Origin of the sequence: Streptomyces sp. SA15 (genome assembly GCF_002291145.1) — a bacterium.
GTDB lineage: Bacteria > Actinomycetota > Actinomycetes > Streptomycetales > Streptomycetaceae > Streptomyces.
Genome location: NZ_NTGE01000080.1, coordinates 56,862 through 155,259 on the forward strand (window position 1 = coordinate 56,862; position 98,398 = coordinate 155,259).

Below are 98,398 nucleotides of genomic sequence, written 5' to 3' on the forward strand. Positions count from 1 at the left end.
TGCTCGCCGCGGAACTGCGCCTCTCCCGCGGCGTGGTCACCGAGGCGTACCGTCGGCTGACCGAGGACGGCCACGTCGAGGGACGGCGGCGCGGCGGGACGGTGGTGGTCGCGGCCCCCTCCGCGCCACCGGCGGCACCCTCCCGGAACCCGGCCCCCGCCGCCTGCGCCGACCCCGGCAAGCTGTTCCTCGGCGAACCCGGCGCCGACGTCTTCGACGCCCTGCGCGCCACCCGCGCCCGCGTCGACTTCACGCCCGGCCAGCCCGATCTCGCCGCGTTCCCCCGCGCGGCCTGGCTGCGCGCGGAACGGGCCGTGCTCACCGAGTTGTCCGCCGAGAACCTCGGCTACGGCGACCCCCGCGGCACCCCGCAGCTGCGTCGCGCCGTCGCCGGATGGCTGGCGCGCAGCCGCGGCATCCGGGTGGGCCCGGACGACGTGCTGATCGTCGCCGGCACCGCACAGGCGCTCACCCTGCTGCACCCGGTGCTGCGGGCCGACGGCATCGACGGCATCGCGGTGGAGGACCCGGGCTCGCTCGGCACCCGCCAGCACCTGCTGAACGGAGCTCTCGCCACCCCACCGGTACCGGTCGACGACGACGGTGTACGCGTGGACGCACTGCGCGCCACCGGCGCCCGCGCCGTGCTGCTCACGCCCGCCCACCAATTCCCCACCGGAGTGGTGATGAGCGGCGAGCGCCGCCGCGAGCTGCTGAGCTGGGCCGAGGACGGTGGGCTGATCCTCGAGGACGACTACGACGCGGAACACCGCTACGACCGGCCGCCGGTCCCCGCGCTGCGCGGGCTGCTCACCGACCAGGTGTGCTACATGGGCAGCGTGTCCAAGCTGCTGGCACCCGCGCTGCGGACCGGCTGGCTGGTACCGCCGCCCCGCTACCGCGAAGCGCTGACCGACGCGAAACGCTTCACCGACTTGGGCAATGCCGTACTGCCGCAGCTGGTGCTCGCCCGGTTGATGGAATCCGGCGAACTGGAGCGGCACCTTCGCCTCCTGCGCGGACGCCACCAGCGGCGCCGCGACGCGATGATCGACGCCATCGCCGAACACCTGCCGGGCGCGGTGGTCCACGGAGCGGCGGCCGGCCTGCACCTGACCGTCACGTACACGCCGGACGTGCCCGACACCGAACTGGCCGCCGCCGCACTCGCCCGGGGCGTGAAGTGCCAGCCACTGTCGTGGCACCGACAACTCCCGGGCCGCCCCGGCCTCGTCCTCGGCTACGCGGCCGGCCCACCGGGTGTCATCGCCGAAGGCGTGGCCGCACTGGGCGAGGCGCTGCGCGAGCTGGCCTGACGCCGAGGTCGTCCGCCGACGTCACGAGCTGGTGAGGATGACGAGTTGCTGGGTCGCTCGGGTCATCGCGACATAGCGGTCGACCGCTCCTTCGATGCCCTGGCCGAACTCCTCCGGGTCGACGAGGACGACCAGGTCGAACTCGAGCCCCTTCGACAGCTCAGGGGTCAGTGACCGGACGCGGGGCGTCGCCCGGAACGTGGGATCGCCGATGACGCACGCGATCCCGTCGGCATGCGCGGCGAGCCAGGTGTCGAGGACCGAGCCCAGATCCGAAATGGATCCGTGTACGACGGGGACGCCGCCGCTGCGGATGGAGGTCGGCACGTTGGCGTCCGGGAGCACGGCCCGGATGACCGGCTCGGCTTCCGCCATGATCTCTTCCGGCGTCCGGTAGTTGATGCTCAGGGAGGCCAGGCTGATCCGGTCGAACCCGATCCGCTCGAGCCGTTCCTGCCACGACTCCGTGAACCCGTGCCTGGCCTGGGCACGGTCCCCGACGATGGTGAAGCTCCGGGACGGGCACCGGAGCAGCAACATCTGCCACTCCGCGTCGGTCAGTTCCTGAGCCTCGTCCACGACGACGTGCGCGAACGGGCCGGCGAGCAGGTCCGGGTCGGCGGTGTGCAGTTCGGACTCGTCGACCAGGTTGACCTGGGCGTCCTCGCCGCGCAGCATCGTCACGAGGCCTTCGCCGTCGTCACCGTCGGCGCCGGAGTCGGCCACGGCGTCGATCAGGTTGTCGACGACCTGTGCCATGCGCTCGCGCTGGGCGGCGAGGGTGGCCTCGTGCCGGCGCTTTTGCCGGGCCGTCTCCGGGTCGCCGAGCCGCTGCCGCGCCGCGTCCAGGAGCGGCAGGTCGGACACGGTCCAGGCCTGGGGCTCCTCGCGCTGCAGCTTCCGTACCTCGTCGAGGCCCAGCCAAGGAGCGCACATCCGCAGATAGGCGGGTACCGACCACAGGTCTCCGACGAGGTCGGCCGCTTCGAGCAGCGGCCACGCGCGGCTGAAGGCCGTGAGCAGTTCCCTGTTCTGCCGCAGCGACTTGCGGAGCAGGTCGTCCGAGACGTCGCCGTCGTGCTTGTCGACCAGCATCGTGAGCAGCTCCTCCCAGACCTGGCCGCGCGCCTCGTTGTGCGGAGTACCGGGTTCCGCCGCTTCGAACGCCACGGCCCAGTCGTCGGCGCTCAGCCAGATGTCGGACCAGTGGGTCGTGACCGTCATCCCTTTGGTGGGCGGCTCCTCGTAGAACCTGACGGCCGTCTCGATCGCCTTCACCAGGTTCGCGGACGCCTTCAGGAGGGCCACGTCCGGGTCGGCCTCGACCGCTGCCGCGGCTCCCTCGGCGACGAGGTCCCGCAGGGTGCAGGTCTGCACGCCCTCCTCTCCGAGGCTGGGGAGGACATCGGCGACATAGGCCAGGTAGGGCCGGTGCGGACCGACGAACAGCACACCGCCCCGACGGTGACCGAGACGAGGGTCGGAGTGGAGGAGGTAGGCGGAGCGGTGCAGAGCGACGACGGTCTTCCCCGTACCCGGACCGCCGTCGACGACGAGCGCGCCGCGGGACCCCGCCCGGATGATGGCGTCCTGGTCGGCCTGGATGGTGCCGAGCACGTCTCGCATCCGTGGCGACCGGTTGCTGCCCAGGCTGGCGATGAAGGCGGACTGGTCGTCGAGCGCGGCGTGCCCGGCAAAGCCGTCCGAGGTGAACACCTCGTCCCAGTAGTCGCTGATCCGGCCGTGGGTCCAGCGATACCTGCGGCGGCTTGCCAGACCCATCGGGTTGGCATGGGTGGCTCCGAAGAACGGCTCAGCCGCCGGGGAGCGCCAGTCGATCAGCAGCCGACGGCCCGTGCTGTCCGTGAGGCCGAGTCGTCCGACGTACACGGGCTCGGGGTTGTCCGCGCCGACCATGTGTCCGAGGCACAGGTCCAGACCGAAACGACGCAGTGCGCGCAGGCGAGCGGTCAGCCGGTGGACCTCCGTGTCCCGGTCCATCGCCTGCCGTCCCAGGCCGCCCGGCGCCCTGCGCTCGGCATCGAGGCGGTCGGACACCTCGGCGATCGACTGCTCGAGGCACTCCGCGATGGCCGCGAAGTGCTGCTCGTCGTCGGCGATCAGCTTGGGGTCGGCCTTGGGGGAGAGGTGGTCGGGTAGGTCGAACGCGCTGGTGGTCAGGGCATTCACGGCGATTGGCTCCGATCTGGGGTCGCTGGCGACCGTTGCGCGTAGGAAGGCGTTTGGAACGGTGTGACGAACCTGTGCGTGCGGGTTCTCGCGTCATGGGGGCCTGGCTCGGCCGTCCCGCGTGGTTCACGCGGGACGGCCGAGCCAGGCCTTACTCAGCTGACCGCGTCGAGCAGCAGCTTCGCGGCCACCGTCGCGCCGTCGGTGCGGATCGTGGCGGCCACGGCGGTTGCTCGTGCGCGGGTCTCAGGTGTCAGGGTCGTCTTGAGCGCGGCGGACAGGGACTCCTTGGTCGGAGTCGGACCGTCGTGCGCCGCGCCGATGCCCAGGTCGGCCACCCGGTCAGCCCAGTATGGCTGGTCCGCCAGCTGGGGTACGACCACCTGAGGCGCGCCTGCCCGGGCAGCCGTCGTCGTCGTGCCCGCGCCGCCGTGGTGCACGACGGCGGCCACCCGGCCGAACAGTGCCTGGTGATTGACCTCACCGACGACGAAGCAGTCGTCCTGGTCGTCGATCAGGGCCAGGTCGGCCCAGCCGCGGGAGACGAGTACGCGGCGGCCGTGCGCGCGCACCGCCTCGACGGCCACCTGGGCAGCGTCCTGTGAGCCGTGCAGGGGCATGCTGCCGAAGCCCACGTACACCGGTGGTTCGCCGGCCTCCAGGAACGCCAACAGGTCGGCCGGGAGCGGGTGTTCGTCCGGGAGGATCCACGCGCCGGTCTGTACGACGTCGAGGTCCGGCGTCCCCTGCCACGGGTCGAGGACCGGGTCCGTCGCGAGCCACGGCTGGTCGCCGATGACGTAGTCACGGACGTTGTCCACCGGGGGCAGGCCGATCGCGGCACGGTTGGTGTTGAGCGCCTCGCCGAACAGTGCGTTGATGTTCTGGGCGTCCAGGTCCCACAGCGCCCGGTTGTCCTTCACGTCCGGCGGGAGCGGGCGGCCCGGATACGCCAGCGGCGGGCGGTCCGGCGACGGCACGGTGATCTGCTGGAAGGTCACGGACACGGAGCGGATGCCCAGTTTCTCGGCCACTGACCGCGCGCCCGCCGCGGCCGGCAACATGCCGGTCGACACCAGCACGTCATATCCCTCGGCCGCCGGGAGAACCACGTCCAGCAGGCCGGCGATCACCTCGGCCGCGCGCCGAGGCAGGCCCTCCGGGGGCAGCGACGGCGCCGCCTTCGTGAGCGCGCGCGCCGACGGCCCGAAGGGCACCAGCTCCACACCGACACCGGCCAACAACTTCGCGAACTCCTCGTCCGCGGGTGCGCACACCCGCACCTCCGCCCCCAGTTCGCGTAACCGCACCGCGAGTCCCGCCATCGGCTGAACGTCCCCCCGCGACCCATAGGTCGACAACAACATACGCACTTCGTTACCCCGTTTCCGCAGGTCTTGGCCTTGGCCGGGCAATTCTGCGGGACGACGGGGGCCTTGCCGCAAGCCCCCCGGTGCGCTATAAGTTAAGAGTGGCAAGGAGTGGGTGACCTCCTTGCCTTTGCTTTTTGTCCGGTCCGAACCGTCCTGTGATGGTCCGAGCCGCCCTGTGATACTGACGCGGTGACGCCGACATCGAAGCCGCATTTCCCCCCACGCCCGGAACCCATCACGGCCGACGCACCGGAAGCGATAAGGCGCCCTCTGCTCACTCAGTCGTGGCTCGACCTGACGTTCCTTCACTGGGCCGCGGGTCCGGCCGACGTGGTCGGCGTGCTGCCGCCGGGAACGGTCCCCGACACCCTGCACGGCGTCACCTACGTCGGCCTGGTCGCGTTCCGGATGCACCGCGTCGGCTGGCTCCGCCTCCCCGGAGTTCCCTACCTCGGGAGCTTCCCCGAGACCAACGTCCGCCTCTACTCGGTGGACGAGCACGGTCGACGCGGCGTCGTCTTCCGCTCACTCGATGCCTCCCGCCTGCTGCCGGTGGCCGTGGGGCGGCTCGGCTTCAGGATGCCGTACCTGTGGTCCCGTATGGCCATCCGCACCGACGGCGACACGGTCACCTACACCAGCTCGCGGCGATGGCCGGGCCCACGCGGCGCGCACAGCCGTATCACCGTGCGGGTGGGTGAACAGGTCGAGCAGCCGACCGAGTTGGAGCACTTCCTGACCGCCCGCTGGGGCATGCACAGCGCCTTCTTCGGCCGGCCGATGTACCTGCCCAACGCCCACCCCCGCTGGCCGCTGCGCCGAGCCGACCTGATCGAGTGCGATGAGGATCTGGTGCTCGCGGCAGGCCTCCCCGAACCGGTGGGGGAGCCGGTGAGCGTCCTGTACTCACCCGGAGTCCCGGCCCGCTTCGGCCGCCCGGCCCGCCCCGCCGGCATCCCGACCCCGTGACCCATCCGAATGGACCGGCTGAGCCCCGCGGCAGCTGACCGCCGTGGTCCGGATCACGGCACATGAGCGGTGCGCGATTGCTAACATGAAGATATGAGTTACGTCCTCTACCTCTGACCGGGCCGCAGGCTCCGCTCCTCACATCACCGTTGAGGCGCCGGGAGCCGCGATGTCGCCCACGGCCCGCCCCATCACCTTTCTGGGCCCGGCCGTTCGTCAGAGATCGAAGGCTCGCTGCCACCCCTCTGTGACCGGGGTGAAGTGTGCCTCCTTCCGGAGGAACAAAACGTGACTGCCCTTACCCTGCCCGCTCGCGATCGGGCCCAGCTGACCTGCGCCGACATCCATGTCGACCGCGGTGGTCGCACCGTCCTGCGCCAGGTAGACATGAAGGTCTCCCCGGGATCGCGCTGGGGCATCGTCGGCGAGAACGGCCGCGGCAAGTCGACCCTGCTGCACGTCCTGGCCGGCACGCTGGCCCCGGACCAGGGGACCGTACACCGCGGGGGCACCCTCGCCCTGGCCGAACAGGAGATGCCGACCGAGGACGAGCGTACGGTCGGCGACATCGTCGACGAGCACCTCGCCGACGCCCGCGCCGCCCTCCGGCAGCTGGACGCCGCCGCGGCGGCCCTCGCCGAAGAGCGGCCCGGCGCCGAACAGGACTACGCCGACGCCCTGGAAGCGGCGCAGGCGCTGGACGCCTGGGACGCCGACCGCCGGGTCGACGTCGCTCTGGCGGGACTCGGCGCGGTCAGGGACCGTACCCGTCCCCTCACCACGCTCTCGGTCGGCCAGCGCTACCGGATCCGCCTGGCCTGCCTGCTGGGCGCCGAGTGTGACTTCCTGCTGCTCGACGAGCCGACCAACCACCTCGACCTGGCGGGGCTGGAGTACCTCACCGCCAGGCTGCGCGCCCACCCCGGCGGCGTCGTCGTGGTCAGCCACGACCGTGCGCTCCTGTCGGACGTGGTCACCACGGTCCTCGACCTCGACCCCACCCGCGACGGCCGCCCGGCCGTGTACGGCGGCGGGTACGCCGGCTACCGCGAAGGCCGGGAGGCCGAGCGGATCCAGTGGGAGGAGGAGTACGAACAGCAGCAGACCGAACACACTCGCCTCAAGCAGGCCCTGTCCGAAGCGCAGAACCGCCTGAGCACCGGATGGCGCCCGCCCAAGGGCACCGGGAAGCACCAACGCGCCACCCGCGCCGGTGCCCTGGTCCGCTCCGTCCACCGGCGCCAGGACGACCTGGACCGCCACAAGGTCACCGCGCCGGTCCCGCCGCAGCGGTTCACCCTGCCGGAGCTGCCGGCCCGGCCCGGTGTCGAACTGGTGCGGGCACAAGAGGTCACCGTCCACGGCCGACTGCACCAGCCGACCACCCTGTCGATGAAATCCGGCGACCGGCTGGCCGTCACCGGCCCGAACGGGGCGGGCAAATCCACGCTCCTGTCCGTCCTGGCCGGGCAACTCGCCCCCACCACGGGCCGGATACATCGCCCGCGGAAGGTGCGACTGCACTTCCTCGGACAGGAGTCGCCGCATGCGACACGACGGCCGGCCCACGACCTCTATCACGCGCACACCGCGCAGTGGGTCACCGCCGGTGTCCTCCACGAAAGCGAGGTCGTAGAACTGTCCGCCCTGGGGTTGCTCACTTCCCGCGACGCCGACAAACCGGTGGCCGAACTGTCCATGGGCCAGCAGCGCCGCCTCGACCTCGCCCTGGCCCTCGCCGCCCGCCCGCACATCCTGCTGTTGGACGAGCCCACCAACCACCTGTCCATCGCGCTGGTCGACGAACTCACCGACGCTCTCCACACCACCGACGCGGCGATCGTCCTGGCCACGCACGACCGCCAGATGCAACGCGACATCCGCACTTGGCCCCACCTCACGCTGACTCTGCCCGTGCCACAGCAGGCCGCGCGTACTCCTTGAGCATTCCGGCTGCCGGGAGGGCCCTTCGACCAGGGCCCTCCCGGATCAACATCACCGGCGCCGCGCGCGTCTCAGGGAATTCTCATCCGCTACCCATGGTGAAACCAGGGACAGGCCACAGTATGGTCAAGGATTCAACGGGAGGGTCAGGTTCCGCATGCCGGGGGTCAAGGAGGCACGGCGATGGTCTTGAGTGGTACGGGAGTGCGCCGTGTGGCCCGTGGGGTGAAGGGGCGGTTGCGCAGAATCGCCGAGCCGCCCGTGCCGCAGTCGGCCCACCGGCTCGTACGGGACCCGGTGTTCGTCATCTCCTCCGTGCGTTCCGGTTCCACGCTGCTGCGGGTCCTGCTGAACAGCCACCCGCACATCCGCGCCCCGCACGAGATGCACCTGCGCACCCTCTCCGTCGACCTCACCAAGCCGTACACCCAGAAAGCCATGACCCAACTGGACCTCGACCAGCGGGAGTTGGAGTACCTGCTGTGGGATCGCATCCTCCACCGCGAACTGGTGCGCAGCGGCAAACAGATCATCGTGGACAAGACACCCGGCAACGCGGGCGTCTGGGAACGGCTGCACGAGGGCTGGCCCGAGGCCCGCTACATCTTCCTGCTGCGGCACCCGGCGTCGATGGTGAACTCGCTGATCAACAACCGTCCGGACCGCGAACTGGAGGCGACCGTGCGGGAGGTGCGCGGATACGTCGACGCCGTGCAGGCGGCCCGGAACGGCCTGCCCGGTCTCACCGTCCGGTACGAGGACCTCACGGCACGACCCGAAGCGGTCACGCAGGACATCTGCGGGTACCTCGAGGTGCCCTGGACACCGAAGATGCTCGACTACCGAAAAGGCGATCACGGACCGTTCGTGCCGTTCATCGGTGACTGGAGCCAGAACATCAAGTCCGGGAAGATACAGAAATCGCGACCGCTCCCGGAGCCGGAGGACGTGCCGACGGCGCTGCACGACATCAGCCGTGCCTGGGGATATCCGTGTTGAGCGACCTCAGGTGCTGATGCGTCGCCGCGGCATGGCGGCGTCCACACTGCTCCCGCCGCTACCGGTCGGCGCGGCTCAGCGATGGGCTACGGCGGCAGTAGGCTGCACGGTTCGGGGAAACGGGTGGGGCGGCCGTCACCGCCGGTATCACTGGCCGCAGGAGCCCGCGTGGTCGCAGTACGGCTGCAGCTGACTGTTCCCGCAGCCGCACAGCACGGCCCTGCTCTCGGCGCGCGTCCCCTCCTGAGTCTCCAGCGCCAGTTCGCCGCGCACGATCAGCTGTCCGGCAGGGGTCCGGATGATGTGAGTGGGCCGGTCCGGAGCCTCTCTCCCGCCATCCGCCAGTTCGTACTGCAGCGCACCCGAGGGGCAGCGGCGTACCACTTCCGCCAGCCGATCGGCCGGGGCGGCATCGGGCTGAATCCACGGACGCCTGGTCGCGTCGAAGACCTCGGGCAGGCCGTTGAGGCACTCGGTGGCGTGCAGACAGCGCCTCGCCTCGAAGGTCACGGTGATCCCCGGCGCCTTGTAGGCCTTCTTCTCGGGTTTGCCGCTCATGACGATCTCCTCGCTGCGTCTTCGGCCGACCGGCCGAGTCAGTCGCTGACCTTGCTCCGGGCCTGGTACAGCAGGTCGGCGTACTCGGGGTGGCGGCTGATCCAGCCTGTGTAGAAGGGGCAGACGGCCAGCACGCTCAGCCCTGCGGCGCGTGCCTCGTCGAGGGAGGTCCGAGCGAGCGCCGAACCAACCCCCCGGCCCTCGAACTCCGGATCCACCTCCGTGTGCACGAAAGCGATCAGTTCCGATGTGCGGATGTACTGCGAGAAGCCCGCGACCTTGGACCACCCCTCCACCGTGGCCTCATAGCGGCGTGCCTCAGGTACGTCGATCACCTTGAGCGTCACTTGTCCTCCTTGAGACCGGGTAGCTGGAGCAGTCGCCGTTGCCGGCGCTCGGCTGCGAGTTTGCGACAATGAGGTTGATTCCCCATTGATGCGTCCACAAATATCACAAGCAAAGTTGATGTTTCAACTTTTTGGTGGCGACGCTCACTTGCTCAGGTGCAGTCCTTTTCCAGCCCTTCGAGGATGCGGTTGGAGATCCGGGCGAGCTTGGCGATCTCTGTCGGGCTGAGCAGGTCGATGAACAGGCGGCGGGCCGCTTCGACGTGACGGGGAGCCGCCGTCGCGAGGGCCTCACGGCCGGCAGGAGTGACGACGACGAACGCAACGCGTGCGTCAGATGGGCAGTCCTCTCGGACGATCAGACCCCGCTTGGCCATCCGGTTGATGTGGTGGGACATCCGGCTCTTCTCCCACTCCACGCCCTTGGCCAGCTCCAAGACGCGGAGCCGGCCCTCGGGGACTTCGGTGAGGTGGACGAGTACTCCGTAGTCGGCGGTGGACGGGCCGGACTCGGCCTGCAGCTCGCGGCCCAGTCGGCCGACGAGCTTTTCCTGCATCCGCACGAAGCTGCGCCAAGCGTGTTGCTCCGGCTCGGATAGCCAGCGCGTTGTCTCGGTCATGCGTGTCAGTGTAAATGATTTGTTGACGCATCATCTGCGTGCCGCCGTGGTGCGCGCACAAGGTTGACGCGTCATCCTTTCGCGACTTAGTTTCTTGTTGATGCATCAACGATATCTTCGGGCAGGAGCAGTAGCCATGAGCGAGCAGAAGGTCGTCGCAGTCGCGGAGCGACAGGAGCCCAGGGCGGCGGTGCCGATCGAGTGGGCTCGGGGCCCCTCCCGCTTCCACGACCCCATGCAACCAGGACTGTCGAGAAACCCGTTCGAGGAGGACCCCGGTGCGTAATCCGACCGTGGCACAGCAGTTGATCGACGTCCTGCGGCAAGCAGGGGTGGAACGGATCTACGGTGTCGTCGGCGACAGCCTCAATCCCGTCGTGGATGCCATACGGCGTACCGACGGCATCGAGTGGATCCATGTGCGCAACGAGGAGGCGGCGGCGTTGGCTGCTGCGGCCGAGGCGCAGCTGACCGGGCGGCTCGCGGTGTGCGCGGGCAGTTGCGGCCCGGGCAACACCCACCTGATCCAGGGCCTGTACGACGCGAACCGCTCGGGCGCCCCGGTGCTCGCGATCGCTTCCCACATTCCGTCGAAGCAGATCGGCACCGGGTTCTTCCAGGAGACGCATCCGGAGCGACTGTTCACCGAGTGCAGCCAGTACTGCGAAATGGTGAGCCAGCCTTCGCAGATGCCGCGCATGGTGCGGATCGCCGTACAGCGCGCGCTGGCCGACAACGGGGTGTCGGTGCTCGTCATGCCGGGCGACCTGTCGCACGCGCCCGCCGTGCACCCCACCGGATCGAGCAGTTTCGTCACCGCCCGCGGCCGGGTCGTACCTCCCCCCGAGCAGGTACGGGAACTCGCGGCGAAGCTCAACGCGGCAGAGAAGGTGATGTTCTTCTGCGGTGCCGGTGTACGGGACGCGCACGCCGAGGTGATGGAGCTCGCGGGCCGGGTGCACGCGCCGGTCGGGCACACGCTGCGCGGCAAGGAGTGGATCCAGTACGACAACCCGTACGACGTCGGCATGAGCGGGCTGCTCGGCTACGGCGCCTGTTACGACGCGATGCACGAGGCCGACCTGGTGGTACTGCTCGGCACCGACTTCCCTTACGACGATTTCCTGCCGCAGGCTCGCACCGTACAGATCGACCATGACGCGGGGCGGATCGGGCGGCGTACCGCGCTGGAGCTGGGCGTGCACGGCGACGTGGGCAAGACGCTGCGCGCGGCACTGCCGCTGGTCGAGGCGAAGCGCGACCGCTCGTACCTGGACCGGACGCTGCGCCACCACACCAAGTCCCTGGAGAACGTGGTCTCCGCCTACACCCGCAACGTCGAGCACCACGTGCCGATCCACCCCGAATACCCGGCGTCGATCCTCGACGAGCTCGCCGAGGACGACGCGGTGTTCACCGTCGACACCGGAATGTGCAACGTGTGGGCGGCCCGCTACATCACCCCCAACGGCCGCCGCCGTGTGATCGGTTCATTCCTGCACGGCACCATGGCCAACGCCCTCCCGCACGCCATCGGCGCTCAGTTCGCCTACCCCGACCGTCAGGTGATCTCCATGTCGGGTGACGGCGGACTCGGCATGCTCATGGGCGAGCTGCTCACCGTCAAACTGCACAAGCTGCCGGTCAAGACGATCGTCTTCAACAACTCCTCCCTCGGCATGGTCAAGCTGGAGATGATGGTCGACGGACTGCCCGACTACCAGACCGACCACGAGCCGGTGGACTACGCAGCCATCGCCGCGGGGGTCGGAATCCACTCCATCCGCATCGAGAAGCCCGGGCAGATCCGCGAAGGCCTGCGGGAGGCGCTCTCGTACGACGGGCCGTGCCTGGTGGATCTGGTCACCGATCCCAACGCACTGTCGATCCCGCCGCACATCTCCGGCGAACAAGTGAAGGGATTCGCCTTCTCGGCAGGGAGGACGGTGCTGAACGGAGGTGTGGGGAAGATGCTCGATCTGGCCCGGGCCAATCTGCGCAACGTTCCGCGGCCGTAAACCCGACTCTCCGATGTCCGTCCCGCGATCGCCGCCGCCGTGCCGGGCCGTGGTCCGGTCGGTGTGCGTGTCCTCGATGCGGCCGTGCAGGCATATGAGGTCGTGGTCAAGGTGGGCGGGGCGCGCTCGCCTCCGCGCTGAGCAGCTCGCTGTCCAACGTGGGGGTCGCCGTCGGCCCCGGGCGGCAGGCGTCGCCCTGGCCTCCTCACTGCGGCAGGCCGGGCCTCCACTGGTCGGCACGGTCGCGGCCGCGCACGTCTTCGTGCCGCTGACCGCACTCGCGCGGACGCGCGCCACCGGTTCCGAGGCACCGCTGCCCAAGCCAGGAACAGCCGCAGGCCAATCGGTCGACTCCAGCGCCTGGGAAACCGGCTGAAGATATCGCAAGGCAGGCAGGGCACTCGAGAGCGATATCCCGGCAGAACATCGGTCGCTATCGGCCGCGGTCGCCGAGGGGGGAGGAGGCCGACAGGTGCTGGTCGGTGGCCCAGGAGGCGAGGATGCGCAGCCGCTCGTGGGTGGGGGAGCCGGGGGCGGCGGTCCAGACGGTCAGGTGCTGGTCGGGGTCGGTGTTGGCGGTGAGGGTGTCCCAGTCCAGGACGAGTTCTCCGACGACCGGGTGGTTGAGGGTCTTGGTGCCCACGGTGCGGGCGGCGACGCGGTGGTCGCCCCACCACTTGGCGAACTGCTTGTCGCGCGTGGACAGTTCACCGACCAGCTCGATCAGGCGGGGATCTTCGGGGTACTTGGCGGCCTCCATCCGCACCTGCGCCACGGCGATCTGCGCCGAGGTCGCCCAGTCCGCGTACAGGGTGCGCATCGCCGGATCCGTGAAGATGATCCGCGGGTAGTTGCGGTGCTTTTCCGGGATGTGGGAGAAGTCGGTGACCAGGGCGGCGGCCAGCGCGTTCCAGGCCAGGATGTCCCCGCGTCGGCCCTGCACGATGGCCGGGGTGGCGGTGAGGTCGTCCAGGACGCGCTGGAGCTGCGGCTGGACCTGCTGCCGGCCGCGGCGCCGCGTGCGAGACGTGGTCTTGCCCGCGAGCTGGAAGAGATAGCCCCGCTCGTCGTCGTCCAGGTGGAGGACGCGGGCGAGCGTGTCCAGCACGGGAGCGGATGCCTGCATACGGCCCTGTTCGAGCCTGGTGTAGTAGTCGGTGCTGATCGAGGCGAGCTGGGCGACCTCCTCACGGCGCAGCCCGGCGACCCTGCGGAGCGTGCCCGTCTCCGGCAGTCCGACCGTGCGCGGGCTCAGCTCCGAGCGGCGTTTCTTGAGAAATTCTCCCAGTTCATTGAGGGGGACGTTGTTGGTCATGATTCCCAGCATGACACCGATCGCGCCCGGGGAAGGGGGGAGAATTTCCTCCCAGGATGTGGTTCTCCCGGGATGGATTTCTCCGCTTTTCGCGCCTGCCGTCGCGCGCGAGTCTCGAGGACGAGCAGCCCGGAACGAAGCACATCGGCACGTTCCTGTCGGGGCTGTCTGCCCGAGACCTTCGCACCGAAAGAAGCTCCCTCATGCGCGGAGCAGTCGTCCACGCCCCCGGCGACGTCTGTTTCGAGGAGTTCCACGACCCGAAGATCAGCGGCCGACCGACGCCGTCATCCGCACCGTCGTCACCTGCGTGTGCGGCTCGGACCTGTGGCCCTATCGCGGAGCGCCTCGGCTGCCCTGTCGCGGAGCGCCTCGGCCCCCACCACGACCTCCGGCAGGACTACTGACATGAACATCCGCCTCACCGTCGACGGCCACCACGTCGCCGCCATCCTGAACGACAGCGCCACCGCTCGCGATTTCGCCGCTCTCCTCCCGCTCAGGCTGGACCTGAGCGACTTCTACCAGACGGAGAGGATGGCCGATCTGCCCCGTCGGCTGTCCACCTCCGGCGCGCCGAAGGGAACCGAACCGAAGGCCGGTGACCTGGCGTACTACGCACGGCCACGGCGTGGTACGAGGTGAGTCCGGCGTCGGACAGCGGGGCCGCCTGGGTGGGGTCGAGGTCGCCCACGGGCAGGAGCAGACGCCCGATCGGTACGAGCAGGAAGTCGGCCAGGCCGTCGTCGCGCCCGAGTCCGGCCCCGGTCCCGGTGCTGGCCGCGTCAAGCGCGGAGCGGTGGTCGTCAGTCGATGCGGTGGGCGCCTACTTCAATTGAATTGACTTCAGCTGATGCTTGTCTGATGCGACCCTGAGCACCTAGGTGCAACCCTCGGGTTGCACCTAGGTGGCGGCATGTGCAACTCTTGGGTTGCGTCCGAAGGTGACGTGAAGGTGACCACGAAGGAGTCCCTCATGAGCGAGGACCGGATCGAACGCGAAACCCTGATCGCGGCACCCCTGGAGCGGGTCTGGTCGCTGGTGGCCCAGCCCGGGTTCTGGGTGGCCGACAAAGCGAGCCTGCCCGGCACCGTGGCCAAGGAGGGCGAGTCGATGGTGGCGAAGAACGCCGAGCACGGCGACTTCCCGGTGCGGGTGGAGAAGGTGGAGCCGCCGACGTACCTGGCATACCGCTGGACCAGCGCGTTCCCCGGAGAAGAGCTGCGCGAGGACAACAGCACCCTCGTGGAGTTCACGTTGACCCAGGAAGGCGACCGGACGCGGCTGCGCGTCGTCGAGAGCGGGTTCGCGGCGCTGGCCGGGTCCGAGGAACTGCGCAGCCAGAACCTGAAGGACCACAGCGAAGGCTGGCCGCTGGAGCTGGACGCGCTCAAGACGCGCGCCGAACAGCCCTCCACGTGACGGAAGAACGTTCCGGCGCCGCCGAGGTCGTCGACAGCGTCCTCGGTGCGCTGGCCGACCCGACGCGACGCCGGCTGCTCGATCTGCTCGCCGCGGAGGGCGAGGCCACAGCCACGACGCTCGCCGAACGGCTTCCCGTCTCGCGGCAGGCGGTGGTCAAGCACCTCGCCGTCCTGGACGCCGCCGGTCTGGTTTCCGGCGGCCGGGTCGGACGGGAGGTGCGGTACGCGGTTCGGCCCGCGGCGCTGGACACGACGGCGCGGTGGATGGCCTCGCTCGCGGCCGACTGGGACCGGCGATTGGCGAACATCAAACGTGTCGCCGAGGAAGCGGAGCGGGATTCGAGTACGACACGCCCCGACTGATACGACACGCCCCGACTGAAGGAAGCACGCTATGGACACGACAGCACTGCGCAGCGCCTACGACAGACTGCTTGATACGGCGGCCGTCCCCGACCTCGGCGACGCCGACGACGGAGGATGGAACGCCGACCAGATACTGGCTCATCTCCTCAGCGTCGACGCCTCGACCGCAGCCGTCGCTCTGGGCGTCGTCGCCGGCGCGCGACCCACCTTCGACAACCGGATCTGCCTCGACAGGTGGAATCTTGACCGGATCATCGCAGAGCACTCGGGTCGGGCGGACCTCATGGAGCACGTCCGGAGCCAGGCCGACGTCCTGTGCGACATCGCCGATCAGCTCAACGAGCAAGCCGCCTCGGTTCTGGTGCCTGCGCTCCTCCTCTCCAACGACGCACTCGTGCTGGACCAGCCGATTCCGCTGGCAAGCCTCATCGACGGCCTCGCCGAAGACCACGTACCCGTCCATACGCAACAGCTCCTCCAGCTTCGCGTCGCCGTCCCCGGACAAGCCTGAAAGGCGGCGTTCAAGCGACCGGCTCGCCGATGCCCAGCAGGTTTCCCTCGCTGTCACGGAACCAGGCGGCGCGTTCCCCCCGTGCGCCCTTGCTCGGGTAGTTCCCGTCGATCTCGGCGATCCCGTCCTTCGTTCGGAACCCGGGCACGTCGACCTCTTCGAACACCACCCCGCGCTGCTTGAGTTCCGACACGATCGTCTCGACGTCGTCGACCTCCCACCCCATCTGGGTGAAGGTGCCGGGCGAGGCTCCCGTCGACTTGAACAGGGCGAACTCCGAACCTCCGCACCGATACAGCAGCCCACCGGGCCGTTCATCGACGGGCTCCAGACCGAGCTGCTCGGCGTAGAAGCGCCGTGCCCGGTCCAGATCCCGGGCTGGAAGCCTGGTCGCCACGCGTCCCCGGGCCAGGATGTTCCTGTCGTCTGCGTTCATGCCCCTACTGTGCCGTGAACCGTGTCCCGACGGACGGCGACAGGCGCCTGCCTATTTGCGGAGCCAGAAGCCGGATCGGTCGAGCCACAGGGTCAGCAGGTCCACGTCCCCGAACACCTCGACGGCCGCGTCGGCCGGGGTGCGGCGGCCGTAGAGGAGCAGCACGAGGTCGGTGAGCGGGGCGCGTACCGCCACGGCGGCCTTCTCGTGGGCGTGGCGCCAGGTGATCGGCTCGCCTGTGAGGTCCACCAGCCACTCGGCGTGGCGCGCGTCGGTGGCGTGCAGGTGCAGCGTGCGGCCCGGGCCGGTGAGCGGCGGGGCGTCGGGGCCGGCCGCTTCCAGGACCCGGGGCAGCGAGCCGAAGCCCATCCACTCGTCCAGGGCGTCCCGGGCCAGGTTCTCGCGTACGGCAAAGGGGGCGCCCGTGGCGAAGGCCGCGTCGGCGGCGTGCAGGGTCGTCTCGTGGGTCATCCGCCGGGCCCAGAAGAGGGCGGTGCCGCTCGGGGCGACCGTCCACACCGGGGCGTCGGGACCGGCCTCGCGCAGGGCGCCGGTCAGCTCCGTGGCGCCCTCGGCGAGCCAGTCGTCCAGGGCGGAGGGGGTCTCGGGGCCGGGCGAGGAGACGTCGTCGACCATGTCGTGGGGGACCGGGCCGGTGGCCCGGGTACGGACGATCTGCGCCGCCCAGCGGTGGGTGCCGCCGACGTGCCGGGCTAGCTGGGTGAGGGTCCAGCCGGGGCAGGCGAGGATGGGGGTGGCCGCCGGGCCCGCCTTGGCGGACCGCACGGCCGCGCGCAACTCGTCGGCCCGGGAGCTGATTTCGGTGCAGTACGCGTCGTGGCTCACGTCATTCACCCCGACACCGTAAGACGGACCGAGCCCGGGCCGCACCGCAACTCGGTCAACTCCTGCTTGTAGCCACGGCCGGCGGAGCCGGCGGCGGTTCGCAGCATGCAGGCAGCCGGGTCACCTGCAGAGCGGCCGGCTCGCGCTGGACGAGACCGTGGTCGACGGATTCGAGCGCACCGGGGACGCGTTCCTGGGAAACCGGCCGTCTCCGCCCCCGCACAGGCCGTGCCCTGTGTGACGCAGCGATCACTTCGAGCAGGCATCCCGCCGCGCGATCTTGGGCATGCATCGGCCGCAAGGACCCCCACTCGAGGAGTGTCAAGCGCCGTGAACGCCTCGCCAGCCACAGCCGCCTCCACCCCCACTGCTCCGGGAGCCTTCCCCCTGATCGGCCACGCCCACCGCCTCACCCGCGACCCGCTGGCCTTCATCACCTCGCTGCGCCGGCACGGCAGCGTGGTGCGGATACGCATAGGTCCCACTCCCGCGTATGTCGTCACCGACCCCGCCCTGACCCGCCGAGTCCTCGTCACGGACGCTGTGCACTACGCCAAGGGCGGCAAGATCATCGACGCCCTGAGAGTCTTCTTCGGCGACGGACTCGCCACCGTCGCCGACGGCGACACACATCTGCGCAATCGCCGCCTGATGCAGCCGATGTTCAACAAGGCACATATCGCCACCCGCGGCACCGCCATGATCGAGCAGGTGCGGGCGATGATCAGCGCATGGGACGAAGCCGAACCCCGTGACGTGTACGCCGACATGAACGACGTCACGCTCGCCGCGTTCCTCGTGGCCCTGTTCGACACGGACCTCCCCGCGCACCTCCAGGGCGAGTTCACCGCCCTCATGCCCGCGATCATGAAGGGGACGATCCGTCAGACCGTCCTTCCCCCCTGGGCCACCCGCCTGCCCCTGCCCGCCAACCGCGCCCACGCGGAGCGCGTCGCCCGGTTGCGTGCCCTCATCGACCAAGCCATCGACCATCACAGCAGCCGGGCGCCGCATCCGCCCTCCGAATCCGCGGACACCTCTGCCGAGCATGTGGGATGCCCGCACACCGCCTCGGCACAGGAACGCGAGGGGCTGTTCACCACCCTGCTGACCACCGAAGACCCGCTGACGCGCCAGCAGTTGCAGGACGAGGTCATCACGCTGCTGACCGGCGCGATCGAGACCACCGGCACCACGCTGGCCTGGACGCTGTACGAGATCGCCCGCAACCCCGAGATCGAACAACGCCTGCGCGACGAGCTGGACTCGGTCTGCCCGGACCGCCCCCTGCGCTACGACGACCTCGACCAACTCCCGTACGCCCGCAAGGTACTGCAGGAGGCCGTCCGCAAGTACGGACCGGCATGGATGGTGACCAGGACCGTCACTCAGGACGTGGACCTGGGCGGTCACCGCATACCCGAGGGGTCCGACGTCGTCTGGAGCCCTTACCTCCACCAGCACGACCCCGACTACTTCCCCCAACCGGATCTCTTCGATCCGGACCGCTGGACACCCGAGCGCGCCCCGGCCACCCGCGGCTCGTTCCTCGCATTCGGCGACGGACGCCGCAAGTGCATCGGCGAGAACTTCGCCTGGAGCGAGCTGCACATCATCCTGGCGACCATCCTGCAACTCTGGCCCCGCCTCGAACTCACCTCCCGCCCTCCCCGCCCGAAAGCCGTCGTCACCGTCAAACCCGACACCATGGCGATGGCGTTCCACCGGATGCCCACACCGGCGGCGGACACCACCACCACACCGGCGGCGGACGCCACCACACCGGCACGCCGACTTCAGCCACCGGCACCGGACAAGCCGGCAACGGCCTCCGGCTGACCGCCGAGCGTTCCGCGCGAGCGCCCAGGCCGCTACACCGCGAGCCAGACCGCGTGATCCGGTGCCAGCAGGCCCCCTTCGACAGGGCGACTGGAGAGCAGGAGGGAGGTGTGTTCGGGCAGGGGGTGCGCCTCGGCCGAGAGGTTGACGACGCAGGCGAAGCCCGGTGCGCGACCGAAGGCGAGGACCCCGTCAGGTGCCTTGAGCCAGGTCAGGGTGGAGTCGCCGAGCGCGAGGAGCTCACGGCGCAGCCGCAGGGCGGCGCGGTACAGCTCCAGCATCGACGTGTCGTCGCCGGTCTGCGCCTGAACGCTGAACTCAGCCCAATTCGCCGGCTGCGGCAGCCAGGGCGCTGCCGAGGCACCCGCCGGGCTGAAGCCGTACGGTGCGGTCCGCCCGGACCAGGGGAGCGGCACCCGGCAGCCGTCGCGCCCGCGGTCGGTGTGCCCGGACCGCTCCCAGATCGGGTCCTGGAGCACGGCCTCGGGCAGGTCCTCGACCTCCGGCAGGCCGAGCTCCTCACCCTGGTAGATGTAGGCGCCGCCGGGCAGGGCGAGCATCAGCAGGGCGGCCGCACGGGCGCGTCGCCGGCCCCGTTCCAGGTCCAGTGGACCTTCGGGCCGGTACGGCTCGTTGGCCACCCAGCGCCTGACGGTCCGGCGGCCGTAGCGGCTGGGGTGGCGCATGACGTCGTGGTTGGAGAGCACCCAGGTCGCCGGCGCGCCCACCGCCCCGAGCATCGAGAGCGAGTCGTCGATGACCGCGCGCAAGTCTTTGGCGTCCCAACTAGCCATCAGGAAATCGAAGTTGAACGCTGTGTGCAGCCCGTCCCGGCGGACGTAGGCGGCGAGCCGCTCGGGGGTGTCCGCCCAGGCCTCGGCGACGAACGACCGGTCGCCGGGGAACTCGTCGGCCACCTTGCGCCACGCGCGGTAGATGTCGTGCACCTCGTCGCGGTCCCAATGCGGGTGGTCCAGGTGCTGCCGGACCCGCTGATCCGTGTTCTCCCGGCGGGAGAGCGGCCCGAGCACCCCCGCCGGCTCCTCGCGGGGCGGCAGGTCGGGCAGCTCGGGGTCCTTCACCAGCCCGTGCGCCACGTCGATACGGAACCCGTCCACGCCCCGGCCGAACCAGAACCGCAGGATCGACTCGAACTCCGCCCGAACCTCGGGGTGTTCCCAGTTGAGGTCCGGCTGCTGGGGAGCGAACAGATGCAGATACCACTCCCCGTCGGGCAGCCGCGTCCACGCCGGACCGCCGAAACAGGAGACCCAGTCGTTCGGCGGCTCGGCCCCGTTCGGCCCCCGGCCGGGGCGGAAGACGTAGCGCTCCCGCTCCGCGCTGCCGGGCCCGGCCGCCAACGCCGCCTGGAACCACGCGTGTCGGTCGGATGTGTGGTTGGGCACGATGTCGGGGATGACGCGGATCCCGTGCTCGTGCGCCTCCTCGATGAGCTGCTCGGCCTCGGCAAGCGTGCCGAACAGCGGGTCGATCGCACGGTAGTCCGCCACGTCGTACCCGTGGTCCGCCATCGGCGACTCGTACCACGGGTTGATCCAGATGGCGTCGACGCCGAGCGACTCGAGATACGGCAGACGGGAGCGGATGCCGGCGATGTCACCGACGCCGTCACCGTTCCCGTCGGCGAAACTGCGGATGTAGACCTGGTAGATGACGGCGCTGCGCCACCACGGTGCGGTACCGGACATGCTGCTGCCTTACTCCTCGAGCCTTGGGTGGGTGTCTACTTCGCCGCGCCTGCGGTCAGCCCGGCGACGATACGGCGCTGGAAGACGAGCACCATGATCACCAGTGGGACGGTGACGAGGACGCCCGCCGCCATCTGGCTGCCGTACGGGGTCTGGTACGTCGTGGCGCCGCTGAACTTCGAGATGGCGACCGTCGCGGTCTGCATGCCGGGCTTGTTGGTCATCGACAGGGCGATGAGGAACTCGTTCCAGGCGGCGATGAAGGTGATGATCGCGGTGGTGAAGATGCCGGGTGCGGCGAGGGGGACGATGATCCTGCGGAACGCCTGGCCGCGGGTGCAGCCGTCGACCATGGCGGCGTGCTCCAACTCGTCCGGCATCTGCCGGAAGAACGTGGTCAGGTTCCACACCGCCAGCGGCAGCGTGAAGGACATGCTGGGCACGATCATCGCCTGGTAGGTGTTGATCCAGCCGATGTCCGTGAACAGCTTCAGCAGCGGCACCACGATCGACACCACCGGGAACATCGAGGTGGCGATGATCAACGTGAGGATCAGTCGCTTGAACCGGAACTCCAGCCGGGCCATCGCGTACGCGGTGAAGGTGGCCAGCAGCAGCGACAGCACGGTGGTGACGCCGGCGACGATCAGGCTGTTGAGCAGCGCACGCGAGAACCCCTGGGACGGGCTGAACACCGCACGGTAGTTCTCGAACGACACCGGATGGGGAAACAGCGAGGTGCTGAAGATGTCGGTGCTGCGCCGCAGACTGGAGACCAGCATCCAGTAGAAGGGGGCCAGGCAGTAGGCCATCACAGCGGCGACACCCATGTAGGGCAGCCACTGACGCCACTTGGCCGTGAGGATCATGCCGTCACCTCCGCACGGCGCGGCGCCACAAGGCCTCGGCGCCTGCCCCGGGCCGCGCGCCGGCCCCTGGCGCCGCCTGCAGCGCCGACGAGATCGGCGCCCAGCAACCGGACGAAGGCGAGCGCGATGAGGAAGACGTAGAGGAAGAGGAGCACCGCGTAGGCGGAGGCCGGTCCGAAGCGGACGTTGGAGGCCTCGTTCTGCGCGAGCATCGACAGGGTTTCCACCGAGCCCTTCTGCGCGCCGATGAGGATGTACGGCAGGTCGAACATCCGCAGCGCGTCCAGGCACCGGAACAGCACCGCCACCAGCAGCGCGGGCTTCACCAGAGGCAGGGTGATCCGCCAGAACCGGGCCAGGGCGCCGGCTCCGTCGATCCGGGCCGCCTCGTAGACCTCCTTCGGGATCACCTGCAGGCCGGCCAGGACCAACAGCCCGATGAAGGGGGAGGTCTTCCACACGTCGGCGATGATGACCGCGATCTTGGCCTGGAAGCCGTCGGCGGTCCACAACACCTGATGTCCGATGAGGACGTTGGCGATGCCGTCGGCGTTGAAGATCCACCGCCACAGCAGGCCGGAGATGGCCGTGGGAATCGCCCAGGGCACGAGGATGCCGGCCCGCACCAGGGCCCGGCCCCGGAACGCCTTGTGCATGATCAGCGCCATGGCCACACCGATCACCGTCTCCAGCGACACCGTGACGACGGTGAACAACGTGGTGTTCCAGAAGGCGTTCCAGAACCGGTCCCCGGCCTGGGTGAAGATGTCGGTGTAGTTCCTCAGCCCCACGAAGGGCTCGGTGTTGCTGATGAAACCGGTCTTCGGGTCCAGCCCCTTCGGCCCGTACAGCGACTCGTGCAACGCCATGATCGTCGGATAGATCACGACGATCGTCAGCACCAGGAGCGTCGGGGAGACCAGCAGCGCGGCCAGCCGCCCCGTGCCCGCGGTCGCGCGGGCTCGTGTGCGGCGGGCGTTCGGCGGCGAGGAGGGCCGCCCGGTAAGGCTGCCGACCGCGCCGCCGGACTCGGGTGCGGCGGTTCCTGGCGGGACCTTGGTGTCGGCCATCACCCACTCCTCACTGCGCCGTCAGCTTGCGCAGATCTGCCTGCAGGTCCTTCAGCGCCTGGGCGCTGCTCTTCCTGCCGGTCAGCGCGGCGTAGACCTCCTGCTGGATCGCCGACGTCACATCCCCGTACTGCACGACCCGCGGGCGCGGCACGGCATGCGTGATGGACTGCTTGAGAACGGGCAGGTACGGATACTGCTTGTCCAGCGCCGCGTCGTTGTACAGGTCCGCGTACGGCGGGGCGAGGGAGGCGTTCTTGAGGAAGTAGCTCGCGCTCTGCTCGCTGCTGAAGAACTTCATGAAGTCCAGCGCCGTCGCCTTGTTCTTGGCGAAGGACGACAGGGCCAGGTTGGAACCGCCGAGGCTGGAGGTGCCGGGCCCGTTCAGGCCGGGCAGCGGCGCGACCGCGAACTTGTCCGCGATCTCGCTCTTCTGCGCCAGGGAGTACACGTACGGCCAGTTGTTCAGGAATACCAGTTTTCCGGCCTGGAACGCCTGACGGCCGTCCTCCTCCTGGTAGGTGATGGCCTCCTTCGGGATCGTCTTGTCCTTGAAGGAGTTGACGAGGAAGTCCAGGCCCTTCTTCGCCTGCGGGGTGTCGACGTCCGGCGTGCCGTTCGCGTCGGTGATCCGACCGCCCGCGGAGTTCACGGCCTCGGCGAAGTTCACCGTGAGGCCCTCGTACTTCTGGAACTGCCCGGCGTAGCAGGACATGTTCTTGGCCTCGGGCAGCTTCTTCACCTTGGCGCAGTCGGCCGTCATCTCCGCCCAGGTGGACGGGGCTTGGCTGATACCGGCTTTCTTCAGCAGGTCGTCGCGGTAGAACAGCATGCCGCCGTTCGAACTGGCCGGGACCGCGTACAGGTTGCCGCGGTACTTCGCCGTCTCCACCACCGGCTGCAGCATCTTCGACAGCGGGAACTGGTTCGCGGGCAGGGGCTCGATCCACTGGTGGGCGGCGAACTCCGACGTCCACACGACGTCGGTGGCGAGCACCGTGTAGGCGTCGGACTTCGTCTCCGCGTTCTGGATCATCTGCTGTCGCTGCGAGTCGGCATCCGTCGGCAGCTGGATGAAGGTGACCTTCTCCTTCGGGTGCAGCTTGTTCCAGCGGTTGATGATCGTCTGCACGGTGCCGGTGGTGTCCTTGCCGGCCACATACGTGATGGGCCCACGGCCCTTGAAGGACGTCTTCTGGGCCGGCTCCGCGGAGATGCTGCCGCCTGACGAGCCGCAGGCGGTGAGCAACAGCCCCGCGGCGACGAGCGTTGCCGAACACTGAAGGACTCTGGTCGTCCTGATCTTCTGCACTGTCTCTCTCCTGGTCGTGCGAAACCGGAGCCGCGACGGTGTCGTCACGGGATTCTATGGAAGAAAGCGCAGGTCAAAGCCCTGAATGGATGACTTCACGGTGACGGCTTCGACTCCGCCGTGGCAACGTTTGCATGACAGGCGTGCAACCTGGGGAAAACAATCAGCAAATTCCCGGTAATGCGGGCAAGGCTTGGCTGAATATTGCGCCCTCTATACGGCTTTTGCGGTGAAACTCGGCCCTCATGTCTGGGTAGGACGCAATGACAGCGCTGTCACGACGGGGCCTCTCAGAAAGGTCAGCCGTGTTAGCGTCCGCTCATGCCTCCAGCTCAGCGGCACCCCACGATGACCGATGTCGCCGAACGGGCCGGGGTCTCCCCGTCCACCGTCTCGCGCACCCTGCGCGGCCTGCCGACCGTCTCACCGGAGGTCCGCGCCCGGGTCGAACAGGCCGCCCGTGAGCTGAACTTCGCGGTCTCGCGGCAGGCCGCGAGTCTGGTCACCGGCAGGACCGGGGTGGTGGCGGTGCTCGTGCCCACGCTCACCTCGTGGTTCATGGGCTCGGCGCTGTCCAGCCTGGGACCCCTGCTGCGGGCGGCCGACATGCAACTGTCCGTCTACGTCATCCCCGACCTGGCCGAACGCGCCTCGTTCTTCAAGCATCTCCCCGCCCGCCGGAACGCCGACGCGCTGCTGGTGTTCTCCTTCGACCTCACCGACGAGGAAAGCGCGCGGCTGGATGACCTCGGGATGCCGGTCGTCTACGTCAGCCAGCACGTCGAGGGCCGCCCCAGTGTGTACGTCGACGACGTGGCCGGAGCCTGCGAGGGCACCCGGTATCTGCTCAACCTCGGGCACCGCCGGATCGCCTTCATGACGACCGTGGGCGCCAGCGGCTTCACCTTCAGTTCGCACGAGCGGCTGCTCGGCTATCGCCAGGCGCTCACCGAGGCGGGCATCCCGCCGGACGACGACCTGGTGGTGTCGGCCCAGGCTCAGGACAGGCGCGCCACTGTGGAGGCGGTCGGCAAGCTGCTGAGCCTGCGGGAACCGCCCACCGCCCTCTTCGCCGAGCACGACGAACTGGCAGTCTCCGCCATCTCGACCTTGCGTAGAACGCGGATCGAGGTCCCTGGGCGGATGTCCGTCCTCGGCTTCGACGACCAGCCCCTGGCCGAGTGGTCCGACCTGTCCACAGTGGCCCAACTGCCCTCGACCATGGGGCACGTGGCCGGAGAACTGGCCCTGAAGCTCATCAACGACGCGGACGCGGACCACAAGCGGCATATCATCCTGCCCACCCAGGTGATCCCACGGGCCACGACGGCTCCGCCGCCGGACCCTCAACAGGAGCAAACCGGCTCCGGCACCGACCCCCGCGACGGTCATGCGAGGGGCGACCGAACGTCCTCCGTGTCATAGGAGTACAGCCATGCCCTGTGTCGCAGCGCTGCGGAGCGGCGCATGGCCTCATCGCGTGCTCGCTGCTCCGGGCCGTCGGCGAGGTGCAGGTCGGCCGCGGCGCTTCGGGAACGGCTTTGTATCTCGGCGGCGCGAGGAGCACGAAGGGATTCGTACCGGCGCAATGCCGCGGCCACTGTCTGTGGACCGGCCTCGGCCAGGCATGCCGCGAGATCCATCGCATCCTCGACCGCCTGGTTCGCGCCCTGCGCCATGAACGGCAGCATGGGGTGCGCGGCATCACCGAGCAGAGTCAGCCGGTCCGTCGACCACCTGTGCAGCGGCTCGCGGTCGTACAGCGCCCAGTGACGGACCTGGCCGACGGCGTGAAGGATCTCGGAGACCGCGCCGTGCCAGCCGGCGAAGGCGCCGCGCACCGTGGCCGGATCCGCCGTGGCCGACCACGATTCGGTGAGTGGGGCGCTCACAGAGGAGACCGCGGCGAAACTGATCAGCTCGCCCCCGGACACGGGATAGCACACGAAGTGCCCGTCCGGCCCCAGCCACAGCCTGACCCGGGGTTGTCGCGCGGCCGGTGACAAGCGGTCGGCACCCACCAGCCCGCGGAATACGCTCAGGCCCGAGAAGACCGGGGCGTCCCGTACGAGTGCGTCACGGACGACGGAGTGAATGCCGTCCGCGCCCACGACGACATCGGCCTCATGTGTGGCGCCGTCTTCGAACAACAAGCGCACCAGGTCCGCGGACTCCTCCACCCGAAGCAGCCTGTGGCCCAGACGGAGCCCGGCGGGCTCGGACAGTGCCCGCAGCGCATCGTGCAGATGCGCCCGGTGCACGCTGTAGTACGGAGCACCGAAAAGCCGTTCACAGTCGGCCCCCAACTCGGTGCGGGAGATGGAAACGCCCCGCCGGCTCTGGAACTCGATCGCCTCGAGCCGAACAGCGCGTTCCTTGAGCGCGGGACCGAGTCCGAGCCGATGCAGCGGTCGCACCGCGTTCGGGGCGAGCTGGACACCCGCGCCGATCTCAAAGAACCCCCGCGTCTGCTCGAAGACCACACAGGGAACGCCGGCCGCCCGCAGCGCCGCGGCCAATGTCAGACCGCCGATTCCCGCGCCGACAACGGCGATCCGTAACCCGCTCTGCCGCCTCGTCCTCCGCACCGATTCCCCCCTCGCGCCCCGACCGAGCCGGCACTCGGATGCCGGTGCCCGAAGAACGCGATGCCGGTACGGGAAATTTCGTGATCGACGGCCGGTACGCGAGAGCTCATACCGCACCCCGGCCGCAACGCCGGTTGAGCGCGGCCGGGGTGAGTGAGCACCTGTCAGGCTGCCCGCAACTCGAACCAGTCGAAGGCCGCACTGCCCCGCGTGGCGTACATGCCGAAGACACGTCCGGTGAAACCGCCGGCGACCTCGGTGGTGAGGTAGCGGCCGTCCAGTTCGGCGAGGATCTCGAAGTCGCCGCTGTCCGTCTCATAGCCGAGGCGGAGGGTGTCGGGGCCACCGACCCGGAGGCCGGCCGGGGGAGTTGCTTGCGGACCCGTGGGCCGGGTCGTGACCGTGGGCGGCAGGACGTCGCAGGTCGTGACGTCGATGCGCAGCTTCACCGGGCCGGAGGGCACGGCCCGTTCGGCGACGGCGTGGCGCAGGGGGCCGATCCTGGCGACCGCGCGGATCATGCCGTCACCCGCCTCCACCTCGTAGTGGTGCGCCTCGTCCAGCCGTACCGCAAGCCCGCCCCGGCCGCCTTCGGCGACGTCGACCAGTGTGCGCGCGGTGCAGTCGGGGTCGCGCTGTCGTCGTCCGACGAAGAGCGCGCCGGGCGTGTCGAGGCCGGCCGCGCGGGCGTGCAGCACCAGATGGCCGGGCCGCTCGTCGATGCGTACGGCTTCCGGGTCGTGCCGCCGGAGAGACACCCAGCACGGGGCGAGCGTGGAGGAGTCGAAGTCGTCCCGGTCCGGCTCCTGCGGCCAAGGGTGCGGTGGCAGCGCCGGAGCGGGCGCACGCAGTTCCAGAGGCCCGGGCAGCGGCCACTCGTCCTCCCATCGCACCGGTACGAGGAACGTCTCCCGGCCCATGCCGTGGTACATCGGTGTGTCGCCGCGGGGCCTGGTGCCCAGCAGCACCATCCACCACGTGCCGTCGTGCGCCTGCACCAGGTCGCCGTGGCCGGTGTTCTGCACCGGATGGCCGGTACTGCGGTGGGACAGCACGGGGTTGGCCGGGTGAGGTTCGAACGGCCCCGGCAGCGTACGGGACCGGGCCACCGACAGCGCGTGCCCACGTTCCGTGCCGCCCTCCGACAGCAGCAGATACCACCAGCCGCCGACCCGGTACAGGTGCGGGCCCTCGGGATACTGCAGCCCGCTGCCCGACCACATCGGCATTGGCTCGCCCAGCAGCTCGCCGGACTTCGGATCGATACGGACCCCGCGGATACCGCCCGACGAGAACACGCACCAGCAGGTCCCGTCCTCCTCCCAGGCCAGGTCGGGGTCGATGCCCGGAACGCCGACCGGCACCGGATCCGACCACGGCCCTGCCGGGTCCTCGGCGGTCACGAGGATGTTGCCCGCCCCGGAGACCACGGTCGTGATCAGCCAGAAAAGGCCGTCGTGGTATCGCAGCGTGGGCGCGTACACCCCGGTGGAGGACGGGGCCGTGTCGGGCAGCTCCAACTGCGCGGGCCGGTCCAAGGCGTGCCCGATCAGCCGCCAGTGCACCAGGTCGCGGCTGTGCCAGATCGGCACGCCCGGTACGTACTCGAAGCTGGACGTCGCCACGTAGTAGTCGTCGCCGACCCTGCAGATGCTCGGGTCCGGGCTGAAGCCGGGGATCACGGGATTGTCGAAGAACGCCATGTCCGTCCTGAGGAGTGTGGTCGGGGAACGTGGCGCGGCGACGCGGAGGCGGGCCGCACAGCCAGAAACTGTTGAAGCGCTTCGAAAGTTGGCACGCGGGACTGTCACATGTCAACAGGTAGCCGTCTCAGGGCTGTATCGAAGCGCTTCGACGGAAGTCCGCCAGCGCTGCGTTCAGTCAGTCGGCGGCAGCAGGGTGCCCAGCGGCCCCAGGTCCAGGTTGAGGTCTTCCAGGCGCAGGTCGTAACGGGCGCAGAGTTCTTCCATACGGTCGTGCAGGAGCATCAGCGTCAGGCCGATGCGTTCCTCCTGCTCCTCCGTGAGGTCGTCGTTGTCGACGCGGTGGAGGGCCTGGCGTTCCATGAGCTGGCGGAGGAGTTCGACGACGGTCAGGACGAGTTTGACCAGGTCGCGCTCGACGGTGTCCGGGTCGGTGGACAGGCGGTGGGCGGTACGGGTGCCCGGGGGCGGGGGCATGGAGGCCTCACAGCAGGGGAACGGGGTGGGCCGCGTCGTTGGCCACGGTGTCGACGGCCGCGGCGGCGACGGGGGCTATGACGGCGCGGAGGTCGATGCGGACGAGGTCGACGTCGGCGATGGACAGGACGAGGTCGCCGGTGACGACGACGCCGCCTTGGAGGAGGCGGTCGAGGAGGTCGATGAGGGCGATCGGGCGGTCGGCAAGGGAGTTGACGGTCACCGGGCGGGCTCCGGGGGAAGGGCGAAGGAGTAGGGGGCCCAAGGGCCGGTCACCTCCACGTGGACGCCTGAGAGGCCCTCGGCGGCTGCCAGGACACGGGTGCGGAAGTCGTCGACGCGGTCGGCGGGGACCAGGTAGGTGTCGTTGCTGACGTTGGTGCCGGGAACCGGGCCGGCGAGGTCCCCGCGTTGGGGGCGGTGGGCGACGTGGCCGACGGCGAGGGTGGCGACCGTGTCGGTGAGGCGGGCAGCGGTGCGGGTGGCCGCGTTCCAGGCGTCCTCGGCGGTGCGGCGCCTGCGGCGGCGTCCGGCCAGGTAGGCGCGACCTGGGTTGAGGTCGGAGGGCGGGGCCGGGTCCGGGTCGGACGGTTCGTCGTCAGCGGTCTCCGGGGCGGCGTAGATCTTGACGCCGAGTTCCACGTGGCCCGTCAGGCGATCCAGTAGGGGCAGGAAGTCCTCGCGGCGGGCGCCGAGGGTCTGCCGTACGCGGTCCTTGTCGCGGTAGACGGTGGCCAGACGCAGCGGCAGGACGGCGTCCCCGAGCCCGGCGAGGGTCGCGACGACGGTGTGGTGGGCGCGGGCCGTGGATTCCAGCCAGCTCAGGTCCTCCAGGTGGGCCTTGAGGGGCGCCTCGTCGAAGTCCGCGGCCGGGACGGGGCCCACGGCCGCGGCCAGCTGTGGACCGGGGTCCGCGGACTCCACGAGGTGTATCGGCTCGCCGGCGACGCCGCGCAGGCCGGCGACCGCCTCCTCGGCCTCCGGTGTGCGGCGCAATACCGCGTAGGCGTAGACGATGTCCGTGTCGGTCATGGGTTCTGGCTCCTGTCGGCCGCCCGCAGCGCCGCGATCTCGGCGTGCAGGCGTTCGTTCTCCTCCACGAGCGACCGGTCCGGGCGGGAGGCCCGGGAGGAGAGGGAGGGGTCGTTCTCCCACCAGTCGATGCCCATCTCCTTGGCCTTGTCGACGGAGGCGACGACGAGTCGCAGTTTGATGGTGAGCAGCTCGATGTCGAGCAGGTTGATCCGGATGTCGCCCGCGATCACCACACCCTTGTCGAGGACCCGCTCGAGGATGTCGGCGAGATTGGCGGACTGGCCGCCGGGTCCCTGGCCGTACGAGGACGGAAGGCGGGGCGCTCCGCCGAGTCCGCCAGCTACCGGTTGGGTCATGGTCGGGGGGCTCGTCTCCACGCGGTGATTTCGTCGAGTCGGTCCAGCAGTTCGTCCTCGCGGCGGTCGTACTCGGCCTCGTCGATCCGTCCGTCCAGCAGGGCGCGTTCCAGTTCGACGAGGGCCCGCTGGACCGGGGCCGGGTCGTAGTACTCCGCTTCGGCGGCGTTCAGTACCTGCTCGGCGGCCCAGAGAGTGGTGCGCAGGGGCGCGAGCGGGAGGGCGAGGATGCCGGTCAGCAGGCCCATGGGTCAGGCGGCGAAGCTGTACGGCGGCAGGGGCCCGCGCAGCCGGAAGTCGTAGGCCTCGCCGTAGTCGCGCGCCAGCCGCTGTCCGGCTTCGGTGAACTCGTGGGCGCGGGCGCGTTCGACGAGAAACGAGACGTTGAGGAAGTCGTCCTTCGCCGGGGCGGCCTCGACCTGGGCACGGGCCAGTCCGGACAGCCGCTGGACGACCTGGTCGGCCAGCAACCGCTGCCGGGCGTCGACCTGCCGGGCCACCAGCTCTCCGAGGGCGACGCGATCCTCGTAGCTGCCGTCGCCGTCGCGGGTGCGCTCGTTGAGACGGCGGGCCTCGTCGGACTCGATGAGCACCTCGCGCAGCAGGTCGTCCTGGGCGCGAGCGGCCTTGAGATTGAACTCGGTAGTGCCGTGCAGCTCGTCGAGCCTGCGGGTGTACTCCTCGCCCATCTCCTGCAGGGCCGCTCTGACGGCCGCGTCGTCCGGGGCGAGCATCCCGAACCTCATCGGGAGGACCGCTCCGTCCGCCATCAGCCGCTCCTGCAGCTCCTGGTGGGCCGCGAGGTCACGGCGTTTGGGACGCAGCCCAGGGGGCGCGGGGCTGACGACCGCGGCGAGCCCGCCGTGGACCACCGTGGCCAGGGAGTCGGCGCCGCCGCCGACGGTCCGCAGTCCGTCGAGCCGCAGGGGGTGGTCGGCGCTGGTGATCGCATAGACGTACAGGGACGGGTCCGGCGTCGGGTCCGGGGCCCGTTCCGCTGAGGATTCGGTCGGCGGGGCGCTGCTCACCGCTCCTCCTTGTCGTCACGGTCGAAGACGTCGCCGATCGCGTCGATGGCACCGCTGATCGCACCGCCGGTCTTCCCCCTGGCGCCGCTTTCGACCATGTCGCCGACGATGTCGGTGAGCCGGGCGGGGGCCTTGCGGCCTGCCTCCAGGTCGAGGCGGTTGCAGGCCTCGGCGAAGCGGAGGTACGTGTCGACGCTGGCGATGACGATGCGTACGTCGATCTTGAGAATCTCGATGCCGACCAGGGAGACGCGGATGAACACGTCGATGACGAGCCCCCGGTCCAGGATGAGTTCGAGGATGTCGTAGAGGCCGGCGGTGCCCGAACCGCTCGAGGTGGCGGCGGGTTGCATTCCGCCGCTCTGCGTCATGACGGTCACGATTCGGTTCCTCTCGCTGGGCTCCGCTCTCGGACATGGCACCGGCCGACTTCGAACGGGCGGGCGCAGTGCCGCTTGTAGGTACGGGCGCGGCAGTGGCCGTGTTCACGGCAGAACGAGAACAGTCCCCGCGAGAAGACGTGAGAGGCCTGCCGCTCCGGTGAGTTGGGAGGGCCAGGCTGGTCAGTGACGGTGAAGTCGAGGTCGTGGCCGCCGAGTTGGAGTCGGCAGCCGCGCGGGTGGCGGGCCGACGCCTGCCGTACGCCGACCCGCCCCCGCCCAAGACCTCACGTACATGAATGCTTACTTGGCTACTGACGCCCCCGGTCGAGTTGGCCGCGGGCGTAGCGCCGCACTCGCTCGTAGCCGAGGAGTTGGCCCTGTTCGTCCAGGGTGACCCGGTAGCTCGCCATGATGGTCATGGTGTCGGGGACCCGTTCCAACTCGACGACCTCCACGTCTGCCGTCCAGCCGTCCTGCGCCGGTCGCAGAGCGGAGACGGACTCCGGGTTGGTGCCGAGCAGCTCGGCGAGCTGAGCCGCCGCGCCGCGCATTGCCTGGGAGGCGGTCACGCGGCCGGAACGGCCTGTCGTGTCGCCTGTCGTATTGCCGGTCGGGTCGGGGGAGTTCCGCGCGTCCGGGGCGTCCTGGTCGGTGCTTGTCATGCTCCTACCGTGCCAAGTCCGCGGCTGTGTGGGGAGCGGATCGCGTATCAAGAGCGCTCGATCGCCGACAAGCAACGCCGCAGTGGGCCTGCCGCCGCTATCGCGTTGGCCGGTGCGCCTGGTCGGCATGCTGTCCGCCCAGCAGTTCCGCTGCCTGGTGCTGCGTGTGCTGGGCGGCCATCTGGGCCTCCGCCACAGCGTCACCGCGTTCACGCACCAAGTGCTCGTAGATCGGCAGGTCATCGCTTTCACTGGGGCTGCGTGTCACAAGTACCGGTCCTTCCGCGTCGTGCTCTCTCCCGCTCGGTGAAGTGCCCGTAATGCGATCAGGTCCGGTTGAGCCGGGCGGCGATTCCGTGACCGATCAGCAAATAGATAACGGCCGGGAGACCGTAATTGAGGAGGACCCGTAGCCCCTCTGTGTCCATCGTGAAAATGTCCTGTGCCCATCCGGCCAGCCAGTCCGCTGTCCCGTGCACGAACTCGACGAATGCATTCGAGCTGTTCGCGTCGAGCAGGAAGAGCAGGATCCACAGGCCCAGCAAGCCGGCCGCGACATCGGCGATCGTGCAGATCACCAGGGCTGTCCGCCGTGCGGCGGTCTGGTTGCGCACGGAGCGGTCGGGCCTCGGGGGCTGGTCGTACGTCTGGTATCCGGAAACCGGGTCGGTGTTGCTCACAAGAAATCCGATCTGAGCGTTGTTCTGTCGGCAGGGCCACCCGGCGTGCCGAGATTCGGCGCCGGGCGGTAAATCGTTCCTGCCTAGCTCAGCGTTTTGCATGCACTGCCGCGTTACACCTCCGACCGCGGGACCCCAAATATGGCCTCCTATTCGGGCACTTGGTCAAATGTTCGCCTGCGAGGGGACATTTGCGGACGACAGGGCCGGGGCTGTCCCAGGTCGTCCCCGCACCCTCGTCAACCGCCACGGACCTGGCATCACATCGGAGTACCTGATCAACCGACTTTCAAAGATTCACCTCGTTGGGGGCCGTGCCGATCATCCGCGGCGTCGTTAGGCCGGGCGACCCCGCCCGAACGGTCGGGGCCGATCCAGCGGAAGGAAACATTCAGAGATGTACAGCGCGCGGCGTATCGCGGTGGTGGCCTCGATGGTGGGGATGCTGATGGCGGTTCCCGCCGGCATGGCCACGGCTCATGCCGGTGACGGCGACGCGGGGACGGGCGGTGTGCTGTCCAACGTCTCCGGCAGGAACTCCTCCGGTCACGCCAACCTCTGCGGCACGGGCAAGCTGGCGCTCTTCAAGGAGCGCACCTGTGTGGCCAAGGACAACGGCAAGGGCGGCGGGGACAAGGCGGGCCCCAGCGGCGGCGTCCTGTCCAACCTCCTGTTCGCCCGCAACGCCTCGGGCCACAGCAACAACTGCGGCAACGAGACGGTGGCGGTGTTCAGCCGGACCACCTGCGTCACCGTGGACCGCTCCGCCCACTGAGCAGCCGTATCGGCTCAGCGGTGAGGGACGGGGCCGGTGCCTGACGCTCGGCGTCCGCCGAAGTGGTCGGCACCGGCCCCTCGCACGGGACAACAATCCGGCAAAGGGCAGGCGGTTTTCACTGACATGTCGTCAACTTCCCTGTGCGTCGGTGTAGTAGCGCCACTGACGGGGCGGCTGGCCCCCCTCGGGTCACCGCTGTCGTACGTCCTGTGCGCGCTGGGACCCCGGCTCGCGCACGTCCGCAACGGCGGCCGACACTACGACGTGACCATCGCCGTACGCGACAGCCGCTCCGATCCGGAGGCGGCCCGGCAGGCCGTGCGCGACCTGGTCGACGTCGACGGGGCGCACATCGTGCTCACGATGGCCGGGACCCGGGTGCTGCCCGCCGTCACCGACGCCTGCGAGGAGGCGGAGGTCCCTTGCGTGTCGACCACCTTTCCCTGGCAGGCATACGTCCATACGCGCGGCGCCGATCCCGGGCATCGCTTCCGCTGGACGTACCACTTCGCCTGGGGACTGGACGACATCGCCGCCGTCTTCGCCGACCTGTGGGAAGGGATCGACGGCCGGCGCGCCGTCGGATGCCTCTGGAACGACGACCTGCAAGGCGGGCTGCTGCGTCACGACCGGCACGGCTTCACCCCGGCGGCGTCCGCGCGCGGACACACCCTGGTCGACCTCGGCGCCTACCGGGAACCTGCCGGTGACTTCCACGCCCAGGTCGGCCGGATGCGGGAACACGGCGCCGACCTCGTCACCAGCGCCGCGACCGCCACCGACCTGGCCCTCTTCCACCGGCAGGCCCGCGAGGCGGGGCTGCGGCCCCGACTGATCACCTGCTCACGCTGGCTGACGTACCCCCACACCCACACCACGCCCGCCCCCGACGTCCACGGCGAACTCGCCGACGCACGCGTGGCCACCTTGGTCTACTGGAGCCCCGACCATCCCCACCGCTCCAGCCTGGACGGCACCACCTGCGCCGAACTCGCCCGTGCCTACCAGCACGCCACAGGCTCCCCCTGGCTCCAGCCCCTCGGTCTGGCCCACGCCCTCCTGGAGACCGCCCACCACGCCCTCGCCGTCGCGGCCGATCCCACCGACCGGGCGTCCGTCGCGCAGGCCATCGCAGGCACCACCCTCGACACCGTCGCCGGAACTCTCGACTGGACGCGGGGACCGACCCCCAACATCGCCCTCCTGCCCCTGGTCGGCGGCCAGTGGCACCCCGGCCCGCGAGGCCCACGCCTCGCCATCGTCACCAACGCCGCGCACCCCGGCGTACCCCTCACCGGGGACCTCACGCCGTCCCGATGAGCTGCTGAACGTACCGAGGAGGCCGGCTCACCACGCGGGTGTCATGCCCGAGTGGTGAGCCTCGTCTTCATCGGCGGCCGGTGCCCGCCTCCACCTCTGAGAAGCTCAGGTCCCTGCTGCCGGACGCGTTGCACGGGTCTGTGGCCGTGCCCTGACCAGTCCGGCTTCCACGGCGGTGAGCAGGGCGAGGGCCGCGTCGAGGTGCGAGGCGTCCTGGCCGGCCGCCGCGGAGACGGCCGTAGCCCATTCCCGGCGGACGAGGGCGTAGTTGGTGCGGCCGTGTTCGGTGGTGTGGACGGTCACCCCGCGGCCGTCGCCCGGGTCGCTGCGTCGCTCGATGAGGCCCTTCTGTTCCAGGCCGCGCAGGACGGTGGAGAGGTTGGTGCGCTGCAGTCCGGTCGCCGTGGCGATGCGGCTGGGTGGGGCGGCGGGGTCGTGCTGCAGGTGGCGCATCACCATGCCCTCGGAGGGTGACAGGGGGATGGCCCGTTCGTCGGTGTAGCCGCGGAACTGGATCTCCCTGCTGATGATCAGCACGAGGTCGGCGAGCTCGGCCCACCGCGGGTCGTCGTTCGGTGAGGTCGCCGGGCCTGTCGGGTGCGATTGGTCCTCCATCACGGCTCCAGGGTACGGGTTGCGGGGAAGTGGTTATGAGCTCATACTCCTTATGGATTCATAGTTATGATCACATAATTTCAACTTCCTGGGAGCTGTCATGACGACAACCACTTCCTCCCGCCATGCCGGGACGGCGACGCTTTCGCCCCATGCCACCGCCCGTGCGGGCGGACTGCACCCGGCCGGCGTGTTCATACTGCTGGCCGGCGCGTTCTTGCCGATCATGGACTTCTTCATCACCAACGTGGCCCTGCCCAGCATCGACGCCTCGCTGCACGCCTCCGCCTCGTCGCTGGAGCTGGTGATCGCCGGGTACGGCGTGGCGTACGCGACGCTGCTGGTCCTCGGCGGCCGACTCGGCGACCGCTACGGCCGCCGCCGTATCTTCCTCGGAGCTCTCGTGGGCTTCGTCCTGGCGTCGCTTGCCTGCGGCGTCGCTCCGACCGTGGGCACGCTGATCGCGGCCCGCATCGTCCAGGGCGCCACCGCCGCTCTGCTCGTCCCGCAGGTGCTGGCGACCTTCCACCACGTCCTCGAAGGAGAGCGCAAGGCCCGCGCCGTGGCCCTCTACGGCGCCACCTCCGGCATCGCCGCCGTGGTCGGGCAGCTGGTGGGCGGCCTGCTGGTCAGTGCCGACATCGCCGGTACGGCGTGGCGGCCCATCTTCCTCGTCAACGTGCCCATCGGGCTGGTGGTCCTGCTGCTGGCGGCCCGTATCGTGCCGGCCACTCGCTCGCACCACCCGGTCGGCATCGACCTGCCCGGCACCCTCCTGTTCGCCGCCACGCTGACCGCCCTGCTCGTCCCGCTGACCGAGGGGCACTCCCTGGGCTGGCCGTGGTGGACCTGGTCGCTGATCGCCCTCGCGGTCGTTCTCGGCGCCGTCACGTACATCGTGGAAAAGCGCGCCGAGCAGCGTGGTGAGGTGCCGCTGCTGCCGCCGTCCCTGCTGCGCCTGCCGTCGATGTCACGTGGCCTGGTCATGGTGTTCGCTTTCAGCGTCGGCTTCGGCGCGTTCATGTTCGTCTTCGCCCTGACGATCCAGAACGGGCTGCACGCCGACGCCCTCCACGGCGGCCTGGCGATCCTGCCGATGGCCCTGCTCTTCTTCGCCGGCTCGCTGTTCGCGCCCCGTGCCATCAGCCGGTACGGCCGGGCCGCGCTGGCCGTAGGCGCGGTCGTCCAACTCGCCGGACTGATCTCGCTGGTGACGGTCCTGGTCGCGAAGTGGCCGCAGGTCAGCCTGTGGGCCATGGCCGGGCCGCTGGCCCTGGTCGGAGCCGGACAGTCGATGCTGTTCGCCGGCCTGTTCCGCAGCGTGCTCGCGGACGTCCCCACTCACCTCGGCGGCATCGGCAGCGGTGTGCTGATCACCCTGCAGCAGAGCGGACTCGCCCTCGGCGTGGCCACGCTGGGCACCCTCTACCTGGTCCTGGCGCCGCACGACATCGCCCACGCCTTCGCGGGTGTCGAGTACGTGCAGATGGCCATCGTCGCCTTGCTCGCGGTCGGCGCCGCCGCCCTGCCGCGCTTCACCGACCCCGCGTCGGCCTCCTGACTGAACCGGCCCTGGAGCTCCTTCCTGAGAGTAGCGCCGGAAAACCGGCTCTGACCTCAGCGAATGGAACGTGTTCCGCGCACAAAGATGCGTCAGCTCGTCGTTGACCGGCGATCCGTGGGAGCGCCAGGGTGGTGGAGCCGCATCGGATTCCGATCACCCGTTTCCGGTCACCGAACTGAGCGCAGGAGGCCGTGATGCTCCAGACAGACACCCGTGAACACACCGAGTTCCCGGAACACCACGAAGCGGCTCCGGCCGCCACGATCGCGCCCGCCGCGCCGACCGCACCGGCGCTCTGCGGCGGACTGATCTTCCAGCGCTGCCTTTGGTGCGGCACTCCGGCCTACCGCCGTTCGTTCTGCCGTGCCTGCGGGTCCATGGCCCTCAAACGGGAGCGCAGCGTGGGTGCCGGGGTCGTCATGCGCCGCAACGGACCCGCCCCGCACAACACGTGGTTCGTCGCGATGGACGAGGGATTCACCCTTGTCTGCCAGGTCACCAGGACCGCGCCGATCGCGGTCTCCGTCGGGGCGAGGGTGAAGGTCGTACAGGCCGTCGACCCGCACTGCCAGGGCCTTCCGGTCGCCGAACTCACCGACCCGGCACCGCCGTTGGAGCGCTGGTGGTGACGGGGCACGGCACGGGAAGGGCAGGGCAGCATGCGCGTAGCGGAGACGATCAGAGGGGAGGGTGCGTGGGCACCCAGCACGACGCGCCGGACGGATGGGCCGGCATTCTCGACGGAACGGGGCGCGGCGCGCTGGACGGTCTGCGCATCGCCGACTTCTCCCGGGTTCTCGCGGGGCCCTATGCCACCATGCTCCTCGCCGACCTCGGCGCCGACGTGGTGAAGGTGGAACGGCCGGGCATCGGGGACGACACCCGGGCCTGGCACCCGCCGGCGGACCACGACGGGACGTCGACCTACTTCCTCGGCGTCAACCGGAACAAGAAGTCCGTCGTCCTGGATCTCACGACCGAGGCCGGCCTCGAACAGGCCTGTGCCCTGGTCGCCGAGTCCGATGTGCTGGTGGAGAACTTCCGCCCCGGCACGATGGAACGGCTCGGACTCGGCCATCGCGAACTCCGCGCCCGGCACCCGGAGCTGATCTACTGCTCGATCAGCGGTTTCGGCAGCGGTGCGGGTGCGGGGATCCCCGGATACGACCTCCTCGTGCAGGCCGTCGGCGGTCTGATGAGCGTGACCGGGAACGCGGAGGGGGAGCCGGTGAAGGCGGGTGTGGCCCTGGTCGACGTGATCACCGGGCTGCACGCCTCGCTCGGCATCCTCGCGGCCCTTAGGCACCGGGACGCCACCGGGGAGGGGCAGCGAGTGGAGGTGAACCTGCTCGGCTCGCTGCTGTCGGCCATGGTCAACCAGGCGTCGGCGTTCGCCGTCGCCGGTGTGGTTCCGGGCCGCCTGGGCAACGCGCATCCGAGCATCGCGCCGTACGAGACCTTCCCGGCCGCCGATCGCCCGATCGCGATCGCGGTGGGCAACGACCGGCAGTTCGCGGCTCTCGCCGAGATCGTCGGGGAGCCCGGTCTCGCTCTCGACGGCCGATTCCGTACGAATGCCGACCGGGTCGCCCACCGCGCCGCCCTCCGGGACATCCTGACCGAACGGCTGTGCGTCGCCGGCGCGGACCACTGGTCGGCCGTCCTGCTGGCCGCGGGGGTGCCCGCCGGACCGGTCAACACCCTCGACGAGGCCTTCGCCTTCGCCCGGCAGCTCGGCCTTCCCGGCATCGTCGAGATCCCTGCCGCACCCGCCGAAGGGGCGGAGGGCAGGTCCTCCCGCCAGGTCGCGAGCCCCATCGCGCTGAGCGAGACACCCGTGCGGTACCGCCTGCCGCCGCCGCACCTGGGCGAGCACACCGCGGAGATTCTCCACCGCTTGTCCGACCACGCCGCCGCGCCGAACGGAGCGGCCACATGAACGATCCCGGCGCGGACACCACGACCGAAACCGACCACCGCAACCATCGCAATCACCAGGAGCCCACGATGAGCCGCAAGCCGCTGAACGACCCTCTCGACCTGCTCGACATCTCCTCCACCCTCTCCGACGAGGAGCGCGAGATCCAGGCGACCGTCGCCAAGTTCCTCGCCGACCGGGTCCGCCCGCACATCGGAGAATGGTTCGAGAACGCCCACTTCGCCCGTGAACTCGCCCCGGAACTCGGGAAGTTGGGGGTCCTCGGCATGCACCTCGAAGGGTACGGCTGTGCCGGCACCAACGCCGTCAGCTACGGGCTGGCGTGCCTGGAGCTGGAGGCGGCCGACTCCGGCTTCCGCAGCTTCGTCTCGGTGCAGGGCTCGCTGTCGATGTACTCCATCTGGAAGTGGGGCTCGGAGGAGCAGAAGCAGCAGTGGCTGCCCCGGCTCGCCGCCGGTGAGGCGATCGGCTGCTTCGGGCTGACCGAGCCCGACTTCGGCAGCAACCCCTCCGGGATGCGCACCAGGGCCGTCCGTGACGGCGACGACTGGATCCTGAGCGGCTCCAAGATGTGGATCACCAACGGCGGCATCGCCGACGTGGCCACTGTCTGGGCGCAGACCGAGGACGGCATCCGCGGCTTCCTCGTGCCGCGCGGAACGCCGGGCTTCACCACGCAGGACATCAAGCAGAAGATGTCGCTGCGCGCCTCCATCACCTCGGAGCTGTACTTCGACAACGTACGGCTGCCCGACTCCGCGCGGCTGCCGCTCGCTCAGGGCCTGCGCGGACCGCTGTCCTGCCTCAACGAGGCCCGCTTCGGCATCCTGTTCGGCGCGGTCGGCGCGGCTCGCGACTCGCTCCAGGCGGCGATCGAGTACGCCGACTCCCGCGTGCAGTTCGACAAGCCGATCAGCGCCTTCCAGCTCACCCAGAAGAAGCTCGCCGACATGAGCGTGTCCCTGGGCGGCGCCGCACTGCTCGCCGTCCACCTGGGCCGCCTCAAGGACCAGGGCCGCATCCGGCCCGAGCAGATCAGCGTCGGCAAGCTCAACAACGTCCGGGAAGCGATCGCCATCGCGCGGGAGTGCCGCACCATCCTCGGCGCCAACGGCATCTCCCTGGAGTACTCACCGCTGCGCCACGCCAACAACCTGGAGTCCGTCCTCACCTACGAAGGCACCAGCGAGATGCACACCCTCGTCGTCGGACAGGCGATCACCGGTCAGGCGGCGTTCCGCTGACCACCGCTCCCCCCCGGTCGGGGGCCGGAAGGCCCCCGCGGCGGCTGTCGGCTCATGAGACGGCCAAGCGCCGGAACCGGCTGCCGTGGAACACCAGCGGCTCCCGGTCGGGTTCGGCCTTCAGGCCGTGGATCTCCAGCAGGACGATCGTATGGTCGCCTCCGGGAAACTCGGCGTAGGTCGAGCAGTCCAGCCAGAGACCGGCACCGTGGATGTACACGCTGTCGTCCTCGCCGGCTTCCCAGTCGACATCCGCGAACCGGTCCCCTTCCTTGCCGGCCAGCGAACGGCAGATCGCGTCCTGCCCCTCGGCCAGCAGGCTCAATCCCAGACGACGCCGTTCGCGCAGCCTCGGCCAGGTTCTCGAGGTGTCCTGCACGCAGATCGAGACCAGAGGGGGGACCAGGGAGACCGGGGTGAAGGTGCTCGCGGCCATGCCCACCGGGGTGCCGGAGTCGAGTGCGCACACGGCTGTCACGCCGGAGGGGAAGCAGCCGAACGCTCTGCGCAGCAGAGAGGGATCCATCGGTGCCGCGTCGAGTGGACTCATCGCGCACCGCCGGCGGGCTGCTGACCCGACAGGGCCGCGCCCAGCTTCCGCATCGAGCCGTTGTTGCCCACCACGTGCTGGGAGACGCAGCGGACATCTCGCCAACGACGCTGCACCGGGCTGGTGCTGTAGAGCCCGGAACTTCCGGACAAGGTCATGATCTCGTTGAGGATCCGGATGCCCTCGTGGTGGATGTGCTGGGTACCGCCGGTGTAGCCGAACCACTCGGTCTGCGTGGGCGCCTCGCCCGCGAGCGCCCGGTCCATCACGGTGCGGCCCGTCCGCTCCGACAGGGCCCTCAGCGCTGCCGTGCGCACGTGCAGCTCGGCGAACTTCTCCTGGAACACCGGGTCCTCACCGATGACCACCCTGGGGTTGAACGCCGGCCGCTTGGTCGCGGCGAGTTCGGCGAGGTCGTCGAGCGCGCCCTCCAGACAGCCCAGGACGACGGCGTCGTGCGAGGCCCCGGTGGGGGAGTACGGCAGCTCGTAAAAGGGAGCGGGGATGTTGTTGTCACCGAACATCGGACCCGTGAAGCGCTCGGGCACGAAGACGTCGTCCATCGTGAAGTCGGTGCTCTGGGTGGCACGCAGGCCCACAGCGTCCCAGGTGTCGAGGAACGTGACCTCCTCGGGGCGGACCAGCGCGATGCGCATGTCCGGGCTGCCGTCCGGCAGCGGGGGCGCACCCTCGACCACGAAGCCCGCGAGCATCCAGTCCGGGGCGAACGAGCCGCTGGCCAGCGGCCAGCGGCCACTGATCCGGTAGCCGCCCCGCACCGGCGTCGCCTTCCCCTTCGGTGCTATCGCTCCCCGCAGCAGGAGGTCGGCGCCGTCGCCGAACACCTCCTCGGCGAGCGTGCTCGCGGGCAGCGTACGGACGAAGAACCAGGCCATCGAGGCGGCCTGAACGGTCCAGCCGGTCGAGCCGTCGGCCCGCGCGATCTCCCGGACCACCCGAGCGCCTTCGACGAGGTCGAGCTGCTCGCCGCCCCATGCCCCGGGCAGGCTCATCCGGAACACACCGGCCCGGCGCAGGGCGGTGACGATCTCTGCGGGGACTGCCCGGGCCGCCTCGGCCTCGGCGGAGCGCGCCGCGATCTCGGGCAGATGGGCGCGGACGCGGCCGAGCACGCTGTCGTCGGCTTCCCGGTTCTGGGAGGAGGTGGACTCGAGCAATGTCGTCATGATCGTTCCTTGGGAGTGCTTGCGGTCAGTGAGGGCCGCGTGTGGTTGATGAGTGGTTGCCTCGATGGGCTCGAGGAGAAGGGCGCCCGCTCGTCCGGCTCGTCCTGCACGGACCCCGGCCGGTGCGTCCTGGTCACTGCCCCGAATGATGTGGGGCGGGACACATGTCCTGCTTGTGTCCGGGAGCACGGGTATTTGCTTGGCTGAGAACTGCTCCTGGGCGGCAGCGGCGGACGACCGTCACGCCGGCCGGCGACGACCTCCTGGCCGTCCGGGCTGATCCCGGTGGGACAACGGCCAGTGATCGGTCGTGGAGGCCGGTCGCGGCTCGCCCGGGGTGCTTGACTCCCTCGCCAGGAGCAGGGCCGTCCGAGCCCGTCTCCTCGGGGGACCGGATGTGCCCGAAGGAGAGCCGCATGCCCCGGATCATGACGCCGAGCGATGGCACGGACGCCGAAAGACTGGACCGCTGGCGGGACGCCGTGAGCCGGAACCTCGTGCCCTTGGAGGTTCTGCCGCGGGAGTGCGCCGACTTCCGCGCCTCACTGCGCGCCGCTCAGGTCGGCCCGGTACACATGTCGGTCATCACGGCCGAACCGCACAGCATCGCGCGCACGCGTCGGCACATCGACTCCGACGCGCCCGACTTCTTCCAGCTGACTCTGCAACTCATCGGGCACGGGGTGCTCACCCAGAACGACCGCCAGGCCCGGGTGGGGCCGGGCGAACTGGTGATCTACGACACTCGCCGTCCCTTCACCTACGACCTCGCTCAGCCCCACAGCGGCCTCGTGCTGATGTTCTCGCGGGACATGCTGCAGATGACGGACCGTGAACTGGCACGGGTGACGGCGACTCCGGTGTCGTGCCATGACGGGCTCGGCCAGGTGGTACGGCCCTTCCTGTACGGGTTGGCGCGGCAGGTGGAGTACCTGGAGTCCCGCGGCACACCCCGGCTCGCCGACAACGTGGTCGACCTGATCGGCACCCTGCTCGCGGAGCGGGCCGGGGTGGACCGGGCAGCCGAGGCCGAAGGCCCGGACCTGCTCACCCGGCGCATCCTCGTTCACATGGAGCAGCGGCTCGGCGACCCCGGGCTGAGCCCCGAGGGGATCGCGGCCGCCCACCGCATCTCGCGCCGCTACCTGTACAAGTTGCTGGCCGAACAGGGCTACACCGTCTCGGGCTGGATCCGGGAACAGCGTCTCGCGCGGTGCCGGCGCGACCTCGCCGATCCGGCCCTTGACCACCTTCCGGTCGGCGCCATCGGCGGGCGCTGGGGTTTCGCGGACCCGGCCCATTTCAGCCACGCCTTCAAGGCGGCCTACGGGATGAGCCCCCGGGAGGCGCGTGCGGCTCGTCGATGACGTCGCCGCGGGCGCTCAGGCCGCCTGGTAGTTGAAGAATCCCTGCCCCGACTTACGGCCCAGCAGCCCCGACTCGACCATGCGGCGCAGCAGCGGGGGAGGGGCGTACAGCGGTTCCCGGTACTCCTCGTACAGTGCCTCGCCGATCGCCGCCACGGTGTCCAGGCCGATGAGGTCGGCGAGGCGGAGCGGGCCCATGGGGTGAGCGCAGCCGGCGGTCATTCCCGTGTCGATGTCCTCCGCCGTCGCGGTGCCGGAGCTGACCATCCGCACCGCTGCCAACAGGTAGGGCACCAGCAGGGAGTTCACCACGAAGCCCGCGCGGTCCTGCGTGACGATCGTCGTCTTGCCCAGGATCTCGCCCGCGAAGGCACGCACCCGCAGTTCCGTGGCCTTCGAGGTCTGCAACGAGGGGATGACCTCGACCAGTGGCATGACGGGGACCGGGTTGAAGAAGTGCAGGCCGACCACCGCCTCCGGCCGTTCGGTCGCCGCCGCGAGCCGGGCGATGGGGATCGAGGAGGTGTTGCTGGCCAGGACGGCGGCCGGGTCGGTGACGATCTCGTCCAACTGCCGCAACAGCGCCGTCTTGGCCTGCTCGTCCTCGACGGCGGCCTCGATGACCAGGTCCGCTCCGGCCAGGCGGGAGAGATCGCCGGTGACCGAGATCCCGGCCAGGGCATGTGCGCGGTCCTCGGGGGCGATGGAGCCGCGCTTCTCCGCCTTGAGGAGGGAGTCCGCCACGCCTGCGAGTCCGGCACGAGCCCTGTCCTCGGTCACGTCGCACAACGTGACGTGCAGCCCGGCCCGGGCGCAGACCTCGGTGATGCCCCGGCCCATCTGCCCGGCGCCGACGACTCCCACGTGCTTGATCGATGTCATGTGTTCCTCCGCCTGTCCCTCCGGCCGGCGGCGGTCGACCGACGCCGCCACGCTCTGTGCTGCCGTGTTGAGCGTAGGCCGGGAGCACCCCCTCTGACCTGCTCCGACGGTGCGTATTCAGCGCACAAACATGCGTCGGTTCGTCGCTGACCGGCTGTGCCGCGCAGAGCCACGCCGATCGCGGCCAGGGCGAGCCGGACGGCCGGAGAGATGAGCACGAGGGTCGATCAGCCGCACACCCAAGTGCGACTCCAGCGCCCTGACTTGGGCGCTGAGCGCCGACGGAGCAAGATGCAGACGGTCCGCCGCCCTCGCGAAGTGCTGTTTCTCCGCGACGGTGACGAACGATTCCAGCCGGCGCGGTTCCACCGGCTCCTCCATCCTGCCGGGCGTGTGCCGACGAGAGCACCGGCCGTATGCACGGCTTGTGTGAAGCACCCCGCGGCGGCGTCAGGGCAGAACAGGACCGCCGCGGGGTGAGTACGGGGGCGAGGGGCTCGGCCGGCCAAGGAGCGCCCGGACGAGCAGGGACGCCCGGACGCTCCATGGGACCTGCGGTTCAGGGGATGACGACGTAGTTGCTGAACCCGCCGTCGCGGTCCTCGAGGCCCGAGATCGCCTCGTTGACCCTGGACAGGGGGAACGGCTTGGCCTGCAGGTAGGACAGGTCCAGGGCGCCCGTGGCCACCATGTCGGCAAGTTCCTGCCCCTGCGCGGTGCTGAACCAGTTGGAGCCGATCAGCTGGACCTGCTCGTCCATGAGCCACTTCACGTCAACGGGCAGCCGATCGGCCACGCCGCCGACGTTGACGACCCTGCCGCCCCTGCGCACGCCCTGCATGGAGTCGAGCATCGTCTCCACCGGTGCCTTGGCGCCCAGGGCGCTGATCACGTAGTCCGCGCCCTCGCCGCCGGTGCGGGACTTCGCCCACTCGCCGGTGGAGCCGTCACCCAGCCGGAAGACCTCGACCCGGTCCGGGGCCAGTTCCTTGACGCGCTTGAGGAGCTCCTCGTTGCGGCCGGTACCGAGGATCCGGGAGGCGCCGGAGGCCAGCGCGAGTACGGTCGCCGCGACTCCGAGGGTTCCGGTGACCCCGTCGATGAGCGCGACCTGGCCGGGGCCTGCCGCGGCGTTCTTGAGGGCCCCGTAGGACGTGCCGATGTAGCCGAGCTTGCCGGCCTGCTCGAACGTCATGGTGTCCGGGATGTTGACGATGGAGTACTGCGGCGCCGTCATGTACTCCGCGAAACCGCCGTACGGGTACAGGTCGAAGATCCGCTGGCCGTCACGGGAGGTGCTGAAGTAGCCGTTCAGTGTGAAGTAGCGGCACCGGCTCAGTTCACCGCCCCGGCACACCTGGCAACTTCCGCAGCCGCGCAGGGGGTTGACGTAGACCCGGTCACCGGGCTTGGTGTTCAGCACCGCCTCGCCGACGGCTTCGACCACGCCGGCGGTGTCCAGGCCGAAGATGGCGGGGAACTTGGGCAACGGCTGGTGCGGGAACCACGTGGGCCAGTTGTTGATCACGTTGGCCATGTTCGGCACGATCCCGCACGCCTTGACCCGCACCAGCACGTCGGTCGGCCGCGGCGTGGGCACGTCGATGGTGTCCACCGACATCGGCTCACCGAGCGCGTGCAGTCGTGCAGCGAGCATTTTCGCCATTGAAATACTCCTTGAAACTGCTCCGTCCCGGCGATCGGGGGCGGAGAAATCCTCTTCGGCGACCGAGGCGGCGGACCGGCGGCTCGGTAGTCATATCTCAGGTGTTGAGGGGCTTTACGGCGCAGAGTTCTACGAATTCGGGAAAGGGTGGGGGTAATTGTCCTCGAGGTCGATGTCCAGCAACCCCATGATGCGCACGCCGGAGTTGTACCAGGCGATGGACAACGACAGTTCGACCATCTGCTTGTCCGTCAGGTGGTCGGCGGCGGCACTCCACGTCTCCTTGGAGACGTCGACCTGGAGTGTGGACTCCTTGGCGAGGCGCATCACCGCCTTCTCCACCCCGTCGAACAGGTCGGACGACTCGAAGTCGGCCACCGCCGCGAGCTGTTCCTCGGTGAGCCCGGCCTTGAGGCCGTGCGACTGGTGGTGCGCGACCTCGTAGGCGGAGCGGGTCGCGTGGCCCACGGTCAGGATCGCCAGCTCACGCAGCTTGGGGCTGAGGTCGGCGGCCCGCAGCGAGTTGGCGTAGGTCAGGAAGGCGTCCAGCTGGGCCGGCGCGTGGGTGAGGGCGAGGAAGATGTTCGCCGTCGGTACCTTCCGCTCGGCCTCCAGCCGGTCGTACAGGGGTTTGCGGTCCTCGTCCGCGTCCTCGCGGCGCAGGTAGGGGACTCGAGCCATGGTGTCTCCAGGTGGTACGGAAGGGTCAGCGTGCGGACTGTTCGAGCAGGAACCGCTCGAGCGTCATCGGATTCGGCTTCTCCGCCGGCGGGATCGGGGTGGCACCCGTGAACGGCGACGCCTCGACGTACCACTTCTCCAGCGCCGGCAGCCCCCAGCGGGCGTTGGTGCTCAGCGACGCGGCGTCCCAGCGCACCGGCTCGACCTCGGTGTCGATCGTCTGGTAGTGGCTGTTGAAGACCTCCACCCGGTGCCCGTCGGGGTCACGGAGGTAGGCGAAGAGCATGCCGCCCGGACCGTGACGCCCCGGGCCCCGCTCCACGCCGTCGCCGTAGCCGAGGATGCCCGCCCAGTCACAGGCGGTGAAGATGTCACGGCTCTCGGAGACGGTGTAGGCGAAATGGTGCAGGGCGGGACCGGCGCCCTCCACGATCGCCAGATCCAGGCAGGTGCCCTTGCGGTACATGAACGCACCCAGCAGCTTGTCGCCGTGCTCCAGGTACTCCGAGTTGCGGAAGCCGAGCTCGCTGTAGAACGCGCACAGCTCGTAGGTGTCGGGCCCCCAGATCTGGTAGTGGTCCAGCCGCTGCGCGTGGGCACCCTTGTAGTGCTCGAAGCTGATGTGCAGCCTCGGCCGCGTCTCCATGTGCGCGCAGAGTTCCAGTGGCGTACCGATGGGGTCGGTGACGTGCAGGGTGCGGCCCTGGTACGGCATGTCGACCCATTCCGCGGGCAGCCCGCGGTCACGGAACCAGTCGTGGGCGACGTCGAGGTCCTCGTCGAAGAAGACCCGGAAACCGATCCTCCTGGCGGCACCGGCGCCCTCCTCGTCCAGCTCCAGCACAAGGCTGTGGTGGCAGGCCTCGGCCAGGCCGCGGAGGTAGCAGGTGCGCTCGTCCTCGTCGCTGACGACGAGGCCCAGGGCGTTGACGTAGAAGTTCTTGCTCTCGGTCAGGTCGGCCACGGTGAGACGCACATGGCTGGAGCGGGTGATGTTGAAACTCGGGCGCAGATTGACGGGAGGCAGCATGGTGGTCTCCGTGCTCCGATCGGCTCTGGATTTCGATGACTGTAATACTTCGGGGCCGCTTTACGGTTTGTCCGTGGAGGCCGCGGACTCGGCGAATGTGAAGGCCGACCATCCGCTGAATTCGGCGGATGTGCCGAGGGATTCCTCGATCCGCAGGACCTCGTTCCACTTGGCCATTCGCTCGGAGCGGGTGAACGAGCCCACCTTCAGCTGACCCGCGTCCCAGCCGACGCTGAGATGGGCGATGGTGACGTCCTCGGTTTCCCCGGAACGTGCCGAGACGATCGTGCCGAAACCGGCATCCTTTCCGGCGCGCAGGGCCTCGAAGGACTCCGTGACGGTACCGGCCTGGTTCGGCTTGACGAGTACGGCGTTCGCCGCCCCGCTGGTGGCCGCCGCCTCCACCCGCTTGGCGTTCGTGACCAGGTAGTCGTCGCCGATCACCTGGCAGCGCCGGCCGTAGCGCCGGGTGAACTCCACCATGCCCTCGTGGTCGTCCTCACCCACCGGGTCCTCGACGGAGAGGATCGGATACTGCTCGATCCAGCCGCCCAGCATGTCGACCAGCGCTTCGGTGTCCAGCGTGCGGTCGTCCAGGGCCAGCGTGTACTGCCCGCCGCTGCCGAACTGCGAGGCCGCGACGTCCAGCGAGATGCCCACCTGGGACGAGGGCGTGAAGCCGGCGCTCTCGATGGCCAGGGTCAGCGTCTCCAGCGCCTCCTCGTTGGAGTCGAACGCGGGCCAGAACCCGCCCTCGTCGGCCACGCCCTGTGCCTTGCCGGCCTTCCGCATCAGGGTTCCGGCGGCCCGGTAGATCTCCGCCGTCCAGTCCAGGGCCTCGGAGAAGCTCCGGGCCGCGGGACAGACCACCATGAAGTCCTGGACGTCGACGCGGCGGTCCGCGTGGGCCCCGCCGCCGAAGATCTGGATCTCAGGCAGCGGGATGCGGACCGGTCGCCCGCCCGCCAAGTGCTGCCAAAGGGGTACGCCCGCCGACGCGGCGGTGGCGTGCAGGACGGCCATGGACGTGGCCACGATCGCGTTGCCGCCCAGACGGCTGCGGTCGGGGGTGCCGTCGAGGTTCACCAGGAGCCGGTCGACGGCCTCCTGGTCACCCGCGTCACGGCCGGCGAGGGCGGGGGCGATCTCGTGGTTCACCGAGCCCACCGCGCGCTGGACGTCGAGTCCGCCGAAGCGGCTGCCGCCGTCGCGCAGGTCGAGGGCCTCTCCCTGGCCCGTCGATGCGCCCGCCGGGGCGATCGCCCTGCCCACCGCACCGTCCGTGAGGTGGACCTCGACCTCGACAGTCGGCCGACCGCGGGAGTCCCACACCCTGCGGCCGGAGAGCTTGGCGATCCGCGCGTCTGTCATGGCGGTGCAACCTTTCGGAGTTCGGACGATCGGGGTGATGAACCAGGGCCCGTGCCTGTGCCCGATGCCTGTCGTCGAGGGCCGGACGTTCCGGCGGTCGGAGGCACCCCGCGGGGCGGCCCCCCGATGGGTGCGGCAGCGCCGGGCGCGAGCGGAGTGTCGTACGGCCCTCTTCGTGGCGAGGGCTACCACCCGCGCATCCTGAAATGCTAACGATAGCGCAATCGTGCGAAGCGGCGGCGACTCTGTCAAGGGGCAGGTAGTGCTCCAATCCGGGGAACCCCTCATTCGTCCCTGCTCCCTTGGCTCTTCGGGAGGCGAATGCTATCGTTCGCACAATCCGCCGTCCCCGGAAAAGACTCCGGCGGACCTGCGCTCTTCCTGGACGGACGGACAGCACAGGCAGGCGCGGGTCCGCCGGGCCGGATCGCGGCCGAAAGGAAAGCGAGACCGCTATGGCACCCGAGCCCTCCGTGGCACCGATGACCCTCACCACCGTTGTGGCCAGCACTCGTCCCGGACGTGTGGGCAGGTCCGTCGCGGACTGGTTCACTGCCCGGGCAGCGGAGTACGACCAGTTCGAGTCGCACACCGTCGATCTGCGGGAACTTGCCCTCCCCTTCTTCGACGAGCCGCATCCGCCCGCCCTGCGGCAGTACACGAAGAGCCACACCCGTGAGTGGAGCCGGATCGTCGACGCGTCGGACGCGTTCGTCTTCATCACCCCGGAGTACAACGGCGGCTTCCCCGCCCCCTTGAAGAACGCGTGGGACTACCTGGTCGTGGAGTGGCAGCACAAGCCGGCCGCTTTCGTCAGCTACGGAGGCGTCACGGCCGGCACCCGGGCGGTGCAGATGGCCAAGCAGGTCGTGGCGAACCTCAGGATGCTGCCGATCGGTCCGACCGTGAGCATCCCGTTCATCAACGAACTCGTCGAGGACGGCGATTTCCGGCCCGGCAAGATCCACGAGGCCGCTGCCGAGCAGGTGCTCGACGAACTCGCACGCACCGCCCGCGTCATGCGCCGACTGCGCAGCGGAACGTACTGAGAGCCTGTGTCACATCCCCGACCGGGGGCAGCACCGGAGATGTGACACAGGCTCTGACCTGGCGCCGGAAACGCGAAGGCGCCCGGAGCGATGCGCTCCGGGCGCCTTCGCGTCCGCAGGCCGCCGCCGCGCGGCTCGCCGGCCAGGGCCTGTCCGACGGATTCTCGCCTGCCCCGCGACGCCTGGCACGCGCGCTCGCCGCGTCACCAACCTGCCCGGTCGGCACGCCCGGGCCGCCCATGGCTCAGCCGGACACGGACGGAGACCTTCCACCAGGAGGCGCCGTGCTCCCGCGCAGGACCAGCGATCCGGGGGAGACCGACGTGTACGGGCCGTCGTTGCTCGGCTTGGTCTTGAGGCGGCGCATCAGCCACAGTGCGCAGCCGGTGGCCATCTCCTGGATCGGCAGGCCGATCGTGGTGAGTCCAGGACCCCACCAGGAGAACCCGGGCTCGTCCCCGAACCCCACCACGGACAGTTCCCCGGGCACCTTCACGCCCTGCTCGGACAACTCTTCCAGGACCCCCAGGGTGAGCTGGATCGAACCCAGTACGAGCGCGGTGGGCGCGTCCGGACCCCGCAGCAGCCGGCGCATCGCCCGGCGGCCGTGGTCCACGGACGACGGCGGCCCCAGCTCCGTACGCCCGGCATCCTCCGGCAGACCGCCTTCGCGCAGGGCGCTGCGGAAACCCTCCAGGCGCTCCGCGCCCGTGGGCAGCTCCACCGGGCCGCCCAGGTAGGCGATGCGCGTGTGCCCCAGAGTCACCAGGTGGGCGGTGGCCTGACGCAGAGCCTCGCGGTCGTCCACGCCGAACCACTGGGAACCGAGCGACGGGTGGCGGCGCAGCAGTTGCAGGTGCGGCACCGTGCGCAGGAGCTTGACGGACTCGCCGTGCGGGCGTGCGGTGGGCACGATGATGATGCCCGCCACGCGGTTCGCGGACAGCTCCCGCACGTGGCGCAGCTCCACCATCCGGTCGTCGTCGGTCTCCGAGAGCATCAGCTGGAAGCCCTCGGCCTCCATGTTCTTGGACAGCTCGTGCGCGATGGTCGAGTAGAAGCTGTTGCGGATGTCCGGGATCACCAGTGCGACCACGTTGCTGGACGCTCCGCGCATCATCCGCGCCGCGCGGTTGCCGACGTATCCCATCTCCGAAGCGGCCTGGCGGACCCGGAACTTGGTCTCCTCGCTGATGCGGGGGTCGTCGGCGAGCGCCCGGCCCACCGTCGAGACGGAGACCCCGAGGCGTTCGGCGATGTCCCTGGTCGTGATCACGTAGCGGGCCCCCTCTGGCTGACTGATCCCGTTGCCGTCACTTTCTGTGTGCCAACGATAGCGCTCTCGTCGCACTCTGCGGTCGGAGAGATGGGGCGTCGGGTTGATCGCTTTCCTTGGTGCTAACGTTAGCATTGCATAGGCCGTGCAGCCGCCCGCGGCTGCCGAGTTGCGGAGGTTTCCGTGCGGATCGTCAGGTATAGCGTCGGCGGCGTGCGTCACTACGGAGAACTGGAAGCCGGTGACGCCACGATCGCGAGATTCGAGGGTGATCCCTTCACCGGGCTGTCCCCTGCGGGGCACGTCGACGAAGTGGGGGACGTGCTCATTCTCCCGCCGCTCGAACGCCCCCGGATCTTCGGGTTCGCCTATAACTACGCCTCGCACATAGACGAGACCGACCGCGACGTTCCGGAAGTTCCCGTGTGCTTCATGAAGCCGAGTACCGCGGTGGTAGGTCCCGATGACGCCATCGTCTATCCGGCGGACGGTGAACTCATCCATTTCGAAGGCGAGTTGGTGGTCGTCATCGGAAAGGAAGCCCGCCATGTGAAGTCCTCCGAGGCCCACGAGTACATCCTCGGCTATACGTGCGGCAACGACGTCAGTGACCGCATCGTTCAGCGTAAGGAAAGCAAATTCGGAACTCTTCTGATCGGTAAGGGGCAGGACACGTTCGCTCCCCTGGGGCCGGTCATCGCGACCGAACTCGACCCCGCTGCACTGTCGCTGACGACACGTGTGAACGGCACCGTCATGCAGTCGGCGAGCACGGCGGACCTGCTGCTCGCCGTTCCCGACATCGTCAGCTACCTCAGCCGCTACCTCACGCTGCTGCCCGGAGACGTGATCATGACCGGGACGCCGTCCGGCGTCGGGCCGATCCGCCCCGGAGACGAGATCGAGGTGGAGATCGAGGGCATCGGCGTCCTGCGCAACCCGGTCGTGGCCGAGAGTCTCTGACTCCGGACGACCGCACGCCGCGGGCCTGCCCACCGCACGCCGCGGGCCTGCCCACCGCTCGGCGGTGGGCAGGCCCGCGGCGTGTCGGCCGTGTGTCACCACGTCCTGCCGGAGATACGCCACGGTGGTGCACCGGGCGAGGCCCGGTGCACCACCGTGACAGATGTCAGCCGGACAGGGCCTAGCGGACCGCGTTGTTGAACTTCGAGGTGCGGACGAAGGCCAGGGCCACGACGGCCGCCAGCGGCAGCACCGTGACTTGCAGCAGCCCGGCCCGGTCCCAGCCGAAGGAGTCCACCAGGGCGGCGAAGAGCAGGCCGGAGAACGCCGCCGGTCCGTAGTAACTGGTGACGAAGAGTCCGGAAGCGCGTCCGATCTGCGCGGGACGGACGGCCCGCTGTATCGCGCTGTTGGTGTTGGGGTAGATGAAGCCCAGTCCGAAGGCCCCCATGAGGAAGGCGAACACGCACTGCACGCCGACTCCGGCATGCGTCTCGTAGATGCACACGCCGATCGCGGAGACGGCCAGCAGGCTCAGGATCAGCAGGTTGCGCTGGTTGAAGCGGTCGCCGAGCCAGCCGCCGAAAACGGCCGTCATGCCACCGAAACCGAGGAAGCTCATGGCCAGTGCGGCCTGCCCGGAGGTGTAGTGCAGCGAGGTGATGAGGAACGTCGGGTAGAGACCGAGGAACCCGTAGATCGCCACACCGCTGATGACCGAGTGGACGGCCAGCGCGATGGTGTTGCGGTTGTAGGCGGAGGCCGGCATGTACTCGAAGCTCCTGGTCGAGACGACCTTCTCGGCGGAGTGCTCGGTCAGGCCGGTCTTCACGAGAAACAGGGCGGCGGCCGCGATCAGCAGCCCGGCCGTGCCGAACAGGTAGAAGGGCGAGTGCCAGGTGCCGTGCATGTTCATGAGCTCGACGCCGATGAGCGGGGCGATGAACACGCCGATGGAGTAGCCCATGCCGATGATGCCGAAGGCGAGGCCCCGCCGGTGGGCGAAGAAGGCGCCGATCGCCGCGAAGATGGCGGCGGACTGCATACCCTCACCGAAGCCCGAGACGACCCGGTACAGGGTCATGTCGGCGAAACCGGTCGCCAGTGGCGTGGCCATCGTGCCCAGGGAGTAGATCACGATGCTGACCAGCAGCACGGTCTTGCGGCGGAAGCGGTCCAGGAGGTAGCCCGCGGGCAGGCCGGCCAGGGCCATGCCGAGGGTGAAGTTCGTCGCCAGCAGCCCGCCCTGCTCCAGGGAGAACCCGTAGTCCTGACGGATGTTGGGCAACAGCGGCGGGAAGACCTGGCGGTCCATCGCGTTGACCATGTAGGAGAGGACCACCAGCAGGAAGCCCACCCCGGTCATGAGGCGGGAAATGGGGACAGGGCTGTTTTCCTGCGCATCCCTGGCGGGCACCGCACTTGTGTCGACTTGCGCTGCGTGAGTCATAGCGGCTCCTGAGGAGGAATGGGCCACGGCAGGCCGCGGCGGATCCATCGCCCGTACGGGGCCGTACGGGCGATGACGAGAAGCGGTGAGCTGAACACGGACTCGAGTCGGTGACGGCGATGCCGCCGCCGACTGGCGGAATGGGACGGTGGGCTGCCGCGGGGGGCGGATGCCGCATGCGGAATTCAGCCGTATATCGCCCGTCGGGGACGTCCGTGGCTATGGCGTCTTCGACAGCCGGAACTCGTGCGGACACTTATCGGTCACACGGTCGGCGCTTGGCAGAAACCATGGAGGGAAGTCCCTGGCGCGTCAAGATGTGAACAGCGGATTTCTTCGGCGGTGCTCGTTTCCCCGTGGTGAGGGGTCCCTAGGGCCTGTCCGGCGGATCATGTCGGAGACGCGGGGTCTGGCACGCCCATCTGCGGCGTTGTCGTCGGTTGCCGACGCTCCGCGTCGACGCCCTCCTCCGCCTTGCAGCTGGACGCACCAGACCCCGCTCACCGGCGCCGATGAGGCGCCGTCGCTTTCCTCCAACCTGATCCGCCGGACAGGCCCTAGGCCCGAATGAGTCCTGCGGCGGACGGGCCGGCGAGCGGGTGCGCCCCGCACTCTTGACATGGCGAAGAGCCTCAATGCTATCGTTAGCACTACGTGGCTGTGACAAAGTGATTCGACGTGCCCGGAATCTCATGACCGGTTCCAGGGACGTACTGCGGCGCCCGTACCGACCACAAGTCGGCGAGCGCAGGCGACACCCCATCCGAGCCCAGCGACCCTCTCCACCCGCCCATGGCGGTCGGCGGCCCCAGCGGACATGCCGACGGCCGCCCTCCCTGGTGACGATCAAGCCTGCTGACCGGATCGACCGGGCACGACGCCCGGCCGTCCGCTGCGGCCGCACGATTCTGCGAGGACGACCTGTTATGAAACCACCGAGCCGCCCCGGCACTGTGCTGCTCACCGACTACGCCTGGCCCGACGACTCCGTCGAGCGATCGGTCATCGAGGACGCGGGCCACACCCTCGTGACCGGCCCCGCCGAGCCCGCCTCCGCCGAGACCATCGAGGAACTGGTCGCCGAACACCGGCCCGCCGGGATCCTCACCTGCTGGGCGCCCGTCTCCGCCACCGCGGTGGAGACCTCGCCCGACCTGAGGATCGTGGCCAGGCTCGGGGTCGGCCTCGACAACATCGCCGTGGACGCCGCCACCGAGCGGGGAGTGTGGGTCACCAACGTTCCGGACTACTGCGTCGAGGAGGTCTCGGACCACGCCGTCGGCATGGTGCTGGCCTGGACGAGGGGCCTGGCCCTGTTCGACCGGGAGGTCCGCGCGGGCCGCTGGGACCCCGCCGGCGCTCGGCTGCGCCGGCTGTCGACGCTGACCTGCGGCGTCGTCGGATACGGGCGGATCGGACGCGCGACCGTACGCAAGCTGGGCGCGTTCGGCTGCCGGATCCTGGCCCACGACCCGCACCCGCCGAAGGACGTCCCCGGAGTGGAGATGGTGGGCCTGGAGGAGCTGCTGCGCCGCAGCGACGTCGTGATCCTCCACGTGCCGCTCACCCCCGGCACCCACCACATCATCGGAACCGAGCAACTGGCGCTGATGCAGCTGGGCGGTCTGCTGGTCAACGTCAGCCGGGGCGGCTTGGTGGACACCGATGCGGTCGTGAAGGCGCTGGAGAGCGGGCACCTGGGCGGAGCCGCCTTCGACGTACTGGAGACCGAACCGCACGTCCCCGCCGGACTGCTGGACCAGCCGGGCGCGCTGCTCACCCCGCATGTGGCCTTCTCCTCCGACGCGTCGGTCATCGAACTGCGCCGCCGCGCAGCCGAGGAGGTCGTACGGATCCTGGCGGACGAGGCACCGGCCCACGCCTGCAACAGTCCCCGCAACCTGCCCGCCCGGTCGGGTGACCGCCGATGAGTTCCACCTCCGCACAGGTGAGCCCGGACCCAGTGCCGGCCGACTTCCTGATCGCCCACAAGCTGGCCGAACCCGGCGAAGCCCCACGCTGGACGCCGCTGGCCGGTGGCGTCTCGTCCGACCTGTGGCGAGTGGACCTGCCGGGACGCTCCCTCTGCGTCAAGCGCGCCCTGCCCAGGCTGAAGGTCGCGGCCGACTGGCAGGCACCGGTGTCGCGCAACGCCTACGAATGGGCGTGGATGCGGTTCGCGTCCCGGCACCGCCCGGACAGCGTGCCCGAACTGCTGGCCCACGATCCCGAGGCCGGCCTCTTCGCGATGGCGTTCCTGCCTCCCGAGCGGTACCCGATGTGGAAGGCGCAGCTGCTGGACGGCGAGGTGCGGGTGGCGACCGCGGCGGCCGTCGGAGAGCTGCTCGGCAACCTGCACGCGGCGAGCGCGGGCGACGCGGCACTCGCAGCGGAGTTCGCCACCGACGACAACTTCCACGCCCTGCGCATCGAGCCGTACCTGCTGGCCACCGCTGCCGCGCACCCCGGTCTGAGTGACATCCTCAAGGGCCTCGCCGACCGCACGGCCACGACACACCTTGCTCTGGTACACGGTGACGTCAGCCCCAAGAACATCCTCGTCGGCCCGTCGGGGCCCGTGCTGCTGGACGCCGAGTGCGCCTGGTACGGAGATCCGGCCTTCGACTTGGCCTTCTGCGTCAACCATCTGCTCCTCAAGAGCCTGGTGGTGCCCGGGTGCCGAGCCGATCTCCAGCGGTCCGCCCGGGTGCTGGCCGAGGAGTACCTCCGGTGCGCCGACTGGGAGCCCCGGCCAGCCATCGAGGGGCGGGCCGCGTCACTGCTGCCGGCACTGCTGCTCGCGCGTGTGGACGGCAAGTCCCCGGTGGAGTACCTCACCGACGACCGGCACCGGTTGTTCGTACGCACGGTGGCATCGGCCCTGCTGCGGGCGCCCGCCCCCACGATGGCGGACGTCCTGGACGCCTGGGCGACCGCGCTCCAGGCGCCGACCGAGCCCGGCAGCGGCCGGCCCGGCTGACCCAACCGATTCGACGGGTCCGACAGACCTGGCGGATCCGACGGACCCGACCGAGGAGAGACGCATGCGCAGAGTCGTCACCGGCCACGACGAGAACGGCAGGTCGGTCGTCATCAGCGACGGCCCCGTCCCGCGCAGCCGGGAGTTCACCAGTCTGCCGGGCTGGGTGTCCCGCCTGCCATGGGCCACCGACCCCGGCGAGCAGGTCAGCCGGACCGGGGAGGACCCCACACCGAAGGTCACCAGCCTGCTGCCGGCCCCCGGCGGCACGCGGTTCATCGTCCTGACCCTCCCGCCGGAGAGCGCGATGGCCGACCCGGCGTTCGACCCCGTCGCCTTCGACCGGGAGCAGCGGGCCGACTCGCCCGGCATCGCCGACCTCATGGAGCCCGACGGCATGCATACGACGCCGACCGTGGACTACGGCATCGTGCTGCAGGGCGAGATCGTCCTCGAACTCGACGACGGCCTGTGCACCCGTCTCTCGGCAGGGGACATCGTGATCCAGAACGGCACCCGCCACGCCTGGCGCAACCGCGGCGACCAACCGGTCACGGTGGCCTTCGTCCTCGTCGGCGCGGAGCGCGACGGCTGACGGCACCGGAGCCGCCGACGACGTGTCGGTCGGTTCACGGACCTTGGGCTCCGCCGGCCCGACGTCGGCCCGACGCCGGCCCGGGCGAGCAGGGCGTGGCGGCAGCGGTGGGAGGGCGTTCTCGGTGAACGTGGGCAACAACGGACCCTGCCTGGCCATGAGTTGGTCCTACGACAGCAAACGGCCGGTGCCTTTGGGCACCGGGCTTCGGGACCGTGAGCGCTGGAGCGGGGCTTGGCGGTGGCCGCCGAACGGCGCCGGCGCGTCCGCGGGTTGCCGACATCCTGTGGGCCTTGATCCACGACCGCCGCCTGGTCTGCCGCTCCAGCAGGGGGACGATTCGGCGGCGAGACAGACGGCGGAATCGGTCCCCCTGTCGGCACGGCGCGGTCTTCCCAGCGCGGTGTCTTACCCGGCTAAATGCAGATGATGAGGAAGCAACCTCCCTTGTGGCCGTGGCCGTGGCCGTGGCCGTGGCCGTGGTCGTGATCGTGGCCGTGGTGGTGGTCGTGATCGTGGCCGTCGGCCCGGCTCGACTGGGCAGCCATGGCCTTTGCGGCGGGTGCCGCGGCCGCGGCGGAGGCTGCCGTCGTCGGCGCTGCCGCGAGAGCAAGGGCCAGGGCGGCGCCGACCGCGAATCGTCGGGAAACGGACTTCTTGGGCGCTATCTGTGTGGTGTTCATGAAGCCACCATGCACGCCTTGATGACCAATTTCGCGCTGAGAGCGGCTTATCGGGCGAACCGCGCACGAGGCCCTGGTGCAGTGGGCCAATGACCATCCCGATGAGCCGACGGCCGGCTCGCCTCACGCCGCGGTCGACGCCACAGTGCTGAACACCCCCGGCCGCGATCCGCGCCATTTCCCCCCAACGCTCCGCAGTCGGTCAGCCGCCGCTCAGGCGCCTTCCGCGCCCCGTCAACTGCCAGGCGCTGCAAGGGTCCTCCCGCCGCACCGCCGCACCGCCTCCCGCCAAGCGCCGTTCCAGGGGCCGGATCGCCACGCTCGCCAATGAGGGCCAGGCAGGCCACGACCACCCATGGCAGCACCGGTTCATGCCGTACAGGACGCCGTACAGGCCGGGCATCACCATGTCCGCCGTCGCGAACGAGTACTGGAACGCCGCCAGATGGGTCCATCGCACCCCCTCCGGCCTCCGCGGAGAGCGCGTTCGAGGCCGGCCCGTGCAGCATCTCCGCCGTCGCGGCGGCCACGCACCCCCGCCTGGCCGACCGGCACGAGCTGCGCCGCCGCATCCCAGACCTGACGAAACCGCCCAGCAGCCGCCGGTCAGGGAGGCGCGGGGGCCGTACGGCCACCCGTGACGCGAAGAAGGTCCAGTTTCCCCGCGTCGCTGCCTCCGGCCGCTGCCGTGTAGGTGACCATGCGCAGGTCGGCGCCGGGGACGATGAGGACATCGCAGTCGAGCAGGATGTCGCCGATTTCCGGATGCCGGATCGTCTTCCGGTCGGTCGTGTGCTGGGCGGCGGCCGTCTCAGTGGCCCAGAGGTGAGCAAAGGCGCCGGATATTTCTCGCAGTTCTCGCACGAGACGATCGAGCTGGACGTCTGCGGGGTAGCGCGAGGCGGCGTCCTTGAGGTCGGCGACGATCGACGCCTCGAAGGCGCCTTGTCCTTTCTCGGACCGGACGGGAAGCATCGCGGCGTGGGCGGCGCCGTTGCCGAAGAGCGCACGGGCGAGGTTCCGTTCGGTGGCCGGGACGACGGCGGCGTCGCCGAGCAGGGCGCTCCACATGGTGTTCCACCACACCAGCGTCCAGTCGGCGGTGAACACTCCTATCGGGACGTCGCCAAGGCGCGCGGCGAGCCGTTGGATCCCCGCGGGAACATGGGTGCTGACCGTCCCGTCCTGGGGCGGCAGGAGCCCAGCGCTGCGGTACAACTGGTCGCGCTCGGCGCGGGAGAGCTGAAGAGCCCGGGCGAGTGCGCCGGCGACCTGGGCCGAGGGATTCTTCGCCCGTCTCTGCTCCAGGCGCAGGACGTAGTCGACGGAGAGCCCGGCCAACTGCGCCAGTTCCTCGCGGCGCAGTCCCGGGGCACGACGGCCGTCCGTCACGGTGAAACCGGCGTCGGCCGGGGAGAGGCGGTCCCGCCAGGCGCGCAGAAGCGCGGCGAAATCCGAGCGGGAGTCCGAGCGGGAGCCGGAGCGGGAGTCCGAGCGGGAGGATGCCATGGGTTCATTCTCGCCGCGCGGCGCCGCATCAGCCTGGGTACTGCCAGTCCTAGTGACGGGGACGGCACTGGTTGGCGTCGGCGCAAGCGGCGAGCGTGGAGATGTGCCCATGCCGGGCGCCATCGGTTGACCAGTTGAGTTGAGGAGTCCCCATGGGGCACACCATCGTGATGACGGGCGCGAGCCGCGGGATCGGCCGCGTCGCCGCAGAGCAGATCCTGCGCCAGTCGCCGGACGTGCACCTGCTCGTCGTAGCCCGCGGATCGTCCGGCGCACAGCTCGCAGCGGAACTCGCCACGGACGGGCACACGGTGTCGTACGTCGCGGCGGACCTCGGCTCGCTTCAAAGCGTCCGCTCGGCCGCCACCGAGATCCGCGACCGGCTGGAGCGCGGTGATCTGCCGCCGCTGCGCGGCTTCGTGGGCAACGCGGGCATTCAGTACACGAACGCGCTCACGGAAGGCCCCGACGGGTTCGAGTCCACCTTCACGGTCAACGTGCTCGCCAACCACCTGTTCGTCCGTATGCTCCGGGACCGCTTCGCCGCTCCCGCCCGGATCCTGATCACCACCAGTGACACCCACTTCGGCGACTTCAAGCACAACATGGGCATGGTGCCCGGCCCGGCCTGGAAGTCCCCGGACGTCCTGGCCCACACCGCCGCCTTCCCCAGGCCGGACACCGCGGCCGCCGGGCGCACCGCGTACTCGACGAGCAAGCTGGCCGCCATCTACCTCGTGCACGAGTACACGCGCCGCCTGCCGGCCGGGATCGACGCCGTCGCCTACAACTCGGGCTTCGTCCCCGGCACCGGCCTCGCTCGCAACGCAGGACCCGTCTCCCGGTTCGCGATGCGCCACATCCTGCCGCTGATGACCCTCACCCCGTTCGCCACCAGCCGCAACGCCGCGGGCCGCTACCTCGCCGACGTCGTCCTCGGCACGACCAAGGCACCGACCGGCTCCTACGTCGACCGCGGCCGCGCGGCCCGATCGTCGCAGGAGTCCTACGACCCGCAGCGCGAGCGTGAACTCTGGGATGCCGCCGAACGGTTCACCTCGGCGTACGTGGGCAGGGCGGATGGGCTATCAGGTGATGTGAGGAGCGGTTCCTCCCGACAGACCGAGCAGTGATAGACCCCCGGCTCAGCCGGTTACGGCTTCGGCGCGAGCGTCACCGCCTCCGGCCACAGCCACGGGTTCACTCTGCTCTGCCCCGCCGCGGCACCGGCCGCGCTGCTCGTCCCGGTCCAGGGAGTGCGACGCGACACTACGCGCACCGAGCCGTACGTAGTCACGCAGAGCGCGCGCTGACGCGAACGCGAGGGCGATGACATGTGGTCGGCGAGGGCCTTCACTGCTCGTCGACGGCCTGGTGGCTCGTCGGAGCCGCTCAGGTTCCGGTTCGCGCCGGACGCCGCCAAACTCCCCGGGATCGCGAGCAGTTCGGCGCTGCGGCTGCCCGGTTCGGCGTGGAAGACCTTGAGGATCAGACCCCGTCCGTGCCGACGATGGCCGGTGTGCTGGAGTACTCTCAGCGCCGCCTGGCCGCTGATCAGCCATGTGATCGAGATGCTCGCCCGGCAGGTGCCGAACTGGCACGACGGCTGCGGCCGCAGCCACTCCCGCTTGTTCTGGGGGTTCCGGCCGTACCTGGTCACCACTGCCGCAGACATGCCTGTCACCTGGTGCCCCCTGTGCGCTGCCGCTGTGGCGCGCCGTTTAGGGTGCGGGCATGACCTCCCAGACCTACCTTTCCGAACTCTTCTCGCTGGACGGCCGGGTTGCCGTGGTGACGGGCGGCAGTTCCGGGATCGGCCGAGCCATCGCCGGGGCCCTCGCGCGAGCCGGTGCGAGCGTTGTGGTCGTGGCGCGCGGGGAGAAGGAACTGGCCGCCACGGTCGATGAGTTGTCGGCGGACGGCTGCCGGGCGGCCTGGGTGAGCGCCGACCTGCGCACCCGCGATGGGGTGCGTGCGGCGGCGGAGAAGGCGGCCGAGGTGTTCGGGGAACCGGACATCCTCGTGAACAGCGCCGGGGTCAACCTGCGGCCGCCGATGGGCGAGTTGGGCGAGGAGGTGTGGGACACCACGATGGCGGTGAACCTGGACGCGCCCTATCTGCTGGGCCAGCGGTTCGGGCCCGGCATGGCCGCCCGGGGTTTCGGGCGGATCCTCCACATCACCTCCCAGCAGGCGCATCGGGCGTTCGTCCAGAGCGGTGCCTACGGGGTCTCCAAGGGCGCGTTGGAATCGCTGGCTCGCTCACAGGCCGAGGCGTGGTCGCCGCATGGCGTCACCTGCAACACGCTGGTGCCGGGCTTTGTGATGACCCCGCTCAACGCGCGGTTGTCGTCCGATCCGGAGAAGGTGGCAGCGCTGGCCGCGCGCACGCTGGTCGGGCGCAACGGTCTGGCCGAGGACTTCGCGGGTGCAGTGGTGTTCCTGGCGAGCCGCGCTTCCGCGTACGTCACAGGGCAGGCGATCTTCGTCGACGGCGGGTTTTCCGTTCACTAGCCCAACACCGCCTGAAGACCGAGCCGGTGGCGGAGCGCGAGTAGGGCGTGCCTGCCGGGTGAAGTGTGGGTCGGGCATCCCGTGCGTACGAAGTCCCGATACGGGTCCCGAGTCATGCTTGCGTTCGTCCACCGCCCTCGGAGGACCGCCGTAACCTCAGCCTCCAGTGGATCCCTCGGCTTCCTGGCCGATACCGATCACGAGTTGCCGGTGTGTGCGGGCCATGTCCGTCAGATCGGCAACTCGGCCAGCCATTCTGGTCCGTCCTCGGCGGGTTCGCCCAGCGCGCGGGTGATGGCACGGGAGAAGCCGCGGAATACAGGCCGGCGAACAGCGGCAGACCCCCAAGTCCTCGTCGTCGATCGGGCGCACGCTGCGGGCGGCTGGCGCCTGCGGCTTTACTCCCCGTCCATCCATCGAGGTACTGCCCAGGCCAGCACGTATCCGAAGCCGTTGAGGGCCCAGTGCAGTGCCGCAGGCGCTACCAGACTTCCGGACCGGCGCCGCAGTTCGCACAGGGCGACACCGGCGGCGGTCGTGGCGACCACGGCAGCTGCGACCGCCGGTCCGGTGCCGAGGACGGCTGCTGCCGCGTTGGCGCGGGGCAGCCCGCGAGAGGGAAGCACATGCCAGAGCCCGAACAGCAGCGACGACACAGCAGTGGCCCAGGCAGCACCGCGCCGACGCCGGACCATGGCCCACAGGACACCGCGGAAGGCGATCTCCTCCAGCAGCACGGTGCCGAACGGCACCCGGATCACCAGCCGCCACAGCAGCTGCCCCATGGTCAGCCCCGCGGCGCGCTCATCCTGGAACGCCTCCCTGGTGGCCGGCAGAGCAAGCCCGACCAGGAAGACGACAAGGACGGCGCCGACGAGGACCGATGCCCACCGCAGCCCCCGGCGCAGGGAAGCCGCATCGAGCCCTAGATCGGCGCGGGAGAGACCGTCCCACCGTGCGATGAGCAGCAGCGCGGCAGCTCCGGCCACGCACGTGGGTACGTAGGCGCCGGGCGCGAGCCAATTGTTGAGCAGGTTCGCGCCGACCAGGACGGCGAGGACACAGAGCATCCGCATGGTGTCACCAGCATCCCGCGTCCGCCCACGAGCCGGGCATGGAACGGACCGATTCGGATGTATCGGGATGATGTGCCGGGCTTTCCGCCTCCTGAACGCCCACTCGGTCGGGCGTGCCGAGGAACGACGGAGGAGACGGAGGATGCGACCGCGCAAATGACACGCGTGCTCTTCCGCCGAGGCTACGCGGGCGCCTGTCCAGGGCCAGGGAGCGGTTCCAGCTTGGTCACCTCGTACTCGATCCGGACCTCGTCGGCCACCTTCAATGCGCCCATGAAGGCGCTGTACGGCTTGATGCCCCAGGTGGATTGGGTGAGGCTCGCCCAGCCGCACACCGTGCCGTCCCCATCGCTGCCTCCGTGCACGGTCACCGGGTGGGTCGTGCCCTTGATGGTGAGGTCCCCGGTGATCTCGAAGGAATCTGGCGTTCCGGTGATGCTGGTGGAGCGAAAGGTGATGGTGGGGTGCTCGGCGGTGTGCAGCAGTGCCTCGCTCCCCAGTGTCCGTTGGATCTCGGCCCGGTCGGCGTCGGTGAGTGGCTTGAGCCCTCCGGTCCCCTCCCGGACGGTCAGCGATCCGGTCTCGACCGTCACGGTCACCGACGACTTCGCGGGGTCGCTCGCGACGACCACCGCGCTGCCGGACCAGCGGGTGGCCTCGATCGTGAGGTCGTGCCCCGCCTTCCGGCCGAGTCCGGCGCGGCTGGTCCTGATCCTCAGACGGCCGACCGAAGGGCCGAAGCCGTACGATCCATCACTTACTGTCATAGATCTTACTGTATGTGATGTAAGGGGCTTTCGGTGAGCCGGCCGCTCCGCGCGTCCCACGGTGACGATGTGCCGTTCGGTGTCAGCCGTGCTACGAGACGGTCGCCGTCCGGCTCGGGCGGCCCGGCCGGGCCAGTTCGGCGTGGCTGAGCCCCCCGCACCCCTCCGGGGGGCGACGAAACTCAGGGACGATTGGTGAGGTAGCCGCCCATGGAGGTGAAGTACTCGGTACCGGTCAACTCCCGCCCGTCCTCCGTCCGTACGCGGGTGATGGCCAGGCCGTGGTTGCGGCCGGTACGGGCGTCGGCCCCGGCGACGATCACCACGCCCTCGCCCTCGCGGTAGAAGATCCGGCCGGGAGTACCGCCGTAGCGGCCCTGGGACACCACGGCGGCGAGGACCTCGAGTCGCTTGCCCTTGTGGAACGTGAAAGCGCTCGGGTACGGGTCGGACTGGGCGCGGATCAGGCGCTCGAGATCCTCCGCGGGCCAGTTCCAGTCGATGCGGCTGTCCTCGATGGACCGCTTGTGGAAGAAGCTGGCCCGGGACCGGTCCTGCTGGGTGAACTCCGTCTGCCCGGCGGCGATCAGATCGAGCGCGCCGGTGGTGACCGGGGCGATGAGGTCGACGGTCTTGTGGAAGAGGTCGGTGGCGGTGTCCGTCGGCCCGACCGGCACCGCCTCCTGCCGGACGATGTCGCCGGCGTCGAGTTCGTCGTTCATCATGTGCGCGGTGACGCCCACTTCGGGCTCGCCGTTGATCAGAGCCCAGATCAGCGGGGAGAAGCCGGCGTACTTCGGCAGCAGCGCGTCGTGCACGTTCAGCGTGCCGTGGCGAGGGAGGCCGAAGATGCGCGGGGGGATCCACGTCCGCCAGTTGTTGGCCACGATGATGTCCGGGTCGGCCTCCTTGAGGCGCTGGAACAACTCGTCGTCGTCAGGGCGGTTGCGGATCAGTACCGGGACGCCGTGCTCTTCGGCGAGGTCGGCGACGGAGTCGCTCCAGATCTTCTCGTACGCGTGCTCGCTCTTGGGGTGCGTCACGACCAGCACCACGTCGTGTTCGGAGTCCAGGAGGGCTTGCAGGGTGCGGTGCCCCCAGGTCTGGTAACCGAACATGACGACCCGCATGGGGTTCCTCCTCAGCGTAGAGATTGCCTCGGCAAGTAAAGCAAGGCTTACCTTAGCCCGCAACGGGCATGTATAACGCCTCAGTTGAGCGGACGTCCGGTCTCCGGTCGTCCGGTTTGTCCTGTCGACACCCTCACAGGTTTAGCTTAGGCTCACCTAAGTTCCGTGGTGTGCCGCTTCGTCGGCTTCCCCACCTTTCGTACTTCCCGCGGCTGACAGGCGGCTGCCCCGCACGATGGGAGTGACATGTCACAGGTTTTTCCTGGTGACGCACCACCGGTCCACGACCTCATTGGCATCGGCTTCGGACCATCCAATGTGGCCATGGCGATCGCACTCAGCGAGCACAACGCACGCGTCGGCGGGCAGGAGGCGATCACGGCTCACTTCTTCGAGCAGCAGCCACGCTTCGGCTGGCACCGCGGCATGCTCATCGACGACGCGACCATGCAGGTGTCCTTCCTCAAGGACCTGGTGACGCTCCGGAACCCGGCCAGCGAGTTCAGCTTCCTCTGCTACCTCAAAAGCAAGGGACGGCTGATCGACTTCATCAACCACAAGAACCTCTTCCCGCTCCGCGTGGAGTTCCACGACTACTTCGAGTGGGCCGCGGCCAAGGTCGAGGACATGGTCTCCTACGGCCACGAGGTCGTCGGCGTCGCGCCCGTCGTCCGCGACGGAGCCGTGGAGTACCTGGAGGTGACGGTCCGGGCGGGGGAGGGTCTCGCGGTCCACCGCGCCCGCAACCTCGTCATCGGTACCGGTCTGCGTCCTCTCATGCCGGAGGGCGTGGAGCGCGGCGACCGCGTCTGGCACAACTCCGAACTCCTGGCGAAGGTCGAGGAATTGGAGGGCACCTCGCCCTCCCGGTTCATCGTCGTGGGCGCCGGGCAGAGTGCCGCCGAGAATGTCGCCTACCTGCACCGCCGCTTCCCCCAGGCCGAGGTCTGCGCGGTCTTCTCCCGCTACGGCTACAGTCCCGCCGACGACAGCAGCTTCGCCAACCGGATCTTCGACCCCGAGGCGGTCGACGAGTACTTCGCCGCGCCCGAGAACGTCAAGCGCCGGCTGATGGACTACCACGGCAACACCAACTACTCCGTGGTGGACATCGACCTGATCGACGACCTGTACCGGCAGGCGTACCAGGAGAAGGTCCTCGGCACCGAGCGGCTGCGCTTCCTCAACGTGTCCCGGCTCGTCGACGTCAAGGAGGCCCCGGCAAACGTCCGTGCCACCGTGAAATCCCTGGTCACCGGCGAGGAGACGTCCCTGGACGCGGACGTCGTGGTCTTCGCCACCGGCTACAGTCCTGCCGACCCCATCGGCCTCCTCGGCGAGGTCGCGGACCGCTGCCTCCGTGACGACGAGGGCCGCGTCCGCGTCGAGCGCGACTACCGCATCGCGACGGACCCCGGCCTGCGCTGCGGCATCTACCTGCAGGGCGGCACGGAGCACACGCACGGCATCACGTCGTCTCTGCTCTCCAACACCGCCATCAGGGTCGGCGAGATCCTGGACTCGCTCCTCGACCGGGGCCGCAAGTCCGCTTCCGACGAGGCCCGGACGGTCGCCGACGGAACCGGTAGCGCTGCGCGTTAGCTCCGCTGGTGGGGCCGTACTACGTCCGCGGGCCGTCTGTGGCTGGTCGCGCCCGCGTGGCGGAGCCGCATATCGAGACGGCCCCGCGCCCCTTTGGGGCGCTGCCGTTCCCGTTGATCAAAGGGATAACGTACGTCGACATGGGCACGACTGCAGTGGAGCGCCCCGCGCCCAGGGGCACAACAGAGGCCCGTCGGCGGCGGGTTGTGGGTTTGGGCACGCTTGTGGTGATCCTCGTGGTCGCGGGGGCGGTGTCGTTGGCCGTCGGTGCGCGCGCGTTGAGTCCCGCCGAGGTGTGGCACGGGTTGTTCGCGGCGCCGGACTCCGACCAGCGGCTCACCGAGATCAGGCTCATCGTGCAGACCGTGCGGGTGCCCCGGACGGTGCTCGCGATCGTGGCGGGCATCGCCCTCGGGATCGGCGGGGCGTTGATCCAGGGGTACACACGCAACCCGATCGCCGACACGGGCCTGCTGGGCGTGAACACCGGCGCCTCGTTCGCCGTGGTGTCGGTGATCGCCCTGTTCGGGTTCTCCAACCCGTTCCAGTACGTCTGGTTCGCCTTCCTGGGGGCGGCGGTCGCCGGTGTCGTCGTGTTCGGTCTGGCGAGCATCGGCCGGGGCGCCGGCAACCCGTTGACGCTCGCACTGGCCGGGCAGGGGATCACGGTGTTCCTGCTGGCGATGACCACGGCGGTCGCGCTGTCGAACCAGGCGTCACTGAACGCGCTGCGGTTCTGGAACGCGGGCTCCGTGGCCGGTGTCGGATTCGACGTCATCTGGCCGGTGGCCGCGTTCATCGCGGTCGGGTTGGTGCTGGCACTGACCACGCTGCCCGCGATCAACCTGCTCAACCTGGGTGACGACGTGGCGCGGGGGCTGGGCGTGAACATCGCGCTGAGCCGGACCATCGGCATCACCGCCATCACCCTGCTGGCGGGCGCGGCGACGGCGGCGTGCGGCCCCATCGCCTTTCTCGGGCTCATGGTGGCCCACGTGGCCCGGTATCTGACCGGGCCGGACTATCGCTGGCTGGTGCCGTACGCCGGTCTGCTCGGAGCCATCATCCTTCTGTTCTGCGACATCGTGGGGCGCCTGGTGGTGCGGCCGGGTGAGTTGGACGCGGGCGTCGTCGTCGCTCTGCTCGGCGCACCGTTCTTCGCGGTTCTGGTGTGGCGCGGAAAGTTCAAGAACGCATGAACGGGACAGACGTGAAGCCGAACGGGGCAGACGTGAAGCCATCGGTGGCACCGGGCGTGCGGCTCGGCCACGTGTCGTTCGTATGGCGGCCCTGGATCGTGTGCGTCACGCTGCTGCTGGCGGCGGCGGCCTTCCTGGTGTTCTGCGTGTCCATCGGCGTCGGGGACTTCCCCATCGGTCTGTCCCGGGTGCTCGCCACGATCCTCGGCCGGGGGGAGCAGGTCGACGAGTTCGTGATCATGGATCTGCGGATGCCGCGTGCCCTGGCCGGGCTCATCGTGGGGATCGCGCTGGGGGTGTCCGGGGCGATCACGCAGTCCATCGCGCGCAATCCGCTGGCCAGCCCGGACATTCTGGGGATCACCGGGGGCGCCAGCGCGGTCGCGGTGTTCCTGGTGACGGTGTCGGGCGGGACCGCCGCGGCGATCGTCAACTCCGTCGGCCTGTCCGCGGCGGCCCTCGCGGGCGGTCTCGGTACGGGTCTGCTGGTGTACTTCCTGGCGTGGCGGCGCGGGATCGACGGCTTCCGGCTCATCCTCATCGGCATCTCGGTGAGCGCCGTGATGGAGGCGATCACGACCTGGCTGCTGGTCACGGCCGACATCAGGGACGTGGCCCAGGCCCAGGCGTGGCTGGTCGGCTCGCTGGACGACCGCTCCTGGGGCGAGGTCCGCATCGCGCTCTGGGGCACGCTCGTCCTCATGGTCGTCGTCTCGTGCGTCGCGTTCCAGTTCAAGCCGATGCACTTCGGCGACGAGGTCGCCGCGGGCCTCGGCGTCCGGTACTCGACGGTGCGGGCGGTCATGCTGTTGTGCGCTGTGCTGCTGGCTGGAGTGGCCGTCAGTGCGGCGGGCCCGGTCCCGTTCGTCGCGCTGGTCGCTCCGCAGGTGGCGATGCGTCTGACGAGGTACCCGACACCGCCGATGGTGGCCTCCGGCATGGTGGGAGCGCTGCTGCTGATCGGCTCGGACCTGGTCGCGCGCACGGCTCTGCCGATCACTCTCCCGGTCGGCGTGGTCACCGCCGCGATCGGCGGCCCCTTCCTCGTCTATCTGCTGGTGCGGGCGAACCTCAGATAGCTGATACAAAGTTAGGCGGACCAAATGAGGGGGCCCTGTGGTCGCTCAGCACATCACCGAGATCGAGTCCCGGGTCGATGACGCCTCACGGCTGGCAGCCAGGGGCATCACGGTCGGGTACGGCGGCCGGATCGTCATCGACGACCTCGACGTGGCGATCCCGCCCGGAGTGATGACCACGATCATCGGCCCCAACGGCTGCGGGAAGTCCACGCTGTTGCGGACCCTGTCGCGGCTGCTCAAGCCGGCCAAGGGGACGGTCGTGCTGGACGGCGAGGACATCGTCAGGCTCAAGACCAGGGACGTGGCGAAGAAGCTGGGCCTGCTGCCGCAGGCGCCGGTCGCACCGGAGGGGCTGACGGTGGCCGACCTGGTCGCCAGGGGCCGCCATCCGCACCAGAGTTGGCTGCGGCAGTGGTCGTCCGACGACGCAGCCGTCGTGGAGCGGGCGCTGGCCATGACGGGGGTGTCCGACCTGGCCGACCGTCCGGTCGACTCGCTGTCCGGCGGACAGCGTCAGCGCGTGTGGATCTCGATGACCCTGGCCCAGGGCACCGACCTGCTGCTGCTGGACGAGCCGACCACCTACCTGGACCTGGCGCACGCGATCGACGTGCTCGACCTGGTGGACGACCTGCACGAGTCCGGGTGCACCGTGGTGATGGTGCTGCACGACCTCAATCTCGCCACGCGCTACAGCGACAACCTCATCGTGATGAGGGAGGGGGCGATCCTGGCGCAGGGGCACCCGCGGGACGTGATCAGCGCCGAGTTGCTGCACGAGGCGTTCGGACTGCGCGCCAAGGTGATCGACGACCCGGTGGGCGACCGGCCGCTCATAGTGCCCATCGGTCGCACACATGTCCAACTCGACTAGTTCCCCATAAAGTTGCAGAAGTAAGGCTAGGCTAACCTCATCTGCGCACGGTAAGGTTTGCCTGCCCTTAGACGGGGGCGCAGTGGACAGCACGGAAGCAAGGGATTTCGGATGCTCCTCCATCGAACGATGATCAAGAGATCCCGGCGGCGATTGGCGGCGATCTTGTCCGCCGCGACTCTCGGCGTCGGCCTCCTCGCGGGATGCGGTTCCGACTCGTCCGACTCGGCGGACAAGGCCAGCGACAACACCCCGGCTGCCGCCGCAGGCGCATTCCCGGTCACCGTGGAGCACGCGTTCGGATCCACGAAGATCACCAAGGCTCCCCAGCGGGTCGTCTCCGTCGGCTACACCGACGACCAGACCATCCTGGCGTTCGGCATCAAGCCGGTCGGCATGGTCGACCAGTACCCGAACCCGGCGGGCCAGACCCCCGACATCAACACCCAGTGGCCCTGGGTGAAGGACAAGTGGGGCGACACCCAGCCCGAGGTCATCATGAAGAACGGTGACTCCGGCCCCAACTACGAGAAGATCGCCGCCCTGCGCCCGGATCTGATCATCGCGGTCTACTCCGAGATCGACCAGGCCGCCTACGACAAGCTGTCCAAGATCGCTCCGACGGTGGGCCGCACGAAGGCCGAGAAGGAGCCCTTCAGCGCGCCGTGGCAGGACAACGCGGTCCACATCGCCAAGGCGCTCGGCAAGGAGGCCGAGGGCGAGAAGATGGTGGCGGACATCCAGGGCCGGCTCGACGCGGCGAAGAAGGCACACCCTGAGTTCGCGGACCAGAAGGCCGTCGTACTGTCCTGGTACGAGGACTCGGTTGCGCCGTTCACCTCGACCGACGTGCGCGGACGGCTGGTGACGGGCATCGGCTTCCAGTACCAGACCGAGATCGACAAGGTCGCGGACGGCAGCTTCTACACCAAGCTCTCACCCGAGCGCGTCGACCTGGTCGACGTCGACCGCATCTTCGTCATCAACGACAAGGCGGACACGGCAGCGCTGAAGAAGTTCGAGCTGTTCGCCAACCTGGACGCGGTCAAGAACGGCAAGGTGTCGTACCTCCTGGACAGCGAGGGCCCGGCGGTGGGCGCCGCCATCTCCCAGGGCACCCTGCTGTCCATGCCGTACGCGATCGACGAACTCGTCAAGTCGGCCGAGTAGGTGTGAGCACCACCGAGACGCGCGTCGCCCCGGCAACCCTGCGCACGGCGACCGGACGCGAGGCCACCCGGTGGGTCGCGGCACACTGCCGCGAGGTGCCGGGGCTGACGGCGGCCACCGTGCTCACCACGGTGGCCGGGGCGGCGCTCCAGGTGTTGCCGGTGCTCCTGCTCGGCCGGGTCGTCGACGGGGTGGTCGAGGGCGCATCGCAATCGATCCTGGTCACGATCGGTGCCCTGATGGTCGCCGCCGCGCTGCTCGGCGCGGCGGCCACCGCGGTGTCGACCTATCTGATCGGGCGGCTCGGCGCGGATCTGCTCGCGCGGCTGCGCGAAGGCGCCGTCCGGGCGGTGCTGGGGATGCCGAGCGCACGCATCGAGCAGGTCGGCCGGGGAGACGTACTGTCCAGGGTCGGTGACGATGTGGCCGTCATCTCCAAGGGCATCCGTACGGCCATCCCCACGGTGTTCTCGGCGGGAGTGCTGGTCGCCATCGCCACGGCCGGCATGTTCGGACTGGACTGGCGGCTCGGCCTGGCGGGCGCCGGCGCGCTCCCCGCGTACGCGCTGGCCCTGCGCTGGTATCTGCCCCGGTCCGCCCCGCTCTACCGGAAGCAGCGAGCGGCCCAGGCCGACCGCGCGCAGGCGTTGATCAGCGGCCTGAACGGGATCGACACGGTCCGGGCGTACCGCCTCGAGGACGCCTTCCGCGAGAAGGTCACTCGTGAATCGTGGCGGGTGCGCGATCTCGGCATCGAGGTGTTCCGGTTCTTCGGCCGGTTCGTCGGCAGGGAGAACCGCGCCGAGTTCATCGGGCTGGTCCTCATCCTCCTGGTGGGGTACGCCCTGTTGGAGGCCGACGCGGCCAGCCTCGGCGAGGTGTCGGCGGCCCCGTTGCTGTTCCACCGGCTGTTCACCCCGCTGGGCGCCATCATGTTCACCTTCGACGAGGCCCAGAAGTCGGGCGCGAGCCTGACCCGGCTGGTCGGGGTGCTGGGGGAGTCCGCGGAGGACCGGCTGGTCGGCGACACGGCCGTCGCGGCGGCGGGCGCCGGGGTGTACCCGGTGACGGTGGAGGGGTTGACGTTCAGCTATCCCGACACCGAGGAGCCGGTCCTACGGGACGTCAACCTGACGATTGCTGCCGGGAGTTCGCTCGCGCTGGTGGGGGCGACGGGCGCGGGCAAGACGACCCTGGCCGCGCTGATCGCGGGCATCGGGACCCCGCAGGCCGGTTCGGTGCGCGTCGGGACGACCGACCTCGCCGGTCTGGACGAGGCCGGAGCGCGAGCCTTGGTGAGCATCCTGACGCAGGAGACGCACGTGTTCTCCGGCCCGCTCGCCGACGACCTGCGACTGGCCGCGCCCGAAGCGACCGACGCCGAGCTGATGGACGCGTTGCGCACGGTCGGCGCCGACGGGTGGGTCGACGCGCTGCCCGACGGGCTGAACACCCTGGTCGGCGAGGGCGGCGAGCGCCTGGACGTCACCAAGGTCGCCCAGATCGCCCTGGCCCGGCTGGTGCTCGCCCGGTCGCCGGTCGTGGTGCTCGACGAGTCGACGGCGGAGGCGGGCAGCGAAGGCGCCGCCGAGCTGGAGCGGGCCGTGCTGGCCGCGTGCGCGGGCCGGACCACGTTGTTCGTGGCGCACCGGCTGACCCAGGCGATGGCGGCGGACCGGATCGCCGTGCTGGACGCGGGACGCGTGGTGGAGCAGGGGACTCACGAGGAATTGGTGGCTCTGGGCGGCCGGTACGCACGACTGTGGCGGGCGTGGCGAGAAGGCAGTTAGGTAACCCTAATTTAGCTGAGAGTTAACTTTCATACCTGGAAGGGGCGTTGAGTCTTCGATGAGGGAACCGAGCGCTCGTCTCGTACGGGTTTCACCCGCCCGCCTGGACGACGTACGCAGGCGAACCGGCGACTATTCCGACCGGACCATCACCGAAGCCTGCGCCATCGGGCTGTCGTACTGGGCGACGGGCCGGAGTCCCGACGGCATCGACCTCACCCCCGACACTCTGTTCGCCGACGTCCTCGGGTGGGTCGACAACGGCGGGGCCGCGCCCGGCGGTTGGGAGGTCGGCGCGGACGACCGGAGCATCACCGTCCCGGACGGCGTTGTGCCGGCCGAAGCTCAGCTCGCGCTCGACGATCTGGCCGACTTCCCGGACCGGCCCATCAGCACCATCGGTCCGTCGAGCGTGGCGGCGAGACTCGAGGCCCTGGCCGAGTGGAACGACACCGAGGCCGACCGGGTCCGCCCGACCATCGTGGAGATGTTCCGCGAGCAGGCGCGGACCAGACCGGACGCCGTAGCCATCGTCGACGAGCACCGATCGCTGACCTACCGTCAGGCGAGCGAGCTCTCCAGCCAGTTGGCCCACCATCTGATCGAACGCGGACTTGACCACGAACAGGTCGTCGGCATCTCACTGAGCCGCTCCGCCGACATGGTGATCGGGCTGCTCGCCGTGCTCCAGGCGGGATGCGCCTTCGTGCCGCTCGATCCACAGTGGCCCGCCGCACGCCGGTCCGTCGTCATCGAGGACGCGCGGGTCGTCGTACAGCTCAACGACTCGGGCGAGCACGACCCGGCCGAACCGGAAGCCGTGGCCGTAGACCTCGGCGACTGGCGGTTCGGGTCCTACCCCACCGAGGGGACCGGGGTCACCGTCCTCGGCGACGCCCTGGCCTACGTGATCTTCACGTCCGGTTCGACCGGACGGCCCAAGGGTGCGATGATCCGGCACGAGGCGATCAGCGAGCGTCTGCTGTGGCAGGTGGGCGAGATCCTCGGCTTCGGCCACGACGACGCGTCGCTGTTCAAGGCGCCGCTGTCCTTCGACATCTCCATCAACGAGATCTTCCTGCCGCTGGTGTCCGGCGGCAGGCTGGTGGTCCTGCGGCCCGGCGGCGAACGCGACCCGCACCACCTGCTCAGCGTGATCGCCGAGCAGCGCGTCACCTTCACGTACCTGGTGTCGTCCATGCTGGACGTACTGCTGGAGATCGCGGGCGACTCCGGGAAGCTGGACAGCCTGCGGCACGTGTGGTGCGGCGGCGAGGTGCTGACCCCCGAGCTGTACGAGCGATTCCGCACCCGGCTCGACATCCCCATGTACCACGGCTACGGCCCGGCCGAGACGACGATCGGCGTCTCCCACGTCATCTACCGGGGCGCGGCCGAACGCCTGTCGACATCGATCGGCAAGGCCAACCCCAACACCCAGCTGTACGTCCTGGACGACGAACTGCGCCCGGTCCCGCTCGGGGTCGGCGGCGAACTGTACGTGGGAGGGTTCCTCCTGGGACGCGGGTACGTGGGCGCGCCCGGCCTGACGGCGTCCCGGTTCGTGGCGAATCCCTTCGCCGACGACGGGTCCCGGCTGTACCGGACCGGCGACCTCGCGCGGTTCGCCCCGGACGGTTCGCTGGACTTCCTCGGCCGGGCCGACAACCAGATCAAGATCCGCGGCATGCGGCTGGAGATCGAGGACGTCGAGGTCGGACTCGCGGAGCACCCCGGCGTACGGCACACCTGCGTCGTCGCGAAGAAGAACGCGGCGGGCGGCACCTACCTGGTGGGGTACGTCATCCCGGCCGCCGGCAGGGAGGACCTGCGGGCCGACGAGGTCAAGGCGTGGGCCACCGAGCACATGGTCGAGCACATGGTGCCCGCCCACATCGTGGTGATGACGGAGTTCCCCCTCACCGCGAACGGCAAGCTGGACCGGAACGCGCTGCCGGAGCCCGCGATCGGAACGGGCTCGCTCCTCCAGCCCACCACCGACAACGAGCGCGCGGTGTGCGCGGCGGTCGCGGCGGTCCTGCGGCTCGAAGAGGTCGGTGTCGACCAGGACTTCTTCCAGCTCGGCGGAGACAGCATTCTGGCGATCTCGCTGCTGAGCGCGCTGCGCGACGCGGGTCTCTACGTCACGGCGCGACAGATCTTCGCCAACAGCACCGTGGGGGCGCTGGCGGCTGTGGCGAGCCGTGAGGACGTCTCCACGGTGGACCACCGTGATGTCGCGACCGGTTCCGTCGTGGGATCGCCCATCGTGCAGTGGCTCGGCGAGACCACGGACGCGATCGACGGCTTCGTACAGTCGGTGGTGCTGAACACCCCGGCGGACCTGACGGCCGACGCGCTCGACGAGATCCTCGCCGCGGTGGTCCGGCGGCACGACATGCTGCGCGCCAAGCTGGTGCGCGGCGACCGCTGGAGCTTCGACATCCCGGAGGCGGACCAGGCCGCCGCGGGGTGGCAGGAGAGCGACCGGCCGCTCGGCGAGTGCGTCGCGCTCGCCACCGAGGGGTTGGACCCGGCGGGCGGCGTGATGCTGCGGGCCGTCTGGCGCCGCGAGGCACGCCAACTGGTCCTGGTCGCCCACCACGTGGTGATCGACGGCGTGTCCTGGCGAGTCCTGATGGAGGACCTGGCCACCGCGTGGCGGCAGTTCGCCGCGGGCGCGCCCATCGAACTGCCCCCTGTCGGCACGTCGTTCCGGCGCTGGACGCAGTTGCTGGAGCGCGCCGCGTTCGACGCGGACAGTTCCTACTTCTGGCGGCCCCTGCCGGGAACGGACGAACCGGTGGGCAGGCGCGCGCTGTCCGAAGCCGACACCGTCGCGGGGGAGCGGGTGCGGACCGTCTCGGTCGGCCCCGAGGTCACGGCCGCGCTGCTGGGCGAGATCCCCGCGAAGTTCCACGCGGGCGTCAACGACGTACTGCTGACCGCGCTCGCCGTCACCCTCGCCCGATGGCGCCGCGACCTCGGGCAGGATCAGACGTTCGCGCACATCGAACTCGAGGGACACGGCCGCGAGGGAGGGTTCGTGGCGGGCTCCGCCGGCTTCGAGCCCGAACTGTCCCGGACCGTGGGCTGGTTCACCACCCTCTTCCCGGTGACCGTGGACCCCGGTACGGCGGCCGACTTCACCGCACCCGAGTACCTGGCCGCCGCGCTCAAGGCGGTCAAGGAAGACCTCGCCCGGGTACCGGACAACGGCGTCTCCTACGGCGCCCTGCGGTACCTGACGCACACCGAGTTCGACGCGCCCGCACCCCAGGTGCTGTTCAACTACCTGGGCCGCTTCGACGCGGGCGCCTCCGGGGACTGGCAACTCGCGGGCACCACAGGCCAGTTGGGCGAGAAGCGTGACCCGAGGATGCGCCTGCCGCGCGCCCTGGAGTTCAACGCGATCGCAGAACCCGCCTCGAGTGGCGAGTACGAGCTGGTCACGAACATCTCGTGGCCGGACGGGATGTTCACCGACGACGACATCGCGACTCTCGGCGAGTACTTCCGGGGGGCCTTGGCCGCACTGGCCGCGCTCGACCAGGGCGGCCACTCTCCCAGCGACTTCGGCCTGGTGCCGCTCACGCAGTCCGACGTCGACGCCCTGGACGGCCCGGCACTGCGGGACATCCTGCCGCTGACCCCGTTGCAGGAAGGCCTGTACTTCCACTCGGTCTTCGACGACGACTCGACGGGCGCCTACGTCGAGCAGCAACTGCTGACGCTGAACGGCGAGGTGGACGCCGACCGGCTCGCGGCGGCGGCCACCCGGCTGCTCACGCTGTACCCGAACCTGGCCGCGCGGTTCGTGGCCCTCGCCGACGGCCGTGTGGTCTGCGTCCTGGAGAGCGGGGTGGAGGCGCCCTTCACCACGCTGGACCGCCCCGGCATCACCAACGACGAGATCCGCGACCTGGCCGAGCGGGACCGCCGCGCCGGGTTCGACCTGGCCACCGGCCCGCTGATGCGGTACACGCTCATCCGCGGCGGCTCCGGCCGCAGCGTCCTGGTGCAGACCGTGCACCACATCATCGCCGACGGCTGGTCGGTACCGCCGATGCTCCGCGCGCTGCTGGCCGAGTACCACGCTCCCGGGACCGTGTACCCGATCGGCGGCTTCCCCGACTACGTGCGCTGGCTCGCCGGACGCGACGACGACGAGAGCGACCGCGTATGGCGCGAGCAACTCGCCGAGCTGCCCGGCCCCTCGCTGGTCGCCGAGGGGCACACCCCTTCCGACCGGTTCGCCGACACCGCCGTGGAGCCGGAGGACGACATCGACGCGGCCGCCCGGTCGGCCGGCGTGCCGCTGAGCGTGGCCGTCCACAGCGCCTGGGCGGTGACGCTGGGCGGCATCCTGCACGGCAGGGACGTGGTGTTCGGTTCCACGGTGTCCGGGCGCGACGCGGATGTGCCCGGCATCGAGACCATGGTGGGTCTGTTCATCAACACGATCCCCGTACGCGCCCGTTGGGCCGGTACGACCACGGCGCGCGACCTGCTCGCCTCGGTGCGGGAACACCAGAGCGCGGTACTGCCGCACCAGCATGTCTCACTGGCGAGGATAGGCCGCCAGGCCGGCGCCGGCTCCCTGTTCGACACCCTGGTGGTGTTCGACGTGGCGACCGATGTGGACGGTCTGCGAGGGCCCGACCACGAGCTGGTCATCACCGACATCGTGAACGAGGGCGCCCCGCACTACCCGTTGACGCTGGTGGTCGAGCGGGCGCTCGACGGCCGTCCGCGCTTCAACCTGATCTACGACGGCGAACTGCTGCGGGGGGAGAGCGCCCAGGCGATCCTGCGCACGTTCACCTCGGCCCTCACCGGTCTGCTCACCCGGCCGGATGTTGTGGTCGACGACCTGGCCTCCGAGGATGCAGAGCGTCCTGTGCGGATCACCCCGACGACCCTGGCCGGGCTCTTCGACGCCGCCGCGCACCGCGACCCGGCCGCCACCGCCGTCACCCAGTGCGGTCTCGACGGCGGTACCCGGTCACTGACGTACGGCGAACTGGCGGACGCCAAGAACGAGTTGGCGTCGGCCCTGCGCGCGGCCGGGGTCGGGCCGGGCAAGCGGGTCGCCGTAGCCGTCCCGCGCTCCGTCGAGCAGGTCGTCGCACTGGTCGCGATCGTCACCGCGGGCGGCGCGTACGTGCCGCTGGACCTGGCGTACCCGGACGAACGACTGGAGTACATCCTCGCCGACGCCGCTCCGCAGGTCGTTCTCGTGGACCGTGAGCAGCGGGACCGCTTCACGGAACTGCTGGCCGGGGCAGGCGTGTCGGCCCGGGTGCTCGTGCAGGGAGACGACTTGCCGGTGGGGGACACCACCGCACCCGAGGTCAGTCGGCACGACCCCGCGTACGTGATCTACACGTCCGGATCCACCGGCAGGCCCAAGGGTGTCGTCGTCCCGCACTCCAGCGTGGTGACGCTGCTCGCGAACACCCAGCCCGACATGGAATTCGGCCCGCACGACGTGTGGGTCCAGTTCCACTCCTTCTCCTTCGACTTCGCGGTCTGGGAGCTGTGGGGCGCCCTGGTGTACGGCGGTGAGCTGCTGGTGCCTGAGTACGGGCTGACCCGCTCCCCGGTCGACTTCCACCGGCTGGTCCGCGAGCGCTCAGTGACCGTGCTCAACCAGACCCCCTCGGCGTTCTACCAGTTCATCGAAGCGGACCGACTTGTCGGCGAGCCGGTCACCGCACTGCGCCGGATCATCTTCGGCGGCGAAGCGCTGGATCTCGGGCGGCTGCGCGGCTGGGTCGAGCGGCACGGCACCGGCTCGCCCGAGCTGGTCAACATGTATGGCATCACCGAGACCACCGTCCACGTCACCCACCGAGTGCTGACCGACGAGGACTTCGCCTCCGGCGACGACGTCAGCCCGATCGGCGGCCCGATACCCGGCCTGGTCACCTACCTGCTCGACGACCGGCTCCGGCCGGTGCCGCCGGGCCGGGTGGGCGCCATCTACGTCGCAGGCGACCAGGTGTCGCTCGGCTACCTGGGCAGGCCGGGGCTGACCGCGGGCCGGTTCGTTGCGGACCCGTTCGCCGGCGACGGCTCCCGCATGTACCACACGGGTGACCTCGCCCGCCGCACCCTCGACGGCGAGCTGGAGTTCGTCGGCCGTGCTGACGACCAGGTTCAACTCAAGGGATTCCGGATCGAGTTGGGCGAAGTTGAGTCCGCGATCAGGGAACTCGACGGCGTGGTCGATGTGGCGGTCACCGTGGCGGACAGTGGCGACCACCTGGTCGCGCACGTCGTGGGCCGGGTGCCCGGCGACTTCGCCGCTCTCCTGTCCACGAAACTGCCCGTGCACATGGTGCCGGGTCGGGTGCTGCCGGTCGACGCCCTGCCGCTGACGGTCAACGGCAAGCTGGACCGCAAGGCCCTGACCGAACGGGCAGCACAGGATGACACCCCGGTGGCCGTGAGTGATTCCGCGCTCGCCGCCCTGGTCGACATCTTCGCCGAAACGCTGCCCGGCTCCGCCGTGGACGGTGACACCGACTTCTTCAGGGCCGGCGGCGACAGCATCGTCGCCATCACCGTGATCAACCGGGCCAGGGCACTTGGCCTGCCGATCGCGCCACGGGACGTGTTCCTGTTCAGGACACCGCGCGCGCTCGCAGAGCACCTGCGGACGAGCACACCGCAGGCCGCGGCGGCCTCCGCCCCCGCCCGCCGCGAGGACGGCCCGCTGACGCCGACGCCCATCATCCTGCGCCAGCGGGAACTGGGCGGATCGCTCGCCCGATTCGCCCAGGCCAGGACGCTGGCGGTCCCCGAGGGCACCGGGTTCGCCGACGCCGAGCGCGCCGCGAACGCCGTCGTGGCCGCGCACCCGGCTCTCCGGCTCCGGCTGCGCGTCGAGCACGGCGTGTGGGCACTGCGCACCGAACCCGCCCGCGAGGTCACCGTCGTACGGCCGGACACGACCGACGCGACGACCGCGGCCGACGAAGCCGCCGGACGGCTCGATCCCGAGTCCGGGGACGTCATCGCGTTCTCGTGGCTGGAGGCGAGCCGGACCCTGGTGGTCACCGTGCACCACCTCGCCGTCGACTCGGTGTCCTGGCTGGTCCTGCTGGACGACCTGGCCACCGCCATGCGCGGGGAGGCCCTGGCGCCGCCGACCACGTCCTACGCCGAGTACGCCGAGGCACTGGCGCTCCGGTCCACCGATGCGATCGACGACCTCGGGCACTGGATCACCACGCTCCAGGCCCCTGCGCTGCTGCCCGCGGTCGCGGGCTTGCGCGAGACCACTGTCGTACTCTCACCCGAAGTGACCGACCGCGTGACCCGTACCGCGCCCGCCGCACTCGGCGTCGGTCTCACCGAGTTGCTGTGCGGCGCGCTGCGCACCGCGCTGACACACATCCAGCCCTCGCCGACCGATCTCGCGATCGAGCTGGAGCGGCACGGCCGGGTCCCGGTCGTCGAACACCACGACTACACCCGCACGGTCGGCTGGTTCACCTCCATCGCCCCCGTACGGCTCACGGCGCACACCGACCCGGTCGCGGCCGCACGCGAGGTCGCCGAACGCCAGCCGGACGAGCGCGCGCACGTCGCCTACGGCCGGCTCAGGTACCTCAACCCGCAGACGGCCCCGCTGTTCAACACCACCACCCGCCCCCAGGTGCTGTTCAACTACCTCGGCCGAGGCAGCGAGTCCCAGGCGCTGCACATCACCGGTGGCGATCAGGGCAGCCCGTACGCCGTCGAGGTCAACGCATGGCTCGACGAGGCCACCGGTAGCCTGCAGGCGGCCTTCACCCTCGCCGAGGGCATCCCCGACGAGATCACCGAGCACTGGCGGAGCGCGCTGGAGCGCATCGCGGACGCCTCCGCGACGGCCGAGCGTACGGCACCGGTGACCCCGCTCCAGCGCGGCCTGTTCTTCCAGGCCCAGATGGCGGGCACGGCCGGACACTACGTCGCGCAGAGCTGGTTCACCTTCGACCGGCGCCTGGACACCGACGCGCTGGCCGAGGCGATGGCGTACGTGATCGCGCGGCACCCGGTCGTGGGCGCCGGCTTCACCACCGACGACGACGGAAACCCGGTCCAGGTCCTCAAGGCGGGACGACGGGTCGATGTCCGTACGGTCGCTCTGTCGACGGACGCGGACGTCGAAGCGCTGCGCACCCGCGACCGCGACACGGGATTCGACCCGGGGGAGCCGCCGCTGATCCGGTTGACCGTGGTGCGCCTGCCCGACGACCGCGACGGCCTGCTGCTGAGCTACCACCTGCTGTTGTGGGACGGCTGGTCCCGCGAGATCGTGCTGCGGGACCTGTTCGACGCCTACAGGGCCGTCCTCGCGGGCGAGTTGCTCGACCCGGCCCCGGCCACCCCCGGCTTCGAGGACCACGCCCGGGCGCTGGACGCCAAGGACTCCGCCGTATCGGAACGCTTCTGGGCGGAGCACTTGACCGGCCTGACCGGCCCGACGCTGCTCGCCGGACCGGCGCCGACCCTTTCGGACGGACTCCCGCGGTCGCTCGTACACACGCTGTCCGCCGAACAGTCGGAACTGCTGCGGGAAGCGGCCAGGGTGCACGGCGTCACGCTGAACTCGATACTGACCGGCGCCTTCGGCCTCCTGCTGGGCGCCCACACGGGGCGGAGCGACGCCGTGTTCGGCGTGACCGTCTCCGGCCGGGAGGGCGAGGGCCTGGACGGCATCGTCGGTGTGCTGCTCAACACCGTGCCGATGTGGACGCGGGCCCGGCCGGACGACACGGTCCGCGATTACCTGTCGGCCGTGCAGGCGGCCAGGGTCGAGGCGATGGAGCACGAGCACCTGGGGCTCGGTGAGATCCAGCGGGCCAGCGGGCACGACACTCTCTTCGACAACCTGTTCGTGCTCCAGAACTTCCTGGACATGGACGCGTTCGCCGAGATGAACGCCAGGCACGGCATCACCTCGGTGAAGGCGGACGACTCCACCCACTACCCGTTCACGTGGGTCGTCACGCCCGGCGACCGGCTCACGGTCAAGCTGGAGTACCGCGACGACGACACCGCGAACGCCCGTCATCTTCTCGACGACTACCTGCGCGTGCTCGAAGACCTCGCCCGGTCGACCGGGCCGGTGGGCGCACTGCGGGGTCTGGGGCCGGAGCCCGAGCCGGCCGAACGCACGGACGTCGGCACGGACACGGTCGTCGACCGGTTCGACCAGGCGGCGGACCGCGCCCCGGAGCGCGTCGCGCTCGTCGCCCACGGCGAGACCATGACCTTCGCGGGGCTCCGGGACCGCAGCCGCGCGGTGGCGGGTGTGCTCGCCCGGCGCGGCATCGGCCCCGAGACGACCGTGGGTCTGGCGATCCCGCGCTCCCTCGACTCGATCGTGGCGCTGTTCGCCGTATTGCGCGTCGGCGCGGCGTACGTGCCGCTGGAGCTGGACCACCCGGACGAGCGGATCGCCGCGATCGTCGCGGACGCCCGCCCGGACGTGATCCTCACCGTGAGCGCCGTATCGCCTCGGTTGACCGGCGACCTGATCGAGCTCGACCGACCCCTGCCTGAGGCCGAGCCGTATCTGACATTCGCGCCGGACGACCCGAACCGCCTGCGGCACCCCGCGTACACGATCTACACCTCCGGCTCCACCGGGAAGCCCAAGGGCGTGGTGACCGAGTACGCCGGACTCACCAACATGCTGATCAACCATCAGCGCCGGATCTTCGAGCCGGTGCTGGCGGAGCACGGCCACCGGGTCTTCCGGATCGCGCACACCGTGTCGTTCGCGTTCGACATGTCGTGGGAGGAACTGCTCTGGCTCGCCGACGGCCACGAGGTGCACATCTGCGACGAGGAACTGCGCCGTGACGCGCCCCGGTTGGTCGAGTACTGCCTCGAGCACGGGATCGACGTCATCAATGTGACCCCGACCTACGCACAGCAACTGGTGGCCGAGGGACTGCTCGACAACCCGGCGCGGCGGCCGGCGCTGGTGCTCCTGGGCGGCGAGGCCGTCACCCCGACGCTGTGGCAGCGGCTCGCCGAGACCCAGGGGACGGTCGGCTACAACCTGTACGGACCCACCGAGTACACCATCAACACCCTCGGCGTCGGCACCTTCGAGTGCCAGGACCCGGTGGTGGGCGTGGCCATCGACAACACCGATGTGTACGTGCTGGACCCCTGGCTGCGGCCGCTGCCGGACGGCGTTCCCGGTGAGCTGTACGTGTCGGGCATCGGCATCGCGCGTGGCTACCTCGGGCAGCCCGCCCAGACCGCGCACCGCTTCGTCGCCTGCCCGTTCGGCGAACCCGGCGAGCGCATGTACCGCACCGGGGACCTGGTGGTCCGGCGGCCCGACGGGAACCTTATGTACCTGGGCCGCACCGACCAGCAGGTCAAGATCCGGGGGCACCGGGTCGAACTGGGCGAGGTCGAGGCGGTGTTCGCGGCGCATCCGGCGGTGCGGTTCGTCGCCGCGGTCGCCCAGCCCGATCCGCAGGTCGACGGGGCGTACCGGCTGGCCGCTTACCTCGTCCTTGACGGCTCCGACCTGGCGGCGGTCGCCGCCGAAGTGGGCGCCGGGCTGCCGGACTTCCTGCGCCCGACACACTACGCGCAGGTCGACAGCATCCCGCTGACGGTGAACGGGAAGGCCGACACGAAGGCGTTGCCGGAGGCCAAGCCGCTGGGGGCGCTGACCACGGCGGGGGAGCGGGGACCTGAGACCGAGACCGAGACCGTGGTGTGCGAGTTCTTCGCCGAGGCACTGGACCTGGACGACGACGAGGTGAGCGCGGTGAGCGACTTCGTGTCCCTCGGAGGGCACTCCATGCTGGCGGTACGGCTGATCGGGCTGCTCCGCCGGGAGTACGGTCCTGCGATCACGATACGAGAACTGTTCACCCTGCGAACCCCGGAAGCGATTGCCCGCCACCTCGATGACAACTCCTGACACGCAGCGGCCCCGACCGGGGTCCGACATCCTCCGGACCGCGCTGCGCCGCAACGTCGGCGCCATGGTCTGGGGCACCGTCCTCATGGGCTTGTACCAGGCGGGTGAGACGGCCTTCCCGATCGCGCTCGGCCTGATCGTCGAACACACGATGCAGGACCGGAGCCTCGGCGCGCTCGGCCTGTCGATCGCCGCCTTGGCGGTGATCATCACGACGGTGTCGTTGTCGTGGCGGTTCGGGATGCGCATCCTGCAGAAGGCCAACACGACCGAGGCGCACCGCTGGCGGGTGCGGGTCGCGGCCTGCGGACTGCAGCCGGTGGCCAGGGACGTCGACCTCAAGTCCGGCGAGGTGCTGACCATCGCCACCGAGGACGCCGACCAGACCGCCGACATCATCGAGGTGGTGCCGCTGCTGATCAGCTCGCTGGTCGCGGTGCTGGTCGCGGCCCTCGCGCTGGGCCTGGCCGACATCCGTCTCGGCCTGCTGGTGATCGTGGGAACCGTCGCGATCCTGTCGATCCTGAGCGTGATGTCCAAACGGATCGGCTCCAGCACCCAGGAACAGCAGGCCCGGGTCGCGCGGGCCGGCGCGAAGGTCGCCGACCTGATCACCGGCCTGCGCCCGCTGCACGGCTTCGGCGGCAACCACGCGGCGTTCCGGTCCTACCGGAAGGTCAGCACGGAGGCGAAGCACCAGGCGATCACCGTCGCGAAGGTGAACGGCGCGTACGCCGGCACCGCGCTGGCCCTCAACGCGATCCTCGCCGCCGCGGTGACCCTGACGGCGGGCTGGCTGGCGTTCGGCGGCCAGATCACCATCGGTGAGCTCGTCATGGCCGTGGGGTTGGCGCAGTTCATCATCGAACCGCTCAAACTCTTCTCGGAGATGCCGAAGTACGTGATGATCGCGCGCGCGTCGGCCGAGCGGATGGCGCTGGTGCTGTCCGCGCCGCCGGTCACGACCCCGGGGCCGGGGCGCCCGGCCGCGGGCGGGGACTTGGAGATCGACTGCGTCCGCTACGGGACCCTGCGCAAGCTGAGGTTCCAGGTGGCCGCCGGCGAGTTCGTGGCGATCGCCGCCTACCAGCCGCGCGCGGCGGCCGACCTCGCCTCGATCCTGGCCGTGAACGTGCCGCCCGACGCGTACGAGGGAGTGGTGCGGGTCAGCGGGCAGGAGCTCGCGGACCTGTCGATCGAGGCGGTCCGCGCACACATGCTGGTGAACCCGTACGACGGGGAGATCTTCGCGGGCACCCTCCGTACGAACATCGACCCCTCGGGCACCAGCCGGACGGTCCCCGAGGCCGTGGAGGCGTCCATGCTGACCGACGTCGTGGCCCTCCACCGGGAAGGGCTCGACTACGGCGTCCGCGACCGCGGCGCGAACCTTTCCGGGGGGCAGCGCCAACGGCTGTCCCTGGCCCGCGCCCTCGCCGCAGACACCGACGTCCTTGTCCTGCACGACCCGACGACCGCCGTCGACGCGGTCACCGAACAGCTCATCGCGCGCAACGTCGCGAAGCTGCGCCGGGGCCGCACGACCGTCGTGATCACCAGCAGCCCCGCGCTCTTGGACGCCGCCGACCGTGTGCTGGTCCTGGACGAGGGCGTCATCACAGCAGAGGACACCCACAGGAACCTGCTGGCCACGGACGAGGCGTACTGCTCGGCGGTGGCCCGGTGAAGCGCCGCAAAGGGGCGCGGGGCTGTGTCGATCTGCGGCTCCGCCGCGTGGGCGCGACCAGCCCCCACCGACCCGCGGGTGACTACCGTGCCCCCAGTGCCCAGGCGACATCCCTGAGCAGCGCCTGCCGCCAGCCCGCCCGGTCGTGACCCGACGCCGACCGCGAAACCCGCACGGTCGCGCCGGCCTGCTCGGCCAAGGTCTCCACCAGGTCGCAGTGCGGCAGCATTCGCGTCTCGTGTTCCCCCACATCGAACGCGACCCGTGTACCGGACAGGTCGGCGCCCTTCCGCAGACGCGCGGCGACGGCCCCGCCGACCGGGCCGCCCAACGGGTCCGCCAGACCCATGGCATCGGGCGTCCACCAGAACGAGCCCGACTGGCAGGCCACGCGGGACACCAGGTCCGGAAACTCCAGCGCCGCGTACATCGCGCTCAGCCCGCCGAGGCTCTGCCCGGCGACCACCAGCCGGTCACGGTCGGCGGGTACGCCGGTTTCCGCCACCAGCGGCAGCAGTTCGTCCCGGACCGCCTCCCACAGCTCGGGCCTGCACGCGAACTCGGCCTCCCGGTCCTTGGCCGGAAGGAAGACGAGGGTGACGGGAGGCATATCGCCGCTGGCGACGGCCGAGTCGAACGCGGTCATGGCCGGGTGCAGGTACAGCCAGTCGTCCCCGTCGAGCAGCAGAACCACCGGCCCGCCGCCGCCCGCCGGGTGGACTCGCACCGTACGCCGCCCGCCGAGCCGCCTGCCGGCCCAGCGGATCCGGGTGCGCGGGAGGGGCAGGACGCCGTCGGCGCCGACGGCGGGCCAGTGCGGCTGGGCCGGGGCGTCCGGGGTCGCGGCGATGGACCGGTCACCGCCCGCGCCGACAGGGTTGAACGGATCGGCGTACGCCGCGTCGCCCGCGATGAACTGGTAAGTCACCCGCATCCGCGCGGGCATGCGCACCTCGGCGTACCAGCAGTCCGTGTCGCCCCATCGGCGCAGGGGCACCGGCTCCGACCAGCTCTCGAAGCCGATGCTCGCTTCAGACCCGCGCCACAGGAACAAAGTCGCCCAACCGCCGTCGTCGGCCGGTACCGACGCGGGTGTCCCCGCCGCCGCCCAGAACTCGTCCGTGCCAGGTTTGCCGGGCAGTCCGAACTCGACGAAGGCGTGCTCCACATCGGCCGGGCCGGAGACGGGCTCGGGCATGAACGTCTCCTTGTGAGAGGGAAGGACCAAAGGCTAGGCTCCGCAATTAGGCGAGCCTAACCTAATCAGTAACCGAGGAGGCGCTGAAATGAGCACCAACCCTTTCGATGATGCCGAGGGCCGTTTCCTGGTCCTGGTGAACGACGAGGGCCAGCACTCACTCTGGCCGTCCTTCGCCAAGGTGCCCGGGGGGTGGACGATCGTCTTCGACGAGAACACCCGAGAGGCGTGCCTTGACTACATCGAAGCCCACTGGACCGATCTGCGCCCCCGGTCCCTCGCGGCGTCCCTGGATGTCTGACCTTCACCGCGAACCGCCCCGCCAAGCCCCTTCTCCATGACAAGGACGGCTTGGGCTCCCGGATCGACACCCTGGGCGGAGCAAGGCCAGAAGGCGACCCGCGCCGATCTCAGGACAGAGACAAGCCCAAGGAAGAGCCCTCGCTGATGCTCTGCACCAGACTGACGAACGCCCGCTTCCTCACCATGGACCCCGACCACCCCGTCGCCCACGACCTGGGCATCTGGCGGGGCCGCATCGTCGGCCTGGACGAGGCCGTGACCGCGCTGCCCGCCCGCGAGGTGATCGACCTGCAGGGCGCCACGGTGCTGCCCGGCTTCATCGACCCCCATGTGCACCTGGCCTGGACCGGCTTCAAGGAGAACACCCCGAGCATCGCGGGCCGCACGCGGATCGACGACGTACTCGCCATCGTGGAAGAGGCCGTCACCCGGAAGGGCTCGCCTGGCGCGTGGGTGAGCATCGCCGGCTACGACCAGCGGGCCCTGGGCCGCCACCTGACCGCCGCCGAACTGGACCGGGTCAGCCACGGGCACAAGGTGTTCATGCTGCACGACTCCGGGCACGGCTGCGTCGTCAACTCCGCCGTGCTCGACCTGCTCCCCGCCGACATCCCGCACGACAACGGCTTCCTCGCCGAGGGCGCCATGGGAGCCGCCCGCGCACTGCGCCTGCCCCACTCCCAGGAGGATCTGGCCGAGGCGATCGGGCGCGCCGCCCGGACCTGCCTGGCCGAGGGCGTCACGGCCTGCGCCGAGGCAGGCATCGGCGGCACCCTCCTGGGCCACAGCCCGGTCGAGCTGGGTGCCTACCAACTCGCCTCCGAAACAGGCCTGTTGCCACTGCGTGTGCAGCTGATGGTGTCCGCCGACCGGCTGCACCCGGTCGCCGCACATGAAGCCGACGGTATTCCCCGGGCCCTCGACCTCGGCCTGCGCACGGGGTTCGGCGACGACCGGCTCTCCGTGGGCGCGCTGAAGATCTTCACCGACGGCGGCATGATGGCCCGGACCGCCGCGCTCAGCAGCCCGTACGAAGGGCTGGACAGCACGGGCCAGTTGCAGGACGACCCGGACGTGCTCGCGGACACGATCGTGGACGGCCACCTCGCCGGCTGGCAGCTCGCCGTCCACGCGATCGGCGACCGCGCGGCCGACGTCGCCCTGGACGCCCTGGAACGGGCCCAGCGCCTCCGCCCGCGCCCCGGCGCCCGACACCGCATCGAGCACGCCGGCCTGATCCGCCCCGACCAGCTCCCGCGCTTCGCGCAGCTCGGCATCAGCGCGGTCGTCCAGCCCAACTTCCTGCGCTGCTTCGGCGACGACTACGCGGCGATCATGGGCGAGGAGCGGGCCCCGTGGCTCTACCGCGGCAGGGCGTTCCTGGACCACGGCATCACGCTGGTCGGCAGTTCCGACCGCCCCGTGACGGACGGATCCCCGCTGCGGGCCATCCAGTTCATGGTCGAGCGCGCCTCCGAGTCCGGCCAGGTGATCGGCCCTGACGAGGGCATCACCGTCGACGAGGCCTTGCGCGCCTACACGGTCGCCGGCGCCTTCGCCTGCCACTGGGAGGACAGCCTGGGAAGCCTCACCCCCGGCAAGCTGGCCGACCTGGTCGTGCTCGGCGACGATCCTCGGCGCGTCGATACGTCGCGTATCGCAGACATCGAGGTGGTGGCGACGTACGTCGACGGCGACGAGACCGGGAAGTCGCTGTCGTGAGCGGGGAGTCGGCGTCTGCCGAGAGCTACGCGCATCTCTGGGAGGACGACGTGTTCCGGCATCGCTGGGTCATCTGGAACACGGCCGGGCAGACCTTGGTCTTCGACCGTGAGACCAACTGCCCCGCGGACATCGGCGACGAGAGGGTCCTGCCCGAGGTTCTGCGCAGGATGCGCGAGGCGGGCGTACCGGAGACCGACGAGTATCCGGGCCGCCCGTGCGCGTAGGAGCGATCGCCGCGATCCTGCCTGGGGTCGCCGGCGGCCGTAGGTATCTGCCGTGCCGTGTCGTGATGGTCGCGGGCGGCCGCGTGGTTCACGTGACCAGGTTGTGGAGTCTGCGGTTCGGTTCGGCGCGCTCGACGTCGTTGATGGTCAGGGCGATCGCCCGTCGGTAGGCCTCGGCTGCACCCGCCGCGTCGCCCGTCCGTCTGAGCAGGTCGGCGTGCGTCGCGTGCAGCGGCTGGTACTGGGCCAGTGCCGCGTGGCCGAGCAGCGGAGCGAGCATCTGAATGCGTGCGAGATGAGAACATGGGGTGCCTGCAGGTGCGTCTGTCCCCGGCTGTCGCAGACGTGAACCGTACCGACGGCGAATCTCGGGTGCGGCGTGGCATGGTCCCGTGATGGGATGCGCCGCATGAACGACTCGCTGCGTGCCCGTATCGAGCGGTACTACGCCACCGTGCCGTTGCTGTTCTCCGACGCCGAAGAGTTCGGTCCGTTACGGCTGTTTGTGCGAAGGAAACCAGGTGCCCCGTATTACGGCGGCCCCAGCCATGCTCAACCCGCTGCTGAGGGGTCGTCGTCCGTGACCGCCGCTGACATCGCCCGGGTGCGGGCCCGGCAGCGCGAACTCGGCGTGCCGGAGGCTTTCGAGTGGCTGGCCGAGGCGGCTCCGACGCTGCGTGCCAGCATCGAGGCCGTTGGCCTGCCGGTGGCGGAACGCCCGCTGATGGCTCTGGATCCGCACCAACAGGTTGGTCCACAGCCCTTGCCGGACGGCGTGAAACTCCGTGCGCTGACGGCCGATGATCCCGCGTTGCCCGCAGCCCTCGCCCTTCCCCGCCTGGCCTTCGCCGAGGAGGGCACCGCGGTGGGCTCGGCGGGCCGCGAGGAACTGTCGGTGGCGGCCGGAGAACTTACCGAGGACGGCACCGTGGCGACGGTCCGCCCCACGATCCGTGCCGGGCACAAAACACTCATCGCTGCCCTCGCCTCGGACGGCACCCCGCTGGCCGTCGGCCACTACCACCCAGCCGGCGGCACCACCGAGATCGGCGGCATCGGCACCCTTCCCATCGCCCGCCGCCAGGGTCTGGCCGCAGCCGTCACGGCGGCCCTGGTCAGCCACGCTCGCGACCACGGGGTGAGCACTGTCTTCCTCGCCTATGCGGAGGACGCCGTCGCTGGCATCTACTCACGCCTCGGCTTCCGCTCTGCCGGCAGCACCCTTCTCATCGCCAACCAGCCCGCACGATCGTAAGTTCGCAGGCTGGGGAAGGGAGATCCTGGCCGGCGTCGAAGGTCCCCCGGTCAGTGATCCAACGCGGCGCATGGGTTCAGGGTAGTGACCGGTGCCGGGCTCCCTGTCACCCGGCATCTGCCGGGCCCGGTCGGTGCACTGCGACCTGGAACGTTTCGTACACGGGAGCAATTGTCAAGACCTGTGGATGGGAGCCGCACCGACCCAGCGGCGATAGGCGTCGACGTCGACGTTGCTGCCGCACACAATGGTGACTACGTGTCGGCCGGCGAAGCGGTCACGGTCTTCGAGGATCGCCGCGATGCCGAGCGCGGCCGACGGTTCGACGACGAGGCCGGCGTGGTCGAGGAGCATCCGCATACCGGCGATGATCGACGCCTCCTGGACCAGGACGGCGTCGTCGGCGACCAGGAGGAGGTCGTCCAGGACGGCCGGGATGGGACACCGGCCGGCGACGCCGTCAGCGATGGTGTTGGTCGAGTCGGTGGTGACGACGCGCCGCCTGCGCCAGGAGTATGTCATCGCCGGTGCGCCCAGCGGCTGGACGCAGATCACCTCGACTTCGGGCGCGGTGGCCTTCACCACATGACCCACACCGGTGGCCAGCGCCCCGCCGCCGAGAGCGATCAGGACGGCGTCGAACGACGGCACCATGTCCACCAGCTCCAGGCCGATGGTCGCCGCGCCCTCGCAGGTCTCGAGGTCCAGGCTGTCTTCGAGTAGCCGGATGCCGTCGTAGCGCGCGATGGCCGCCGCCCGCTCGCGGGCCATCTCGTGGTCGCCGTCCACCAGTTCCAGCCTGGCGTCCAATGCGCGGATGCGATCAATCTTGGCCGCAGTGGCGAAGCGGGATGCCACGACGGTGACGTCGAGCCCGCGGCCGCGACCGGACCAGGCGAGGGCTTGGCCGAGGTTGCCCGCACTGGCGCACACCACGGCTCGCGGGCCGCTGTCGGCGAGCAGGCTCGCGACGACCTCGGTGCCGCGGCCCTTGAAGCTGCGGACCGGGTTCGCCGTTTCTAGCTTGATGCTCACCGTGCACCCGAGGTCGGGCTCCAGCGCCTCGCAGCGGTACAGCGGAGTGTCGAGAAAAATCGGGTCGATCACCCGGCGGGCCGCCCGGATCCGAGCAGTGTCGAGGCGCGTCTCCTGCACGACACAGCAGCGTAGTGCCGCCGACGCTGTTCCATCGAGTAATTGTCAACTGGTGACCTTGGTCCGCAAGCGCACCGTCGCGAAGCCGGTACTGGCAGCGGAGACACTGACCGACGCGGCGATGGCCGGAAGCAGCGGCGTAACCACGAAACGGTCGGTTCCCACGAGGAACTGAGTCAGCCACGCCAGGGCGACCGTCCCTGCCGAGAGGCCGGCCGTCCCTGCCGCCGGGCCGCCACTCGTCGAGCGCCTGACCCGAAGCCAGACCCGTCGCCCGGAGCCCGCCACCGAGGCCCCGCAACGCGTGCTCCGGTCGCCGATCCATCCAGGCCGAGATCACTCGGTCGGGGTTCCTTCGTCAGAAATGGGGCTGCGCCCGCCCTGATGGACCCGTAGGGTGGATCTTTATGAGGAACGGCATCTGATTCTGTGACGCGGCGCGTCGAGAGCGCCGCCCCGTAGCGGCCCCGTCCACCGAGCCCGCCGTAAGGCTTCGGGCTCTCCCGCGGTGCCACTCACTGGTGTGCCCTGATGCCTGGTTCCCGTGCTGCTGAGCTGCGGCCTTTCGCTTCCTTTTGTCACCGCCTGTCGGCTGTCCTGTCGAGTCCGGAACCAGCGAACTTCTGCACGACCAGTTCAGAACCGCCCGTGAAACGGAAAGGACTTCTATGACACGCCCCGAGAACTCCGCCTCCCGCCATGAGCGCGCCGATGCCCTCATGGACGACCGGCTCGCCGTGCCCGGCGCTGACGACTTCGACGGCGAGCAGTTCGAACGGGAGGAGCGGGCCGCACTGCGCCGTGTCGCCGGCCTGTCCACCGAACTCAGCGACGTCACCTCGGTCGAGTACCGGCAACTCCGCCTGGAACGGGTCGTCCTGGTCGGTATCTGGACCTCGGGCACGGTGGGCGAGGCCGAGCGCTCCCTCGCCGAACTCGCCGCCCTGGCCGAGACGGCCGGCGCCCTGGTGCTGGACGGGGTCATCCAACGACGCCAGAAGCCCGACCCGGCCACGTACATCGGGTCCGGCAAGGCCTCGGAACTGCGGGACATCGTGGACGATGCCGGAGCCGACACCGTGATCTGTGACGGTGAGCTCAGCCCTGCCCAGCTGGTGCGGCTGGAGGAGGTCGTCCGCGTCAAGGTCGTCGACCGTACGGCTCTGATCCTGGACATCTTCGCGCAGCACGCGAAGACCCGTGAGGGCAAGGCCCAGGTGGCGCTGGCGCAGATGCAGTACATGCTGCCCAGGCTGCGCGGCTGGGGGCAGTCGCTGTCCCGGCAGATGGGCGGCGGCGGGGGCGGCGGTATGGCCACCCGTGGTCCCGGCGAGACGAAGATCGAGACGGACCGTCGGCAGATCCAGAAGAAGATGTCCCAACTGCGCCGGGACATCGCGCACTTGAAGACGGGCAGGGACATCAAGCGGGAGGAGCGGCGGCGCAACAACGTGCCGTCCGTGGCCCTCGCCGGCTACACCAACGCCGGCAAGTCCTCGGTGCTGAACCGGCTCACCGGAGCGGGTGTCCTGGTGCAGAACGCCCTGTTCGCCACCCTGGACACCACCGTGCGGCGGGCCGAGACCCCCAGCGGGCGCACGTACACCCTCACCGACACCGTCGGTTTTGTACGCCATCTGCCCCATCACCTCGTCGAGGCGTTCCGCTCCACGATCGAGGAGGTGGCCGACGCGCATCTCGTCCTGCATGTGGTCGACGGGTCACATCCCGACCCGTGGGCGCAACTCCGCTCCGTGCGGGAGGTGCTGCGGGACGTCGGCGCCGCCGCGAGCGCGGAGGTCCTGGTCGTCAACAAGGCCGACGCGGCCGACCCCGACGTACTGGCCCGCCTGCTGGACGACGAACCGGACGCGATCGTCGTCTCCGCGCGGACCGGGCAGGGCGTCGACGAACTGCGCGCCCTCATCGACGAGCGGCTGCCGAGGCCGACCGAGGAGGTCGAGGTCATGCTGCCCTACTCGGCGGGCGGCCTCATCTCCCGCGCCCACCGGGAGGGCGAGGTCCTCTCCGTCGAGCACACGGCGCAGGGCACGCTGCTCAGGGCCCGGGTGGAACCAGCTCTCGCGTCCGAGCTGAAGGCGCATCTGACCGTCTGAACCAGCAAGGGGTGCGCGGTCCACGACCGGAACCGCGCACCCGCCGGGGCCGCCCCGGCTGCGCCCCCGAGCCCGGGGCCGCCGGAGCGGCGCACATGGGTGTCAGTGACCTGACCGTGCCGTCGCGACGCCGGTTGTCTCGCCGTTCTTCAGGATGAGTTCAGGACCCTCCCAGGAACGGCGCAGCCAGCGGTCGTGGGAGGCCACGACGACGGCACCGGGCGCCGTCTTCAGCGCCTCCTCCAGCTCCTCGGCGAGGCTGAGGGAGAGATGGTTGGTCGGCTCGTCCAGCAGCAGGACGTCCGGCGGCCGGGCGATCAGCAGGGCGAGCGCGACCCGGCGGCGCTGGCCGATGGACAGCTGCCCCACCGGCCTGCCGAGGTCCCGGGCCGGCAGCAGCCCCAGCTGCGACAGCGGCGGGGAGTCCTCCCGTGCGGCCCGCTCGTACAACTGGCTCGCGCTGCGGCGGCCGTCGGCGAAGTCGACGTCCTGCTCCAGGAGGCCGACGCGCACTCCGGGCGCCCGCTCCACCGTCCCGGAGTCCGGTGCGAGGCGGCCGGCGACCACGTTCAGCAGGGTCGACTTGCCCGCCCCGTTGGGGCCCGTGACCAGCAGCCGCTCCGCGGGGCCGACATCGAGACGCTCGACGCGCAGCCGCCCGGCCAGCTCCACGGCGCGCAGCGACACCGCGGGCCCGTCCTCCTGAGCCGCCCTCCCGGTGAGCGTGGCGGCGAACCGCAGCGGAGGCGGCGGCTTGCGCACCTGAGTGCGTTCCAGCTCCTCCAGCCGGTGCTGCGCGTTGCGGATCCGCCGCGAGATCTGCCGCTGCACGCGCCCGCCGGCCCGGTCGTAGGCCATCTTGTTGTTGTCCTTCATGGCCCGCGCGTGGTTGACGGCCCGGGCGGTCACGTCCACCGAGGTGCGCAGCTGGGCGAGTTCCTCCTGCTCGGCCTCGTACTGCTGCTCCCAGCGCAGCCGTTCCAGCCGCTTGGCCTCGAGGTAGTACGAGTACGAGCCGCCGTAGTGCGTCACGCCGCCGCGGGAGGGGTCGAGGTCGAGGATGTCGGTGCACACCGCGTCCAGGAACACCCGGTCGTGGGAGGCCAGCACCACCGCGCCGGGCATCTCGTTCAGCCGTTGCTCCAGGAAGCCGACCGCGTCGTCGTCCAGGTGGTTGGTCGGCTCGTCGAGCAGCATGGCCTCCGGCTGACGGATGAGCAGGGCCGCCAGCGCCAGGCGGGAGCGCTGCCCGCCGGACAGTGTGCCGAGCGCTCGCGTCGGCTCCACGGAGCCCAGGCCCAGACCGGCGAGCACCAGCTGGGCACGCCGGTCGGCGTCCCACAGGTCGTGATGCTGGGCCCACTCCAGCGTGTCGCCGTAGTCCGCGAGGACGTCCCCGTCGTCCGGACGCTGCTCCAGGAGGGCCGACAGTCTCTGCAGCCGGGCCGCGGCGGCGCGGATGTCGGACAGGGCGTCGTCGACCACGTCCTGCACGGTGGTGTCCGCAGCGAACGGCAGCTCCTGCCGGAGGAATCCGACGTCCTGGGGCCGTTCGACGAATCCGGAGTCCGGTTCCTCGACACCCGCGAGCAGCCGCAGCAGCGTCGATTTCCCGACACCGTTCTCTCCCACCAGGCCCACACGCTGACCGGGGGAGACCGACAGCGACAGCTCGTTCAGCACGCGGTGGTCCGCGTAGTACTTGACGAGGTCACCGGCGTGTAAGCGCACAGTTGGCATGGAAGGGGACCTTCTCGTTCCTGATCGGGGGCGGCAAGCGACGGTCGGGGACGGGCGCGCGGGCTCCGCCGGCCGGTCTCACGCGGACCGGGGATCGGATTCGGCGGCGCCCGCGGTGCGCGGCTCGTGCCGCACCACCAGGAACGCGGCGACGCAGGACAGCACGGCCAGAACGGTGGCGGTGGTCATGGCGGTTCCGAAGCGCCTGCCCGTCTCGCCGAGGGCGATGCCCACCAGCGCCAGTCCGACCGCGCCGCCGAGCTGCTGGCTGGAGTTGACCAGCGAGGCGATCACACCGGAGGTCCGCTCGTCCGCGCCGTGAGTGGCGGCGGTGGCGGAGGAGGGCAGCCCGGCGCCGATGCCCGTGGCGAACAGCAGGATGCCGGGCAGCAGCCCCACGTATCCGAGGTCGCCGGCCTGGGCCCAGGCGAGCAGCAGCGCGCCCGCCGCGGTGCCGACGCAGGCGACCGTCAGCACCCGGCCCGCGCTGTAGCGCACGGTGGCCCTCTCGCCGAGTTTGACGCCGGTCAGCGAGCCGAGCGCGAACGGCACGTAGGCCAGGCCCGCGGTCAGCGGCTCGTACCCCAGGCCGTTCTGCAGGTACAGCGTCAGCACCAGGAAGCCCTGGAACATCGCGGCGCACAGCAGCACCGCCGCCAGCAGCGCCCGGGACCGGACCGGCCCGGCGAACACCCCCTTGGCGACCAGGGGGTCGGCGGAGCGGCGCTGGTCGACGACGAAACCGGCCAGCAGCAGCAGCGCCAGCACCGCGGCGATCGCCGTCGCCGCCGGGTCCTTCTCGCCCTCCACCGACAGCAGGGCGTAGACGAGGAGGGACAGGCCGCCGGTGAGCAGCGTGGCGCCGCGCCAGTTCAGCGGCTGGTCGGCACCGCCCGGGTGTACGCCGCGGACCAGCCGGGGCAGCAGGAGCAGCGCCACCGCGGCGATCGGCAGGTTGATGAAGAACACCCAGCGCCAGGACGCGTAGCCGGTGATGACGCCGGAGAGGATCAGACCGGCCAGGGCTCCCACGATCGCGGTCGCCCCCCACAGCGCGAACGCCCGCGCCCGCGCGGCGGGTTCGGTGAACACCAGGGTCATCAGACCGAGTACGGCGGGGGCCACCAGCGCGGCGCCGAGGCCCTGCAGTGCGCGGGCGCCGATCAGCTGCCAGGGCTCCACGGCCAGACCGCACGCCAGCGAGGCCAGGGCGAAGACCGAGGTGCCGACGGAGAAGGTCCGCACCAGGCTGTAGCGGTCGCCGAGCCGCCCGCCCAGGATCAGGAAGCCGCCGAAGGCCAGCATGTAGACGTTGATGACCCAGACGATGGACGAGGGGGAGAAGTCCAGTTCCCGCTGGATGGTCGGCAGGGCGATGTTGACGACGTTGTCGTCCATGGTGAGTAAGAGCTGGGTCACACACAGGATGGCCAGGACGGCCTGCGGGTGCGAGGTGCCCGTGTCCTGCGCTGTCGAGGGCGCGCTCTGCATCGGTGGGGGGTCCTCTCGGGTACGAAGTCGACGGCGCACCGCGTCAGACGCGGAGGGTGAACCGCGACAGGGCGGTCACGCTGATCTGCGTGCGGTCGTCCCCCCGAAGGACCCCGGCGCGGAAAGAGGCACCCGTTGCGTGCGGCACGGGGCCACGGACACCGGCCGTGTGGGAACAGGGATGCGGGGGCGCCCACCCCCGCCCGGAGCCCGGACTCCGCTCCGTCCGGCGGCGCAGGCCTGGCGCGCGGCTGACGGAACGGGCATGAGTGCGGGCGCTCGCTTCGCTGGGGGTCGACTGCACGGTGGTCGCCGCGAGGGCGCGCTGGCTCCTGGGCGACGAGCGATGACAGTGTTTCACAGCGCTTCCTGCGAGGCCCAGTCGATTTCGGCGGCGGGGGAGGGAATCGGACACGCGGAGCGATCGGCCGACCCGTCGGGGGTGTGCGGGTCGGCCGGGATCCGCGCCAGGCGGGCGTGGTCGATCTTGCCGTTGGCGGTGACGGGCAGGGCATCGGTGAGGGCGATGTGGTGCGGCAGCATGTAGGCGGGCAGGGACCGCTCCAACGCGCCCTTCAGCTCCTCCCGTACGGTGTCCGCGTCGCGCAGCAGCGCCTGCGGGGTCAGGGCCGCGTGCGCCAGCAGCCGCGGCCGGCCGTCGGGTCCCCGGATGATCGAGGCGACCGCGCGCCGGACGTCCGGGAGCCGGTCGAGGACCGACTCGATCTCGCCCAGCTCGATCCGGTGCCCCCTGATCTTCACCTGCCGGTCCCGGCGCCCCAGGAACTCGATGGTGCCGTCCGTGCGCCACATGCCCAAGTCCCCGGTGCGGTAGACCCGTTCACGCAGGACGGGGTGGACGGGGAACCGGGCGGCCGTCTGCTCCTCGTCGCCGGCGTAGCCGCGGGCCAGACCCCGGCCGCAGATGTGCAGTTCGCCCGCCCGCCCCACCGGCTGCGGGCGGCCCTCGTCGTCGAGGACGTGGAAGAACTGCCCGCGCAGCGGCCGCCCGTAGGGGATGCTGCGCCACTTTGGCGGTACCTCGCCGACCGGGTGGCAGATCGACCAGATCGCCGCCTCGGTGGCGCCGCCCGCGCTGATCACCTCGACGTCCGGAACCAGGGCGCGCAGCCGGCCGGGCAGCGTCACGGGGATCCAGTCGCCCGACAGCAGCACCCGGCGCAGCGGGGCCAGTTGCCGGGCCGCGGACCCGGGGTCGGCCTCGGCCAGGTCCAGCACCATCTGCATCAGGGCGGGAGCGGTGTTCCACAGGGTGACGCGATGCCGCTCGACGAGGTCCATCCAGTGCTGCGGGTCGCGCTCACCGTCCGGGTCCGGCAGCACCAGTGCGCCGCCCGCGCCGAGCACCCCGAAGATGTCGTAGACGGACAGGTCGAAGCTGAGCGCCGACAGACCGAGCACCCGGTCCGACGGCCCCACGCCGAGCCGGTCGGTGATGTCGTCCACCGTGACGCGGGCCGCCGCGTGGTCGACGACGACACCCTTCGGCTCGCCCGTCGAGCCGGACGTGAAGATGATGTACGCCGGTGAGCCCGGCGCCGTCCGCGGTGCGGGTTCGCCGGGTCCGGGGCCCTGTCCGGCGTCGCCGAAGAGGGGGCCCGCGGCGGCGGTGTCCCCGGTGTCCACCGGGACGCGGGTCACGCCGGCCGGCAGCTCGGCCCGCGCCTCGGCCCCGGTCGGCGTG

The 98,398-nt window shown here is 70.1% G+C and carries 85 protein-coding genes and 2 pseudogenes (1 of these 87 running past the window's edge); 40 read left to right on the plus strand and 47 right to left on the minus strand.

Translation table 11 applies throughout. The features are described 5' to 3' along the window. Window positions 1-1,316: the 3' portion of a PLP-dependent aminotransferase family protein gene (locus CLM62_RS14945; protein WP_095750347.1), read on the plus strand. Its footprint begins 220 nt before the window's first position; only the last 1,316 of its 1,536 coding nucleotides appear in the window; its start codon lies off the left edge, out of view; its stop codon occupies window positions 1,314-1,316. Window positions 1,317-1,337: 21 nt separating this feature from the next. Here the strand turns inward: CLM62_RS14945 and helR are convergent, their stop codons facing one another. Together helR and CLM62_RS14955 are read right to left on the minus strand one after the other, a co-directional pair. Continuing rightward, window positions 1,338-3,506: an RNA polymerase recycling motor ATPase HelR gene (gene helR, locus CLM62_RS14950; RefSeq protein ID WP_095750348.1), complete on the minus strand. Its 2,169-nt coding sequence runs from the start codon at window positions 3,504-3,506 to the stop codon at window positions 1,338-1,340. Window positions 3,507-3,661: 155 nt separating this feature from the next. Continuing rightward, the gene (locus tag CLM62_RS14955) at window positions 3,662-4,831 is read right to left on the minus strand and encodes a glycosyltransferase (RefSeq protein ID WP_373559144.1); all 1,170 of its coding nucleotides are present in this window, start codon (window positions 4,829-4,831) and stop codon (window positions 3,662-3,664) included. A 237-nt stretch (window positions 4,832-5,068) separates the two neighbouring features. On the opposite strand from CLM62_RS14955, the gene CLM62_RS14960 reads away from it, so the two are divergent. The 3 genes from CLM62_RS14960 (at window position 5,069) to CLM62_RS14970 (ending at window position 8,791) form a co-directional block, all read left to right on the plus strand. Then, complete coding sequence (locus tag CLM62_RS14960) at window positions 5,069-5,848, plus strand: YqjF family protein (protein ID WP_095750350.1); 780 nt, start codon at window positions 5,069-5,071, stop codon at window positions 5,846-5,848. A 288-nt stretch (window positions 5,849-6,136) separates the two neighbouring features. Then, window positions 6,137-7,792, plus strand: coding sequence for an ABC-F family ATP-binding cassette domain-containing protein (locus CLM62_RS14965; protein WP_306457908.1), 1,656 nt, complete (start codon window positions 6,137-6,139; stop codon window positions 7,790-7,792). A gap of 183 nt (window positions 7,793-7,975) precedes the next feature. After that, entirely contained in the window at window positions 7,976-8,791 is an 816-nt protein-coding gene (locus tag CLM62_RS14970) for a sulfotransferase (RefSeq protein WP_095750352.1), read from the plus strand. A gap of 147 nt (window positions 8,792-8,938) precedes the next feature. Here CLM62_RS14970 and CLM62_RS14975 read toward each other — a convergent pair whose 3' ends face one another. The 3 genes from CLM62_RS14975 to CLM62_RS14985 form a co-directional block, all read right to left on the minus strand. Next, window positions 8,939-9,349, minus strand: coding sequence for a (4Fe-4S)-binding protein (locus tag CLM62_RS14975; RefSeq protein WP_095750353.1), 411 nt, complete (start codon window positions 9,347-9,349; stop codon window positions 8,939-8,941). 38 nt (window positions 9,350-9,387) lie between these two features. Next, window positions 9,388-9,696, minus strand: a complete 309-nt coding sequence (locus tag CLM62_RS14980) for a GNAT family N-acetyltransferase (RefSeq protein ID WP_095750354.1) — start codon at window positions 9,694-9,696, stop codon at window positions 9,388-9,390. A gap of 152 nt (window positions 9,697-9,848) precedes the next feature. Further along, window positions 9,849-10,316 (minus strand): MarR family winged helix-turn-helix transcriptional regulator, encoded by a 468-nt coding sequence (locus CLM62_RS14985; protein WP_095750355.1) that lies wholly within the window; start codon window positions 10,314-10,316, stop codon window positions 9,849-9,851. 136 nt (window positions 10,317-10,452) lie between these two features. Here CLM62_RS14985 and CLM62_RS50040 point away from each other — a divergent pair, with 136 nt between their 5' ends. Both CLM62_RS50040 and CLM62_RS14990 read left to right on the plus strand, forming a co-directional pair. Continuing rightward, window positions 10,453-10,602: a hypothetical protein gene (locus CLM62_RS50040; protein ID WP_179382101.1), complete on the plus strand. Its 150-nt coding sequence runs from the start codon at window positions 10,453-10,455 to the stop codon at window positions 10,600-10,602. Further along, a complete protein-coding gene (locus CLM62_RS14990) occupies window positions 10,595-12,334 on the plus strand; it encodes a pyruvate dehydrogenase (RefSeq protein ID WP_095750356.1) in 1,740 nt (579 codons plus the stop codon). Before CLM62_RS50040 ends, CLM62_RS14990 begins: the two co-directional genes overlap by 8 nt. A gap of 433 nt (window positions 12,335-12,767) precedes the next feature. On the opposite strand, the gene CLM62_RS14995 is transcribed toward CLM62_RS14990, so the two are convergent. After that, window positions 12,768-13,661 (minus strand): helix-turn-helix domain-containing protein, encoded by an 894-nt coding sequence (locus tag CLM62_RS14995; protein WP_095750357.1) that lies wholly within the window; start codon window positions 13,659-13,661, stop codon window positions 12,768-12,770. 191 nt (window positions 13,662-13,852) lie between these two features. Here CLM62_RS14995 and CLM62_RS51485 point away from each other — a divergent pair. From CLM62_RS51485 to CLM62_RS15025, 5 genes and pseudogenes are all read left to right on the plus strand, one after another. Next, window positions 13,853-14,028, plus strand: a pseudogene (locus CLM62_RS51485) (IMP dehydrogenase); the annotation flags it as partial. Between the two features lie 29 nt (window positions 14,029-14,057). After that, the gene (locus CLM62_RS15005; protein ID WP_179382102.1) at window positions 14,058-14,294 is read left to right on the plus strand and encodes a cyclophilin-like fold protein; all 237 of its coding nucleotides are present in this window, start codon (window positions 14,058-14,060) and stop codon (window positions 14,292-14,294) included. Window positions 14,295-14,625: 331 nt separating this feature from the next. Continuing rightward, window positions 14,626-15,072, plus strand: a complete 447-nt coding sequence (locus CLM62_RS15015; protein WP_095750428.1) for an SRPBCC domain-containing protein — start codon at window positions 14,626-14,628, stop codon at window positions 15,070-15,072. Then, on the plus strand, window positions 15,069-15,437 hold the full coding sequence (locus tag CLM62_RS15020; protein ID WP_095750358.1) for a helix-turn-helix transcriptional regulator: 369 nt from the start codon (window positions 15,069-15,071) through the stop codon (window positions 15,435-15,437). The genes CLM62_RS15015 and CLM62_RS15020 overlap by 4 nt, the downstream gene beginning before the upstream one ends. A 31-nt stretch (window positions 15,438-15,468) precedes the next feature. Continuing rightward, window positions 15,469-15,951 carry a hypothetical protein gene (locus tag CLM62_RS15025; RefSeq protein WP_095750359.1) on the plus strand — a complete coding sequence of 161 codons (483 nt, stop codon included), beginning with the start codon at window positions 15,469-15,471 and terminating at the stop codon, window positions 15,949-15,951. Between the two features lie 10 nt (window positions 15,952-15,961). Here CLM62_RS15025 and CLM62_RS15030 read toward each other — a convergent pair whose 3' ends face one another. Together CLM62_RS15030 and CLM62_RS15035 are read right to left on the minus strand one after the other, a co-directional pair. Then, on the minus strand, window positions 15,962-16,387 hold the full coding sequence (locus CLM62_RS15030; RefSeq protein ID WP_095750360.1) for a VOC family protein: 426 nt from the start codon (window positions 16,385-16,387) through the stop codon (window positions 15,962-15,964). Between the two features lie 51 nt (window positions 16,388-16,438). Next, window positions 16,439-17,242, minus strand: a complete 804-nt coding sequence (locus CLM62_RS15035) for a maleylpyruvate isomerase family mycothiol-dependent enzyme (protein WP_095750429.1) — start codon at window positions 17,240-17,242, stop codon at window positions 16,439-16,441. A gap of 321 nt (window positions 17,243-17,563) precedes the next feature. Here CLM62_RS15035 and CLM62_RS15040 point away from each other — a divergent pair, with 321 nt between their 5' ends. Then, window positions 17,564-19,072 (plus strand): cytochrome P450, encoded by a 1,509-nt coding sequence (locus CLM62_RS15040; protein ID WP_179382103.1) that lies wholly within the window; start codon window positions 17,564-17,566, stop codon window positions 19,070-19,072. Window positions 19,073-19,104: 32 nt separating this feature from the next. Here the strand turns inward: CLM62_RS15040 and CLM62_RS15045 are convergent, their stop codons facing one another. Genes CLM62_RS15045 through CLM62_RS15060 form a run of 4 tightly spaced genes read right to left on the minus strand, consistent with a single transcriptional unit; the run spans window position 19,105 to window position 24,032 of the window. After that, window positions 19,105-20,781 carry a glycoside hydrolase family 13 protein gene (locus tag CLM62_RS15045; RefSeq protein WP_095750362.1) on the minus strand — a complete coding sequence of 559 codons (1,677 nt, stop codon included), beginning with the start codon at window positions 20,779-20,781 and terminating at the stop codon, window positions 19,105-19,107. Between the two features lie 35 nt (window positions 20,782-20,816). Continuing rightward, window positions 20,817-21,650 carry a carbohydrate ABC transporter permease gene (locus tag CLM62_RS15050; RefSeq protein WP_095750363.1) on the minus strand — a complete coding sequence of 278 codons (834 nt, stop codon included), beginning with the start codon at window positions 21,648-21,650 and terminating at the stop codon, window positions 20,817-20,819. Further along, on the minus strand, window positions 21,647-22,720 hold the full coding sequence (locus CLM62_RS15055; protein WP_095750364.1) for a carbohydrate ABC transporter permease: 1,074 nt from the start codon (window positions 22,718-22,720) through the stop codon (window positions 21,647-21,649). The genes CLM62_RS15050 and CLM62_RS15055 overlap by 4 nt, the downstream gene beginning before the upstream one ends. A gap of 10 nt (window positions 22,721-22,730) precedes the next feature. Beyond that, the gene (locus tag CLM62_RS15060; protein ID WP_257003848.1) at window positions 22,731-24,032 is read right to left on the minus strand and encodes an ABC transporter substrate-binding protein; all 1,302 of its coding nucleotides are present in this window, start codon (window positions 24,030-24,032) and stop codon (window positions 22,731-22,733) included. Window positions 24,033-24,353: 321 nt separating this feature from the next. Between CLM62_RS15060 and CLM62_RS15065 the strand changes: the two genes are divergently transcribed. Further along, on the plus strand, window positions 24,354-25,457 hold the full coding sequence (locus tag CLM62_RS15065) for a LacI family DNA-binding transcriptional regulator (RefSeq protein WP_306457909.1): 1,104 nt from the start codon (window positions 24,354-24,356) through the stop codon (window positions 25,455-25,457). Here CLM62_RS15065 and CLM62_RS15070 read toward each other — a convergent pair. The 11 genes from CLM62_RS15070 to CLM62_RS15125 all read right to left on the minus strand — a co-directional run bounded on the left by CLM62_RS15070 (window position 25,421) and on the right by CLM62_RS15125 (window position 32,944). Beyond that, entirely contained in the window at window positions 25,421-26,737 is a 1,317-nt protein-coding gene (locus CLM62_RS15070) for an FAD-dependent monooxygenase (RefSeq protein ID WP_257003849.1), read from the minus strand. The two genes, CLM62_RS15065 and CLM62_RS15070, sit on opposite strands and share 37 nt — an antisense overlap. A 47-nt stretch (window positions 26,738-26,784) precedes the next feature. Continuing rightward, window positions 26,785-28,323 carry a glycoside hydrolase family 43 protein gene (locus CLM62_RS15075; protein WP_095750367.1) on the minus strand — a complete coding sequence of 513 codons (1,539 nt, stop codon included), beginning with the start codon at window positions 28,321-28,323 and terminating at the stop codon, window positions 26,785-26,787. A gap of 174 nt (window positions 28,324-28,497) precedes the next feature. Then, on the minus strand, window positions 28,498-28,800 hold the full coding sequence (locus CLM62_RS15080; protein ID WP_095750368.1) for a gas vesicle protein K: 303 nt from the start codon (window positions 28,798-28,800) through the stop codon (window positions 28,498-28,500). A gap of 7 nt (window positions 28,801-28,807) precedes the next feature. Further along, a complete protein-coding gene (gvpJ, locus tag CLM62_RS15085; protein WP_095750369.1) occupies window positions 28,808-29,023 on the minus strand; it encodes a gas vesicle protein GvpJ in 216 nt (71 codons plus the stop codon). Then, the gene (locus tag CLM62_RS15090) at window positions 29,020-29,832 is read right to left on the minus strand and encodes a GvpL/GvpF family gas vesicle protein (RefSeq protein ID WP_095750370.1); all 813 of its coding nucleotides are present in this window, start codon (window positions 29,830-29,832) and stop codon (window positions 29,020-29,022) included. Before CLM62_RS15090 ends, gvpJ (CLM62_RS15085) begins: the two co-directional genes overlap by 4 nt. Next, a complete protein-coding gene (locus CLM62_RS15095; RefSeq protein WP_095750371.1) occupies window positions 29,829-30,191 on the minus strand; it encodes a gas vesicle protein in 363 nt (120 codons plus the stop codon). Before CLM62_RS15095 ends, CLM62_RS15090 begins: the two co-directional genes overlap by 4 nt. Continuing rightward, a complete protein-coding gene (locus CLM62_RS15100; protein WP_095750372.1) occupies window positions 30,188-30,439 on the minus strand; it encodes a gas vesicle protein GvpG in 252 nt (83 codons plus the stop codon). The genes CLM62_RS15095 and CLM62_RS15100 overlap by 4 nt, the downstream gene beginning before the upstream one ends. 3 nt (window positions 30,440-30,442) lie before the next feature. Continuing rightward, the gene (locus tag CLM62_RS15105) at window positions 30,443-31,153 is read right to left on the minus strand and encodes a GvpL/GvpF family gas vesicle protein (protein WP_095750431.1); all 711 of its coding nucleotides are present in this window, start codon (window positions 31,151-31,153) and stop codon (window positions 30,443-30,445) included. 62 nt (window positions 31,154-31,215) lie between these two features. Then, entirely contained in the window at window positions 31,216-31,590 is a 375-nt protein-coding gene (gvpJ, locus tag CLM62_RS15110; protein ID WP_095750432.1) for a gas vesicle protein GvpJ, read from the minus strand. A 320-nt stretch (window positions 31,591-31,910) separates the two neighbouring features. Beyond that, window positions 31,911-32,264, minus strand: coding sequence for a gas vesicle protein (locus CLM62_RS15115; RefSeq protein WP_095750373.1), 354 nt, complete (start codon window positions 32,262-32,264; stop codon window positions 31,911-31,913). Window positions 32,265-32,590: 326 nt separating this feature from the next. After that, a complete protein-coding gene (locus tag CLM62_RS15125) occupies window positions 32,591-32,944 on the minus strand; it encodes a hypothetical protein (protein ID WP_095750375.1) in 354 nt (117 codons plus the stop codon). Window positions 32,945-33,341: 397 nt separating this feature from the next. Between CLM62_RS15125 and CLM62_RS15130 the strand changes: the two genes are divergently transcribed. Next, window positions 33,342-33,719, plus strand: a complete 378-nt coding sequence (locus CLM62_RS15130; protein WP_095750376.1) for a hypothetical protein — start codon at window positions 33,342-33,344, stop codon at window positions 33,717-33,719. 126 nt (window positions 33,720-33,845) lie between these two features. After that, window positions 33,846-35,042 (plus strand): ABC transporter substrate-binding protein, encoded by a 1,197-nt coding sequence (locus tag CLM62_RS15135; protein WP_095750377.1) that lies wholly within the window; start codon window positions 33,846-33,848, stop codon window positions 35,040-35,042. A 105-nt stretch (window positions 35,043-35,147) separates the two neighbouring features. Here CLM62_RS15135 and CLM62_RS15140 read toward each other — a convergent pair whose 3' ends face one another. Then, window positions 35,148-35,657 carry a MarR family winged helix-turn-helix transcriptional regulator gene (locus tag CLM62_RS15140; protein WP_095750378.1) on the minus strand — a complete coding sequence of 170 codons (510 nt, stop codon included), beginning with the start codon at window positions 35,655-35,657 and terminating at the stop codon, window positions 35,148-35,150. Between the two features lie 100 nt (window positions 35,658-35,757). Here CLM62_RS15140 and CLM62_RS15145 point away from each other — a divergent pair, with 100 nt between their 5' ends. The 4 genes from CLM62_RS15145 to CLM62_RS15160 all read left to right on the plus strand — a co-directional run bounded on the left by CLM62_RS15145 (window position 35,758) and on the right by CLM62_RS15160 (window position 40,404). Then, complete coding sequence (locus CLM62_RS15145) at window positions 35,758-37,218, plus strand: MFS transporter (RefSeq protein WP_095750379.1); 1,461 nt, start codon at window positions 35,758-35,760, stop codon at window positions 37,216-37,218. Between the two features lie 197 nt (window positions 37,219-37,415). Next, window positions 37,416-37,850 (plus strand): hypothetical protein, encoded by a 435-nt coding sequence (locus CLM62_RS15150; protein WP_095750380.1) that lies wholly within the window; start codon window positions 37,416-37,418, stop codon window positions 37,848-37,850. Window positions 37,851-37,915: 65 nt separating this feature from the next. After that, on the plus strand, window positions 37,916-39,160 hold the full coding sequence (locus CLM62_RS15155) for a CaiB/BaiF CoA transferase family protein (protein ID WP_373559145.1): 1,245 nt from the start codon (window positions 37,916-37,918) through the stop codon (window positions 39,158-39,160). A gap of 68 nt (window positions 39,161-39,228) precedes the next feature. Further along, on the plus strand, window positions 39,229-40,404 hold the full coding sequence (locus CLM62_RS15160) for an acyl-CoA dehydrogenase family protein (RefSeq protein WP_095750434.1): 1,176 nt from the start codon (window positions 39,229-39,231) through the stop codon (window positions 40,402-40,404). A 52-nt stretch (window positions 40,405-40,456) separates the two neighbouring features. Here the strand turns inward: CLM62_RS15160 and CLM62_RS15165 are convergent, their stop codons facing one another. Then, window positions 40,457-40,954 (minus strand): flavin reductase family protein, encoded by a 498-nt coding sequence (locus tag CLM62_RS15165; RefSeq protein WP_095750381.1) that lies wholly within the window; start codon window positions 40,952-40,954, stop codon window positions 40,457-40,459. Then, window positions 40,951-42,141 carry an acyl-CoA dehydrogenase family protein gene (locus tag CLM62_RS15170; protein ID WP_095750382.1) on the minus strand — a complete coding sequence of 397 codons (1,191 nt, stop codon included), beginning with the start codon at window positions 42,139-42,141 and terminating at the stop codon, window positions 40,951-40,953. The genes CLM62_RS15165 and CLM62_RS15170 overlap by 4 nt, the downstream gene beginning before the upstream one ends. A 416-nt stretch (window positions 42,142-42,557) precedes the next feature. On the opposite strand from CLM62_RS15170, the gene CLM62_RS15175 reads away from it, so the two are divergent. Further along, window positions 42,558-43,508, plus strand: a complete 951-nt coding sequence (locus CLM62_RS15175) for a helix-turn-helix domain-containing protein (protein ID WP_179382105.1) — start codon at window positions 42,558-42,560, stop codon at window positions 43,506-43,508. A gap of 15 nt (window positions 43,509-43,523) precedes the next feature. On the opposite strand, the gene CLM62_RS15180 is transcribed toward CLM62_RS15175, so the two are convergent. The 6 genes from CLM62_RS15180 to eno form a co-directional block, all read right to left on the minus strand. Next, on the minus strand, window positions 43,524-44,390 hold the full coding sequence (locus tag CLM62_RS15180) for a 3-hydroxybutyryl-CoA dehydrogenase (RefSeq protein WP_095750384.1): 867 nt from the start codon (window positions 44,388-44,390) through the stop codon (window positions 43,524-43,526). A gap of 117 nt (window positions 44,391-44,507) precedes the next feature. Continuing rightward, a complete protein-coding gene (locus tag CLM62_RS51490; protein ID WP_257003850.1) occupies window positions 44,508-44,771 on the minus strand; it encodes a LysR family transcriptional regulator in 264 nt (87 codons plus the stop codon). A gap of 178 nt (window positions 44,772-44,949) precedes the next feature. Continuing rightward, entirely contained in the window at window positions 44,950-46,047 is a 1,098-nt protein-coding gene (locus CLM62_RS15190) for an alcohol dehydrogenase catalytic domain-containing protein (RefSeq protein ID WP_095750385.1), read from the minus strand. 138 nt (window positions 46,048-46,185) lie between these two features. Further along, window positions 46,186-46,737, minus strand: coding sequence for a carboxymuconolactone decarboxylase family protein (locus CLM62_RS15195; protein ID WP_095750386.1), 552 nt, complete (start codon window positions 46,735-46,737; stop codon window positions 46,186-46,188). A 25-nt stretch (window positions 46,738-46,762) separates the two neighbouring features. Beyond that, window positions 46,763-47,767, minus strand: coding sequence for a VOC family protein (locus CLM62_RS15200; RefSeq protein ID WP_095750387.1), 1,005 nt, complete (start codon window positions 47,765-47,767; stop codon window positions 46,763-46,765). Between the two features lie 60 nt (window positions 47,768-47,827). Continuing rightward, on the minus strand, window positions 47,828-49,138 hold the full coding sequence (eno, locus tag CLM62_RS15205) for a phosphopyruvate hydratase (protein ID WP_095750388.1): 1,311 nt from the start codon (window positions 49,136-49,138) through the stop codon (window positions 47,828-47,830). A gap of 455 nt (window positions 49,139-49,593) precedes the next feature. Between eno and CLM62_RS15210 the strand changes: the two genes are divergently transcribed. Further along, entirely contained in the window at window positions 49,594-50,187 is a 594-nt protein-coding gene (locus CLM62_RS15210; protein WP_095750389.1) for an NADPH-dependent FMN reductase, read from the plus strand. 244 nt (window positions 50,188-50,431) lie between these two features. On the opposite strand, the gene CLM62_RS15215 is transcribed toward CLM62_RS15210, so the two are convergent. Further along, entirely contained in the window at window positions 50,432-51,463 is a 1,032-nt protein-coding gene (locus CLM62_RS15215; RefSeq protein ID WP_095750390.1) for a LacI family DNA-binding transcriptional regulator, read from the minus strand. 183 nt (window positions 51,464-51,646) lie between these two features. Here CLM62_RS15215 and CLM62_RS15220 point away from each other — a divergent pair, with 183 nt between their 5' ends. After that, entirely contained in the window at window positions 51,647-52,426 is a 780-nt protein-coding gene (locus tag CLM62_RS15220; protein WP_095750391.1) for a fumarylacetoacetate hydrolase family protein, read from the plus strand. A 181-nt stretch (window positions 52,427-52,607) separates the two neighbouring features. On the opposite strand, the gene CLM62_RS15225 is transcribed toward CLM62_RS15220, so the two are convergent. Then, a complete protein-coding gene (locus CLM62_RS15225) occupies window positions 52,608-53,792 on the minus strand; it encodes an MFS transporter (protein ID WP_257003851.1) in 1,185 nt (394 codons plus the stop codon). A gap of 1,010 nt (window positions 53,793-54,802) precedes the next feature. On the opposite strand from CLM62_RS15225, the gene CLM62_RS15235 reads away from it, so the two are divergent. The 3 genes from CLM62_RS15235 (at window position 54,803) to CLM62_RS15245 (ending at window position 57,451) form a co-directional block, all read left to right on the plus strand. Next, window positions 54,803-55,807, plus strand: coding sequence for a C-terminal binding protein (locus CLM62_RS15235; RefSeq protein ID WP_095750393.1), 1,005 nt, complete (start codon window positions 54,803-54,805; stop codon window positions 55,805-55,807). Further along, window positions 55,804-56,856: a phosphotransferase family protein gene (locus tag CLM62_RS15240; RefSeq protein WP_095750394.1), complete on the plus strand. Its 1,053-nt coding sequence runs from the start codon at window positions 55,804-55,806 to the stop codon at window positions 56,854-56,856. The genes CLM62_RS15235 and CLM62_RS15240 overlap by 4 nt, the downstream gene beginning before the upstream one ends. Window positions 56,857-56,920: 64 nt before the next feature. Beyond that, window positions 56,921-57,451 (plus strand): cupin domain-containing protein, encoded by a 531-nt coding sequence (locus CLM62_RS15245; RefSeq protein ID WP_095750395.1) that lies wholly within the window; start codon window positions 56,921-56,923, stop codon window positions 57,449-57,451. A gap of 416 nt (window positions 57,452-57,867) precedes the next feature. Here the strand turns inward: CLM62_RS15245 and CLM62_RS48715 are convergent, their stop codons facing one another. Further along, complete coding sequence (locus CLM62_RS48715; RefSeq protein WP_107483790.1) at window positions 57,868-58,134, minus strand: hypothetical protein; 267 nt, start codon at window positions 58,132-58,134, stop codon at window positions 57,868-57,870. A gap of 606 nt (window positions 58,135-58,740) precedes the next feature. After that, window positions 58,741-59,643 carry a helix-turn-helix transcriptional regulator gene (locus CLM62_RS15260; RefSeq protein ID WP_257003852.1) on the minus strand — a complete coding sequence of 301 codons (903 nt, stop codon included), beginning with the start codon at window positions 59,641-59,643 and terminating at the stop codon, window positions 58,741-58,743. 152 nt (window positions 59,644-59,795) lie between these two features. Between CLM62_RS15260 and CLM62_RS15265 the strand changes: the two genes are divergently transcribed. Further along, on the plus strand, window positions 59,796-60,776 hold the full coding sequence (locus tag CLM62_RS15265) for an SDR family NAD(P)-dependent oxidoreductase (RefSeq protein ID WP_095750396.1): 981 nt from the start codon (window positions 59,796-59,798) through the stop codon (window positions 60,774-60,776). Between the two features lie 20 nt (window positions 60,777-60,796). Here CLM62_RS15265 and CLM62_RS50045 read toward each other — a convergent pair whose 3' ends face one another. Beyond that, window positions 60,797-61,318 carry a hypothetical protein gene (locus CLM62_RS50045; protein WP_179382099.1) on the minus strand — a complete coding sequence of 174 codons (522 nt, stop codon included), beginning with the start codon at window positions 61,316-61,318 and terminating at the stop codon, window positions 60,797-60,799. A 59-nt stretch (window positions 61,319-61,377) separates the two neighbouring features. Between CLM62_RS50045 and CLM62_RS15275 the strand changes: the two genes are divergently transcribed. Continuing rightward, window positions 61,378-62,157 carry an SDR family NAD(P)-dependent oxidoreductase gene (locus CLM62_RS15275; protein WP_095750397.1) on the plus strand — a complete coding sequence of 260 codons (780 nt, stop codon included), beginning with the start codon at window positions 61,378-61,380 and terminating at the stop codon, window positions 62,155-62,157. Between the two features lie 398 nt (window positions 62,158-62,555). Here CLM62_RS15275 and CLM62_RS15280 read toward each other — a convergent pair whose 3' ends face one another. The 3 genes from CLM62_RS15280 to CLM62_RS15290 form a co-directional block, all read right to left on the minus strand. Next, entirely contained in the window at window positions 62,556-63,233 is a 678-nt protein-coding gene (locus CLM62_RS15280) for a CPBP family intramembrane glutamic endopeptidase (RefSeq protein ID WP_095750398.1), read from the minus strand. A gap of 182 nt (window positions 63,234-63,415) precedes the next feature. Continuing rightward, window positions 63,416-64,000 carry a YceI family protein gene (locus CLM62_RS15285; RefSeq protein WP_095750399.1) on the minus strand — a complete coding sequence of 195 codons (585 nt, stop codon included), beginning with the start codon at window positions 63,998-64,000 and terminating at the stop codon, window positions 63,416-63,418. Between the two features lie 182 nt (window positions 64,001-64,182). Continuing rightward, window positions 64,183-65,130: a methionyl-tRNA formyltransferase gene (locus tag CLM62_RS15290; protein WP_095750400.1), complete on the minus strand. Its 948-nt coding sequence runs from the start codon at window positions 65,128-65,130 to the stop codon at window positions 64,183-64,185. Window positions 65,131-65,376: 246 nt separating this feature from the next. Between CLM62_RS15290 and CLM62_RS15295 the strand changes: the two genes are divergently transcribed. The 8 genes from CLM62_RS15295 (at window position 65,377) to CLM62_RS15330 (ending at window position 85,485) form a co-directional block, all read left to right on the plus strand. Continuing rightward, window positions 65,377-66,732: a lysine N(6)-hydroxylase/L-ornithine N(5)-oxygenase family protein gene (locus CLM62_RS15295; RefSeq protein WP_095750401.1), complete on the plus strand. Its 1,356-nt coding sequence runs from the start codon at window positions 65,377-65,379 to the stop codon at window positions 66,730-66,732. A 140-nt stretch (window positions 66,733-66,872) separates the two neighbouring features. Further along, window positions 66,873-67,931: an iron ABC transporter permease gene (locus CLM62_RS15300; protein ID WP_095750402.1), complete on the plus strand. Its 1,059-nt coding sequence runs from the start codon at window positions 66,873-66,875 to the stop codon at window positions 67,929-67,931. Further along, window positions 67,928-69,010, plus strand: coding sequence for an iron chelate uptake ABC transporter family permease subunit (locus CLM62_RS15305; protein WP_095750403.1), 1,083 nt, complete (start codon window positions 67,928-67,930; stop codon window positions 69,008-69,010). The genes CLM62_RS15300 and CLM62_RS15305 overlap by 4 nt, the downstream gene beginning before the upstream one ends. Window positions 69,011-69,047: 37 nt before the next feature. Next, window positions 69,048-69,887, plus strand: coding sequence for an ABC transporter ATP-binding protein (locus tag CLM62_RS15310; protein WP_095750404.1), 840 nt, complete (start codon window positions 69,048-69,050; stop codon window positions 69,885-69,887). 111 nt (window positions 69,888-69,998) lie between these two features. Continuing rightward, the gene (locus CLM62_RS15315) at window positions 69,999-71,057 is read left to right on the plus strand and encodes an ABC transporter substrate-binding protein (RefSeq protein WP_095750405.1); all 1,059 of its coding nucleotides are present in this window, start codon (window positions 69,999-70,001) and stop codon (window positions 71,055-71,057) included. Window positions 71,058-71,059: 2 nt separating this feature from the next. Beyond that, complete coding sequence (locus CLM62_RS15320; protein WP_095750406.1) at window positions 71,060-72,847, plus strand: ABC transporter ATP-binding protein; 1,788 nt, start codon at window positions 71,060-71,062, stop codon at window positions 72,845-72,847. A gap of 58 nt (window positions 72,848-72,905) precedes the next feature. Beyond that, window positions 72,906-83,798 carry a non-ribosomal peptide synthetase gene (locus tag CLM62_RS15325; RefSeq protein WP_095750407.1) on the plus strand — a complete coding sequence of 3,631 codons (10,893 nt, stop codon included), beginning with the start codon at window positions 72,906-72,908 and terminating at the stop codon, window positions 83,796-83,798. Further along, a complete protein-coding gene (locus tag CLM62_RS15330) occupies window positions 83,785-85,485 on the plus strand; it encodes an ABC transporter ATP-binding protein (RefSeq protein WP_095750408.1) in 1,701 nt (566 codons plus the stop codon). The genes CLM62_RS15325 and CLM62_RS15330 overlap by 14 nt, the downstream gene beginning before the upstream one ends. Window positions 85,486-85,567: 82 nt before the next feature. Here CLM62_RS15330 and CLM62_RS15335 read toward each other — a convergent pair whose 3' ends face one another. Together CLM62_RS15335 and CLM62_RS53045 are read right to left on the minus strand one after the other, a co-directional pair. Next, window positions 85,568-86,653: an alpha/beta hydrolase-fold protein gene (locus CLM62_RS15335; RefSeq protein WP_373559146.1), complete on the minus strand. Its 1,086-nt coding sequence runs from the start codon at window positions 86,651-86,653 to the stop codon at window positions 85,568-85,570. Next, window positions 86,607-86,729: pseudogene (locus tag CLM62_RS53045) on the minus strand (hypothetical protein); the annotation flags it as partial. The gene CLM62_RS15335 and the pseudogene CLM62_RS53045, both read right to left, overlap by 47 nt. A 42-nt stretch (window positions 86,730-86,771) precedes the next feature. Between CLM62_RS53045 and CLM62_RS15340 the strand changes: the two are divergent. The 3 genes from CLM62_RS15340 (at window position 86,772) to CLM62_RS15350 (ending at window position 88,935) form a co-directional block, all read left to right on the plus strand. Continuing rightward, window positions 86,772-86,984, plus strand: a complete 213-nt coding sequence (locus CLM62_RS15340) for an MbtH family protein (protein WP_095750410.1) — start codon at window positions 86,772-86,774, stop codon at window positions 86,982-86,984. A gap of 146 nt (window positions 86,985-87,130) precedes the next feature. Continuing rightward, window positions 87,131-88,708: an amidohydrolase gene (locus CLM62_RS15345; RefSeq protein ID WP_095750411.1), complete on the plus strand. Its 1,578-nt coding sequence runs from the start codon at window positions 87,131-87,133 to the stop codon at window positions 88,706-88,708. Further along, window positions 88,705-88,935, plus strand: coding sequence for a hypothetical protein (locus CLM62_RS15350; protein WP_095750412.1), 231 nt, complete (start codon window positions 88,705-88,707; stop codon window positions 88,933-88,935). The genes CLM62_RS15345 and CLM62_RS15350 overlap by 4 nt, the downstream gene beginning before the upstream one ends. Before the next feature lie 88 nt (window positions 88,936-89,023). Here CLM62_RS15350 and CLM62_RS15355 read toward each other — a convergent pair whose 3' ends face one another. Next, window positions 89,024-89,215 (minus strand): hypothetical protein, encoded by a 192-nt coding sequence (locus CLM62_RS15355; RefSeq protein ID WP_095750413.1) that lies wholly within the window; start codon window positions 89,213-89,215, stop codon window positions 89,024-89,026. 129 nt (window positions 89,216-89,344) lie between these two features. On the opposite strand from CLM62_RS15355, the gene CLM62_RS15360 reads away from it, so the two are divergent. Beyond that, window positions 89,345-90,190, plus strand: coding sequence for a GNAT family N-acetyltransferase (locus CLM62_RS15360; protein ID WP_095750414.1), 846 nt, complete (start codon window positions 89,345-89,347; stop codon window positions 90,188-90,190). Between the two features lie 174 nt (window positions 90,191-90,364). Here the strand turns inward: CLM62_RS15360 and CLM62_RS15365 are convergent, their stop codons facing one another. Then, on the minus strand, window positions 90,365-91,345 hold the full coding sequence (locus CLM62_RS15365; protein WP_095750415.1) for a threonine/serine dehydratase: 981 nt from the start codon (window positions 91,343-91,345) through the stop codon (window positions 90,365-90,367). Window positions 91,346-92,013: 668 nt separating this feature from the next. On the opposite strand from CLM62_RS15365, the gene hflX reads away from it, so the two are divergent. Further along, a complete protein-coding gene (gene hflX / locus CLM62_RS15375) occupies window positions 92,014-93,462 on the plus strand; it encodes a GTPase HflX (RefSeq protein WP_095750417.1) in 1,449 nt (482 codons plus the stop codon). A gap of 102 nt (window positions 93,463-93,564) precedes the next feature. Here hflX and CLM62_RS15380 read toward each other — a convergent pair whose 3' ends face one another. The 3 genes from CLM62_RS15380 to CLM62_RS15390 form a co-directional block, all read right to left on the minus strand. Continuing rightward, entirely contained in the window at window positions 93,565-95,202 is a 1,638-nt protein-coding gene (locus CLM62_RS15380; protein WP_095750418.1) for an ABC-F family ATP-binding cassette domain-containing protein, read from the minus strand. Between the two features lie 78 nt (window positions 95,203-95,280). After that, window positions 95,281-96,693 carry an MFS transporter gene (locus CLM62_RS15385; protein ID WP_095750419.1) on the minus strand — a complete coding sequence of 471 codons (1,413 nt, stop codon included), beginning with the start codon at window positions 96,691-96,693 and terminating at the stop codon, window positions 95,281-95,283. Between the two features lie 357 nt (window positions 96,694-97,050). Further along, the coding region (locus CLM62_RS15390) for an AMP-binding protein (RefSeq protein ID WP_143659075.1) at window positions 97,051-98,398 on the minus strand (1,348 nt) is incomplete at its 5' end.

What these genes read in the sequence shown, in the direction of transcription:
- CLM62_RS14955 (WP_373559144.1), bottom strand. Translation starts at nt 4,831, where the DNA reads ATGGCGGGACTCGCGGTGCGGTTACGCGAACTGGGGGCGGAGGTGCGG.
- CLM62_RS14970 (WP_095750352.1), top strand. Translation starts at nt 7,976, where the DNA reads ATGGTCTTGAGTGGTACGGGAGTGCGCCGTGTGGCCCGTGGGGTGAAG.
- CLM62_RS14975 (WP_095750353.1), bottom strand. Translation starts at nt 9,349, where the DNA reads ATGAGCGGCAAACCCGAGAAGAAGGCCTACAAGGCGCCGGGGATCACC.
- CLM62_RS14985 (WP_095750355.1), bottom strand. Translation starts at nt 10,316, where the DNA reads ATGACCGAGACAACGCGCTGGCTATCCGAGCCGGAGCAACACGCTTGG.
- CLM62_RS50040 (WP_179382101.1), top strand. Translation starts at nt 10,453, where the DNA reads ATGAGCGAGCAGAAGGTCGTCGCAGTCGCGGAGCGACAGGAGCCCAGG.
- CLM62_RS14995 (WP_095750357.1), bottom strand. Translation starts at nt 13,661, where the DNA reads ATGCTGGGAATCATGACCAACAACGTCCCCCTCAATGAACTGGGAGAA.
- CLM62_RS15005 (WP_179382102.1), top strand. Translation starts at nt 14,058, where the DNA reads ATGAACATCCGCCTCACCGTCGACGGCCACCACGTCGCCGCCATCCTG.
- CLM62_RS15015 (WP_095750428.1), top strand. Translation starts at nt 14,626, where the DNA reads ATGAGCGAGGACCGGATCGAACGCGAAACCCTGATCGCGGCACCCCTG.
- CLM62_RS15025 (WP_095750359.1), top strand. Translation starts at nt 15,469, where the DNA reads ATGGACACGACAGCACTGCGCAGCGCCTACGACAGACTGCTTGATACG.
- CLM62_RS15030 (WP_095750360.1), bottom strand. Translation starts at nt 16,387, where the DNA reads ATGAACGCAGACGACAGGAACATCCTGGCCCGGGGACGCGTGGCGACC.
- CLM62_RS15045 (WP_095750362.1), bottom strand. Translation starts at nt 20,781, where the DNA reads ATGTCCGGTACCGCACCGTGGTGGCGCAGCGCCGTCATCTACCAGGTC.
- CLM62_RS15050 (WP_095750363.1), bottom strand. Translation starts at nt 21,650, where the DNA reads ATGATCCTCACGGCCAAGTGGCGTCAGTGGCTGCCCTACATGGGTGTC.
- CLM62_RS15055 (WP_095750364.1), bottom strand. Translation starts at nt 22,720, where the DNA reads ATGGCCGACACCAAGGTCCCGCCAGGAACCGCCGCACCCGAGTCCGGC.
- CLM62_RS15065 (WP_306457909.1), top strand. Translation starts at nt 24,354, where the DNA reads ATGCCTCCAGCTCAGCGGCACCCCACGATGACCGATGTCGCCGAACGG.
- CLM62_RS15075 (WP_095750367.1), bottom strand. Translation starts at nt 28,323, where the DNA reads ATGGCGTTCTTCGACAATCCCGTGATCCCCGGCTTCAGCCCGGACCCG.
- CLM62_RS15080 (WP_095750368.1), bottom strand. Translation starts at nt 28,800, where the DNA reads ATGCCCCCGCCCCCGGGCACCCGTACCGCCCACCGCCTGTCCACCGAC.
- CLM62_RS15090 (WP_095750370.1), bottom strand. Translation starts at nt 29,832, where the DNA reads ATGACCGACACGGACATCGTCTACGCCTACGCGGTATTGCGCCGCACA.
- CLM62_RS15095 (WP_095750371.1), bottom strand. Translation starts at nt 30,191, where the DNA reads ATGACCCAACCGGTAGCTGGCGGACTCGGCGGAGCGCCCCGCCTTCCG.
- CLM62_RS15100 (WP_095750372.1), bottom strand. Translation starts at nt 30,439, where the DNA reads ATGGGCCTGCTGACCGGCATCCTCGCCCTCCCGCTCGCGCCCCTGCGC.
- gvpJ (WP_095750432.1), bottom strand. Translation starts at nt 31,590, where the DNA reads ATGACGCAGAGCGGCGGAATGCAACCCGCCGCCACCTCGAGCGGTTCG.
- CLM62_RS15115 (WP_095750373.1), bottom strand. Translation starts at nt 32,264, where the DNA reads ATGACAAGCACCGACCAGGACGCCCCGGACGCGCGGAACTCCCCCGAC.
- CLM62_RS15130 (WP_095750376.1), top strand. Translation starts at nt 33,342, where the DNA reads ATGTACAGCGCGCGGCGTATCGCGGTGGTGGCCTCGATGGTGGGGATG.
- CLM62_RS15135 (WP_095750377.1), top strand. Translation starts at nt 33,846, where the DNA reads ATGTCGTCAACTTCCCTGTGCGTCGGTGTAGTAGCGCCACTGACGGGG.
- CLM62_RS15140 (WP_095750378.1), bottom strand. Translation starts at nt 35,657, where the DNA reads ATGGAGGACCAATCGCACCCGACAGGCCCGGCGACCTCACCGAACGAC.
- CLM62_RS15145 (WP_095750379.1), top strand. Translation starts at nt 35,758, where the DNA reads ATGACGACAACCACTTCCTCCCGCCATGCCGGGACGGCGACGCTTTCG.
- CLM62_RS15150 (WP_095750380.1), top strand. Translation starts at nt 37,416, where the DNA reads ATGCTCCAGACAGACACCCGTGAACACACCGAGTTCCCGGAACACCAC.
- CLM62_RS15160 (WP_095750434.1), top strand. Translation starts at nt 39,229, where the DNA reads ATGAGCCGCAAGCCGCTGAACGACCCTCTCGACCTGCTCGACATCTCC.
- CLM62_RS15165 (WP_095750381.1), bottom strand. Translation starts at nt 40,954, where the DNA reads ATGAGTCCACTCGACGCGGCACCGATGGATCCCTCTCTGCTGCGCAGA.
- CLM62_RS15170 (WP_095750382.1), bottom strand. Translation starts at nt 42,141, where the DNA reads ATGACGACATTGCTCGAGTCCACCTCCTCCCAGAACCGGGAAGCCGAC.
- CLM62_RS15175 (WP_179382105.1), top strand. Translation starts at nt 42,558, where the DNA reads ATGCCCCGGATCATGACGCCGAGCGATGGCACGGACGCCGAAAGACTG.
- CLM62_RS15180 (WP_095750384.1), bottom strand. Translation starts at nt 44,390, where the DNA reads ATGACATCGATCAAGCACGTGGGAGTCGTCGGCGCCGGGCAGATGGGC.
- CLM62_RS51490 (WP_257003850.1), bottom strand. Translation starts at nt 44,771, where the DNA reads ATGGAGGAGCCGGTGGAACCGCGCCGGCTGGAATCGTTCGTCACCGTC.
- CLM62_RS15190 (WP_095750385.1), bottom strand. Translation starts at nt 46,047, where the DNA reads ATGCTCGCTGCACGACTGCACGCGCTCGGTGAGCCGATGTCGGTGGAC.
- CLM62_RS15195 (WP_095750386.1), bottom strand. Translation starts at nt 46,737, where the DNA reads ATGGCTCGAGTCCCCTACCTGCGCCGCGAGGACGCGGACGAGGACCGC.
- CLM62_RS15200 (WP_095750387.1), bottom strand. Translation starts at nt 47,767, where the DNA reads ATGCTGCCTCCCGTCAATCTGCGCCCGAGTTTCAACATCACCCGCTCC.
- eno (WP_095750388.1), bottom strand. Translation starts at nt 49,138, where the DNA reads ATGACAGACGCGCGGATCGCCAAGCTCTCCGGCCGCAGGGTGTGGGAC.
- CLM62_RS15210 (WP_095750389.1), top strand. Translation starts at nt 49,594, where the DNA reads ATGGCACCCGAGCCCTCCGTGGCACCGATGACCCTCACCACCGTTGTG.
- CLM62_RS15225 (WP_257003851.1), bottom strand. Translation starts at nt 53,792, where the DNA reads ATGACCGGGGTGGGCTTCCTGCTGGTGGTCCTCTCCTACATGGTCAAC.
- CLM62_RS15235 (WP_095750393.1), top strand. Translation starts at nt 54,803, where the DNA reads ATGAAACCACCGAGCCGCCCCGGCACTGTGCTGCTCACCGACTACGCC.
- CLM62_RS15240 (WP_095750394.1), top strand. Translation starts at nt 55,804, where the DNA reads ATGAGTTCCACCTCCGCACAGGTGAGCCCGGACCCAGTGCCGGCCGAC.
- CLM62_RS15245 (WP_095750395.1), top strand. Translation starts at nt 56,921, where the DNA reads ATGCGCAGAGTCGTCACCGGCCACGACGAGAACGGCAGGTCGGTCGTC.
- CLM62_RS48715 (WP_107483790.1), bottom strand. Translation starts at nt 58,134, where the DNA reads ATGAACACCACACAGATAGCGCCCAAGAAGTCCGTTTCCCGACGATTC.
- CLM62_RS15260 (WP_257003852.1), bottom strand. Translation starts at nt 59,643, where the DNA reads ATGGCATCCTCCCGCTCGGACTCCCGCTCCGGCTCCCGCTCGGACTCC.
- CLM62_RS15265 (WP_095750396.1), top strand. Translation starts at nt 59,796, where the DNA reads ATGGGGCACACCATCGTGATGACGGGCGCGAGCCGCGGGATCGGCCGC.
- CLM62_RS50045 (WP_179382099.1), bottom strand. Translation starts at nt 61,318, where the DNA reads ATGTCTGCGGCAGTGGTGACCAGGTACGGCCGGAACCCCCAGAACAAG.
- CLM62_RS15275 (WP_095750397.1), top strand. Translation starts at nt 61,378, where the DNA reads ATGACCTCCCAGACCTACCTTTCCGAACTCTTCTCGCTGGACGGCCGG.
- CLM62_RS15280 (WP_095750398.1), bottom strand. Translation starts at nt 63,233, where the DNA reads ATGCGGATGCTCTGTGTCCTCGCCGTCCTGGTCGGCGCGAACCTGCTC.
- CLM62_RS15285 (WP_095750399.1), bottom strand. Translation starts at nt 64,000, where the DNA reads ATGACAGTAAGTGATGGATCGTACGGCTTCGGCCCTTCGGTCGGCCGT.
- CLM62_RS15290 (WP_095750400.1), bottom strand. Translation starts at nt 65,130, where the DNA reads ATGCGGGTCGTCATGTTCGGTTACCAGACCTGGGGGCACCGCACCCTG.
- CLM62_RS15295 (WP_095750401.1), top strand. Translation starts at nt 65,377, where the DNA reads ATGTCACAGGTTTTTCCTGGTGACGCACCACCGGTCCACGACCTCATT.
- CLM62_RS15300 (WP_095750402.1), top strand. Translation starts at nt 66,873, where the DNA reads ATGGGCACGACTGCAGTGGAGCGCCCCGCGCCCAGGGGCACAACAGAG.
- CLM62_RS15305 (WP_095750403.1), top strand. Translation starts at nt 67,928, where the DNA reads ATGAACGGGACAGACGTGAAGCCGAACGGGGCAGACGTGAAGCCATCG.
- CLM62_RS15315 (WP_095750405.1), top strand. Translation starts at nt 69,999, where the DNA reads ATGCTCCTCCATCGAACGATGATCAAGAGATCCCGGCGGCGATTGGCG.
- CLM62_RS15325 (WP_095750407.1), top strand. Translation starts at nt 72,906, where the DNA reads ATGAGGGAACCGAGCGCTCGTCTCGTACGGGTTTCACCCGCCCGCCTG.
- CLM62_RS15330 (WP_095750408.1), top strand. Translation starts at nt 83,785, where the DNA reads ATGACAACTCCTGACACGCAGCGGCCCCGACCGGGGTCCGACATCCTC.
- CLM62_RS15340 (WP_095750410.1), top strand. Translation starts at nt 86,772, where the DNA reads ATGAGCACCAACCCTTTCGATGATGCCGAGGGCCGTTTCCTGGTCCTG.
- CLM62_RS15345 (WP_095750411.1), top strand. Translation starts at nt 87,131, where the DNA reads ATGCTCTGCACCAGACTGACGAACGCCCGCTTCCTCACCATGGACCCC.
- CLM62_RS15355 (WP_095750413.1), bottom strand. Translation starts at nt 89,215, where the DNA reads ATGCTCGCTCCGCTGCTCGGCCACGCGGCACTGGCCCAGTACCAGCCG.
- CLM62_RS15360 (WP_095750414.1), top strand. Translation starts at nt 89,345, where the DNA reads ATGAACGACTCGCTGCGTGCCCGTATCGAGCGGTACTACGCCACCGTG.
- hflX (WP_095750417.1), top strand. Translation starts at nt 92,014, where the DNA reads ATGACACGCCCCGAGAACTCCGCCTCCCGCCATGAGCGCGCCGATGCC.
- CLM62_RS15380 (WP_095750418.1), bottom strand. Translation starts at nt 95,202, where the DNA reads ATGCCAACTGTGCGCTTACACGCCGGTGACCTCGTCAAGTACTACGCG.
- CLM62_RS15385 (WP_095750419.1), bottom strand. Translation starts at nt 96,693, where the DNA reads ATGCAGAGCGCGCCCTCGACAGCGCAGGACACGGGCACCTCGCACCCG.